The sequence below is a fragment of the Streptomyces sp. NPDC025784 genome (assembly GCF_055558435.1).
This window is the reverse complement of sequence record NZ_JBVHMN010000009.1, coordinates 57,091-170,444: the sequence shown is the minus strand read 5'-3', so window position 1 is coordinate 170,444 and position 113,354 is coordinate 57,091. Positions and strand designations below refer to the sequence as shown.

At 72.7% G+C, this 113,354-nt stretch carries 96 protein-coding genes and 4 pseudogenes (2 of these 100 only partly in view); 55 read left to right on the top strand and 45 right to left on the bottom strand.

The annotated features are described in order from the left end of the window. The 3 genes in view from ACZ4IF_RS21615 to ACZ4IF_RS21605 are tightly spaced (at most 4 nt apart) and all read right to left on the bottom strand, a layout consistent with a single transcriptional unit that may run on beyond the window. Positions 1-1,214 carry the 5' portion of a xanthine dehydrogenase family protein molybdopterin-binding subunit gene (locus ACZ4IF_RS21615; RefSeq protein ID WP_467565056.1) on the bottom strand. Its footprint begins 1,180 nt before the window's first position, so only the first 1,214 of its 2,394 coding nucleotides appear in the window; its start codon is at positions 1,212-1,214; its stop codon lies off the left edge, out of view. 4 nt (positions 1,215-1,218) lie between these two features. Further along, the gene (locus ACZ4IF_RS21610; RefSeq protein ID WP_467565054.1) at positions 1,219-1,827 is read right to left on the bottom strand and encodes a (2Fe-2S)-binding protein; all 609 of its coding nucleotides are present in this window, start codon (positions 1,825-1,827) and stop codon (positions 1,219-1,221) included. Beyond that, positions 1,827-2,717: an FAD binding domain-containing protein gene (locus tag ACZ4IF_RS21605; protein ID WP_467565052.1), complete on the bottom strand. Its 891-nt coding sequence runs from the start codon at positions 2,715-2,717 to the stop codon at positions 1,827-1,829. Before ACZ4IF_RS21605 ends, ACZ4IF_RS21610 begins: the two co-directional genes overlap by 1 nt. Positions 2,718-3,120: 403 nt before the next feature. Here ACZ4IF_RS21605 and ACZ4IF_RS21600 point away from each other — a divergent pair, with 403 nt between their 5' ends. Together ACZ4IF_RS21600 and ACZ4IF_RS21595 are read left to right on the top strand one after the other, a co-directional pair. Then, the gene (locus ACZ4IF_RS21600; protein WP_467565050.1) at positions 3,121-4,794 is read left to right on the top strand and encodes a PucR family transcriptional regulator; all 1,674 of its coding nucleotides are present in this window, start codon (positions 3,121-3,123) and stop codon (positions 4,792-4,794) included. Positions 4,795-4,929: 135 nt separating this feature from the next. Further along, positions 4,930-5,703: a hypothetical protein gene (locus ACZ4IF_RS21595; RefSeq protein WP_345657665.1), complete on the top strand. Its 774-nt coding sequence runs from the start codon at positions 4,930-4,932 to the stop codon at positions 5,701-5,703. A 239-nt stretch (positions 5,704-5,942) separates the two neighbouring features. Here ACZ4IF_RS21595 and ACZ4IF_RS21590 read toward each other — a convergent pair whose 3' ends face one another. Further along, entirely contained in the window at positions 5,943-6,254 is a 312-nt protein-coding gene (locus ACZ4IF_RS21590) for a hypothetical protein (RefSeq protein WP_467565048.1), read from the bottom strand. A 146-nt stretch (positions 6,255-6,400) separates the two neighbouring features. After that, positions 6,401-7,309, bottom strand: a complete 909-nt coding sequence (locus ACZ4IF_RS21585) for a GntR family transcriptional regulator (protein ID WP_467565046.1) — start codon at positions 7,307-7,309, stop codon at positions 6,401-6,403. 156 nt (positions 7,310-7,465) lie between these two features. Between ACZ4IF_RS21585 and ACZ4IF_RS21580 the strand changes: the two genes are divergently transcribed. Together ACZ4IF_RS21580 and ACZ4IF_RS21575 are read left to right on the top strand one after the other, a co-directional pair. After that, a complete protein-coding gene (locus ACZ4IF_RS21580; protein ID WP_467565044.1) occupies positions 7,466-8,347 on the top strand; it encodes a (2Fe-2S)-binding protein in 882 nt (293 codons plus the stop codon). A gap of 313 nt (positions 8,348-8,660) precedes the next feature. Next, complete coding sequence (locus ACZ4IF_RS21575; RefSeq protein ID WP_467565042.1) at positions 8,661-9,701, top strand: DUF2637 domain-containing protein; 1,041 nt, start codon at positions 8,661-8,663, stop codon at positions 9,699-9,701. 65 nt (positions 9,702-9,766) lie between these two features. Here the strand turns inward: ACZ4IF_RS21575 and ACZ4IF_RS21570 are convergent, their stop codons facing one another. Further along, positions 9,767-10,213: an ATP-binding protein gene (locus ACZ4IF_RS21570; RefSeq protein ID WP_467565040.1), complete on the bottom strand. Its 447-nt coding sequence runs from the start codon at positions 10,211-10,213 to the stop codon at positions 9,767-9,769. A gap of 222 nt (positions 10,214-10,435) precedes the next feature. On the opposite strand from ACZ4IF_RS21570, the gene ACZ4IF_RS21565 reads away from it, so the two are divergent. After that, entirely contained in the window at positions 10,436-13,453 is a 3,018-nt protein-coding gene (locus tag ACZ4IF_RS21565; RefSeq protein WP_467565038.1) for an alpha-mannosidase, read from the top strand. A 97-nt stretch (positions 13,454-13,550) separates the two neighbouring features. On the opposite strand, the gene ACZ4IF_RS21560 is transcribed toward ACZ4IF_RS21565, so the two are convergent. The 3 genes from ACZ4IF_RS21560 to ACZ4IF_RS21550 form a co-directional block, all read right to left on the bottom strand. Further along, positions 13,551-15,293: a pyruvate dehydrogenase gene (locus tag ACZ4IF_RS21560; protein ID WP_467565036.1), complete on the bottom strand. Its 1,743-nt coding sequence runs from the start codon at positions 15,291-15,293 to the stop codon at positions 13,551-13,553. A gap of 62 nt (positions 15,294-15,355) precedes the next feature. Continuing rightward, entirely contained in the window at positions 15,356-16,945 is a 1,590-nt protein-coding gene (locus ACZ4IF_RS21555; RefSeq protein ID WP_467565035.1) for a protein phosphatase 2C domain-containing protein, read from the bottom strand. Positions 16,946-17,143: 198 nt separating this feature from the next. Next, complete coding sequence (locus ACZ4IF_RS21550) at positions 17,144-20,842, bottom strand: S8 family peptidase (RefSeq protein ID WP_467565033.1); 3,699 nt, start codon at positions 20,840-20,842, stop codon at positions 17,144-17,146. A 251-nt stretch (positions 20,843-21,093) separates the two neighbouring features. On the opposite strand from ACZ4IF_RS21550, the gene ACZ4IF_RS21545 reads away from it, so the two are divergent. From ACZ4IF_RS21545 to ACZ4IF_RS21535, 3 genes are all read left to right on the top strand, one after another. After that, positions 21,094-22,074 (top strand): helix-turn-helix domain-containing protein, encoded by a 981-nt coding sequence (locus ACZ4IF_RS21545; RefSeq protein WP_467565031.1) that lies wholly within the window; start codon positions 21,094-21,096, stop codon positions 22,072-22,074. A gap of 36 nt (positions 22,075-22,110) precedes the next feature. Continuing rightward, entirely contained in the window at positions 22,111-22,593 is a 483-nt protein-coding gene (locus ACZ4IF_RS21540; protein WP_345657678.1) for a DUF456 domain-containing protein, read from the top strand. A gap of 404 nt (positions 22,594-22,997) precedes the next feature. Beyond that, positions 22,998-25,316 carry a glycosyl hydrolase family 95 catalytic domain-containing protein gene (locus ACZ4IF_RS21535; RefSeq protein WP_467565029.1) on the top strand — a complete coding sequence of 773 codons (2,319 nt, stop codon included), beginning with the start codon at positions 22,998-23,000 and terminating at the stop codon, positions 25,314-25,316. Positions 25,317-25,324: 8 nt separating this feature from the next. On the opposite strand, the gene ACZ4IF_RS21530 is transcribed toward ACZ4IF_RS21535, so the two are convergent. Next, complete coding sequence (locus ACZ4IF_RS21530; protein WP_467565027.1) at positions 25,325-26,569, bottom strand: SGNH/GDSL hydrolase family protein; 1,245 nt, start codon at positions 26,567-26,569, stop codon at positions 25,325-25,327. A gap of 153 nt (positions 26,570-26,722) precedes the next feature. Here ACZ4IF_RS21530 and ACZ4IF_RS21525 point away from each other — a divergent pair. Further along, positions 26,723-26,908: pseudogene (locus ACZ4IF_RS21525) on the top strand (PNPOx family protein); the annotation flags it as partial. Between the two features lie 67 nt (positions 26,909-26,975). Continuing rightward, a complete protein-coding gene (locus ACZ4IF_RS21520; RefSeq protein ID WP_467565025.1) occupies positions 26,976-27,716 on the top strand; it encodes a Type 1 glutamine amidotransferase-like domain-containing protein in 741 nt (246 codons plus the stop codon). A gap of 251 nt (positions 27,717-27,967) precedes the next feature. Here the strand turns inward: ACZ4IF_RS21520 and ACZ4IF_RS21515 are convergent, their stop codons facing one another. The 4 genes from ACZ4IF_RS21515 to ACZ4IF_RS21500 all read right to left on the bottom strand — a co-directional run bounded on the left by ACZ4IF_RS21515 (position 27,968) and on the right by ACZ4IF_RS21500 (position 33,125). Further along, the gene (locus ACZ4IF_RS21515) at positions 27,968-29,404 is read right to left on the bottom strand and encodes a DNA-3-methyladenine glycosylase 2 family protein (RefSeq protein ID WP_467565329.1); all 1,437 of its coding nucleotides are present in this window, start codon (positions 29,402-29,404) and stop codon (positions 27,968-27,970) included. A 167-nt stretch (positions 29,405-29,571) separates the two neighbouring features. Continuing rightward, a complete protein-coding gene (locus tag ACZ4IF_RS21510; RefSeq protein ID WP_467565023.1) occupies positions 29,572-30,531 on the bottom strand; it encodes an SDR family NAD(P)-dependent oxidoreductase in 960 nt (319 codons plus the stop codon). Positions 30,532-30,838: 307 nt separating this feature from the next. Then, the gene (locus ACZ4IF_RS21505) at positions 30,839-31,651 is read right to left on the bottom strand and encodes an SAM-dependent methyltransferase (RefSeq protein WP_467565021.1); all 813 of its coding nucleotides are present in this window, start codon (positions 31,649-31,651) and stop codon (positions 30,839-30,841) included. 436 nt (positions 31,652-32,087) lie between these two features. Next, complete coding sequence (locus ACZ4IF_RS21500) at positions 32,088-33,125, bottom strand: PHP domain-containing protein (protein ID WP_467565019.1); 1,038 nt, start codon at positions 33,123-33,125, stop codon at positions 32,088-32,090. Between the two features lie 360 nt (positions 33,126-33,485). On the opposite strand from ACZ4IF_RS21500, the gene ACZ4IF_RS21495 reads away from it, so the two are divergent. Both ACZ4IF_RS21495 and ACZ4IF_RS21490 read left to right on the top strand, forming a co-directional pair. Beyond that, positions 33,486-33,725 carry a hypothetical protein gene (locus ACZ4IF_RS21495; protein ID WP_095938115.1) on the top strand — a complete coding sequence of 80 codons (240 nt, stop codon included), beginning with the start codon at positions 33,486-33,488 and terminating at the stop codon, positions 33,723-33,725. A 104-nt stretch (positions 33,726-33,829) separates the two neighbouring features. Next, a pseudogene (locus ACZ4IF_RS21490) lies at positions 33,830-34,057 on the top strand (flavin reductase family protein); the annotation flags it as partial. On the opposite strand, the gene ACZ4IF_RS21485 reads toward ACZ4IF_RS21490, so the two are convergent. After that, on the bottom strand, positions 34,047-34,982 hold the full coding sequence (locus ACZ4IF_RS21485; RefSeq protein WP_467565017.1) for a hypothetical protein: 936 nt from the start codon (positions 34,980-34,982) through the stop codon (positions 34,047-34,049). The pseudogene ACZ4IF_RS21490 and the gene ACZ4IF_RS21485 overlap by 11 nt on opposite strands. An 860-nt stretch (positions 34,983-35,842) precedes the next feature. On the opposite strand from ACZ4IF_RS21485, the gene ACZ4IF_RS21480 reads away from it, so the two are divergent. From ACZ4IF_RS21480 to ACZ4IF_RS21470, 3 genes are read left to right on the top strand one after another with little or no spacing between them, the layout of a single operon-like run. Further along, positions 35,843-36,217 carry a hypothetical protein gene (locus ACZ4IF_RS21480; RefSeq protein WP_467565016.1) on the top strand — a complete coding sequence of 125 codons (375 nt, stop codon included), beginning with the start codon at positions 35,843-35,845 and terminating at the stop codon, positions 36,215-36,217. A gap of 30 nt (positions 36,218-36,247) precedes the next feature. Further along, positions 36,248-36,988: a hypothetical protein gene (locus ACZ4IF_RS21475; protein ID WP_467565014.1), complete on the top strand. Its 741-nt coding sequence runs from the start codon at positions 36,248-36,250 to the stop codon at positions 36,986-36,988. A gap of 2 nt (positions 36,989-36,990) precedes the next feature. Next, entirely contained in the window at positions 36,991-37,362 is a 372-nt protein-coding gene (locus ACZ4IF_RS21470) for a peptidase inhibitor family I36 protein (RefSeq protein ID WP_359499127.1), read from the top strand. A gap of 233 nt (positions 37,363-37,595) precedes the next feature. Here the strand turns inward: ACZ4IF_RS21470 and ACZ4IF_RS21465 are convergent, their stop codons facing one another. Further along, complete coding sequence (locus ACZ4IF_RS21465) at positions 37,596-39,860, bottom strand: heavy metal translocating P-type ATPase (protein WP_467565012.1); 2,265 nt, start codon at positions 39,858-39,860, stop codon at positions 37,596-37,598. Positions 39,861-39,953: 93 nt separating this feature from the next. Further along, entirely contained in the window at positions 39,954-40,250 is a 297-nt protein-coding gene (locus ACZ4IF_RS21460) for a heavy-metal-associated domain-containing protein (protein ID WP_467565010.1), read from the bottom strand. 192 nt (positions 40,251-40,442) lie between these two features. On the opposite strand from ACZ4IF_RS21460, the gene ACZ4IF_RS21455 reads away from it, so the two are divergent. Beyond that, a complete protein-coding gene (locus ACZ4IF_RS21455; RefSeq protein WP_467565008.1) occupies positions 40,443-41,405 on the top strand; it encodes a hypothetical protein in 963 nt (320 codons plus the stop codon). A 139-nt stretch (positions 41,406-41,544) separates the two neighbouring features. Here ACZ4IF_RS21455 and ACZ4IF_RS21450 read toward each other — a convergent pair whose 3' ends face one another. Next, complete coding sequence (locus tag ACZ4IF_RS21450) at positions 41,545-42,192, bottom strand: TetR/AcrR family transcriptional regulator (protein ID WP_467565006.1); 648 nt, start codon at positions 42,190-42,192, stop codon at positions 41,545-41,547. Between the two features lie 154 nt (positions 42,193-42,346). On the opposite strand from ACZ4IF_RS21450, the gene ACZ4IF_RS21445 reads away from it, so the two are divergent. Beyond that, a complete protein-coding gene (locus tag ACZ4IF_RS21445) occupies positions 42,347-43,783 on the top strand; it encodes an MFS transporter (RefSeq protein WP_467565004.1) in 1,437 nt (478 codons plus the stop codon). Between the two features lie 125 nt (positions 43,784-43,908). Here ACZ4IF_RS21445 and ACZ4IF_RS21440 read toward each other — a convergent pair. Further along, a pseudogene (locus tag ACZ4IF_RS21440) lies at positions 43,909-45,129 on the bottom strand (RICIN domain-containing protein). Between the two features lie 140 nt (positions 45,130-45,269). Then, entirely contained in the window at positions 45,270-45,806 is a 537-nt protein-coding gene (locus ACZ4IF_RS21435) for a VanZ family protein (protein WP_467565327.1), read from the bottom strand. Between ACZ4IF_RS21435 and ACZ4IF_RS21430 the strand changes: the two genes are divergently transcribed. The 7 genes from ACZ4IF_RS21430 (at position 45,694) to ACZ4IF_RS21400 (ending at position 50,036) form a co-directional block, all read left to right on the top strand. Next, the gene (locus ACZ4IF_RS21430; RefSeq protein ID WP_467565350.1) at positions 45,694-46,068 is read left to right on the top strand and encodes a hypothetical protein; all 375 of its coding nucleotides are present in this window, start codon (positions 45,694-45,696) and stop codon (positions 46,066-46,068) included. The two genes, ACZ4IF_RS21435 and ACZ4IF_RS21430, sit on opposite strands and share 113 nt — an antisense overlap. A 242-nt stretch (positions 46,069-46,310) precedes the next feature. Continuing rightward, positions 46,311-46,493: a hypothetical protein gene (locus tag ACZ4IF_RS21425; protein WP_467565002.1), complete on the top strand. Its 183-nt coding sequence runs from the start codon at positions 46,311-46,313 to the stop codon at positions 46,491-46,493. After that, the gene (locus tag ACZ4IF_RS21420) at positions 46,490-46,942 is read left to right on the top strand and encodes a monovalent cation/H+ antiporter complex subunit F (protein WP_467565000.1); all 453 of its coding nucleotides are present in this window, start codon (positions 46,490-46,492) and stop codon (positions 46,940-46,942) included. Before ACZ4IF_RS21425 ends, ACZ4IF_RS21420 begins: the two co-directional genes overlap by 4 nt. Then, positions 46,935-47,195, top strand: a complete 261-nt coding sequence (locus tag ACZ4IF_RS21415) for a Na(+)/H(+) antiporter subunit B (protein ID WP_095938129.1) — start codon at positions 46,935-46,937, stop codon at positions 47,193-47,195. Before ACZ4IF_RS21420 ends, ACZ4IF_RS21415 begins: the two co-directional genes overlap by 8 nt. Then, a complete protein-coding gene (locus ACZ4IF_RS21410; RefSeq protein WP_467564998.1) occupies positions 47,192-47,932 on the top strand; it encodes an MnhB domain-containing protein in 741 nt (246 codons plus the stop codon). Before ACZ4IF_RS21415 ends, ACZ4IF_RS21410 begins: the two co-directional genes overlap by 4 nt. Further along, a complete protein-coding gene (locus ACZ4IF_RS21405; RefSeq protein ID WP_359499000.1) occupies positions 47,932-48,279 on the top strand; it encodes a sodium:proton antiporter in 348 nt (115 codons plus the stop codon). The genes ACZ4IF_RS21410 and ACZ4IF_RS21405 overlap by 1 nt, the downstream gene beginning before the upstream one ends. Continuing rightward, positions 48,279-50,036 carry a complex I subunit 5 family protein gene (locus ACZ4IF_RS21400; protein WP_467564996.1) on the top strand — a complete coding sequence of 586 codons (1,758 nt, stop codon included), beginning with the start codon at positions 48,279-48,281 and terminating at the stop codon, positions 50,034-50,036. The genes ACZ4IF_RS21405 and ACZ4IF_RS21400 overlap by 1 nt, the downstream gene beginning before the upstream one ends. 61 nt (positions 50,037-50,097) lie before the next feature. Here the strand turns inward: ACZ4IF_RS21400 and ACZ4IF_RS21395 are convergent, their stop codons facing one another. Together ACZ4IF_RS21395 and otr(A) are read right to left on the bottom strand one after the other, a co-directional pair. Continuing rightward, positions 50,098-50,748 carry a DUF4230 domain-containing protein gene (locus tag ACZ4IF_RS21395; RefSeq protein ID WP_345652615.1) on the bottom strand — a complete coding sequence of 217 codons (651 nt, stop codon included), beginning with the start codon at positions 50,746-50,748 and terminating at the stop codon, positions 50,098-50,100. A 166-nt stretch (positions 50,749-50,914) separates the two neighbouring features. After that, positions 50,915-52,789 (bottom strand): tetracycline resistance ribosomal protection protein Otr(A), encoded by a 1,875-nt coding sequence (gene otr(A) / locus ACZ4IF_RS21390; protein ID WP_467564993.1) that lies wholly within the window; start codon positions 52,787-52,789, stop codon positions 50,915-50,917. A gap of 249 nt (positions 52,790-53,038) precedes the next feature. On the opposite strand from otr(A), the gene ACZ4IF_RS21385 reads away from it, so the two are divergent. Then, complete coding sequence (locus ACZ4IF_RS21385; RefSeq protein ID WP_467564991.1) at positions 53,039-53,992, top strand: ribose-phosphate diphosphokinase; 954 nt, start codon at positions 53,039-53,041, stop codon at positions 53,990-53,992. Positions 53,993-54,106: 114 nt separating this feature from the next. Then, complete coding sequence (gene tuf / locus ACZ4IF_RS21380; RefSeq protein ID WP_359499010.1) at positions 54,107-55,300, top strand: elongation factor Tu; 1,194 nt, start codon at positions 54,107-54,109, stop codon at positions 55,298-55,300. On the opposite strand, the gene ACZ4IF_RS21375 is transcribed toward tuf, so the two are convergent. Both ACZ4IF_RS21375 and ACZ4IF_RS21370 read right to left on the bottom strand, forming a co-directional pair. Beyond that, complete coding sequence (locus ACZ4IF_RS21375) at positions 55,281-55,661, bottom strand: anti-sigma factor antagonist (protein WP_467564989.1); 381 nt, start codon at positions 55,659-55,661, stop codon at positions 55,281-55,283. The two genes, tuf and ACZ4IF_RS21375, sit on opposite strands and share 20 nt — an antisense overlap. A 352-nt stretch (positions 55,662-56,013) precedes the next feature. Further along, entirely contained in the window at positions 56,014-56,964 is a 951-nt protein-coding gene (locus ACZ4IF_RS21370; RefSeq protein WP_467564987.1) for an NADP-dependent oxidoreductase, read from the bottom strand. A gap of 71 nt (positions 56,965-57,035) precedes the next feature. Between ACZ4IF_RS21370 and ACZ4IF_RS21365 the strand changes: the two genes are divergently transcribed. Together ACZ4IF_RS21365 and ACZ4IF_RS21360 are read left to right on the top strand one after the other, a co-directional pair. Continuing rightward, complete coding sequence (locus ACZ4IF_RS21365; protein ID WP_467564985.1) at positions 57,036-58,064, top strand: GlxA family transcriptional regulator; 1,029 nt, start codon at positions 57,036-57,038, stop codon at positions 58,062-58,064. Between the two features lie 74 nt (positions 58,065-58,138). Beyond that, on the top strand, positions 58,139-59,005 hold the full coding sequence (locus ACZ4IF_RS21360; RefSeq protein ID WP_467564983.1) for a hypothetical protein: 867 nt from the start codon (positions 58,139-58,141) through the stop codon (positions 59,003-59,005). A gap of 4 nt (positions 59,006-59,009) precedes the next feature. Here the strand turns inward: ACZ4IF_RS21360 and ACZ4IF_RS21355 are convergent, their stop codons facing one another. Next, positions 59,010-59,564, bottom strand: coding sequence for a TetR/AcrR family transcriptional regulator (locus ACZ4IF_RS21355; protein ID WP_467564981.1), 555 nt, complete (start codon positions 59,562-59,564; stop codon positions 59,010-59,012). Further along, a complete protein-coding gene (locus ACZ4IF_RS21350; RefSeq protein ID WP_345652592.1) occupies positions 59,561-59,923 on the bottom strand; it encodes a DUF1304 domain-containing protein in 363 nt (120 codons plus the stop codon). Before ACZ4IF_RS21350 ends, ACZ4IF_RS21355 begins: the two co-directional genes overlap by 4 nt. 162 nt (positions 59,924-60,085) lie before the next feature. Here ACZ4IF_RS21350 and ACZ4IF_RS21345 point away from each other — a divergent pair, with 162 nt between their 5' ends. Further along, complete coding sequence (locus tag ACZ4IF_RS21345) at positions 60,086-61,678, top strand: oxidoreductase (RefSeq protein WP_467564979.1); 1,593 nt, start codon at positions 60,086-60,088, stop codon at positions 61,676-61,678. Positions 61,679-61,739: 61 nt separating this feature from the next. On the opposite strand, the gene ACZ4IF_RS21340 is transcribed toward ACZ4IF_RS21345, so the two are convergent. Further along, the gene (locus ACZ4IF_RS21340; RefSeq protein ID WP_467564977.1) at positions 61,740-62,939 is read right to left on the bottom strand and encodes a PucR family transcriptional regulator; all 1,200 of its coding nucleotides are present in this window, start codon (positions 62,937-62,939) and stop codon (positions 61,740-61,742) included. Between the two features lie 260 nt (positions 62,940-63,199). Between ACZ4IF_RS21340 and ACZ4IF_RS21335 the strand changes: the two genes are divergently transcribed. Both ACZ4IF_RS21335 and ACZ4IF_RS21330 read left to right on the top strand, forming a co-directional pair. After that, a complete protein-coding gene (locus ACZ4IF_RS21335) occupies positions 63,200-64,921 on the top strand; it encodes a fatty acyl-AMP ligase (protein WP_467564975.1) in 1,722 nt (573 codons plus the stop codon). Next, a complete protein-coding gene (locus tag ACZ4IF_RS21330) occupies positions 64,918-67,716 on the top strand; it encodes a type I polyketide synthase (RefSeq protein ID WP_467564973.1) in 2,799 nt (932 codons plus the stop codon). Before ACZ4IF_RS21335 ends, ACZ4IF_RS21330 begins: the two co-directional genes overlap by 4 nt. Positions 67,717-67,876: 160 nt before the next feature. On the opposite strand, the gene ACZ4IF_RS21325 is transcribed toward ACZ4IF_RS21330, so the two are convergent. After that, positions 67,877-68,203, bottom strand: coding sequence for a cytochrome P450 (locus ACZ4IF_RS21325; RefSeq protein ID WP_467564970.1), 327 nt, complete (start codon positions 68,201-68,203; stop codon positions 67,877-67,879). Between the two features lie 165 nt (positions 68,204-68,368). On the opposite strand from ACZ4IF_RS21325, the gene ACZ4IF_RS21320 reads away from it, so the two are divergent. Genes ACZ4IF_RS21320 through ACZ4IF_RS21300 form a run of 5 tightly spaced genes read left to right on the top strand, consistent with a single transcriptional unit; the run spans position 68,369 to position 72,739 of the window. Further along, positions 68,369-70,105: an ATP-binding protein gene (locus ACZ4IF_RS21320; protein WP_467564969.1), complete on the top strand. Its 1,737-nt coding sequence runs from the start codon at positions 68,369-68,371 to the stop codon at positions 70,103-70,105. A gap of 4 nt (positions 70,106-70,109) precedes the next feature. Then, complete coding sequence (locus ACZ4IF_RS21315) at positions 70,110-70,520, top strand: roadblock/LC7 domain-containing protein (RefSeq protein WP_028798637.1); 411 nt, start codon at positions 70,110-70,112, stop codon at positions 70,518-70,520. After that, positions 70,517-70,888 carry a DUF742 domain-containing protein gene (locus tag ACZ4IF_RS21310; RefSeq protein WP_362509218.1) on the top strand — a complete coding sequence of 124 codons (372 nt, stop codon included), beginning with the start codon at positions 70,517-70,519 and terminating at the stop codon, positions 70,886-70,888. The genes ACZ4IF_RS21315 and ACZ4IF_RS21310 overlap by 4 nt, the downstream gene beginning before the upstream one ends. Beyond that, the gene (locus ACZ4IF_RS21305; protein WP_467564966.1) at positions 70,869-71,474 is read left to right on the top strand and encodes a GTP-binding protein; all 606 of its coding nucleotides are present in this window, start codon (positions 70,869-70,871) and stop codon (positions 71,472-71,474) included. Before ACZ4IF_RS21310 ends, ACZ4IF_RS21305 begins: the two co-directional genes overlap by 20 nt. Next, positions 71,471-72,739, top strand: coding sequence for a cytochrome P450 (locus ACZ4IF_RS21300; RefSeq protein ID WP_467564964.1), 1,269 nt, complete (start codon positions 71,471-71,473; stop codon positions 72,737-72,739). Before ACZ4IF_RS21305 ends, ACZ4IF_RS21300 begins: the two co-directional genes overlap by 4 nt. Before the next feature lie 51 nt (positions 72,740-72,790). Here the strand turns inward: ACZ4IF_RS21300 and ACZ4IF_RS21295 are convergent, their stop codons facing one another. From ACZ4IF_RS21295 to ACZ4IF_RS21285, 3 genes are all read right to left on the bottom strand, one after another. Next, entirely contained in the window at positions 72,791-73,822 is a 1,032-nt protein-coding gene (locus ACZ4IF_RS21295) for a 7-epi-alpha-eudesmol synthase (protein WP_467564961.1), read from the bottom strand. Between the two features lie 368 nt (positions 73,823-74,190). Further along, complete coding sequence (locus ACZ4IF_RS21290; RefSeq protein ID WP_467564959.1) at positions 74,191-75,822, bottom strand: amidohydrolase; 1,632 nt, start codon at positions 75,820-75,822, stop codon at positions 74,191-74,193. Continuing rightward, positions 75,812-77,326, bottom strand: a complete 1,515-nt coding sequence (locus ACZ4IF_RS21285) for an APC family permease (protein ID WP_467564957.1) — start codon at positions 77,324-77,326, stop codon at positions 75,812-75,814. Before ACZ4IF_RS21285 ends, ACZ4IF_RS21290 begins: the two co-directional genes overlap by 11 nt. A 118-nt stretch (positions 77,327-77,444) precedes the next feature. On the opposite strand from ACZ4IF_RS21285, the gene ACZ4IF_RS21280 reads away from it, so the two are divergent. From ACZ4IF_RS21280 to ACZ4IF_RS21270, 3 genes are all read left to right on the top strand, one after another. After that, positions 77,445-78,164 carry a TetR/AcrR family transcriptional regulator gene (locus tag ACZ4IF_RS21280; RefSeq protein ID WP_467564954.1) on the top strand — a complete coding sequence of 240 codons (720 nt, stop codon included), beginning with the start codon at positions 77,445-77,447 and terminating at the stop codon, positions 78,162-78,164. 114 nt (positions 78,165-78,278) lie between these two features. After that, complete coding sequence (locus tag ACZ4IF_RS21275; RefSeq protein ID WP_467564952.1) at positions 78,279-78,740, top strand: pyridoxamine 5'-phosphate oxidase family protein; 462 nt, start codon at positions 78,279-78,281, stop codon at positions 78,738-78,740. Between the two features lie 75 nt (positions 78,741-78,815). Beyond that, positions 78,816-79,208 (top strand): VOC family protein, encoded by a 393-nt coding sequence (locus ACZ4IF_RS21270; protein ID WP_467564950.1) that lies wholly within the window; start codon positions 78,816-78,818, stop codon positions 79,206-79,208. Positions 79,209-79,301: 93 nt separating this feature from the next. Here ACZ4IF_RS21270 and ACZ4IF_RS21265 read toward each other — a convergent pair whose 3' ends face one another. Beyond that, positions 79,302-79,607 carry a DUF4235 domain-containing protein gene (locus ACZ4IF_RS21265; RefSeq protein ID WP_345652540.1) on the bottom strand — a complete coding sequence of 102 codons (306 nt, stop codon included), beginning with the start codon at positions 79,605-79,607 and terminating at the stop codon, positions 79,302-79,304. Positions 79,608-79,632: 25 nt separating this feature from the next. After that, on the bottom strand, positions 79,633-80,649 hold the full coding sequence (locus ACZ4IF_RS21260; RefSeq protein WP_467564946.1) for a glutathione S-transferase family protein: 1,017 nt from the start codon (positions 80,647-80,649) through the stop codon (positions 79,633-79,635). A gap of 358 nt (positions 80,650-81,007) precedes the next feature. On the opposite strand from ACZ4IF_RS21260, the gene ACZ4IF_RS21255 reads away from it, so the two are divergent. Next, positions 81,008-81,946, top strand: coding sequence for a cation diffusion facilitator family transporter (locus tag ACZ4IF_RS21255; RefSeq protein ID WP_467564944.1), 939 nt, complete (start codon positions 81,008-81,010; stop codon positions 81,944-81,946). 109 nt (positions 81,947-82,055) lie between these two features. Here ACZ4IF_RS21255 and ACZ4IF_RS21250 read toward each other — a convergent pair whose 3' ends face one another. Beyond that, the gene (locus ACZ4IF_RS21250) at positions 82,056-82,499 is read right to left on the bottom strand and encodes a nitroreductase family deazaflavin-dependent oxidoreductase (protein ID WP_467564942.1); all 444 of its coding nucleotides are present in this window, start codon (positions 82,497-82,499) and stop codon (positions 82,056-82,058) included. A 127-nt stretch (positions 82,500-82,626) separates the two neighbouring features. Further along, the gene (locus ACZ4IF_RS21245) at positions 82,627-83,259 is read right to left on the bottom strand and encodes a LysE family transporter (protein ID WP_467564939.1); all 633 of its coding nucleotides are present in this window, start codon (positions 83,257-83,259) and stop codon (positions 82,627-82,629) included. Between the two features lie 358 nt (positions 83,260-83,617). Here ACZ4IF_RS21245 and ACZ4IF_RS21240 point away from each other — a divergent pair, with 358 nt between their 5' ends. Together ACZ4IF_RS21240 and ACZ4IF_RS21235 are read left to right on the top strand one after the other, a co-directional pair. Next, positions 83,618-84,820, top strand: coding sequence for a cytochrome P450 (locus ACZ4IF_RS21240; protein ID WP_467564937.1), 1,203 nt, complete (start codon positions 83,618-83,620; stop codon positions 84,818-84,820). A gap of 19 nt (positions 84,821-84,839) precedes the next feature. Next, a complete protein-coding gene (locus tag ACZ4IF_RS21235) occupies positions 84,840-85,034 on the top strand; it encodes a ferredoxin (protein ID WP_028798621.1) in 195 nt (64 codons plus the stop codon). Between the two features lie 18 nt (positions 85,035-85,052). Here the strand turns inward: ACZ4IF_RS21235 and ACZ4IF_RS21230 are convergent, their stop codons facing one another. Further along, positions 85,053-85,334: a hypothetical protein gene (locus ACZ4IF_RS21230; RefSeq protein ID WP_467564935.1), complete on the bottom strand. Its 282-nt coding sequence runs from the start codon at positions 85,332-85,334 to the stop codon at positions 85,053-85,055. A gap of 25 nt (positions 85,335-85,359) precedes the next feature. Next, a complete protein-coding gene (locus ACZ4IF_RS21225) occupies positions 85,360-85,977 on the bottom strand; it encodes a TetR/AcrR family transcriptional regulator (RefSeq protein ID WP_467564933.1) in 618 nt (205 codons plus the stop codon). 102 nt (positions 85,978-86,079) lie between these two features. Here ACZ4IF_RS21225 and ACZ4IF_RS21220 point away from each other — a divergent pair, with 102 nt between their 5' ends. Together ACZ4IF_RS21220 and ACZ4IF_RS21215 are read left to right on the top strand one after the other, a co-directional pair. Continuing rightward, positions 86,080-86,538, top strand: coding sequence for a nuclear transport factor 2 family protein (locus tag ACZ4IF_RS21220; RefSeq protein ID WP_467564930.1), 459 nt, complete (start codon positions 86,080-86,082; stop codon positions 86,536-86,538). Between the two features lie 10 nt (positions 86,539-86,548). After that, positions 86,549-87,103 (top strand): flavoprotein, encoded by a 555-nt coding sequence (locus tag ACZ4IF_RS21215; protein ID WP_467564928.1) that lies wholly within the window; start codon positions 86,549-86,551, stop codon positions 87,101-87,103. Here ACZ4IF_RS21215 and ACZ4IF_RS21210 read toward each other — a convergent pair. Beyond that, positions 87,088-88,848, bottom strand: coding sequence for an ArnT family glycosyltransferase (locus ACZ4IF_RS21210; protein ID WP_467564926.1), 1,761 nt, complete (start codon positions 88,846-88,848; stop codon positions 87,088-87,090). The genes ACZ4IF_RS21215 and ACZ4IF_RS21210 overlap by 16 nt on opposite strands. A gap of 220 nt (positions 88,849-89,068) precedes the next feature. Continuing rightward, positions 89,069-89,920 carry an endo alpha-1,4 polygalactosaminidase gene (locus ACZ4IF_RS21205; protein ID WP_467564924.1) on the bottom strand — a complete coding sequence of 284 codons (852 nt, stop codon included), beginning with the start codon at positions 89,918-89,920 and terminating at the stop codon, positions 89,069-89,071. Positions 89,921-90,214: 294 nt separating this feature from the next. Here ACZ4IF_RS21205 and ACZ4IF_RS21200 point away from each other — a divergent pair, with 294 nt between their 5' ends. Genes ACZ4IF_RS21200 through ACZ4IF_RS21190 form a run of 3 tightly spaced genes read left to right on the top strand, consistent with a single transcriptional unit; the run spans position 90,215 to position 94,566 of the window. Further along, complete coding sequence (locus tag ACZ4IF_RS21200; protein ID WP_467564922.1) at positions 90,215-90,850, top strand: NADPH-dependent F420 reductase; 636 nt, start codon at positions 90,215-90,217, stop codon at positions 90,848-90,850. 21 nt (positions 90,851-90,871) lie between these two features. Continuing rightward, positions 90,872-91,786, top strand: a complete 915-nt coding sequence (locus tag ACZ4IF_RS21195) for an alpha/beta fold hydrolase (RefSeq protein ID WP_467564920.1) — start codon at positions 90,872-90,874, stop codon at positions 91,784-91,786. Then, complete coding sequence (locus ACZ4IF_RS21190; protein ID WP_467564918.1) at positions 91,783-94,566, top strand: helix-turn-helix transcriptional regulator; 2,784 nt, start codon at positions 91,783-91,785, stop codon at positions 94,564-94,566. The genes ACZ4IF_RS21195 and ACZ4IF_RS21190 overlap by 4 nt, the downstream gene beginning before the upstream one ends. 4 nt (positions 94,567-94,570) lie before the next feature. Here the strand turns inward: ACZ4IF_RS21190 and ACZ4IF_RS21185 are convergent. After that, a pseudogene (locus ACZ4IF_RS21185) lies at positions 94,571-95,341 on the bottom strand (phytanoyl-CoA dioxygenase family protein); the annotation flags it as partial. A gap of 137 nt (positions 95,342-95,478) precedes the next feature. On the opposite strand from ACZ4IF_RS21185, the gene ACZ4IF_RS21180 reads away from it, so the two are divergent. Continuing rightward, positions 95,479-96,561 (top strand): AraC family transcriptional regulator, encoded by a 1,083-nt coding sequence (locus tag ACZ4IF_RS21180; protein WP_467564916.1) that lies wholly within the window; start codon positions 95,479-95,481, stop codon positions 96,559-96,561. On the opposite strand, the gene ACZ4IF_RS21175 is transcribed toward ACZ4IF_RS21180, so the two are convergent. The 3 genes from ACZ4IF_RS21175 to ACZ4IF_RS21165 all read right to left on the bottom strand — a co-directional run bounded on the left by ACZ4IF_RS21175 (position 96,530) and on the right by ACZ4IF_RS21165 (position 100,803). Further along, positions 96,530-97,018 (bottom strand): universal stress protein, encoded by a 489-nt coding sequence (locus ACZ4IF_RS21175; RefSeq protein WP_359499134.1) that lies wholly within the window; start codon positions 97,016-97,018, stop codon positions 96,530-96,532. The genes ACZ4IF_RS21180 and ACZ4IF_RS21175 overlap by 32 nt on opposite strands. A gap of 5 nt (positions 97,019-97,023) precedes the next feature. After that, on the bottom strand, positions 97,024-98,244 hold the full coding sequence (locus ACZ4IF_RS21170) for an SLC13 family permease (protein ID WP_359499136.1): 1,221 nt from the start codon (positions 98,242-98,244) through the stop codon (positions 97,024-97,026). A gap of 150 nt (positions 98,245-98,394) precedes the next feature. Further along, positions 98,395-100,803 carry a SpoIIE family protein phosphatase gene (locus ACZ4IF_RS21165; RefSeq protein ID WP_467564915.1) on the bottom strand — a complete coding sequence of 803 codons (2,409 nt, stop codon included), beginning with the start codon at positions 100,801-100,803 and terminating at the stop codon, positions 98,395-98,397. 253 nt (positions 100,804-101,056) lie between these two features. Between ACZ4IF_RS21165 and ACZ4IF_RS21160 the strand changes: the two genes are divergently transcribed. Beyond that, a complete protein-coding gene (locus ACZ4IF_RS21160; RefSeq protein ID WP_467564913.1) occupies positions 101,057-104,149 on the top strand; it encodes a glycoside hydrolase family 2 TIM barrel-domain containing protein in 3,093 nt (1,030 codons plus the stop codon). Here the strand turns inward: ACZ4IF_RS21160 and qcrB are convergent. Together qcrB and sigJ are read right to left on the bottom strand one after the other, a co-directional pair. Then, positions 104,060-105,694, bottom strand: a complete 1,635-nt coding sequence (gene qcrB, locus ACZ4IF_RS21155; protein WP_467564911.1) for a cytochrome bc1 complex cytochrome b subunit — start codon at positions 105,692-105,694, stop codon at positions 104,060-104,062. The two genes, ACZ4IF_RS21160 and qcrB, sit on opposite strands and share 90 nt — an antisense overlap. Continuing rightward, complete coding sequence (sigJ, locus tag ACZ4IF_RS21150) at positions 105,691-106,596, bottom strand: RNA polymerase sigma factor SigJ (RefSeq protein ID WP_467565324.1); 906 nt, start codon at positions 106,594-106,596, stop codon at positions 105,691-105,693. Before sigJ ends, qcrB begins: the two co-directional genes overlap by 4 nt. Before the next feature lie 470 nt (positions 106,597-107,066). Between sigJ and ACZ4IF_RS21145 the strand changes: the two genes are divergently transcribed. The 6 genes from ACZ4IF_RS21145 to ACZ4IF_RS21120 form a co-directional block, all read left to right on the top strand. Further along, positions 107,067-108,680, top strand: a complete 1,614-nt coding sequence (locus ACZ4IF_RS21145; protein ID WP_467564909.1) for an MFS transporter — start codon at positions 107,067-107,069, stop codon at positions 108,678-108,680. Beyond that, positions 108,677-109,285, top strand: a complete 609-nt coding sequence (locus ACZ4IF_RS21140) for a hemerythrin domain-containing protein (protein WP_467564907.1) — start codon at positions 108,677-108,679, stop codon at positions 109,283-109,285. Before ACZ4IF_RS21145 ends, ACZ4IF_RS21140 begins: the two co-directional genes overlap by 4 nt. A 733-nt stretch (positions 109,286-110,018) precedes the next feature. Continuing rightward, positions 110,019-110,591, top strand: coding sequence for a TIGR03086 family metal-binding protein (locus ACZ4IF_RS21135; protein ID WP_467564905.1), 573 nt, complete (start codon positions 110,019-110,021; stop codon positions 110,589-110,591). A 203-nt stretch (positions 110,592-110,794) separates the two neighbouring features. Further along, positions 110,795-111,040 (top strand): hypothetical protein, encoded by a 246-nt coding sequence (locus ACZ4IF_RS21130; RefSeq protein WP_345652476.1) that lies wholly within the window; start codon positions 110,795-110,797, stop codon positions 111,038-111,040. A gap of 3 nt (positions 111,041-111,043) precedes the next feature. After that, entirely contained in the window at positions 111,044-111,421 is a 378-nt protein-coding gene (locus tag ACZ4IF_RS21125; protein WP_345652473.1) for a toxin Doc, read from the top strand. Positions 111,422-111,985: 564 nt separating this feature from the next. After that, on the top strand, positions 111,986-113,354 hold the 5' portion of the coding sequence (locus tag ACZ4IF_RS21120) for an RICIN domain-containing protein (RefSeq protein WP_467564902.1). 593 nt of this gene lie beyond the right edge of the window; the window shows 1,369 of its 1,962 coding nt (coding positions 1-1,369); the start codon lies at positions 111,986-111,988; its stop codon lies off the right edge, out of view.

Below are 113,354 nucleotides of genomic sequence, written 5' to 3'. Positions count from 1 at the left end.
ACCCGGTCCATGCCCACCGCGTCGGCGAGCTTGTCCATCTGGGCCTCGTAGGCGAAGCACGCCTGCACCGCGCCGAAGCCGCGCATGGCGCCGCAGGGCGGGTTGTTGGTGTAGAGCGCGATGGCCTCGATGTCGACGTCGTCGATCACGTACGGGCCGACGCTCAGCGAGGAGGCGTTGCCGACGACCGCCGGGGAGGCCGACGCGTAGGCGCCGCCGTCCAGGACGATCCTGCACTTCATGTGCGTGAGCTTGCCGTCCTTGGTGGCGCCGTGCTCGTAGTACAGCTTCGCCGGGTGCCGGTGGACGTGTCCGAAGAAGGACTCGAAGCGGTTGTAGACGATCTTGACGGGCTTGCCGGTGCGCAGCGCCAGCAGGCAGGCGTGGATCTGCATCGACAGGTCCTCGCGGCCACCGAAGGCGCCGCCGACGCCGGAGAGCGTCATCCGGACCTTGTCCTCCGGCAGGCCGAGGACCGGGGCGATCTGGCGCAGGTCGGAGTGGAGCCACTGGGTGGCGATGTACAGGTCGACGCCGCCGTCCTCGCCCGGCACCGCGAGGCCGGACTCCGGGCCGAGGAAGGCCTGGTCCTGCATGCCGAAGGTGTACTCGCCCTTGACGACGAAGTCGGCCTTCTCGGCGGCCTCGTCGGCGTTGCCGCGGACGATCGGCTGACGGTGCACGATGTTCGGGTGCGGGACGTGGCCGATGTGGTGGTCGTCGCGGTTCTCGTGGATGAGGATCGCGTCGGGCGCGGTCGCGGACGCCTCGTCCGTGACGACGGGCAGTTCGCGGTACTCGACCTTGATCTTCGCGGCGGCGCGGCGCGCGGTCTCCGGGTGGTCGGCGGCGACGATCGCGACGGGCTCGCCGTGGTGGCGGACCCTGCCGTGCGCGAGGACCGGGGTGTCCTGGATCTCCAGACCGTAGTTCTTCACGGCGGTCGGCAGGTCGTCGTACGTCATGACGGCGTAGACGCCGGGCTGTGCGAGGGCCTCGGAGGTGTCGATCGACACGATCTCGGCGTGGGCGACCGTGGAGCGCAGGATCTGCCCCCACAGCATGTCCTCGTGCCACATGTCGGACGAGTAGGCGAACTCGCCGGTGACCTTGAGGGTGCCGTCCGGGCGGAGGGTGGACTCCCCGATGCCGCCCTTGGTCTTCGACCCCTGGGTCACCTTGGACGGAATGCCGGTGGTACGTGTGTCGGCCATGGCGTCAGACCCCCTCGGGCTCGGACTGGCGCGCGGCGGCGAGCCGGACGGCGTCCATGATCTTCTCGTAGCCCGTGCAGCGGCACAGGTTGCCCGACAGCGCCTCGCGGATGTCCGCGTCGCTCGGGTTCGGGTTGCGCTCCAGCATCTCGTCGGCGGCGACCAGCAGGCCCGGGGTGCAGAAGCCGCACTGGACGGCACCGGCGTCGATGAACGCCTCCTGGACGGGCGAGAGTTCGACGCCCTCACCGGTCTGCGAGTCGTGGCCCTTGGCCGCCCACTGCTTCGCCGCGTCGAGCGACGTCCCGGCCCGCTCGGCGGATCCGCAGGCGCCGGTCGCGCAACCACCGTGGGCCGCACGCTGCTTGGCGAAGTCGGCGAGCCCCTCGACCGTGACGACCTCGCGGCCCTCGACCTGGCCGGCGGCGACCAGACACGAACACACCGGCACACCGTCGAGGCGGACCGTGCAGGAACCGCACTCGCCCTGCTCACAGGCGTTCTTGGAGCCGGGCAGGCCCAGGCGCTCGCGCAGGACGTAGAGGAGCGACTCGCCCTCCCAGACGTCGTCGGCCTCCTGTGGACGGCCGTTGACCGTGAAATTGACGCGCATTACGCGACTCCCTCCGTGGCGGCGGCGGTGCCGCGGTACGACTCCCAGGTCCAGGTCAGGGTGCGGCGGGCCATGATGCCGACCGCGTGACGGCGGTAGCTCGCCGTGCCCCGGACGTCGTCGATCGGGTTGCAGGCGGCGGAGCACAGGTCCGCGAACTGCTTGGCGACCGACGGGGTGATGATCTTTCCGTTGTCCCAGAAGCCGCCCTCTTCGAGCGCCGCGTTCAGGAAGTCCTCGGCGGTCTTCGCGCGGACCGGGGTCGGTGCCGCGGAGCCGATGCCGGTGCGGACGGTGCGGGTCTGCGGGTGCAGGGCGAGGCCGAAGGCGCACACCGCGATGACCATGGCGTTGCGGGTGCCGACCTTCGAGTACTGCTGGGGTCCGTCGGCCTTCTTGACGTGGACGGCGCGGATCAGTTCGTCGGCGGCGAGCGCGTTGCGCTTCACGCCGGTGTAGAACTCGTCGATCGGGATGAGGCGGGAGCCGCGTACCGACTCGACCTCGACCTCGGCGCCGGCGGCGAGGAGGGCGGGGTGGGCGTCGCCGGCCGGGGAGGCGGTGCCGAGGTTGCCGCCGACGCCGCCGCGGTTGCGGATCTGCGGGGAGGCCACCGTGTGGGAGGCCAGCGCCAGGCCGGGAAGCTCGCCGCGCAGGTTCTCCATGATCTGGGTGTACGGAACGGAGGCGCCCAGGCGCACGCTCTCCTCGCCGACCTCCCACTCGCTCAGCTCGCCGATGCGGTTGAGATCCAGGAGGTACTCGGGCCGACGGTGGTCGAAGTTGATCTCGACCATCACATCGGTGCCACCCGCAATCGGCACAGCGGTGGGGTGCTCAGCCTTGGCGGCGAGCGCCTCCTCCCAGCTGGCGGGGCGAAGGAAGTCCATGAGTGGCTCTCTTCTTCGTATCGTGGGTCGTTCTGTTCAAGCCAGATCGTGTGCGGCGGGCCCGGCTCGTTCATGAGTTGTTAACGCGGAGTGGGGCCAGTACACAGCGCCGTCCCGCACCGGGGTCAGTCACCGAAACCATGAAGGAGTTGGCTGGCCAGGGAGCTCATCTTGTAGATTCGTATGAACGGAGGTCATCAGTAACCTCTTCGCTTTCCTCTGGAAACATCCGGCACGACCTGGGGATCAAGGAGCACCGCTCACGAAAGCCCAGGACACGGCCACACGGGGGCCCCGGCCACCGTCCTGAGGACCCGTGCCCCCACTCCCGAGGGGGCGACCCACAGGGGTCCTCGTCACAGAACCATCGTAGATTTCGAGACACAGAACGGCGGCGACGAGAATGCGGCTGCGCGCACTGCTGGACACCGACGCGCTGGGCCTGCGGCTGCTCGGCGGCGAGGACGAGCTGGACCGCGCGGTGCGCGGCGTGATGACCACGGACCTCAAGGACCCCAGCCGGTACCTCTCGGGCGGCGAGCTGGTCCTCACCGGCCTCGCCTGGCGGCACGGCGCCGCCGACTCCGAGTCCTTCGTACGCATCCTCGCCGGCGCCGGAGTCGCCGCCCTCGCCGCCGGTGAGGCGGAGCTGGGCGACGTGCCGGACGACCTGATCCTGGCCTGCGCCCGGCACCGGCTGCCGCTGTTCGCGGTGAACGAGTCGGTGGCCTTCGCGACGATCACCGAGCACGTCGTGCGCCAGGTCTCGGGCGAGCGGGCCGGGGACCTGGCGGCCGTGGTGGACCGGCACCGGCGGATGATGACGTCCGGGCCGGCCGGCGGCGGCCCCGACGTGGTCCTCGACCTGCTCGGCAGCGACCTGGACCTGCGGGCCTGGGTCCTGTCGCCCACCGGGCGGGCCATCGCCGGATCGAAGGTCGCGGGGGCGGCCCTGGCGGCCGACGTGTGCGCCCAGCTGGCCGCCGAGCACCTGGCCGCGGCCCGCACCGGCCGCCGCGGCCCGCACCGGGTGACGGTCGGCACGGCCACGTACTCGCTCTTCCCGATCCGCGCGTCCGGGCGGGCCTCCGGCGCCTCGCGGGACGTGCGCGAGACCGTGCTCTCCGACTGGCTGCTCGCCGTCGAGGCGGACGCCGGGGACTGGCCCGAGGAGCGGCTCGACCTGCTCCAGGGGGTCACCCAGCTGATCGCGGTGGAGCGGGACCGGCGCGACGCGGCGCGCACGGTCCGGCGGCGGCTCGCACAGGAGGTGCTGGAGCTGGTGCAGACGGGGGCGGCGCCGGCCGAGATCGCGGCGCGGCTGCGGGTCGCGGCACCGGTCCTGCTGCCCGGCCTCGGCGCCGCCCCGCACTGGCAGGTGGTCGTGGCGCGCGTCGAGTGGGAGGGCGGCGAGATCGAGGGCGGTCCGGTCGCCCAGTCGCTGCTGGAGGAGATCCTCGTCGACCCGCTGTCCGCCGGCCCCGAGCACTCCGACCGGATAGCGGTCGCCCATACGGGCGATGAGGCCATCGCGCTCGTCCCGCTCCCGGCGGTGTCCGCGGAGCACGACGGCTCCGAGGAGGGACTGCTCGCCGACTCGCTCCTGGAGGCGGTGCGGGACCCGCTGTCCGCCGGGCTCGACGACGACGGACGGCTCACCCTCGGCGTCAGCGCCGCCGTGCACTCGGCGGAGGGTCTGCGCGGGGCGCTGGAGGAGGCCCGGCACGCCCGCAGGGTCGCCGCCGCGCGCCCCGGCCGGGTCTGCGCGGCCGGACACCAGGAGCTGGCCTCGCACGTGCTCCTGCTGCCCTTCGTGCCGGACGACGTGCGCCGCGCCTTCACGGCCCGGCTCCTGGACCCGCTGCGGGACTACGACCGCAGGCACCGCGCCGAGCTGATCCCCACCCTGGAGGCGTTCCTGGACTGCGACGGTTCCTGGACGCGTTGCGCCACCCGTCTGCACCTGCACGTCAACACGCTGCGCTACCGCGTCGGCCGGATCGAACAGTTGACGAGTCGTGATCTGTCACGCCTGGAGGACAAGTTGGACTTCTTCCTGGCACTGCGCATGAGCTGACACGCGGCGCCCGCGAGCGGCGGCCGAACACCTATGACTTTGTGAAATCCTTCACCCACCCTCTTGGCCGGGCCCCGCGATCCGTGCTGAGATGCCACCACTCAACAGCTCAATGGTGTGCTCGGGGAGGGCAACGTGGCGCATACCGCCATGTCTGGTCACGGAACGACTGCAGGGGACGATCCACTCCAGACCGCGGTATGGCGGCTGCGCTCGAGAGCCTGCTGGGCCGACGCGGCCGCGCTGCTCCAGCCGCACACCGCGGAGGCGGCGCTCCAGCGGGCGTCGCTGCTCGTCGAACGGTGCCTGTACACCGAACAGGGCTGGGCCGAGGCGGAGGACGCGCTGCGGACCGCGGAAGCGGTCGCGCAGAGCGACGACGAGCGCGGCGCGGCGGCCTGTGAGCGGGGGCAGCTCGCGTACGCGGCGACTCTGCTCGGCGTGCGCGACCGGGCGGACGAGGCGCGGGCCGCGCTCGGCCGGGCCGCCGCGCTGCTCGCGCCCGGGGCCCGGGGCCGGGCCCTGCTGGACTTCCGGCGCGGACTGCTCGCCGAGAACCTCGCACGCTCCCCGCAGGCCGCCCGCGCCGCCTACCGGCGCGCGCACGCGGGCGCGGTGGCCCACGACGATCCGCTGCTGCTCTCCTTCACCTGGCGGCATCTGGCCGGACTCGCCCTGCGGGACGGCGAGTTGGCCGAGGCGCGGCACGGATTCGCCGAATCACTGCGGATCCGCGAGGAGTTGGGCTACCTCGTGGGCACGGCCCCCGCGCTGGCGTCACTGGCGGACGCCGAGGCCGAACCGGAGGCGTCCCGTCTGCGCGCGGAGGCGGGCCGCCTGTTCCGTCTGCTCGGCGGCGTCCCGACCTGGCTGGCCCGCCAACTGGCCCCGCCGGCGGCCACGGCCTGACCACCGGCGTCCTCGGCAGCGGGTCCGCCCGCTCCGGGGGGCCGGGACGAGAGACGGCCGGACCCGCCCGCCGGCGGGCCCGCCCGATCCGGGCGCGGCCCGGCACACGGGGCCGCTGGGCGCGCGTCCGCGGGTCGGCAGGCTCCGGGTGCGGGCAGCCGGCCGGGGCGCCCGTCGCCGTGTTCGCCCGATCCGGGCTCGGACCGGGTAGCAGGCCGCCGTACGCGCCCGCCCGTGCGTCAGCCGCTCTGGGCGCGGGCCAACAGGGTGCGGGCGAACTCCTGGACCGTGGTGCGGAGTTCGGGGTCACGGGCCAGGTAGACGACCACGCCCACGATCACCAGGAGGGTGAGGAAGCCACGCAGTCCCCCGCTCCGGCCGCCGCCGTACGGCGCGGGGCGGTGCGGATGGGGCGCCCCGGAGTGGCGCGCGTGGGCGCGGGCCGTGTCGTGCATCTCGCGGTGGCTGCGTACGTGGTTCCGGTGGATCTGCTGCGCCTGCTGCGCGGCCTGCTGGGCTTGCTGCTGGGCCGTCCAGGACGGGTCGGGCATCGGAATCTCCCCCGGTGTCGGTCCGGCTCTCGCCGTGCACCGGGGGCCACGCCCGCGCCGCGCGCCGGGTTCCCGGCGTCACGGTGTGTTGCGCGGCGGATACCGGTCCGTGACACGAAGCGGCGGAAGGGTGCCCGCCGGTGGGGTCAGGACGCCCCGGCGAAGTGCTCGCGCACCAGCGACTGCACGACCGGCAGGTCCTCGGCAATCAACGCGTCGAGGAGGGCGGTGTGTTCGGCCGCGTCGGCGACCAGGTCGGCCCGGCCCCGGGAGACGGGACCGCCGACGAGCGGCCACTGGGCGCGCCGGTGCAGGTCGTCCGCGATCTGCACCAGCTGGTTGTTCCCGGACAGCGCCAGCACCGCGCGGTGGAAGGCCCGGTCGGACTCGGCATAGGTGGCGCGGCAGCCGGAGGACGCGGCGCGCGCGGTGGCCTCGGCGAGGGGACGCAGCTCCGCCCAGCGCCCGGCGGGCACGGTGCGCGCGAGGCGCAGCATCACCGGCACCTCGATCAGGGCGCGGACCTCGGCGAGCTCGCCCAGTTCCCGGGTGCCGCGTTCGACGACCCGGAAACCCCGGTTGGGGACGACCTCGACCGCGCCCTCCAGTGCGAGCTGCTGCATCGCCTCCCGTACGGGGGTCGCGGACACCCCGAACCGTTCGCCGAGCACGGGTGCCGAGTACACCTCCCCCGGGGCGAGCTCGCCCGCGACGAGCGCGGTGCGCAGGGCGTCCAGGATCTGCCCGCGCACGGAGGAGCGCTGCACGACCGGGCGGACGCCCTCGACCCGGGGGCGCGGGAGGGGCGGCTCGCTGTGCGTGTGCTCGCCGCGGGCGCGGACCAGGCCCCCGGCCTCGGGTCCGGTCACACCCCGGACGGCGCCCGCGCCGGACACGGCACCGTCGGGGACACCGCCCCGCGTCCGCTCCCTGCCCATGCCCCGGTCCATGTCCGCGGCCGTCGGCTGTGCGGGCACCCGGACGGCCCCCGGACGGATGTCCGGGGTCCCCGCGCCTGCGGAGCCGTGCGCACTGCGCGGACCGGACTGCTCCACGGGTCCTCCTCCGGGCTTGGTGGTACTTGGGGGTCATTGCGGCGGTTGTTACCCGTCCGTCAAGCACCATAGGCGCACATGGCCTCAGTTCAAACACCCGACATGACGGGTAAGGTAAGGCTTACCTGCTAACGATCGTGAAGCGGATGGTCCCGCATGCCCACTACCGCCCTGTCCGACGGACCGGCCACGGACACCCCGGCCACTCCCGGGCGACCGTCGCCCTTCGGGGACGCGTACGCACGGCTGACCGAGGTCTTCTCCGGGCTGAGCGTCCGCGAGCTGGGCGCCGGCGAGGCGGCACCGTCGGGCGAGGGATGGGTCTGCGCAGCGGGGTTGGCGGCGGGCGGTACAGACCTCGACGCGTTCCTCGCATGGGACGAGGAGCAGGTGATCCGGGACTACGGACAGCGGGCGCGCCCCGACGTCGTGGCCGGCTTCGGACTGCACCGGTACGCCTGGCCGGCCTGTCTGCTGATCACCGTGCCGTGGTTCCTGCGGCGTCGGGTCCCCCGCTTCGCTGTGGAGGACGTCACATACGAGCGCACGCTCGGCAGCATGGCCGTCCGCGTCTCGGCGTTCGCCTGCCTGCCCGGCGACCCCGCGGCCGCGCTGCCGGGCGCCCGGGTCGTCCCCGACGAGGAGGCGCTGCGCGCGGAGGTGCGGGCCGCGGTGGCCGAGCACCTGGAGCCGGTCCTCGGCGGCTTCGGCCCCCGCATGCGGCGGCGCGGCCGGGCACTGTGGGGCATGGCGACCGACGAGGTCGTCGAGGGGCTCTGGTACATCGCGCATCTGCTCGGCGAGGAGCGGCGGGCGATGCGCGAGCTGGAGCTGCTGCTGCCGGGGTCGACCCAGCCGTACGCCGGCTCCGCCGCGTTCCGCGAGCTGACCGGCCCGAACGGCGAGTCCCTGCCCACCCGCGACCGGGTGACCTGCTGCTTCTTCTACACGCTGCGCCCGGAGGACACCTGCACCACCTGCCCGCGCACCTGCGACGCGGACCGGGTGGCCAAGTCGGCGGCGGCCACGGCGGGTTGAGCCGCTCCGGGCGGGAGCGGCCGACGAGTGCCCTGAGATCAACTCCGGCGACCCCCCGCACGGTGAGGCTTCGCGGATCGCAGTCGATTCACAACTTCCTCACCTGCCGCAGGAACTTTCCGTCGAACCATCCGTACGGGTAATCTTATTCGTACTCAACTCCCGACCCTCGCGCGGCAGTTCGAGCAGAATGCCGCCCTGCGCATCCCCTTGCACTCCCTTGGCGGCCTCTTGCCCCGAAACCCCCTGAGGGCTGACGGGATTGGGCCACTATGGCGGGCGTTACGCCCTATCCCAATGCAAGGGACCCCAGATGAGACTGACCGACATATCGCTGAACTGGCTGCTTCCGGGCGGCGTCTTGCTCCTGGGACTGCTGGCGGCGGTGGCGGTGCTCGCGCGCGGCAAACGGTCCGGGGAGAGCGCGGGCAGCGACGACTCGTGGGAGCGCAGCGAGGAGCGTCGCAGGCGCAAGGAGGCCATCTACGGCACGGCCTCCTACGTGCTGTTGTTCTGCTGCGCCGCGGTTGCCGCGGCGCTGTCCTTCCACGGTCTGGTCGGCTTCGGCGAGCAGAACCTCGGCCTCTCCGACGGCTGGGAGTACCTCGTCCCGTTCGGCCTGGACGGCGCGGCCATGTTCTGCTCCGTCCTCGCGGTGCGCGAGGCCAGCCACGGTGACGCGGCGCTCGGCTCCCGGATACTCGTGTGGACGTTCGCGGGTGCCGCGGCCTGGTTCAACTGGGTGCACGCTCCCCGGGGCATCGACCACGCGGGCGCCCCGCAGTTCTTCGCGGGCATGTCCCTGTCGGCCGCGGTGCTGTTCGACCGCGCGCTGAAGCAGACCCGGCGTGCCGCGCTGCGCGAGCAGGGCCTGGTCCCGCGTCCGCTGCCGCAGATCCGTATCGTCCGCTGGCTGCGCGCGCCCCGGGAGACGTACGGCGCCTGGTCGCTGATGCTCCTGGAGAACGTCCGCAGCCTGGACGAGGCCGTCGAGGAGGTCCGCGAGGACCGGCGCCAGAAGGAGCAGAACCGGCTGCGCCGCCGGGAGCAGGAGCGGGTCGAGCGCGCTCACCTCAAGGCGCTGAGCCGGGGTCACCGAGGGCTGGCCGGCCGCGGCGGTGGCAGGGAGCTGGAGACCGCGACGGTGGAGCGGGCGCCGGGCCAGGCCTCCGCGGAGCCTGCCATATCCACCGCGGAGCAGCTGCCCGTGCGCTCACGGCCGTCCCTCACTCCCGTCCGCAAGAGCGCTGAGCCGATCACCGTCGACCTCACCGCGGAGGACGACACGATGGCCCTGCCGCGACTCGACTCGCTGGAGCGCAAGCTGAAGGACCTCGAGCAGCAGTTCGGCTGAGGTCCCCGGTCCGCACGAGCCGGACGGCCCGGCCGGGCCCGGACAACACCACGGCGGCGCGGTGGCTACGACACCGCGCCGCCGTCCAGTTCGAACCACACGGCCTTGCCCACGCCGTGCGCCCGTACCCCCCAGGCGTCGGCCAGGGACTGGACGAGAACCAGGCCTCTGCCGTGCGTGCCGTCGCCGGCGTCCGGCAACCGCACCCTGGGCCTGCGTCCCACGAAGTCCCGGACCTCGACGCGGAGTCCGCGGGGACCGACGGTGGCCGTCAGGACCGCGTCGCGGTCGGTGTGGATGAGGGCGTTGGTGACGAGCTCGCTGGTCAGCAGCTCGGCTATCTCGGAGCATCCCGGCCTGCCCCAGTGCCGCAACAGCTCCCGCAGAGCCCTGCGCACCTCGGGCACCGCCCGCAGGTCCGCCCTGCCCAGCCGGCGCCTGAGCTGCGCGCCGTCCTCCCCGTCGCACGCCCCGTCCGCTTCCTCCACTGCCTTGGCGGAGGAGGCCCCCATGGCCGTGGGACCACCTCCTCGTGCCTGCCTCTTCATGACCCCCGCCTGCGTGCCGATGTCGGTTCCCCTCCGGTTCGAACACGTTCACGGGGATCCATGCCCAGGCGGGAACGCGGCAGTCATGTCGAATCGTCAACCACCCGCCGGGGTGACGCGGGTGCGCGGTGTTCACGCGGGGAAGGCACACTCGGGACAGAGCCGTCCGAGCGCCGAGGAGCCGCCGTGCACGACGACCGTTCGCTGGTGGAGGCGCGCCTGGAGCGCGCGCTGCGGCAGTTCCTGCGCCCCGCGCAGTACACCGACCGGCTCCCGCTCGCCCTGTCCGTGTGGCACGTGCCCGGCGAACCGGTCCCCGTCGACCAGGCGCTCCAGGCCGCCTACGAGCCCTTCACCACCGGCACGCTCTGGGGAAAGCCCTGGTCGACGAGCTGGTTCCGCATCGAGGGCCGGGTGCCCGAGGAGTGGGCGGGCCGGCACGTCGAGGTGATCGTCGACCCCGGGTTCACGGGTGACGGCCCCGGCTTCCAGGCGGAGGGGCTCCTGCACGACGCCTCCGGCGTGCCCCTGAAGGGCATCCACCCCCGCAACCGGCACCTGACGGTCGGTGCGCCCGCGAGGGGAGGCGAGGCCGTGCACCTGCTGCTGGAGGCGGCGGCCAACCCGGCGGTCCTGCACGGCTTCGAGCCCACGCACCTCGGGGACGTGCTGACCGCAGGCGATGGGCTCGTCTACCGATTCGCGGCTGCCGATCTCGCCGTACTCGACCCCGACGTGTGGCGACTCGTCCTCGACATCGAGGTGCTCTCGGAGCTGATGCACGAACTGGACGCGGGCCGGCCGCGGCGGCACGAGATCCTGCGGGCGCTGGAGGACATGCTGGACGTCCTGGACCTGCACGACGTGCCCGGCACGGCGCCCGCGGCCCGCGGCGCGCTCACGGAGGTGCTGTCCCGGCCCGCGGCCGCGAGCGCGCACCGGATCTCGGCGACCGGGCACGCCCACATCGACTCGGCGTGGCTGTGGCCGCTGCGCGAGACGGTCCGCAAGGCGTCCCGCACCTTCGCCAACGTCACCGCACTGGCCGGTGACTATCCCGAGCTGGTGTTCGCGTGCTCGCAGGCCCAGCAGTACGCCTGGGTGAAGGAGCACCAGCCGCACATCTGGGAACGCATCAAGAAGGCCGTGGAGGAAGGAAACTGGGCCCCGGTCGGCTCCATGTGGGTGGAGTCGGACGCCAACATGCCCGGCGGTGAGGCACTGGCCCGGCAGATCGTGCACGGCAAGCGGTTCTTCCGGGAGGAGTTCGGCGTCGAGACCGAGGAGATCTGGCTGCCGGACTCCTTCGGCTACACGGCCGCCTTCCCGCAGCTGGCGAAGCTCGCGGGTGTCCGCTGGTTCCTCACCCAGAAACTGAGCTGGAACCAGTCCAACCGGATGCCCCACCACACGTTCTGGTGGGAGGGCATCGACGGGACCCGTGTCTTCACCCACTTCCCGCCCGTCGACACCTACAACTCGCAGTTCCACGGCCGCGAACTCGCCCACGCCGAACGCAACTTCGCGGAGAAGGGCCGGGCCACCCGGTCGCTCGTGCCGTTCGGCTGGGGCGACGGCGGGGGCGGTCCGACCCGCGAGATGCTGGAGAAGGCGCGGCGGCTGCGCTCCCTGGAGGGCTCGCCGCGCGTCGAGATCGAGAGGCCCTCGGCGTTCTTCGCGGCGGCCGAGGAGGAGTACGGGGCCCACGCGCCCGTGTGGTCGGGCGAGCTGTATCTGGAACTCCACCGGGCCACCTACACCACGCAGGCGAAGACCAAGCAGGGCAACCGACGCTCCGAACACGCCCTGCGCGAGGCCGAGTTGTGGTGCACGACCGCCGCGCTGCGCGAACCGTCGTACGCCTATCCGTACGACGCGCTCGACCGGCTGTGGAAGACCGTGCTGCTGCACCAGTTCCACGACATCCTGCCCGGGTCGTCGATCGCCTGGGTGCACCGCGAGGCGCGGGAGACGTACGCGCGGGTGCTGGCCGAGGTGGACGAGCTGACCGCCCGGGCCGTGCGGGCACTGGGCTCCGGCGCGCCCGCCGTGCTGAACGCCTCGCCGTACGAGCGGACGGAAGTGGTCGCGGACGCGCTGGTGACCGTGCCCGGGCTGGGGAGCGCCGCGATGCCGGACACGGCGGACCCGGCGGGCGCCCGGGGACGGGCCGAGCGGTCGGACGACACGATCGTGCTGGAGAACGAGTGGCTGCGGGTACGGATCGACCGCGACGGGCTGCTCACCTCCGTACGGGACCTCGCGCGCGGCCGGGAAGTGCTGTGCGGTCCCGGCAACCTGCTGCAGCTCCACCCCGACCACCCCAACGCCTGGGACGCCTGGGACATCGACCGGCACTACCGGCGCACCCGCACGGACCTGACGGACGCCGAGTCGGTGGAACTCGTGGAGAGCGGACCGCTGCGGGCCGTCGTGCGGGTCACCCGCGCCTTCGGCGGCTCCCGGATCGTCCAGGACATCCGGCTGACGGCGACGGCCCGCAGACTGGACGTGGTGACCGAGGTCGACTGGCGGGAGTCGGAGAAGGTCCTCAAGGCCGCCTTCCCTCTCGACGTGCACGCCGAACGCTCCGCCGCCGAGATCCAGTTCGGCCATGTCCACCGTCCCACCCACGCCAACACCGGCTGGGACGCCGCCCGGTTCGAGATCTGCGCCCACCGGTGGCTGCGGGTCGCCGAGGACGGGTACGGCGTGGCGGTCCTCAACGACTCGACGTACGGCCATGACGTGACCCGCTGCGCGCACGAGGACGGTCTCGGCACGACCGTGCGGCTGACGCTGCTGCGCGCCCCGCACAGCCCGGACCCCGAGACCGATCTCGGCACCCACCGGTTCACGTACGCGCTGCTGCCCGGTGCGGAGGTGGGTGACGCCGTCGCGGAGGGACTCGCGCTCAACCTGCCGCTGCGCGTGGCCGGGGCGCCGGCACTCGCTCCCCTGGTCAGTCTCGACAATCCGGCCGTCACCGTCGAGTCGGTCAAGCTCGCCGAGGACCGCAGCGGCGACGTGGTGGTGCGGCTGTACGAGTCCCGGGGCGGCCGGGCGCGCTGCGAGCTGACCGCCGGCTTCCCCGTGGCCCGTACCGAGGTGACGGACCTGCTGGAACGGCCGCTCCACGAAACGACGGGACCCATCACCCTGCGACCGTTCCAGATCCTGACGCTGCGGCTGCGCCCGGCGTAGCCGCGTCGGCACTCGCTCCGTACCGTCGGCGCCCTGCTCGCCGGCGGGTCCCCTCGGTCGTCGGGGGACCCGTCGGCACGGGCAGCCCGGGCGGAGCCTACGGCCGCGGCACGTTGCGCAGGTTCGAGCGGGCCATCTGCACCATCCGTCCGACGCCTCCGTCGAGCACCATCTTCGACGCCGACAGCGCGAAGCCCGTCACCATCTCCGCGCTGATCTTCGGCGGGATGGAGAGGGCGTTGGGGTCGGTGACGATGTCGACGAGAGCCGGACCCTTGTGGCTGAAGGCGTCCTTCAGGGCACCGGCGAGCTGCTTGGGCTTCTCGACGCGGACGCCGTACGCCCCGCAGGCGCGGGCCACCGCCGCGAAGTCGGGATTCTTGTTCGAAGTGCCGTACGAGGGCAGCCCGGCGACCAGCATCTCCAGCTCGACCATGCTCAGCGAGGAGTTGTTGAAGAGGACGACCTTCACCGGCAGGTCGTACTGGACGAGGGTGAGGAAGTCTCCCATCAGCATGGCGAATCCGCCGTCGCCGGACATCGACACGACCTGCCGCTTGCGGTCGGTGAACTGCGCGCCGATCGCCATCGGCAGCGCGTTGGCCATCGAGCCGTGCGAGAACGAACCGATCACGCGGCGGCTGCCGTTGGGCGAGATGTAGCGGGCGGCCCAGACGTTGCACATGCCGGTGTCGACGGTGAACACCGCGTCCTCGTCGGCGAGTTCGTCGAGGACCGAGGCGACGTACTCGGGGTGGATCGGCACGTGCTTCTCGACCTTGCGGGTGTACGCCTTGACGACTCCTTCGAGGGCGTCCGCGTGCTTCTTCAGCATCTTGTCCAGGAAGCGCCGGTTCCCCTTGGGCTTCACGCGCGGGATCAGACAGCGCAGGGTCTCCTTCACGTCGCCCCAGACCGCGAGGTCCAGCTTGGAGCGACGGCCCAGGTGCTCGGGCCGCACGTCGACCTGGGCGATCCTGACGTCGTCGGGCAGGAAGGCGTTGTACGGGAAGTCGGTGCCGAGCAGGATCAGCAGATCGCACTCGTGGGTGGCCTCGTAGGCGGCGCCGTAGCCGAGCAGTCCGCTCATGCCGACGTCGTACGGGTTGTCGTACTGGATCCATTCCTTGCCGCGCAGCGCGTGTCCGACCGGGGACTTGATCTTCCCGGCGAACTCCATGACCTCGGAGTGCGCGCCGGCCGTGCCGCTGCCGCAGAACAGGGTGACCTTCTCCGCCTCGTCGATCATCGCGACGAGCTTGTCGATCTCCGTGTCGCCGGGGCGGACGCTGGGCCGCGAGGTGACGAGCGCGGTCTCGACGGGCTTCTCCGGGGCCGGTTCGTCGGCGATGTCACCGGGCAGCGTGACGACGCTGACGCCGGACCGGCCGACGGCGTGCTGGATGGCGGTCTGCAGGACCCGGGGCATCTGCTTCGGGCTGGAGATCAGCTCGCTGTAGTGGCTGCACTCCTGGAAGAGCCGGTCGGGGTGGGTCTCCTGGAAGTAGCCGAGACCGATCTCGCTGGAGGGGATGTGCGAGGCGAGGGCCAGGACGGGGGCCATGGAGCGGTGGGCGTCGTACAGGCCGTTGATGAGGTGCAGGTTGCCGGGGCCGCAGGAGCCGGCGCAGGCCGTGAGCTTCCCGGTGATCTGGGCCTCGGCGCCCGCGGCGAACGCCGCCGTCTCCTCGTGCCGGACATGGATCCAGTCGATGGCGGAGTTGCGCCTGATCGCGTCGACGACCGGGTTCAGGCTGTCGCCGACCACCCCGTACATGCGCTCGACGCCCGCGCGGACGAGGATGTCGACGAACTGTTCGGCGACGTTCTGCTTGGCCATGCCTCACGCACCCCTTTGTGCTCCTCGGATCCCTTGGGTCCATGAATTCACACGGCGCGCTGTTACGCCTCCCAAACGGCCGCGGCCGTACGGTCATCGGCGTAGCCCTTGACCCGTACCAGTGTGTCGGCGAGGAACGCGGGGAGACCGGGCGGCTGTGCTGCCGACGACCACCGCGTCGTGAGGTGCTCGGCGAGTCCGGGTTCGCCGCGCAGCGGGTCCGCGAGGCCCGCGCTGCACAGCAGCAGGGTGTCACCCGGGCGGGCGACCGAGGCGCGGAAGCGGAACGGGTCGCGCGGCGGCTCGGGGGCCGGTTCGTAGGGACTCGGAGGTGTGGTGATGCCCAGGTCCATGGTGAGCCGGTCGCCCTCGGGCGTCTCGTGGGGCAGTGACCCGAAGCCGACGACGGGCTCGCCGGTGGCCTCGGCGACACGCGGCTCGATGTCCTGCCACTCGCCGTCCCGCAGCCGGAACAGTCCGCCGGGGCCGACGCCGAAGAACACCCGGGTGCGGCACTGCGGGTCGGCGGGCAGCAGCAGGCAGCGCAGACTGGCGGTGTACTCCTCCGGTTCGACGCCCTGTTCGGCGGCGCTCGCCCGGAGCCTGCCGAAGCTGCGGTCGGTGAGCCGGTGCAGTCCGGACTTCAGGTCGCCGCGCCGGGCGGCACGGATGTCCTTGGCCAGCCGGGCGTGGCTGCGGCCCACGGCCTGTCCGATCCACTGGCACACCTCGGCGGCCGCCCGGTGGGCGCCGGGGGTGGCGCGTGCCCCGGTCGCCATCGCCACCAGGACCAGCGCCTGTTCCCCCGTCCCGAAGCGGGCGGTGAGGAGCGAGTCCCTGCGCGGCTCGCCGCGGTAGCGGGCGGAATCGCCGCGCGCGGACACGGCCCGCAGGGTGCTGGTCCCGTAGCGGGCGCCGTCCAGGACCGTGTCGGCGACGAGGTCGCCGAGGTCGTCCGGATCGGCGGGCGGGAGGGCGGTGGGTTCGGCGGCATAGGTGGGCGGGCCGGAACCGACGTGCCCGACGGAGGGCGGCGGAGGGGGTGGGTCGAGGGCGGTCTCCCGGGCGGGCACCTCCTTCGGTGCGGCGGGGGGCGAGGCGTCCTCCGGGACCGCGGGAGGCGCGGGCGGCGGGGGCGGTGGGTCGGCGGGCGTTCGCGACGCGGGTACCTGCGCGAGCGGCGCGGGGCCGGGCCCGGGGTCGCCCGCCTCCGGCCGGGCGTCGCTCGGGGGTTCCTGCGGGCGGAACCCGGGCGGCGTGGGCCCGGGCGGGAAGGCGGCGGGTGCGGGTGGTCCGGGGGGCGGGGGCTCCCACGGGGCGGGCTCCCGGGTGAGGCCGCTGCGCCGGAGCGGGGGCTCGGCCTCGGGAGGTGCCGCGGGCGGGTCGTGGCGCTCCCACCGGCCGGGGTGGGAACGGCCGTCACCGCGCTGCCCGGGCACCGCGGGGGGCCGCTCCGGCGGGGACGGGACATCGGCCACGGGCGCGTCCGGTCCCGTGCCGGGCCGCAGCTCGACCGTCCCGGCGGCCGAGGCGAACCGGTCGTCCAGGGAATCGGCCGCGGTGGCGGGTCCCGTGTCCTCGGTGGAGTCGTCGTACAACTGCCTCCACCAGTCGTCCTCATGACCGGTGGGCTTCTCCCCCTGCTGGCTCATGCCCCTAATTGTCCACCGCGGAGGCAGGTTGAAAACGGGGCATCCGGAAAAACCGGCCAAGGGACTGGCTGTCGAACGGCATGCCGGACGACGCCTCGAACGGTGGTGCGACCGGGGCGCGATCGTGCGCACAGCAGGCCGCCGGACGGCCCCACCCCCCACGGGAGGACCGTCCGGCGGCGTTCCGGTGACCGGGGCCTAGCGCACGTCGTAGGCCCGGGTCACGGTCTGGACGACCGAGTTGCCGTTGCTGTCGGTCAGTTCGGTCCTGAGGGTGACCTGCTCGCCCTGTGCTCCGCCGTGATCGACGGTCGCGGTCCACTTGCCGCCGTCCCGGGTGGTCGCGGCCTGCTTCCAGGTCTCTCCGCCGTCGTACGAGTACGACAGCTTCACCGAGGTCAGCGTGCCCGGCCGGTAGCCCGCGTGACCGGTCGCGGTGAGCGTGATCCGCTGCCCGTCCTCGGCCGGCAGGGTCTTCAGGCCGTCCTCCGGCAGGCCGTAGCGCGGGAAGAGCAGCGGGATGCCCTGTGAGTAGGCGTTCTCGTCGAGGTGGGAGCGGAACGACCAGGTGGTGACGGTCTGCGGGGAGCGGTGCCAGACGCGCGAGCCGATCTTCATCGTGTGGAGGGTGAGGGCGTACGCGGAGTCGTCGGCCGGGACCTCGAACACCCCGAAGGGGACGGAGCTCTCGCCGATCGTCTCGCCGTCGCGCCGCAACTGCATGGAGCCGATGTCACCGAACCCGCCCTGGATTCCCTGGTGCTGGGCGTCTCCCCAGAATCCGGGAGCCACGCCGATCAGGTTGCCCTGCCGTTCGGCGGCGAGTGCCTGCTCTCCGGTGGAGTCCAGGGGGGCCACCGGCGAGAGGACTCCGCCGTACCACTCCTCGGTCCGCCGTTCGCCCTTCGTGTAGCTGCGCACCGGGTCGATCATGAACTCGCCCCAGGGGAAGCTGCTGGACACCTGGTGTCCCCAGCCGGTGGCGCCGGCCGAGTGGTACTCGGTACGGCTGAAGGGCGCGGGCACGGTCTCCAGGTCGCCGAAGAAGCCGCTGAGCCCGTTGGGGCGGGTGACGGAGGGCAGGTCGATGTAGTCGGTGGCCGTGCCCATCGCACGGTAGGTGGCGCTGGTGGCCGCCAGTTCGCGGTCGTGGACCCGGTAGGTGCGGGCGTCGCGGATCTGACCCGTCTCCGGGAAGGCCAGGTTGTACATGTACGGGCTCTTGGCGGTGGCGTTCCAGCGCAGGGTCACGTCACCGGCGGCGAGCAGTGCCTGTGCTTCCTCGGCGGGTACGGCGAGGACGGGCAGCGGGCCGCCGGTGAAGCCCGTGGCGGGGTACCAGCGGCCGGGCGCCTCACGATAGGCGAGGACCGCCAGCGCGCCCGCCGCCTTCGCCGCCGACGCGACGGCCGTGGCGCTTCCGCCGTCCGGCAGCTCGACGAGGGCGATCTTCCCCTTGGCGCCGGCGAGGTCCTGTGGCGTACCGGACCTGGCATCCACGAGGGGGGCCTGTCCGGTGCCGTCGAGGTTGGCGGAGTTGGTGGAACCGGTCACGGGGTGCAGCTTCGGGCCGCCCACGACGGCGAGTTCGGAGATCTGCGGGGCGGCGGCGCGCCAGAAGCTGTCGAACTCGAAGGTGCCGTCGCTCGCCCGGCCCTCGACGGAGGCGTAGTAGCCGCGCACCGAGCGTCCGCCCGCGGCCGTGCCGGCGTGCAGCCAGGTGTCGTCCCAGGAGCGGGCGAACCCGAGGGTGGCGCCGCGGAGTTCGGAGTCCTTGTCCGTTCTGATGCTCAGCCGGTGGGCGGTCCGGGCGTCGAGGACGACGGTGGTGTCCTTGCGTATCTCCAGCTGCGGGCGGGCCAGGTAGGACAGGGAGTCGATCAGGGTTCCCGCGGTCGCCGGGGTGGCGACGAAGCTGGAGAGGAAGTAGCTGCCGGGGCGTACGCGGTACGTCTGGTCGTTGGCGCCCTCGTTGAAGCGCCGCTCGCCGCTCGCGTCGTCGGTGCCGATGAGGTCGACGGACGAGCCGGACGCTGCGGGCTCACCGAGCCGGTCGACGAGCTCGACCCGCAGGGTGACGGTCTCCGGCTCGACGTAGAGGGAGAAGGGCGTGGAGACCGAGACGCCGTCGGCGGTGGCGAGGACACGGCCGGTGACATCGCCGTACTGGGCGCGGGTCAGCGACGCGTCGGGGTCGAGCTTCAGCGGTACCTCGACGGTGCCGCCGGCGGGTACGGTCACCGCGCGGCTGCCGAGCCGGGCGACCGACGAGCGGACGGGGGAACCGTCGTTGCCGGTGACCCGGCCGACGGAGAGCTTCAACTCGACGGGTTCGTGGCCGGTGTTGGTGTAGGGGACCGTGACGCTCCTGCGGTCGCCGGCGTCCTGCGGCCAGGCGAAGCTGCCGCCCTGCACGGCGGGCGCGCCCAGCACGGTCTGGTCGATCGCGGCCTTGACGTCGAGCCGCCCGCCGCCGGTCTCGCGGACGTCGCCGGGGATGCCCGTGTCCGCGGAGGAGACGAGGGCGGCCTTGATCTGCTGCGCGTCCCAGTCGGGGTGGCGCTGCTTGACGATCGCGGCGGCGCCCGCCACGTGCGGGGTGGCCATCGATGTCCCGCTCATGGACCGGTAGGCGTAGACGCCGCGGCCGCCCGCGTTGGCGGCGGAGATGTCCACACCGGGCGCGGTGATCTCCGGCTTCAGCGTGTGCGAGCCGTAGGCCGGGCCGCGGCTGGAGAAGGACGCCGTGGAGTCGTCGCGGTCGACGGCGCCGACGGTGAGGACTCCGGGCGCGCAGCCGGGCGAGGAGACCGAGTCGAGGGAGGGTCCGGTGTTGCCGGCCGCGATGACGAAGAGCGTGTCGCGGCTGGACTCGGCGAGTTGCTGCGTGGCCGCGCTCATCGGGTCGGTGCAGTCGGTGCGGGCCGGGTTGCCGAGGCTCATCGAGACGACGTCGGCGCCCTGGTCGACGGCCCACTGCATGCCGGCGATGATCCACGACTCCGCGCCCGAGCCGGAGTCGTCGAGGACCTTGCCGTTCAGCAGGTCGGCGCCGGGGGCGACACCCTTCTTCCTGCCGTCGCTCGCCGCGCCCGTGCCGCCGACGGTGGACGTGGTGTGCGTGCCGTGCCCCTGGCGGTCGCTCGTGTCCGGCGAGTCCGTGAAGTTCTCCGAGGCGGTGATCCGGCCCTTGAGGTCGGGGTGTTCGGCATCGACACCGGTGTCCAGGACGGCGACCTTGGTGCCCTTGCCGTCGTATCCCGCGGCCCACGCCTCGGGGGCGTGCACCTGCCCGGTCGAGCGGTCCAGGGTGGCCCGGACCTTCTCGTCGAGCCACAGCTTCTTCAGCCCGCCCGCAGCGCGGGAGCGGGAGTCCGTGATGTCGGCCCAGAAGTCCTCGGCCTTCTTCTTGTCGGCCTTGAGCGCGACGCCGTCGATCGGTTCGAGCGCGACACCGCGTTCGGCGCCGCGCGGCGTGGCCGGGACCGCGCGGGCGGCCGACGCCCGGTACGTCGCGATCAGCGGCAGGGTCGCGCTGTGGGCGTCGTCGTAGCCCTGCCGGACCAGACCGGTGACGTTGAAGAGCTCCTCGTCCACGCGGCCGGCGGCGACGGCGGCGACGGCTCCCGCGGGATAGACGTACAGGTCCTCGCCTGACCGGCGGGTCTGGGTGAAGGGAGTGGTGCCGTCGTCGCCGGGAAGGGCGGTCGCCCCGTCCTTCGTCACCAGGACGCGGTCGCCGGTGACGAGCGTGACGACGGCACCCGAGGCGGCGGCCCCGCTTCCGGTCAGCGGATTCTTCGTGTCGTGTGCGGCCCCTGCGGGCACGGCTGCCGTGACGGCGAGGACGGCGGCGGTCGCCGCGCCCAGTGCCGTACGGACGGTCGTCTTCCCCAAAATCCCACTCCCCAAGATCGCTCCACCCGTGTCCGCCGGCGCCCGGACGAACCGGTGAGGCCGTATCCGCGCAGGCCAAGAAGGCCCAAGGAGGGCATTACGGGCGGTGGTTGATGCTGCGGTGGCGTGAGCTTGGCAGAGAGGCGGGTGGTGCGGCGATGATGTGCCCAGGCGGGTTTGCGCCGTGGCTGTTTCCCGCCATGGACGCCACCGACCGGCCGGTACGCATCCTCGGGGAGGGACTTCGCCGCATGCTGGGAGCGATAGGTCTGGACGAGACGCACGAGTCGGCCTACCGGGCGCTCGTGTCCGTGGGCGCCGCCGACGTGCCCGATCTCGCGCGACGGCTCACACTCGGCGAGTACGACACGGAGCGCGCCCTGCGCCGGCTGGAGCGGCACGGTCTGGCGGCGCAGTCGTCGGCCCGGCCCGGGCGCTGGGTCGCCGCGCCGCCGGCTGTCGCGCTCGGCGCGCTGCTCACCCAGCAGCGGCACGAGCTGGAGAAGGCGGAGCTGGCGGCCGCGCTGCTCGCCGAGGAGTACCGCGCGCAGGCCGCGGAGCCCGCCGTGCACGACCTGGTCGAGGTGGTGATGGGCGCGGCAGCCGTCTCGCAGCGTTTCCTCCAGCTCCAGCTGGGGGCGAGCGAGGAGGTGTGCGCGCTGGTCACCGGGAACCCCGTGGCCGTCTCCGGCATGGACAACGACGCCGAGGAACAGGCCGCCGGGCGGGGCGTCCGTTATCGGGTGGTCGTCGAGCGCGCCGTCCTCGACGTGCCGACCGGGATCACCGAGCTGTCCGCCGCGCTCGGCCGGGACGAACAGGTACGGGTCGTGGACCAGGTCCCCACCAAGCTGGTCATCGCCGACCGGGCGCTGGCGATGGTCCCCCTCACCTCGAACACGGCGGAGCCCTCCGCGCTGGTCGTGCACGCGAGCGGGTTGCTGGAGCTGCTGTCCGGGCTCTTCGACTCGGTGTGGCGGGACGCGCTGCCCCTGCGGATCGGCAGCCGGGGCGTGCTGGAGCAGGAACCCGACGGGCCGGACGGCACGGACCTGGAGATCCTGTCGCTGCTGCTCGCCGGGCTCACCGACGCGAGCGTCGCGAAGCAGCTGGATCTGGGGCTGAGGACCGTGCAGCGCCGGGTGAAGCGGCTGATGGAGCTGACGGGGGTGACGACGCGGCTCCAGCTCGGCTGGCACGCGTACGAGCGGGGCTGGGTGGCGCGGGACTGACCTGCGGCTTCCCGTTCGCTCCGGCACCCTGGGCAGATGGGAGCGTGGGAACTCCTGCCGGTCGGCGTGGTGATGCTGCTCGGCCTGGCCGGAGTACTGGTGCCCGGTGTGCCGGGCTCGTGGCTGGTCTGGGCCGCGGTCGCGTGGTGGGCTCTGGAGGACCCGCGCGCCCTGTCGTGGGGGGTGCTGGTCGGCGCGACCGGGGTCCTGCTGCTGTCCCGGGCGATCCGCTGGGCGCTCCCGCCGCGGCGGCTGCGTGCGAGCGGAGCCACCACCCGGACGGCGGTGTACGCCGGTCTCGGGGCGCTGCTCGGCTTCTTCCTGGTGCCGGTGGTCGGCGCGATACCCGGTTTCCTCGGCGGCATCTACCTGTGCGAACGGCGCCGGCTGGGCGGGCACGGACAGGCGGGCACGGCGGTACGGACATTGATGCGGGCGGGCGGCTGGAGCGTCCTGACGGAGCTCTTCGCCTGCCTGCTGATCCTGGGGGCGTGGCTGGGGGCGGTGATCTGGGGCTGAGCCCGGTCCCCTGACGGCGGGCCGCCGGGGCACCCGGCGGCAGGGCGCCGGGACGCAGAGCCCGGCGTCGGGCCCGGGGTGCCGAGACCCCGACGGGGCCGTGGATGCCCCCTGACCGGCGACGGGACCGGGGCGGAGGAGCCGGGAACGGGTCCACGAGCCCGGATTCCGGGTCCATGAGCCGGCACCCGGCACCCGGCACCCGGCACCCGGGCCGAAGGAATCGGGACCGGTGCCGGACGCGTGCCTGAGTACAGCCATACGGCCGCCGTTCACGTAGGCATCAACACATCGGATCTCTCTTCAGTCATTGACGGGCTACCGCACCGTCTCTACGTTGCCATCTGGGATAGCTCCGATGAATCACCGTGCGCGTGTTGCCGTACGAGTCGCCAGGAGGCGCCATGCCCAGCCCGTCCAGACGTACCGTGCTCGCCACCGGACCCGCCGTGGGAGGTGCACTGCTGGCGGGCGGTCCGCAGGCCCGGGCACAGACGCGGACCCGGGCCGCAGAGCCGGACAGCACCGCCGCCGACCCGTGGACGGCTGTCCTCGACGACGCCGATCTGGTGTGGCAGCGCATGCCCCGCACCTGGTACGAGGGCCCGTTCCTCGGCAACGGATTCCTCGGTTCCGGCATCTACGCCGAACCGGGTGCCGAGACCAGGGCCGTGCGCTTCAACGTGCAGCACTCCGAGGTGCAGGACCACCGCCCCGAGTTCGGCTCGCTCTTCGGACTCGCCCGCCTGCCCATCGGCTGGTTCACGCTGGAGCCGGCCGGCACGATCACCGGCCTGGACTGGCGGCTGCGGCTGGAGGACGCCGAACTCACCGGCACGCTCACCACCGACAAGGGCACGCTGACCCTGCGCGCACTGGTCCACGACTCCCGTTCGGTGCTCGCCGTGGAGGTGACGCCCAGCGAGGGCGAGCGCGACTTCCGCTGGGTGTTCCACCCGGCGGACGCCATCAGCCCGCGCGCCGCGTTCAAACCGCTGCCGGACGGCTACCGGGGCAACCCGCCCGCCGAGGTCGTGGAACACGACGGCGTCCTCACCGCCGTGCAGCCGTTGCTGTCGGGCGGCGGACACGCGACCGCGTGGCGGGAGCGGACCAGGGGCGGCACGCGCACCCTGTACGTCCATGTCGCGCACTCCTACCCGAAGTCCACGGCGCCGGAGCGGGCGGTCGCCGCCGTGCGCGGCGCCTCCGCCCTGACGTACGACGGACTGGCACGGACGCATCGCGCCCGGTGGCACGCCCACTACCGCAAGAGCTTCCTCTCCCTGCCCGACGCGCGCCTCCAGCGCTTCTACTGGATCCAGCTGTACAAGACGGCGTCCGCCGCCCGCCGGGACGCCCCCGTGATGGCCACCAGCGGCCCCTGGCTGGAGCCCACGCCGTGGCCGAACACCTGGTGGAACCTCAACGTCCAACTGGAGTACTGGCTGATCCACGGCTCCAACCACCTCGAACTCGACGCGGTGACCAGGGCGTTGGGCGAATTCCGGGACAACCTCGCCAAGGAGGTGGCGGAGCGGTACCGGGGCGACTCCCTCGGCATCCCGCGCACCACCGACCCGCAGCTCGTCAACGGCGCGGCCGGCACCCTCACCGGCTACGGCGTCGGCATCCCGGGCCAGGACCCGCCGACCCCCGAGGTCGGCAACCTCACCTGGGCCCTGCACAACGTCTGGCTCAGCTACCGCCACACCATGGACGAGTCGATCCTGCGCGACGTCCTCTTCCCGCTCCTGCGCAAGGCGGTCAACTACTACCTGCACTTCCTGGAGCCGGGCACGGACGGCCGGCTCCACCTCCCGGCGACCTTCTCCCCCGAGTACGGCGGCAACACCCGCGACTGCAACTACGACCTGATGTTGCTGACATGGGGCTGCCGCACGCTCCTGGAGTCCGCCGAACTCCTCGGTGTCGACGACGGGTCGGCGCCCCGCTGGCGCGAAGTGCTCGCCCGGCGGGTGGACTACCCGACCGACGCCAACGGCTTCATGATCGGCGCCGACATCCCGTTCGCGAAGTCGCACCGCCACTACTCACACCTGCTCGCCGTGTACCCGCTGTACGAGCTGACCGGCCGCACACCCGACGAACGCGCCCTGATCGAGAGGTCGCTGGCGCACTGGGTGGGCTTCGAGGGCGCCCTCCAGGGCTACACCTTCACCGGCGCCGCGTCGATGTCCGCGCTGCTCGGCAAGGGCGAGGACGCGCTCGCGTACCTGGGCGAGCTGATGAACCGGTTCATCCGGCCCAACACCATGTACAAGGAGTCGGGCCCGGTCATCGAGACCCCGCTCTCCGCCGCCCAGTCCCTGCACGACATGGTCTGCCAGTCATGGGGCGGAGTCGTCCGCGTCTTCCCCGCCCTGCCCGCCGCCTGGCGCGAGCTCACCGTCCACGACTTCCGCACCCAGGGCGCCTTCCTGCTCTCCGCGGTCCGCACGGGCGGTACGACCCGCTGGGTACGGCTGTTCAGCGAGGCGGGAGCACCCTGCGTCGTACGGCACGGCATCACGGGACCGGTCGAGGTCCGCGACGGTCACGGGCGACCCCTGCACACCGCCGACGCGGGGGACGGCGCGATCCGCATCGCCCTGCGCAAGGGCGAGTCGGCGCTGATCACCGCGCGGGGCGACCGCCCGGACCTCACCGTCGCACCGGTCCGGCCTGCCGAGGCCGTACCTCGCTGGGGGCAGCCCGCGTAGCGAGCGGTTCAGGGCGCGAGCGCCGTGAGGTCGACGGTGCCGGCCAGCGCCTTCATGCCCGCGTCGTTGAAGTGGAGGTGGTCACCGGGGTCGTAGGCGGGGCGGATGCGGCTCGGGCGGGCCGGGTCGCGGACGGTGGCGTCGAAGTCCGCGACCGCATCGAAGAGGCCGCGTGTGCGGATGGCGGCGTTGACCGCCTGCCGCGTGGCCTCACGGGCCCGCGTGTACGCGCTGTGACCGCCGTACGGGGTGATCGTCGCGCCGACGACACGGATGCCGTGGGCGTGGGCGCGGCGCACGATCAGGCGGTAGGCGTCCTCGATGACACGCGGATCCGTCTGCTCCGGTGGGCCCTTGATGTCGTTGATGCCCTGCAGCACGATCAGCGAGCGGACGCCGGTGCGGGAGAAGACGTCGGCGTCGAGCCGGGACAAGGTCCTCGGACCCCGGCCGTCGAGCAGGATCCGGTTCCCGGCGATGCCCGCGTTGAGGACGCCGAGCCGGCGGTGCGCGGGCAGGGCGCTCAGCCGGTCGGCGAGCCGGTCGGGCCAGCGGTGATTGGCACCGGACGTCGAACCGGTGCCGTCCGTGAGGGAGTCGCCGAGCGCGACCACGCTGCCCACGGCGGAGGAACCGAGCACGTCGACACCGGTGACGTAGTACCAGTTGTTGCGGGTGGTGGTGTACGCGGCGCCGCTCTCCTCGGCCGTGCGGTCGCCCCGGACCGCCACGAAGTTGGGCTGGAGCGCGGAGCGGTGGTACGTCGCGGGGCCGGAGTCGACGGGCGTGTGCACCGAGATCAGCAGGTCGGCGTCGGCGGGGACCGTGAGGTCGACGCGGTCGCTGACCACGTCCCGGCCCGCGGGGATCGTCACCGATCCGGCACCGGAGAAGGTGACCTTGCGCATCGAACCCGCGACGGCCCGGGGGCCGGCCTTCGCGCCGGGGCGCTGCAACGCGAGGGTCACGGAGCCGAGTTGCAGCGGTGCCGTGCCGAGCCGGTTGGACAGGCGGACGCGGGCCGCGCGCCCGCCGACACTGGTGTGCACGACGTTGCGGATCGAGGCACCGGGCAGGGCGTCGGCGGTGCCGGAGGCGGCCGCCTCCCACGTGCCGGTCCACGCCGGGCCCCGCGCCCCGGCGGCCGCCCGGTCCGGGAACCGGCCCGTGTCCGCGTTCGCGTGCGGCGGCGCGAGAACCACGGTGGTCACCAGAGCGGCCAGGAGGTGCCGGACCTTGATCGCGCGGGTCATGAGGGCATCGATTCCCTGGCCGTCGGCCCGCTCAACACGCTGTCACACCATTGGGCGCACCCCACGGGAACCGGCGGGCCGGTCCAGGAGGCCGGACGGGCGGGCTCCGCCGAGGCCCGGCGGACACGGCCTGCCGAGGCTGTCGAAGCCCGTCGGCAGAACCCGGAGGTCGCTCTCGTCGTCGACGGCATCGTCAGCCTCCGGCCGTGGAAGGTGCGCGGCGTCGGCATGCGCGGGCAGGGCGAACTGCTCGCCGGGCCCGACGAGTTGGGCCCGTACTTCAGTGAGGAACTGATCCGCGTCCACCCGAAGCGGATCCACAGCCGGGGACTTGAGGACCGACCGGTCCGGCCGGCCCTCCCGTCGAAGATCGTCCGGCGGCACGCCCTTGGTAGGGTCGCGAGCCATGACCGCTTCGGAGCCCACCATTCTGGCCACCTCGGGTGGTCATCGTCCCGGAGACCGCACGCGGGTGACCTTCGACGCCCTCGTCCACCACGCCGTGGAACTGGCGGAGGTCCGCGGCCGGCGCCCTCGTGTCATGTACGTCGGCACGGCGATCGGCGACGCCGAGCACTTCACCACCCGGATGACCGAGGCGGCCCGTGTGGCGGGCTTCGACCTGACTCCCCTCCATCTCTTCCCCATGCCGAATCTCGAGGACATCGAGGCGTCGGTGCTCGAACAGGACGTCGTGTGGGTCATGGGCGGTTCGGCGGCGAACCTGCTCGCGGTGTGGCGCGTCCACGGCCTCGACGCGGTCTTCCGGCGCGCCTGGCAGGCCGGGGTCGTGCTCAGCGGTGTGAGCGCCGGTTCCCTCTGCTGGTTCCGGGGCGGCACCACGGACTCCTTCGGCCCCGAGCTGCGCGCGCTCACCGACGGGCTCGGCTACCTGCCGTACGGCAACGGCGTGCACTACGACAGCGACGCGGGCCGCCGCCCGCTGGTGCAGCGTCTCGTCGCCGACGGCACGCTCCCCGACACCCACTGCACCGACGACGGGGTGGGCCTGGTCTACCGCGGCACCGAACTCGTCGAGGCCGTCACCGAGATACCGGGCAAGGGCGCGTACCTGGTCAGGCGCGAGGGCGACACGGCGGTGGAGGAACGTCTCGAACCGCGTCTGCTGCCGTCGACGGTGGGCTGAGCCGTCGCGGGGCCTTCGCGACGGCTTCTCGGCTCCCTCGTGTCGGCTTCGTCCGGTCGGCTTCGTCCGGCCGGCTTCGTCCGGCCGGCTTCGTCCGGCCGGCTTCGTTCGGTCGACGTTGACCTGTCGGCTTCGACCGGCCGGCTTCGTCCGGCCGGCTTCGTCCGGTCGGCTTCGTCCGGTCGGCTCCGGCCTGCCGTCACGACGGTTCGTCCCGACGGTCTGCGCAGCCGTCCCGACGGGCCGCCCGGTCAGACCGCGCGGTCCCGGCCCGGCCCCTCCCCCCGCTGCCGCGCCGCGCCCAGGTGCCGCACGGCGTAGGACCGCCAGGGCCGCCAGCCGTCCGGCACGTCCTGCCCGGGCGGGGCCACGTCCGGATCGCCGAGCGCGCGGGTGCGGATGACGGCCGCGGTGTCCTCGTCCATCCCCGCGAGCGCGAGCAGCGTCTCGTGGGCGTCGTCACGGTCGGCGCCCGGGTCGAGCCTCAGTGCGCCGTCGGCGAGGGCGGCGGCCAGTGCGCCCAGGGTGCCGTCCGGCTCGGCCTGCGCGAGCACGGCCGGTTCCGGGAAGAGATGCGTGAGCGTGCCGCACGGGGCGTCCAGCGCCTTGCCGTAGCGTCGCACCAGCTCCTCGGCCGCGGTCGGTCCCACCAGCGCGCGTACCGCGAGCTCGTCCGGGTCGGCGGCGCCCGGTGACCGCAGGCCCGGCCGCGCGACGACCAGCGGGCCCAGCAGCGGATCGGCGCCCAGCCGCTCGTCGACGGCGTACGGGTCGGCGTCCAGGTCGAACAGCCTGCGGAGCCGCTGCACGGCGGTGGTCAGATCGCGCAGGTCGGTGAGGTGGAGCCGGGCGTCGAGCCAGCCGCCGGGGTGCGCCGCGTCCGCGGGGCCGGGGCGTCGCCGGGCACCGCTCGGGCGCTCGTCGACCGCGGCGATGCCACTGCCGTAGGGCAGCCGGAGCGTGCGCCGGTAGGTGCGCCTGCCGTGCGGGCCGCCGACGTCCTCGATGCCCGGGACCGCCTCCGCGGCGAGCAGGTCGAAGACGTCGGTGGACTGGTAGGGCCCCCGGAATGCGAGCCGGAGCGGGACCCCGGCGGTGGGGGTGGCCCCGCGCGGGACGTCGGAACCGGTGCGCGGCGCCGCGGCCCGCAGCTCGCTCGGCGTCGACGCGTACACCGCACGGATCGTGTCGTTGAACTGCCGCACGCTCGCGAACCCGGCCGCGAACGCGATGTGCGTGACCGGGAGTCCGGTCGTCTGGAGCAGCACGCGCGCGGTGTGGGCGCGCTGGGCACGGGCCAGTGCGACGGGGCCGGCGCCGACCTCCGCGGTGAGCTGCCGCTGCACCTGCCGGGAGCTGTAGCCGAGGCGTACGGCGAGACCGCCGACCCCCTCGCGGTCGACGACGCCGTCCCCGATCAGGCGCATGGCCCGGCCGACGACGTCGGCCCGTACGTTCCACTCCGCGGAGCCCGGTACGGCGTCCGGGCGGCACCTGCGGCAGGCCCGGAAGCCGGAGCCCTGCGCCGCTGCGGCCGTCGGGTAGAACCGCACGTTCTGCCGCTTCGGCGTCACGGCGGGGCAGCTGGGCCGGCAGTAGATCCCGGTCGTCTCCACCGCGAAGAAGAACTCCCCGTCGAACCGGGCGTCCCTGCTCCGTACGGCCTCGTACCTGGTGTCTTCGTCGATCACCCTCCCAGTGTGCGCCGTCGCCCGGCACAGGTCTGGCGGATTTCGGACATGACGCTGGGCGCGGGCGGGCGGGGCGGAACGGTGGGGCGGGGGGGGGGGGGGGGGGGGGGGGGGCCCCCCCCCCCCCCCCCCCCCCCCCCCCCCCCCCCGCGGCCGTACGGAGCTCAGGCGAACGCGTTCACCCCGGTCAGCTCCGCCGACAGCTCCCACAGCCGTGCGGCCTGCTCGGGGTCGGTCGCGTGGGCGCACACGCCGACCCGGGTGCCGTCCGCCGGCGCGGGCTCGGCGATGTCGCAGTCCTCGCAGTACACCCCGCCCATGCCGGCCAGCTGCGGCGAGGTCGCGGCCCACACCTGGGTGGCCGCGCCCTGCTCGGGCGTCTTGAAGCCCTCGGGGTTCAGCGGGGTGCCGTTCTCGTCGATCCAGCCGCGCTCGACCATCTCCTCGCGGGGGAGGTGGCGCTGGAGCGGTGTGAGGATGCCGCCGGGGTGCAGGGCGAAGGCCCGCACGCCGGACTCCTGGCCGAGCCGGTCCAGGTGCACCGCGAACAGCACGTTCGCGGTCTTCGCCTGGCCGTAGGCCTCCCACTTGTCGTAGCCGTTCGCCCAGTGCACGTCGTCCCAGCGGATGCCGGAGAAGTGGTGGCCCGCGGACGACACCGACACCACGCGCGCCCCGCCCGGTGCGATCGCCGGCCAGAGCCGGTTCACCAGTGCGTAGTGCCCGAGGTGATTGGTCGCGAACTGGGCCTCCCAGCCCGGTCCCACCCGCGTCTCGGGGCAGGCCATGATCCCGGCGTTGTTGATCATCAGGTCGACGGTGCGGTCCGAGGCGAGGAACCGCTCGGCGAAGGCGCGGACGCTCTCCAGATCGCCGAGGTCGAGCTCCTCCACCTCGACCGCGTCGATGCCGTCCAGCGCCTCGCGCGCCGTGTCCGGGCGGCGGGCCGGGACGACCACCCGGGCGCCCGCCTTGGTGAGGGCGCGGGTCGTCTCCAGCCCGAGGCCCGAGTAGCCGCCGGTGACGATCGCGAGCTTTCCGGAGAGGTCGATCCCGTTCAGGACGTCGTCGGCGGTGCTCCGGGCACCGAAACCAGAACCGATCTTGTGCTGTGCAGTGCTCATGCTCCGCACGCTACGAATTGAAGCGAACTCGAAGTCAAGCGCGGCCCGCCCCGGGCAAGGGAAAGGCCCCGACCGGACGGGGGAATCTCGGTCGGGGCCGTATGTGGGGGCCCGGATGGCGGTCGCCTCTCGGCGAAAGGCTCCACAGGGCTTCAGCCGAACGATCGTCCCTTTGGGCATGTGGTGAGGCCCGGGGACACTGTCCCATCCGCACCCACGAGTCGTTCAACGGGAAACTACCCGCGAGTGTTCCCCGGGGTCGAATCCAGCCGCGGTGATCTACGTCACGGGTGCTGTGCCCGGCCTGTCACGGTTTCATCGCGACCGCGCCGAACTGGGGGACGACCGCTGCGGCATCCCCGTCGGCATGCCATCGCGAGCACGAGACGAGCCCCGGCGCGACCAGGTCCAGGCCGTCGAAGAACGCGGCGATCTCCGCACGGCTGCGCGCGGTGATCGGCGGGGTGGCGTTCTCGTTCCAGAACTTCATCGCCTCGACGTTGCCCTCGCCGCCCAGGTCGGCGTCGGTGGTGGGGTGCGTCAGGACCAGGCAACTCCCCGACGGTACCGCGGCCATGACCGTGCGCACGATCTCCCGCGCCTGCTCGGTGTCGAGGACGAAGTTGAGGATGCCGAGCATCATCACGGCGACGGGCCGGGTGAGGTCGAGGGTCGCGGCGGCCCCCTGGACGATGGTGTCCGGGCGGTGCACGTCCGCGTCGATGTAGTCGGTGCTCCCCTCGGGCGTGCTGGTCAGCAGCGAGCGGGCGTGCACCAGCACGATCGGGTCGTTGTCCACGTACACGATCCGCGCCTCGGGCGCGATCCGCTGCGCGATCTCATGGGTGTTGTCCAGCGTGGGCAGCCCGGTGCCGATGTCCAGGAACTGCCGCACTCCGCGCTCGGCCGTCAGGTGGGTGACGGCGCGGCCGAGGAAGGCCCGGTCCGCCCGGGCCACGTCACGGATCACCGGGAACATGGACGCGACCTGGTCGCCCACCGCCTGGTCGACCTCGTAGTGGTCCTTGCCGCCGATCCAGTAGTTCCAGACGCGGGCGTTGTGCGCCACACCGGTGTTCAGTCGCGGGGACCCGCCGGACGGGCTCTGGCTGTCACTCACGCGTTCTCCTCCCTGCGCGCCCCGGTCCCTCCCGGGCGCGTACGGCCGCCGTGGGTGGCACGGGACCGTCGCCACCGACCGGCCGCCGCGGGCGGCACCGGACCGTCGCCGCCATTGTGCCGCCCGGTGATCACGACGTCCCGGGAATCCGCGCATGCGGCACGTACTCCCGTTCGACGGGCGGATCGCGAGGGGCCGAGGGGCGGATCGCGAGGGGCCGAGGGGTGGATCGCGAGGGGCTCACGGGCCGGTCGCACGGGGGCGGCGGGCAGGTGCGGGGACCTCTCTGGCGAGTCACGGCCGCTGTCGGACGTGTGCCCGGCAGCGGTGCGGGGTCCGTCCCGGCGGCCTGCGCCGGGCAGCAGGGCGGGGTCCGTCCCGGTGGTCCGCGCCCCGCCGGGCTCCACGCCCCGCGCAGGTGCCGCGGGAAGGCACGTCAGACGCGGCTCGTACGCTCCGGTGTCACCCGGTCCCCGGTCCAGGCCAGCAGTTCCTGGACGGTCCAGGTGGTCACCACCCGTTCGGCGGACACCCCGCACTCCTCGGCCCGCGCACAGCCGTACCCCTGCCAGTCCAGCTGGCCGGGCGCGTGCGCGTCGGTGTCCACGGAGAACAGCACCCCCGCGTCGACCGCCCGGCGCAGCAGCCGGCGGGGCGGGTCGAGCCGCTCGGGACGGCTGTTGATCTCCACGGCCGTGCCCGACTCGGCGCAGGCCGCGAACACCGCGTCCGCGTCGAACTCCGACTCGGGCCGGCCGCGCCCGCCGACGAGACGGCCCGTGCAGTGCCCGAGCACGTCCGACAGCGGATTGCGCACGGCGGCCACCATCCGCCGGGTCATCGAGCGCGCGTCCATGCGCAGTTTGGAGTGCACCGACACGACCACGACGTCCAACCGGTCCAGCAACTCCGGCTCCTGGTCGAGCGATCCGTCGTCGAGGATGTCGCACTCGATGCCGGTGAGCAGCCGGAAGGGCGCCCACCGCTCGTTCAGCTCCGCCACCACGTCCAGCTGCTCGCGCAGCCGCTCCGGGGAGAGTCCGCGGGCCACGGTCAGCCGCGGGGAGTGGTCCGTGAGGACCGCCCACTCGTGTCCGAGCCGGGCCGCCGTCCGGCCCATGTCGCGGATCGGACTGCCGCCGTCCGACCAGTCGGAGTGCAGATGACAGTCGCCGCGCAGCAGTGCCCGCAGTGCCTCGCCGCCCCGGACGAGCGGCTCCTCGGTCTCGCCCTCCAGACGCTCCAGGTAGGCGGGCACCTCACCGGCGAGCGCCTCGCGCACGACCTGCGCGGTCTTCGGTCCGACGCCCTTGAGCGAGTCCAGCGTCCCGGCCGCCGCGCGCTCCGCCACACCCCCGGGAGGCAGGCCGGCGAGTACCGCCTCGGCGGTGCGGAAGGCCCGGACACGATAGGTGGGCGCCTGGGACCGCTCCAGCAGGAAAGCGATGCGGTCCAGAGCCTCCAGGGGGTCCATCGGCGCCTCCTCGCTCCTGAACGCACCGGATCGCACCGGATCGGCCCTGATCCGCGACCCGGTCCTGATCCGCGCCCCGGTCCTGATCCTCGCTCCGGCACTGATCCGCGGCCCGGGGCGGTTCCTCCAGCGTTGCCCAGCCGTCGTGGCCCCGCACGGCGAGGCGTGCGGGGCGCCGTGGTGTCCGTACGCCGTGGGCGCCCCCGCTGCTCACCGGCTGATCGCCCGGCCGCTCACCCGGCCGGGCGAAACGCGCGGAGCCGCACCGTGCCGCCGTGGGAGAGCGGTCGGGACGCGGATGCCCGCGGACGCCCGCGGCGCTCGGCCGCTGATCCGCCGGAACCGCTCTACGCTCTATTCATGACCGAAATCGCGAGCCCCTACATTTCCCACCCGCGGATCATGGTGCTCGGAGTCCAGCCCGGAACGCCGCCGTTCCGGATCATGGAGATCGACGGCGAGGTCGTCGGCTCGGCGAAGGCGATCACCGACGTCCTGGAGACCGCAGCGGCCTACGGCATCACCGTCCATGATCTCGACGACCCCGAGGTGGTCCGCTGGGTGGGCGGAGACAAGCTCACCTGGACGCCGCGCACCTAGGGCGTTTCCCTCGGATCACCTCGCCGATCAGATGAAGATTGCGGCGACGTGGAGTCCGGCGAGGTGGATGGTGGCGGTCTTGTCGTATCGGGTGGCCGGACCGCGCCACGAGCGGCGCCGACAATTTCGCCGGCGTCGAACACTCCTCCGCCCCGGTCACCGGCGCGCCCCGGTTCACCGGCGTCCCGGCCTGGATCGACTGCACGATCCGCACCGTCCACACCGGCGGCGACCAGCTGATCGTCGTCGGCACGGTCGAGGCCCTGGGCGGGGAGGGCGACGCCGCGCCGCTCCTGTTCCACCGCGGACGCTTCGGCCGCCTCAGTCCCTGACGGGCTCCTCGCGGCGCTGGTCGTCGGGCTCCAGAATGTACAGGTCCCAGGCGTCGGGGTCGCCGACGAGCACGTACAGCTTCGGGTGCTCGGGGGTCCCGAACACCTCCCAGGGGCCCAGGCTCCCATCGCAGGCGTCGACGGAGACCCCCACATTCTGGGACCACGACCCGTCGCCCGGGTGGTGGACCCAGGTGCCGGCACCGGTGCAGGGCTGCCCCGCGTCGTGACGGTCGTCCTCGAAGCCGAAGGTCTTGACCCCGTCGGCCGTGACCTTGCCGTCCGCCGTGAAGGTGATCCTGCCGCCGTTGCCGTCGGACCACGTCCCGGCGAGCCGTTCCGCGGTCAGCCGTGGAGGCTCGTACCCGATCCCGGCGTACAGGGCGACACCGGCGAGCGCGCCGGTGACGACGACGCCGAGCGTCCCGTACAGCGCCACCCAGCCGAACATCGCGATGCCGGACACCCGCGGGCGGTCCGGCAGCACCAGCCTGCGGACCACCAGCGCCGGGACGCCGAGCGCCGCAGCACCCATGAACCACCCAATGAGGCCCGACGAAACGTTCTCCGGGAACCCGGCGGGCACCATCGACGCGAGAACGAGCCCCGGCAGGGTGCCGCCGGCGGCCGCCAGGAGCGGGATCCACCACCAGACGTCACGCGCCGAGACCGTGCGGCCGAGCCATCCGGCGACGGCCACGAGCGGCATCACCACGGCGACCGACAGCAGGACGGCGCCGACCGCCCCGGCCGCCACTCCGATCAATCCCATGATGAACAGGAAGAAGATGTTGAACAGGTTGTAGCCGAGGGACGGGACCTCCTGGGTCTCCATCCACACGTAGAACACGATCGACCCGATCACCGTCTCGAAGAACAGCACCGAGACCGACGCCGTGAACGCCGAGCCGAACCGGTCTCTCACCCGCACCCGCGTCTGCGCCCGGGCCGGAACCTGTGCATGCCACGGGGGCCTTGCCTGCACCTGATCCCGCATTTCTGAACGCATTCGAATCCCCTCCGCCGCGCATCGTCCTCCATGCGGGGCGGAGCCGCACCCCTGGGGTCGTCCAGTACTCCAGCAGGAGCAGGATCTTGACGTCTGAGCTGCGGCGATTCAACATTTCGGTCACGGGGGCGACGCCGCCGGTCCGATCGTCGCAGCCTCACGCCGCGAACCGCAGAAGATCAGCCACGCCTGTCGGTCGCACAGTCAACGAAGCCCTACTGGCCGCCCGCGCTCGGCCCCCGGCACCCGGCTTCGCACATCGGGACCGCGAAGCGGCGAGCGGGCAGGGACATCCGGGCGTGAGACGAGAGTGCCGCCCGTCCGTGAGACGGCACGCCCCGGCCGTGAGGTGGCACGCGCCTGCCGAGCGACGCCCCCGGTCGAGAGTCGGCAGGCCCCGACGGAGGAACGGCACGCGCCTGTGGGGGCATCGCCCCGGCCGTGAGCCGGTGCGGTGAGTCCGGTCAAGAGCCGCGCGGATTCGCCCCGGCGACGCGTCCCGCGCATGTCCTGGCGTGCCGACAGGGAGTACGGCCGCAGCGCCGGTCGGCGGGTGTGGCGGCCAGAGCCGTGTGGCGGGCCGGAGGGCGACGGGGAGCGCGCGGACCTGCGGGTTTCGCGCCGTTGCGAGCCGGGGAGAGCGCGAATGCCCCCACACCTCGCCAAAGATCATTATTCGGTGGGAACCGCGCATGGGCCCGATCCCGCGAGGGCACGTTGACCTCGCCGGGTGATCACGACGACCCCGGCGCCCCCTCATCCCACCGGGAGTCGTCATGTTCCGTGGTTCCGCCGTGCCCGCCGCCGCCCTCGTCGGCACCGTGCTGGCGGCCTCGGCGCTCCTCGCGGCCCCGTCCGCGACCGCCTCCGAGGCCCGCCGCGCCGGAGACGTGTGTTTCTGGACCGCGGCCGGACAGCACGGCAGTTCCTGGTGCTACACACCACCGGGCTATACGGACGTGCCCGAGTTCCTGCACGACAGGGCCGCGTCCTTCCGCTCCACCACGGACACCGCGGTCTACGCCATCGACTGGGGGCGCGACACCTGCCACTACCGGCTGATCCGTGCCCGGGACCTGGCCGACAACTGGCCCTGGGGAGCCCGGCTCGACGGCGTGGCCGACACGACGATGGGCTGCGAGGTCGGCTGAGGCGTGAACCGGTCCAGCCCACGACAGGCCATGCATCCGACGACACCGGTGCTCCTCGCGTTGCTGGGGGCGCTGACGCTGACGGGATGCGCCACGGACGCGACGACCGCACCCGGGGAGGACCCGCGCGGGGCGCTGTCGCTGCCGACCACCGAACGCGGCCAGGACGACCTCATCGACACCGCCCAGCAGGTGCTCGTCGAACGCTGCCTGGCCGTCCGGGGCCTGACCCTGCGGCACTCCCCGGCCGGCCGCGACGGCTCGTCCGAGCGGGACCGCCGGCTCCAGGCGGCCCTGTTCGGCGCCGGCCGGTCCGAGCTGTCCGTCACCCTCGCCACCGGATACACCGTGACCGGTCACACCGACGGATGCCTGGCCGCCGCGCAGCGCGAGCTGTACGGCGACCAGCAGCTCTGGTTCCGCAGCCGCGTCGTCGTCAACAACCTCCGTGCCGAGGCCCAGCGGCGCATGGACAGAGACCCCGGCTACCACGCGGCGCGGGCCCGTTGGACCCGCTGCGTCACCCCGTCCGACGGACCCCGGCCCGAACGGCCCGACCCCGCCCTCTCCGCGCGCTGTGCCCGTTCGAGCGGCCTCGCCCGGCTCAGGGCCCGCCTGGAGCCGGCCCTGCTGAACCAGGTCCGCGCCGACCGGCGCGACCAGCTGACCACCTACCAGCGGCTGCGCACCCGCGCACTGCAGCGCGCGGCGGCCCTGTACGCCGCGCGGACCGACCCGGTGGACCGACAGAAAGGCAGTACCACCTCGTGACCATGAAGCGCCTGGCCACCTCCGCCGCCGCGGCCGTCCTCGCCCTCGGCAGCGGGCTGGCCCTCGCCGCACCCTCCGCCGCGGCGGACTGCCCGAGCGGCGAGTTCTGCGCCTGGGAGAACGCCAACTTCGCCGGCCAGCGTGCCAACTGGTCGGGGGACGACGGCTGGTGGGAGAGCTGGATCGCCGACACCGACTCCTCCTGGGCCAATCACGGCGTCTCGGCTCCGGGGGTCAAGGACCACGTCAAGGTCTACGAGGACGCCTATCAGGGCGGTGACATGACGATCTGCCTCACCCCGGGCGAGGAGGTCGGGTACAACGGCGTCGCCAACGACCGCGGAGACTCCCACACCTGGGCCATGAGCTGCTGACCGGCTGACCGGCTGACCCGGTCCACCCGGCTCCGTCCGCCCGCGGTGGGGGCCGTGGGCGGACGGTGGAGCAGGGAGAGACGGATCCGGCACGGAGAGATCCGGGCCCGGGCGGTTCGACCCGCCCGGGCCCGGAACTCGTTGTCAGGCCCTCACGAGCCGGGCGACGGTCCGGGATGTCCCGGTGACTTCCGCCCGAGCCCGTTCGCCGCGCCTCCTCCTGGCCGGCTGCCTCAGCGGTCGGCGGGCTGGAAGCCGCGCAGTCGCAGGCTGTTGCCGACCACGAAGACCGAGGAGAACGCCATGGACGCTCCCGCGATCATCGGGTTGAGCAGGCCGGCTGCCGCGAGCGGCAGGGCGGCGACGTTGTAGGCGAAGGCCCAGAAGAGGTTGGACCTGATGGTGCCCAGCGTCTTGCGGGAGAGACGAATGGCGTCCGCCGCGACCCGCAGGTCGCCGCGCACGAGTGTCAGGTCGCCGGCCTCGATCGCGGCGTCCGTACCGGTGCCCATCGCCAGACCCAGGTCGGCCTGTGCCAGAGCGGCGGCGTCGTTGACGCCGTCGCCGACCATGGCGACCGAACGGCCCTCGCTCTGCAGGCGCTCGACCACATCGACCTTGTCCTGCGGCATGACCTCGGCGATCACGTGCTCGGGCGCGATGCCCACCTCGGCTGCGACCGCCTCGGCGACCGCCTTGTTGTCGCCGGTCAGCAGCATCGGTGTCAGGCCGAGGGCGCGCAGGCGCTCGACGGCCTCCGGGCTCGTCTCCTTGACGGCGTCGGCGACCTCGAGGACCGCGCGGGCCTCGCCGTCCCAGGCGACCGCGATGGCGGTACGTCCGGTTTCCTCGGCCTCGGCCTTGGCGCGCCGCAGCTCCTCGGGCAGGGAGATGACCCACTCGTCGAGCAGCTTCTCCCGGCCGACGAGGACGGCGTGGCCCTCGACGACGCCCTGGACGCCGAGCCCGGCGACATTCGCGAAGTCCTCGGGAGCGGGGAGCGAGCCGACCCGGGCGGCGGCGCCGGAGGCGACGGCCTGGGCGATGGGGTGTTCCGAGGAATGCTCCAGGGCACCCGCCAGACGCAGGACCTCCGTCTCGTCCGTGCCGTCAGTGGTGTGCACGGCGAGAAGCGTCATCCTGCCGGTGGTCACGGTGCCGGTCTTGTCCAGGACGATGGTGTCGACCTTGCGCGTGGTCTCCAGGACCTCGGGCCCCTTGATGAGGATGCCGAGCTGGGCGCCGCGTCCGGTGCCCACCATGAGGGCGGTCGGCGTGGCGAGCCCCAGGGCGCAGGGGCAGGCGATGATCAGGACCGCGACCGCGGCGGTGAAGGCGGCGGTCAGGCCCGCCCCGTTGCCGAGCCAGAAGCCCAGGGTGCCGAGCGCCAGGGCGATCACGACCGGGACGAACACCGCGGAGATCCTGTCGGCGAGCCGCTGGGCGGCGGCCTTGCCGTTCTGCGCGTCCTCGACCAGCTTCGCCATCCGGGCGAGCTGAGTGTCGGCGCCGATCCGGGTGGCCTCCACGACCAGGCGCCCCCCGGCGTTCAGTGTGGCGCCGGTGACGGCGTCCCCCGAGCCGACCTCGACCGGGACCGACTCGCCCGTCAGCATGGAGGCGTCGACGGCGGACGCTCCCTCGACCACCACACCGTCCGTGGCGATCTTGTCGCCGGGCCGGACCAGGAACCGGTCGCCGACCGTCAGATCGCCGACGGGGACGATTTCCTCCTCGCCGTCACGCAGCACCGTGACTTCCTTGGCGCCCAGCTCCAACAGGGCCTTCAGTGCCGCGCCGGCCTTGCGCTTGGAGCGTGCCTCGAAATACCGGCCGGCCAGGATGAAGGCCGTGACACCCGCCGCGGCCTCCAGGTAGATGTTCCCGGCACCGTCGGTCCGGGCGATGGTGAGCTCGAAGGGGTGCGTCATGCCGGGCGTGCCGGCCGTGCCGAAGAACAGCGCCCACACCGACCACAGGAATGCCGCTGACGTACCGACGGATATCAGCGTGTCCATGGTGGCGGCGCCGTGCCGGGCGTTGGTCCAGGCCGCCTTGTGGAAGGGCCAGGCGGCATACGTCACGACGGGCGCCGCCAGCGTCAGCGAGAGCCACTGCCAGTACTCGAACTGCAGCGCCGGGACCATGGCCGTCGCGATCACCGGTACGGCCAGGACCACGGCGGCCGTCAGCCGCCGGCGCAGCGGAAGCAACTCGTCGCTCTCGTCCCGCGCGGGGGCACCGTCCGCTGCCGGCGCGGTGCGTAGGGGCTCGGGCTCGCGCGCGGTGTAACCGGTGGCCTCCACCGTCGCGATCAGGTCGCCGACGGTGACGTCCTCGCGGTAGGTGACTTTCGCCTTCTCGGTGGCGTAGTTGACGGTGGCCTCGACGCCGTCCATACGGTTGAGCTTCTTCTCGATGCGGGCGGCGCACGAGGCGCAGGTCATGCCGCCGATGGCCAATTCGACCGCGGCGGCACCGGGTGTGGTGGTGGTCATGTCTGCTCCTCGGAACGTACGGACGCTCGACAGTGCGACGGAGCGGGCCGGGGAAGGGGCCACGGAGTCGGGAGCCCCCTCCCCGGCTCGTGGTCAGGCAGTTACGCGTCCTGCGAAGTCGTAGCCGGCCTCGTCGACGGTCTTGGCGATCAGGGCGTCGAGCACCTCGCCGGGCTCGGCGGCCGTCGTCACGGTGACCAGGCCGGTGCCGATCTCGACGCCGACCGCGGTGACTTCGTCCAAGCCGCCCAGAGCGTCGGTGACAACGCCCTGGCAGTGCGCGCTGCCGATGCCGACGACTTTGTAGGTGGTCGTGACCTGCGCGTCGGAGGTGGTCGTGACCCGCGCGTCGGTGTGGCAGCTTCCGTCAGGGGTGCAGCAGTTCGACATGTGAGTTCTCCAGGACTACTGGTGGACGTATGTCCCATGTATACCCCGAGGGGGTATCTGGTAACGGCTCCATGTGTACCCCCCACCCGTATTCGAGGCAAGCGGTCATCGGACTTGACTTCATACCCCCTGGGGGTATGTTGAAGTGGGTTGGTCGCCCCTCATGAGCGGCCCGAGGATGAGGAGTGAGCCATGAACACCGGACTGCGGATCGCCGTCTTCGCCGCCGCACTCGCCGCGACGTTCGGCACTGCCTACGGCGTGGGCGGTGCGGTCGACGCGATCTCGCCCGAGCCGAAGGGCGGCGCACACGGTGGTCACGAGGGTGCCGCGGGAACCGGGCACGAGGAGCACGGTGGCGGCGCTGCGGCGACGGGCCCGGGGGGTCTGGAGGTCTCGAGGAACGGCTACACGCTCGACCTGAAGACCGCACGTGTCGAAGCCGGCGAGAAGGCGGCTCTGCGCTTCGCCGTCGTGCAGGACGGAACCGGCCGAAACGTCACCGCTTACCAGCGTGAACACGGCAAGGAGCTTCATCTGATCCTTGCCTCACGCGACCTCACCGTCTACCGCCACCTGCACCCCACCCGGGCTGCCGACGGCACCTGGTCCACCCCCGTGGAGCTGCCGGAGGCCGGCGACTACCGAGTCTTCGCCGACTTCAGGCCCGAAGGCGGCGAGGCGCTCACGCTCGGTACGGATCTCGCGGCATCCGGGACGTACGAGCCCGCCGAACTGCCGCGGCGCAGCGCCACCGCCATGGTCGACGGTTACGAGGTGACGCTCGACGGAACCCTGGTGCCCGGCCGGTCCGGGGAACTGACGCTGACGGTGGCTCAGGACGGCAAGCCGGTCCGGGACCTCCAGCCGTACCTGGGCTCCTACGGCCACCTGGTCGCCCTGCGCTCCGGTGACCTCGCCTACCTGCACGTCCACCCCAACGGCGAGCCCGGCGACGGCAGGACCCGGCCCGGTCCGGAGGTCTCCTTCACCGCTACGGCGCCCAGTGCCGGCGTGTACCGCCTGTTCCTGGACTTCCGGCACGACGGCAAGGTGCGCACGGCTGCCTTCACCGTGCACGTGGGCGGCGCGATGGACGCGTCCGAGACCTCGCACGGCGAGCCCGCCGAGCGGGAGGCCGGGCATACGCACTGAGGCGCGGCCCTCTCCGGACTGCCGTGCGGCCGACCGGAGGGACCCCGATGTGCGGCCGCTCCTCGCGAGCGGCCGATGTGTCAGCTGTGAGAACGAGGGGTGGGGCACCGGGAGTGCCCCACCCCTGCTGTGTCCGCCGTCAGGTACCTGCTGGGCTGTAGTGCTCCAGGAACATGTCGACCCCGTCGGTGATGAGACGGTTTGTCAGGTCCTCGTCGATGTGTGTGCCGTAGGAACTGAAGACCATGTGAGGGAAGACCAGCAGGCCGTAGAACTGGATGATCGCCACCGGGAGGTCGGGGATCTCCAGCCGGCCTTGCTCGGCCAGGCCCAGTAGTGCACCCGCGACAGCGGGGTGGTGGCTCTCCGCGCCGCGATGCCGCCAGGCCTCACCCAGTTCGGGGAAGCGGTGAACCTCCGCGGCGACGAGGTTGCGCAAGGCGGTGACCTCGTCGTTCGTGCGCACGGCATGGACCCAGGTCCGGGCCGCGTCGACGAGCGCGGTCCTCAGGTCCTCGGCCTCCGTCAGGCCTTCCAGCGCGGCCGCCGATTCCCCGGCGAGCGGCTCGTCGAGCGCGTCCGTGATGACCTCTGTGAACAGGGCTTCCTTGCTGCCGAAGTGGTTGTAGACGGTCACTTTCGACACGCCGGCCTCGGTGGCGATGGTGTCCATCCCCACGCCGAAGCCGTCCCGCAGGAACAACGAGCGAGCGGCTCGGACGATGGCCTGCCGCTTCATCTCCGCGCGACGGCCGCTGGGGGGCTGTTTGACGCTGTCCACGCTCATGAGCCGACCCTAACAGCCAACTGAACTGTACTGTTGAGTTCATGTGAACTGAACAGTACAGTTCAGTTGTAGGCGGCGGCCGGCGCGCCGTTGCCTCCCTCCTGCTGATCGCGGTGCCAGATCCGACCTCCGACACACGCCCGAAGGACCCCTCATGACCCATTCCGCAGCCGGTACACCGCAGACGGACCGACACGATCGCCCCCTGCCCGCCGCCGACCCTCGCCGCTGGGTGGCCCTCGCACTCATCTGTCTCGCGCAGTTCATGCTGGTCCTCGACGTCACCGTCGTGAACGTCGCCCTGCCCGACATGGCTGCCGACCTCGATCTCGGCCGGTCGACGCTGACCTGGGTGGTCACCGCCTACACCCTCTGCTTCGGCGGGCTGATGCTGCTCGGCGGCCGGCTCGCCGACGCCCTCGGAGCCCGCCGCACCCTGCTCGCCGGACTCGCCCTGTTCACCGCGGCCTCGCTGCTCACCGGCCTGGCCCAGAACACCACGACGCTGCTCGGCGGCCGGATCGGTCAGGGCGTCGGGGCGGCCCTGCTGTCCCCGGCCGCGCTCTCCCTCGTCACGACGACCTTCCACGGCACCGAACGCAACAAGGCCCTCGGCGTCTGGGCGGCGATCGGCGGCACCGGCTCCGCGGCCGGGGTGCTTCTCGGCGGAGCCCTGACCGACGGGCCCGGCTGGCAATGGGTGTTCTTCATCAATGTGCCGGTCGGGCTGCTCCTGCTGGTCGCGCTCCCCGCGTTCGTCCCGGCCCGCACCCCACAGCCCGCACGGCTCGACATACCCGGCGCGCTGCTCGTCACCGCGGGCACCGCCACACTGATCTACGGCCTTGTCGAAGCGGGGGACAGTGGCTGGGCGGACGCCTCGACGGTGCTGCCGCTGGCCGGCGCGGTGGTCGCGTACACGGCCTTCGCGGCGGTCGAACGGGCCGGCCGGGCACCGCTGATGGACCTGAGGATGTTCACCCGGCGGCCGGTGCTCGCGGGCGCGTTCCTGATGCTCGTCGCCACCGCACTGCTGATCGCGTACTTCTTCCTCGGGTCCGTCTATCTCCAGCACATCCGCGGCTTCAGCCCGTTGAGGACGGGCCTGGTGTTCCTGCCTGTCGCCGTGGCCACCGGCGTCGGCGCGCACCTCGGGTCCCGACTCGTCGGCCGGATCGGCAGCCGCCCGACGGCCGCTGCCGGCATGGCCGTGGCAGCCGCCGGAACGATCCCGCTGACTCGGCTGTCGGAGACCGGCAGCGTCCATGCCGGACTGCTGCCGGGCTTCGTCGTCGCCGCTCTCGGCCTCGGAGCGGTCTTCGTCACCGCCACGACGACCGCACTGGCCATGGTGGAGCGCAAGGAAACGGGGCTCGCCTCCGGCGTGGTCAACACCTTCCACGAGGTGGGTGGTTCGATCGGCGTCGCCGTGGTCTCCACCGTCGCCTCCTCCGGCTTCGAGCGTGGTTCGGTGGGCGGTTTCGGTGACGCGTTCACGGTGTGTGCCGTGGCGGCCGGTGCCGGCTGCGTCGTGGCCCTGGGCCTCGTGCCGCGCGGCAGGCCTCGGCCGACCGGCCCGCAGGTGCACTGATCAGGGGCGGTCGGCAACCGGTGGCGAGCCGTCGAGAAGGGTCGGCCGTGAGCCCGGCGGCTTCTGGTGCGGTGATCGGCACCAGAAGCCGCGCCCTGCACGGGCGAGGAGGCCCGGGCGGACCGTCAGCCCACCGTCCACTTCTGGTTGGCTGCGCCGGAACACGTCCAGATCTGCAGCCGGGTCCCGTTGGCGGAGTTGTTGTCCTTGACGTCCAGGCACTTGTCGGCCTGCGGGTTCACGATGTCGTGAGCCCCGGTGACGGTCCACTTCTGATTGGGGCCGCCGGTGCAGTCCCACAGCTGGACGGTCGTCCCGTCCGCGGTGCCGTTGCCGGTGGCGTCCAGGCACTTGCCCAGTGCGCGCAGGGTGCCGTCCGAGGAGACCGTCCACTTCTGGGCGGCGGTGCCGTTGCAGTCGTAGAGCTGGACGGCGGTGCCGTTGGCGGAGTTCGCCCCGGCGACGTCCACGCACTTGCCCGCGAGGCCCCGGATCGGAGCGCCGGTGCCGCCGCCCGAACTGTCACTGGTGGTCACCTTCACCTCGTCCACGACGAGTTGCTGCGGGAAGGCGGTGGAGCCGTCCGGATCGCCGGGCCAATAGCCGCCGACGGCCAGATTGAGGATCAGGAAGAACGGCTTGTCGAACACCCAGGTCCGGCCGCCCAGGTCGGCGGGGGTCCGGCGCTGGTAGACCGTGCCGTCGACCGACCAGGTGATCGAGCCGGGCGCCCAGTCGACGGCGAACGTGTGGAAGGCGTCCGCGAAGGCCTGGCCGTTCGGCAGGGAGTAGCCCGCGCCGATGCCGCCGGAGCCGGAGTAGCCGGGGCCGTGGATGGTGCCGTGCACGGTCGACGGTTCGAAGCCGACGTTCTCCATCACGTCGATCTCGCCGGAGGCGGGCCAGCCCACCTGTCCGATGTCGTTGCCGAGCATCTAGAACGCGGGCCACATGCCCTGCCCGCGCGGGATCTTCATCCGGGCCTCGACGTGGCCGTACGTCGTGGTGAACTTCCCGGAGGTGTTGAGGCGTGCCGAGGTGTACTGACAAGTGCCGTACCAGCACTGGTAGTTGCTCGGGTTCTCCTTGCGGGCGGTGATCACCAGATGGCCCTGGCCGTCCAGTGCCGCGTTCTTGTTCCCGGACGTGTAGTACTGCCGCTCGTGGTTGTTGACGTTGTCGCCGGTCTCGATCTGCCACTTGGACGAGTCGACGGCCGAACCGGCGGGGCCGTCGAAGGTGTCCTGGAACGTCACCGCCGCGGAGGTGCCGACGGCGGCGGACGCGACGAGCACGCCCGACAGGGCGGCGAGGAGACATCTGCGGAGCAGGCGCGGGGAGTCCATGACTCTCCCTTCCGTACGACGACCCGCGTGACGGGTGGGCCGACTGGGGTGGGGGGTGCATGCTTCGCCTCTTGATTTAAGAAGTGAGGTAAGGATGTGTCAAGACTCTGGTCCGGACCAATAGTCGGGAGGCCGGTCTCTCAGGCGCGACGGCGCTTGGGGTGCACGGCCCGTCCGAGCCGGCGTCCGAGCAGCAGGTAACCCACCAGCGCGCCCGAGGTGTTGAGGATGACGTCGTCGATGTCGAAGGCGCGTCCCGTGACGAACGCTCCCTGGGCCAGTTCGACCAGGAGCATGACGAGCGCGGTGAGCACCAGTACACGCAGGAAACCCCGCGTCTTCGGCGCCAGCGTCGGCATCAGGATGCCGAACGGCACTCCGAGCAGCAGGTTTCCGCCGACCTGCTTCACGGCGTCGCGGAACTCCGGCTGGGAGAGGTAGGCGTGCAGGGAGCGGCCCGGGTGGAGATTGCTGTGGACCAGGGCTTCCGAGGCCGGGGAGGGCTCCAGGGTCAGCCGGGCGAGCACGGCGGCGAAGGCCACCATGGCGGCGAACGCCAGCAGCATGACCAGCAGGCGCACGGGCAGCGGCAGTACCTTCGCGTCCCGCGCCCCCGCCGGGGTCCGGCCACGTGAGGCCGAACTCGGCTTCCTGGGCGCGGACTTGCGCCCCCAGATCCAGGAATTGACCTTCCCTCCGGACCTCGGTGAGCGGCCGGACCTGGCGTCGCCGGTCCTGGCCGCCTTCCCGCGCCCGGCCTTGGAGGCCGCTTTCCCACCGCCGGACTTCCCCGACGTCTTCCCGTCCGATTTCGCCGTCGTCTTCCCGCGCGCGGAGCCGGACGCCGCCCCCGCCGCTCGCCTGCCGGACCTGACGGCACTGGTCAGAAATGCCGCACGGACCATGCGATCCTCCCGTTTTCAACTGCCCTCTGGGTAATCGCGGTTACCCGCGATCCCGGCAACGATGCCGGGCCGCGGGGAAGTGCCGCGTGGACGGTTCGGCCGTGCGGGCGCGTCGGTGCGCCCACCTGCGCGCGACCGGTTTCCTTCCGCGCTCCCGGGGCACTTCGGGCGTCGGCCCTTCGCGCGCCACCGTCTCTCGGACGAGTGGCGATGCTTGGATGGCGCAGCGGACATACTCACCCAAAAATGGCGATCGAGGGAGTGTGGAGGTGACCTGTGACGCCGTGTACGGCGCTTCGCAGCGCGCTCGAGGTCGTGGCCTGGTGGACCGCGCTCTTCCTGCTGTGGCTGGTCCTCATCGGCACCGTGGACACCCTCGAACTGGTCATGGGAGCGGCCGCGGCTCTCGTCTGCGCGGTCGCGGCCCGGGGAGTGCGCCGGGCGGTGGGCAGCCGGTGAACGGCTGGACGGCCACGGCGACGGCCGTGCTCGCCCTGGGCGGCGGAGCCGCGGTGTGGGGCGTCGCGACGGGCCCGCTCGGCCGCCGGGTCGTGGCGCAGAACCTGTCCACATCGCTGGCGTGCCCCGTCCTTCTCCTCCTCGCCCAGGGGTACGGCAGGCCGTCGTACGTGGATCTCGCCCTGGTCCTCGCGCTTCTCGGCCCCGTCGGCACCCTCGTGTTCGCCCGGCTGCTCGCCGAGGACCTGGAAGGGGATCCGCCCGGCGCCCGGGCGGCGACGTACGCGGTCGCGGTGTTCGGGGCCACGGTCGTGATCGTCCTGTGCGCGGTCGCCGGTCCCGGCAGGGCCATGGTGAAACTCCTGGTGACCGGCGCCCTGCTGGTCGCCGGGAACCTCGTCGCCTCCCGGGCCCTGGCCGGCGGCTTCTCCGGGGGCCGTCATGGATGACCCGCTGATCGTGGTGGCTCTGTTGCTGGTCGCCGCCTGCGCCACCGCGGCAGTGGCCGTGCGCGATCCCGAGCGCCAGGCCCTCGTCCTCGCGGTGCTCGGTACGGCCCTCGCCGTCCTGTTCACCGTGCTCCAGGCCCCCGACGTGGGCCTCTCGCAACTCGCCGTGGGCTCCGCGCTGACACCGCTGCTGCTGATGCTGTCGGTGCGCAAGGTCCGACGGCGCGAGCGCGGCAAGGGGAGGACACGATGACGCGACGCGTACGGCGGTGGGTCCTGGCCGTCGGCGGCGCGGGCCTGGCGGCGCTCCTCGTCGCCGCCTGCCCGGCGCTGCCCCCGTTCGGCGGTGCCACGCACCCGTACGGCGACCGGGTGGTCCGCGAATCGCTGGCCCGGCAGACCGCCAACACCGTCGCGTCCGTCAATTTCGACCAGCGCGCCTTCGACACCCTCGGCGAACTGGGCATCCTGTTCGCCTGCGTGATCGGCACGGTCGTCCTGCTGCGCCAGACCCGCGACGAGCGGCGCGCCGCACCGGAACCCGCCGCGGTGTCCCTCCCGGTACGCCGGTACGCGCTGGTCGTGCTGCCCGTCGCGCTGCTCACCGGCCTGTACGTCGTCGCGCACGGACAACTCAGTCCCGGCGGCGGCTTCCAGGGCGGGGTGGTGGCCGCGACCGCGTTGCATCTGCTGTACCTCGGAGCCGACTACCGCGCCCTGGAGAACGTCCGCCCGATCGGTCTCTACGAGGTCGGCGACGCGCTCGCCGCCTCCGCCTACCTCGTCACGGGCCTCGCGGGGCTGCTCGGCGGGACGGCGTTCCTCGCCAACACCCTCCTGCCGTACGGCACGTTCAACACCCTGACGTCCGGCGGGACCGTCCCCCTCCTGAACGCGGCCATCGGCATGGAGGTCGCCTGCGCGGTCGTGGTGCTGCTCGCCCGCTTCCTCGACCAGGCCGTGGAGATCGAGAAGGAGAGCGGTTCGTGATGTCCGTACTGCCGTACCTCGTCGCCGTGTGGATCTTCCTGACCGGCTGCTACGGGATCGCCACCAGCCGGAACCTCATCCACGCCGTGGGCTGCCTCGCCGTCTGCCAGTCCGCCACGTACGTCCTGCTGCTCGCCGTCGGCTATCGCGACGGCGGCACCGCGCCCGTCTTCTCCGACGTCGAACCCGGGTCGCGCCCCGTCGTCGACCCCGTCGTGCAGGCCCTCGCCCTGACCGACGTCGTCGTCGGTGCGACCGTCACCGCGCTGCTGCTGGCCCTCGTCATCCAGGTCTCCAAACGCCATGGCACCGTCGACCCCGACGAGCTCTCGGAGCTGCGCGGCTGATGGACCACCTGCTTCCCCTGCTCGTCGCGGCACCGCTGCTCGGAGCCGCACTGCTGGTCGCGGGCGGCCGCCGGCTGCCGCGTGCCGTCGCCGAACCGTTGGGCTGCGTCGTCTCCGCGGGCACGGCGGCCCTCGCGATCGTCCTGCTGCTCAACTCCTCGCCCCCGCTGGTCGAATGGGTGGGCGGCTGGGCGCCGAAGGACGGCGAGAGCGTCGGCATCGTCCTCGTCGGGGACGGACCCGGGCTCGGCATGGCCGCGCTCGCCTCCCTGCTGACCCTGGCGGCGCTGGTGTACTCCTGGCGCTACTTCGACGAACCGCCGCGCCGCCACGCGGGATCCTTCCCCGCGCTGATGCTGTTGTTCCAGACCGGCATGTGCGGCTTCGCCGTCGCGGGAGACCTCTTCGACGCGTTCGTCTTCTTCGAGCTGATGAGCGTCGTGGCCTACGCGCTCACCGGACATCGCGTCGAGGAGGCGAAAGCCGTGCAGGGCGCGCTGACCTTCGGGGTCGTCAACTCCCTGGGCGCGTATGCCATGCTGCTCGGCATCGCCCTGCTCTACGCGCGCACGGGCCAGCTGGCCATGATGAAGATCGGCAGAGGGCTCGACGCGCACGGAGGGCCGGACGCCCTCACCCTGGCCGCCTTCGTGCTCGTCCTGACCGGCCTGCTGGTCAAGGCCGCGGCCGTGCCCTTCCACTTCTGGCTGCCGGACGCGCACGCCGTGGCCCCCACACCCGTGTGCATGCTGCTGTCCGGGGTGCTGGTGGAAATGGGCGCGTACGGCGTGTGGCGGGTGTACGGCACGGTGTTCGACGGACCCGGCGGGATCCCGGCGGCCGACGTGGGACGCGCACTGGTCGTCCTCGGCGTGCTCACGGGGGTGGTCGGCGCCGTCATGTGCTGGTACCAGCGGCACATCAAACGACTGCTGGCCTACTCGACCGTCGCCCACATGGGGCTCTTCGTGATCGGCATCGGTGCGCTCACCCCCGAGGCCGACGACGGGACCGCGCTGTACATCCTGGGACACGCCGGCGTGAAGGCCGCCCTGTTCGCCTGCACGGGCATCCTGCTCGACCGGTACGGCAGCGTCGACGAGCACGCGCTGCACGGCCGTGCCCGGTCGTTGCGCGGGGTCGCCGTGCTGTTCGTCCTCGGCGCGCTCGGCCTCGCCGGACTGCCGCCCTTCGGCACCGGGCTGGGCAAGGCGGTCACGGAAGAGGCGGTCGGCGGCCCGCTGTCCGCGGTGTTCGTCGTCGTGTCGGCCGTGACCGCGGGCGCCGTGCTGCGGGTCACCGCGCGCGTGTTCCTCGGAGCCGGTCCCGAACCGCGCGACGTGTCCGCGTACGAGACCACCGGCATCCGTGAGGAGCCGGAGACCCGGCACCGGCTGAGCCGGGTACCGGACACGATGACCGTGGTTCCCGCTCTGCTGCTGGCCGGGTCCCTCGCCGTCGGCGCCGTGCCGGGCGTCGCGCGCCTGGTGGGGCACGCCGTGAGCGAGGCGGGGTCCGGCGGGGCGGTCACCTCGCCCCACTGGACACCCGCCGGTGTGTTCCTCGGACTGCTCTCGACCGTGCTGGCGCTGGGCCTGGCCGCACTCGCCGTGTCCCGTCCGGAGCCGTTCGGCGAGCAGCCGTGGACCGAGCCGCTGCGGCGCCTCCAGTCGGGCCACATCGGTGACTACGTGGCCTGGACGCTGGCGGGCGCGACCCTGCTCGCCGCACTGGCGCTGCCGGGCATCCTCTCCTGAGGAGTGTCGCCCGGACCATGTCGACGGGACCGCGGCGTCGCCTGCTGTCGGCAGGACCGGTTCACGCGCCGTAGGTGACCGTCACCTCCTCGAAGCCCAGGGAACGCAGCAGACCCTGGAGCATGCCGGTGGTGTTCTCCTCGGCGCGCGCGGTGAGGCGGGAGTCCTTCGCGGCCTCGCCGATGTGCTTGGCGGCGAGCCGCTGGACCGCCCGTTCGTCGTTCGGGTTGTCCGAGAAGACGTCGCCGAGCCGGTCGAGGAGGCCACGCTGCTTGGAGACGGCGTACGAGTGGTCGGGGTCGAGCGCGGGCTTGCCCAGCGCCGCGTGCGGAAGCCGGAGCGTGGCCGACGTGCGGTCCTTGTCGACCGTCACGTCCTTCTCGCCGAGCTTGCCGAGGTCGACGTACGCGTCGACCGTGCCGGCGCCCACGTACAGCGTGCGGGTGCCGCGGATCGCGTCGGGCAGGTACTTGGCGTCCTTCTCCAGGTCCACGACCACCTGGAAGTTGCCCGACGCGGCGTCGTAGCGGCTGATGTCCTGGATGGACTTGAGCAGCGCGGGACCCGACCGGTCGTGGGTCTCGGTGCCGAACACGTCGTGCAGCCCCGGCAGAAGGGCCAGCCGCACCCCGGCGAACAGCACCACGAGCACCAGCACGAAGGCGCTGACCACCTTCGCCCAACCGGGCATGCGTTTGATGGACGTCGTCATGTCGACGGTCCTCCTTTCAACGACCCGGGTACCCCCCAACTGCTCCGACAGGCCCGCGTGTCGGGCCGGTCACCGGCGCCGCCGCCGTTCGCCGTACCCCGCGGACGCGCGGTGTCCGCCCCACCCACGGCACCGGCCGGAGCCGCCGCTCCGCACGACGCATCGGTCAGCGCGCGACCCGGACGGGACGGTCGCCGGACACACGCGACCACCAGACCCCTTCGCCGTGCGTCAGCCCCGGGAGCCGCAACTCGACGTCCCGCACCTTGCCGGCGGGCAGCTCACCCGTGACCAGCCACGAGGTGCGGCCGCCGGTCGTGGCCCCGAACTCCGCACCGCACGACGCCAGATGGGCCGTCACCGCGGCCAGGGCGTCGAGCGGGATCTCCACCTCGAAGGCGTGGTACGGCTCGTACACGCGGGTCCCCGCCCGTTCCAGGGCCCGGTGCAGCACGACGGGGGTCAGCCCGCGGAAGTCGGCCGCCGTGCTGACCGGCGCCGCGAACCCGGAGCGGACGAGCGTGACCCGGTAGTCCGTCACCGGCCGGCCACGGGGTCCGCTCAGCAGCGTGGCGTGCACCGTGTCCTCGATCGCCTGGTGGAACGCCCGGGGCAGCGCGCCGAGTTCGGTCTCGTACGTGAAGACTCCGCCGGAGCCGCGCGGTCCCGGTTCGACCCGCAGCCCGATCGTCGCCCAGAACCCGACGTGCCCGTGCCGCTGGATCTCCGCGCACGCCTCACCGGTGCCCACCGGGCGCTCCAGCAGACGCACCCGGCTCGGCTCGAAGTCGGCCTCGATGCCGAAGTCCTGTGCGAGCGTGGCCGCGAGGACCTCCTTCTGGACCTCCCCGTACAGCAGCAGCGCGGTGCTGCCGGACGCGGCGGGTCCGGCGTGCAGCAGCGGGTCCTGGTCGGCGAGGGCCAGCAGCGCGGCGCGCAGTGCGGCGGCCTGCTCGGGACGCCTGGCCCTGACCAGCGTCTCCAGGGTCGGGGCGGCGAACTGTTGGGCCCGGTCACCGGACGGGCCGAGCCGGTCGCCGACGCGGAGCGCACCCGCACCACGGAGCACGGCGATGTTCCCCGGGGTGAGCCGGTCGGCCTCCGGCCGTCCGACCACCTGCATGCCCAACGCCCGGCCGGGCACCTGCACGGTCCGGCCGTCCGCCTCCCGTCGCCGGAACACCAGCCGCTGACGCTGCCTCACCTCCCCTTCGTACAGGCGCAGCCAGGCCGTGCGGTCGCCTCCCGGCCCGGGCCGTACGGCGAACACCGTGCCGCGCGGCTCACCGGGGGAGGACGGCGCCACGGTCGGGCCGGGGACCAGCCGGATCAGACGCGCGACCAGGTCCGCGACGCCCTGCCCGCCGATCGCCGAACCGAAGAGGACCGGATGGACCGAGCCGTCGGCCGTCCGTGCGGCGAGGGCGTCCTCCAACTCGTCCGGGGTCGGCGGCGGACCGTCGACCAGCGCCGCCAGCACACCGGGATCCACCTCGGCGAGCGTGCCGGCCGCGGCGTCGTCGAGCGGCCGCGGCAGGACCCGGGCGTCCGGTGTGCCGAGGGCGTCGACGCGGCTGAGCGGGACCACGTACGGCGTGAGGAGCCGCCGTACGTCGTCGAGGAGCGCGCCTTCACGCGCCCCCGCCCGGTCGATCTTGTTGACGAAGACCAGGGTGGGCAGGCCGAGCCGCCGCAGAGTCCTCATGAGGACGCGCGTCTGCGCCTGCACGCCCTCGACGGCGGAGAGCAGCAGCACCGCCCCGTCCAGGACCTCCAGGGCGCGCTCTACCTCGGCGATGAAGTCGGAGTGTCCAGGGGTGTCGATCAGGTTGACCTGGACGTCCCCGGCGCGGAAGGCGGCGACGGCCGAGCGGATCGTGATCCCGCGCTGCCGCTCGATCGCCCCGTCGTCCGTACGGGTGTCACCGGCGTCGACGCTGCCGAGCCGGTCGATGGAGCCGCCGTCGAACAGCAGCCGCTCCGTGAGGCTGGTCTTACCCGCGTCGACGTGGGCCAGAATTCCGATGTTCAGGGTGTGCATGCGTGGTCGAGTCCTCGGGAACAGTCGTCCGGTGGGGGCGCTGAGGTGTTCCGAGGAATCGGCGCATGTCGTTCTCCTGGGGGGCGGGTGGCTCTGACGTCGTCATCATGGCGCGGTCCGGGCGGTCGTCCGCAACCGAATTTGGCCCCGGTCGAGTGACCGGGAGGTCCCCAGTAGCATGAAACACGCACCCCGGGCCGATCTTGCCGCACGGCGCCACGGCCCGGTTCGATCATGCGAGGAGCGGTCGTGCGTGACATCGCCGTGTTCAGCGGTAGTGCCCATCCCGAGCTGGCCGGGGAGGTCTGCGCGCATCTGGGTGTCCCCCTCAGCCCGACCCGCGTCAGCCGGTTCGCCAACGACTGCCTGGAGGTCCAGCTCCAGGCGAACTGTCGTGAGCGTGACGTCTTCCTCGTGCAGCCGCTGGTCTCACCGGTGCAGGAGCACCTCGTCGAGCTGCTGATGATGTGTGACGCGGCGCGTGGCGCGTCGGCGGGCAGGATCACCGTGGTCATGCCGCACTACTCGTACGCCCGCTCGGACAAGAAGGACATGCCCCGGATCTCCATGGGCGGGCGGCTCGTGGCGGACCTGCTGGTGGCGGCCGGGGCGAGCCGGGTCCTCGCGATGACGCTGCACTCCCCGCAGGTGCACGGCTTCTTCTCGGTCCCGGTGGACCATCTGCACGCCCTGCGCGAGCTGGCGGCGCACTTCCGCGGCCACGACCTGTCGCGTACGACCGTGGTGTCGCCGGACCTGGGCAACGCCAAGGAGGCCGCGGCGTTCGCGCGGCTGCTCGGGGCGCAGGTGGCGGCCGGTGCCAAGCAGCGGTTCGCCGACGACCGCGTGCGCATCAGCTCCGTCATCGGAGAGGTCGCCGGACGCGATGTGATCGTGCTGGACGACGAGATCGCCAAGGGCAGCACCGTCCTCGAACTCCTCGACAGGCTGCGGGAGCTGGGCCCCCGGTCGATCCGGGTCGCCTGCACCCACGGGCTGTTCGCGGCCGGCGCGCTCAAGCGGCTCAGCGAGCAGAGCGACGTCCTGGAGATCGTGTGCACGAACACCGTTCCGGTCCCGGTCGAGGAGCACACCGAGAAGCTCCGCGTCCTGTCGATCGCGCCGGCGCTCGCCGAGGCGGTGCGGCGCATTCACAACGGTGAGTCCGTCAGCGCCCTGTTCGACGCGCCCCAGAGCGAATAGACAGGAAGGAGCGGAACTTCCCGCCCGTCCGCAGGGCCGGGGAAGCGGCCTGGTGCCCGGCCGGGAAGCCGCGAGCAACGCTCGGCGTCACCCAGGTGATCAGGAGGGCTCGCAGTGGCGAAGGCGAAATTCGAGCGGACCAAGCCGCACGTCAACATCGGCACCATCGGTCACATCGACCACGGCAAGACGACGCTCACCGCGGCCATGACCAAGGTGCTGCACGACCGGTTCCCCGACCTGAACCCGTTCACGCCGTTCGACCAGATCGACAAGGCCCCTGAGGAACGCCAGCGCGGCATCACGATCTCCATCGCCCATGTCGAGTACCAGACGGAACACCGGCACTACGCGCACGTCGACTGTCCGGGCCACGCGGACTACATCAAGAACATGATCACGGGCGCCGCGCAGATGGACGGCGCGGTCCTGGTCGTCGCGGCGACCGACGGGCCGATGCCGCAGACCAAGGAGCACGTGCTGCTGGCCCGGCAGGTGGGCGTCCCGTACATCGTCGTCGCGCTCAACAAGACGGACATGGTGGACGACGAGGAGATCCTGGAACTCGTGGAGCTGGAGGTGCGCGAGCTCCTCACCGAGTACGAATTCCCGGGCGACGACGTGCCCGTGGTCCAGGTCTCCGCGCTCAAGGCCCTCGAGGGCGACCCGAAGTGGAGCGCCTCCATCCTCGAACTCCTCGCCGCCATAGACGAGTTCGTGCCCGAGCCGGTGCGCGACGTGGACCGGCCGTTTTTGATGCCGATCGAGGACGTCTTCACCATCACGGGCCGCGGCACGGTCGTCACCGGCCGCATCGAGCGCGGCGTGCTGAAGGTGCACAGCGAGGTCGAGATCATCGGGATCCACGAACAGAAGACGAAGACCACGGTGACCGGCGTCGAGATGTTCCGCAAGCTCCTCGACGAGGGGCGTGCGGGGGAGAACGTGGGACTGCTGCTGCGCGGTGTGAAGCGGGAGGACGTGGAGCGCGGGCAGGTCGTCATCAAGCCCGGATCGGTCACGCCGCACACGGAGTTCGAGGCACGGGCCTACATCCTGTCGAAGGACGAGGGCGGCCGGCACACGCCCTTCTTCGACAACTACCGCCCGCAGTTCTACTTCCGCACCACGGACGTCACCGGGGTGGTGACGCTTCCCAAGGGCACCGAGATGGTCATGCCGGGCGACAACACCACCATGCAGGTGCAGTTGATCCAGCCGATCGCCATGGAGGAGGGGCTGAAGTTCGCCATCCGTGAGGGCGGCCGCACGGTCGGCGCGGGGCAGGTCACAAGGATCCGGAAGTAGCCTCCGGGCGGCTGAACGCCTCGTCGAGGGACGCGGAGGGCGGCAGCAGGCGTGTGAGACCGGTCGCCCGCAGGACGCGCAGCGTCAGCGGCTGGGTGCAGAGGAGGTGCAGCCGCCCGCCGCGGGCGAGGACGCGCCGCCTGGCGCGGTACAGCAGGCGCAGGCCCGAGCAGTCGAAGAAGTCGGCGGGCCGCAGGTCGATGACGACCTGCGGTGCCGGGCCGCCGGTGACGGCGTCCAGGGCCGGGGTGATCTCCAGCGCCGCGAGGATGTCGATCTCCCCGTGGAACTCCAGGACGGTATGTCCGCGGTCCTGGTGGATACGCAGATGCCGGGTCGGGGGTGCGGGGTCGTGCGGCACGAAGACATCACCTCCAACCGGCAGCCGGCCCGCTGCCGAAGGCAGGGGCCAGTGAGAAGCCGGGCGACGACGTCCGGCGCGTGAGGACACGCCGCCGGGCCGCCGGTGGTTGCAGAGCTCTTCCTTGCTCTGCAAGTTACCCCCGATGGAGTGAATTCCAGCATGTTCGATTGACATATGTCTTCGATTTAATCGGCGAGTCGCGCGATGGATCCCTGGTGCGGGAGGCCGTCACGGCTCCGTCCGTGCCTCGTGTCAGGGCTGCCAAGTCGCCCTGAACGTAGGGTGGTTGGTGCCGGAGGAGCTGGTCACGGGTGCGGCGCGCCTCCCTGACCGGCCCGTCCGGCCCGGGTCAGACGACGGCGAGCACCAGCTTCCCCGCCGTCCGTCCGGTGTCGCCGAGAGCGTGCGCCTCGGCGGCGTCGGCCAACGGGAAGGTCTCGGCGACCGAGGCACGCAGCTTGCCCGCCTCCACCAGCTCCGCGATCGCCTTCATCCCGGCGTGGTCGGCGTCGACGAGCATCTCGGTCGCGCGCACCCCGGCCTTCTCGGCCTGGGCCGGGAGCTCCTTGGAGCCCCGCGGCAGGATCGTCACCAGGATTCCGTCCTCGCGCAGCGTGCGCAGGGAACGCTGCACGTAGTCGCCGCCGACGGTGTCCAGCACGACGTCGACGTCCCGGACCGCCTCGGCGAAGTCGGTGTCCCGGTAGTCGATCAGCTCGTCCGCGCCCAGGCCCCGCACGAAGTCGTGCTTGCCCGCGCTCGCGGTGCCGATCACGTACGCGCCGCGCGCCTTGGCGACCTGCACGGCCACGTGCCCCACGCCGCCGGCCGCCGCGTGGATCAGCACCCGCTGTCCGGGCCGCACGTCCGCCGTCTCCACCAGTGCCTGCCACGCGGTCAGGGACACCAGCGGGAGCGCGCCCGCCTGGACGTGGTCGATGCCGGCCGGCTTGTGCGCGAAGGTGTGGGCCGGCGCGGTCACGTACTCGGCGTGCGAGCCGTGGCCCCACGGGTAGGACAGCATGCCGAAGACCTCGTCCCCGGGCTTGAAGAGGGCGACGCCGATGCCGGTCGCCTCGACGACGCCGGAGACGTCCCAGCCGAGGACGAACGGCGGCTCGCCGAGGAAGCCGCCCGTGGCACGGTGCTTCCAGTCGGTCGGGTTGACGCCGGCGGCGTGCACCCGCACCAGTACCTCGTTGGCGCGGGGCTCGGGGCGCTCCACCCGTACTTCCTTCAGGACCTCGGGACCGCCGAGAACGTCCTGGCTGATGGCTCGCATCGTGTTCACAGTGCTCATGGTGTCCCAGCGTGCCGGGGTCGGCTCGGCAGGAAAATGGCACGATTGCCAATCATCGATAGAATCGTGCCATGGCAGCGAAGCGACACCGTGGCGAGCGGGACCTCGCCGGACACCGGGAGGACCGTGCCGGACGGCGGCGAGGACGGGTCAAAGGCCGTACGGAGCGCGTGGTCGTCCTCGCCCTCGACGGCGTCTACCCCTTCGAGCTGGGTATCCCCAGCCGGATCTTCGGTGCCGCGGACGGCCGGTACGAGGTGATGACCTGCACCGTCGACGGACAGCCGGTCCGCACCAACGCCGATTTCTCGGTCACCGTCGACCACGGCCCCGAGGCGCTGCGCACGGCCGACACGGTGGTGATCCCCGCCATCGGCCCGGCGTTCGTCACCGCGTCGCTCTCCGACGAGGTGGCCGCCGCGCTCGCCTTCATCGGGGCGGACACCCGCATCGTGTCGATCTGCACGGGCGCCTTCGTGCTGGCCGCGGCCGGACTGCTCGAAGGGCGGCGGGCGACCACCCACTGGCAGCTGGTCGACCGGTTCCGCGAGATGTTCCCGCACGTCCCGCTGGACCCGGACGTGCTCTTCGTCGACGACGGCACCGTCCTCACCTCGGCGGGCGCAGCTTCCGGCATCGACGCCTGCCTGCACGTCCTGCGCGAGGACCACGGCAGCGAGCTGGCCAACAAGGTCGCCCGGTGCTGCGTGGTGCCGCCCCTGCGGGAGGGCGGCCAGGCCCAGTACATCGAGCAGCCCGTGCCGGACCCGGCCGCCACGAGCACCGCCGCCACCCGCGCGTGGGCCCTGACCCGCCTCGGCGACCCGCTGACCCTCACCGAACTCGCCGAGCACGCCCGGATGAGCCGGCGCACCTTCGCCCGCCGCTTCAACGACGAGGTGGGCATGAGCCCGGGCCGCTGGCTCATCCAGCAGCGCGTGGCCCGCGCCCGACGGCTGCTGGAGTCCAGCGACCTCTCGGTGGACCGCGTCGCCGGCGAGGTCGGCTTCGCGACGGCCGCCTCGCTGCGCCAGCACCTGCACGTGGCCATCGGCGTCTCGCCCCAGGCGTACCGGCGCACCTTCCAGGCGGCCCGATAGCTCCGCCCCTCGAACGAACCGCGCCTGCGCGGCGTCGAAGGAGGGAGACGGCAGCCGGAGGGCAAGGGGTGGGCATGCGCAAGGGACTCGCGGCGACGATGGTTCTGCTCGGTGCGGCCGCGGTGGGCTGCGGGGACGGGAACGGCGGCGGCCTCGTGGTCACCGGGACGCCGCCCGCCACGCCGTACACCGGTCCGCTGACCGTGCCCGTGAAGGAGGCGACCGGCGGGGACGACGGCGAGGACGGCCCTCGTGCGGTCCGGGCGCGGTCGGGTGCCGCCGGGCGGGCCCTGGAGTGCGACGCCGAGATCTACTCGGGTGGCGGCAGCGACCCGTGGAGCAAGGGCGACGGCGGCTCGACGCCCGAGGAGGGCCTGCGGGCGTTCTTCGACATGGAGCAGCCCGAACTGCCCGAGTCCGGCTACCGGATGGAGCGCAAGGAGAAGGGGCGGGTGCTGTTCTCGTACGACGTCGAGGGGCGCACCAAGGTCGCCGTCGTCGTCGCGCTGGACCGCCCGCACCGCCCCGGCTGGGGCCCGGAGACCAGCGCGTCCTGCGATCCGGCCGAACTCCCCGCGAGCTTCACCGACTCGACCTGGTACGAGATCTGGACCGACCGCGACGGCCGGCGCGTCCCGGTCACGAAGGTGCACAGCTCGGTCGGTGCCGAACACTGCGACTGGGAGAGCGCACGCTTCCTGGCGATCGGCCGGGGCGAGGACGGCAGGCTCTACGCGCGCGATCCCGAAGGGGTCCTCGACGGCATGCTCACCTCCGCGTACGAACCGGACGGCACCATGCCGGCCGCGGCACGCGACACCGGCTACCGGTTCCACGACTGGCAGTTGTGGCTGACCGCAGGCCGGTCGAAGGCGTACGTCCGCACACCCGACGGGGTCGAGGTGTGGCCGGCGGTGAAGGAGGGCGTCGGCTGCAAGTGAGCCGTCAGCGACTGCGGTGCAGGGCGACCAGCAACTGCCAGACCTGGTGGGCGATCTCGTCGGCGGTGCCCTCCAGCAGCCCGTGCAGCCAGTCCGCGAGGACCCCCGCGAAGGTGGCCGCGACGGCGGACGCGACGAGCGGGGCGTCCGGGGCGCCCACCAGGGTGCGTTCGGCCAGGCTGCGGGCCCGCAGGTCGCGGTGCAGCACGCTGCCGAGCGGGCCGCCGCCGCCCGGACTCAGCAGTGCCCGGTAGAGAGCGGTGTGCGGGGCGAGGCCGGCGAAGAAGGCGAGCAGGGCAGGCGGCGCCGACACCGGATCGGGCCGCCCGCGCCAGGCGTGCAGGGCCTCCACCGCGTCCCGTACGACATCGGCGCAGGCGTCGACGGCGAGCGCCTCCAGGTCCGCGTAGTGCACGTAGAACGTCGCCCGGCCGACCCCGGCCCGGCGCACCAGCGCCGCGACGCCGACCTCCGTCAGCGGCTGCTCGGCGCACTCCTCCAGCAGCGCCCGGCGCAGTCTGGCACGGGTCCGGGCGGCCCGCGGGTCCCGGGACGTCACCGGGCGATCAGGACGGCGGCCAGGGCGAGTGCCCCGGGCAGGGCCTGCGCGAAGAGGATCCGGCGGTTCGCGGTGACCGCCCCGTACACGCCCGCGACCACGACGCACACCAGGAAGAAGACCTGGACGCGGAAGCCGGTCGGATCGTCCGCGACGAGCCCCCACACCAGCCCCGCCGCCAGGAACCCGTTGTAGAGACCCTGGTTGGCGGCCAGTGGTGCGGTGGCCCGGGCCATCTCGGGGTCGAATCCGTGCAGGCCCCGTCCCGGCGCGCGCTCCCAGAGGAACATCTCCAGGACCAGGATGTACGCGTGCAGCGCGGCCACCAGCCCCACCAGCACGTTCGCGACCGTCTCCATCGTCAGCTGGCTCCGTCGTCTCGGATGTCTTGGACGGTTGTCCACTATAGCTGGACAACCGTCCAGGAACTATGCCGGGGACGTCACACGGCACCTCCGGTTGTGGCGTCCGCCGTCGGGGTAGCGATGCACGGTATTTCCGTTACCTGAGGGGGAGTTGACGTGTCGGGCAGTCTCGCGCCGGCCGGCTGGAGCGGGAGTGAGCGGAGGATGTGGGCCGCCTTCCGGCGAGGGGAGTGGTTCACGCACCGGGGCGAGGTGCGGGCCCGCGTCGTGCGGAGACTCCTGCTGGCGCCTCCGCAGGCCGAGGCGGGACATGTGCCGCGGCTCAGGCTCAGGAACGTGTCGATCACCGGCCGGCTCGATCTGGCCGAGGCCGTCCTCCCGGGGACCCTGCGGCTGCACGGCTGCCGTTTCGAGCAGGCTCCCTGCCTCGACGGCGCCACCCTCGGGGCGTTGGAGATGCGCGACTGCGAGCTGCCCGGACTGTCGGCCGTCGGCGTCACGATCGGCTGGAAGTGCGAGATCGCCGGGTGCGAGGTGCGCGGGCCCATCGACCTGTACGGCGCCTCGATCGGCGGCACCCTGCGACTGGAGGGCAGCCGGCTGACGGGGCACGGGGAGCGGCGGGGCGAGGGCGCCCTGCAACTGCTGTGCGCCACCGTCGGAGGCGACGTCCAGGCGGGCACGGGGCTGCGCGTCGACGGCTGCACCGACCTCAGGGACACCTCCGTCCGCGGCAGCGTCGTACTCAAGCGCGCCGAGCTGCGCAACCCGGCCGGCGCGGCCCTGAGGGCCAACAGGCTGCACATAGGAGGGGACTTCAACTGCCGGGGCGGCCTCGTCGCCGAGGGCACCGTCGATCTGTGCGACGCCCGCGTGGGCGGCGGCGCGCTCTTCCAGGAGGCTGTGCTCGACTCCCCGCACGGACCCGCGCTGCGGGCCCACGGCATAGACGTCGGCGCCGAGTTCAACCTGTGCGACGGGTTCACGGCGCGCGGCAGAATCTCCATGAGCAGCATCACCGTACGCAGCCGTCTGTCCTTCAAGGACGCCCTGATCGAGGCGCCCGCCGGTCAGGCCGCTCTGATCAGCCGCCGCTCCACCGCCTCCGAGCTCGACCTGCGCTTCCGTGAGCCGGTGAAGGGCACCGTCGACCTCAGCCACACCCGGGTCACCGTGCTGAAGGGCACCCCGCCGCGCTGGCCCGTGGCCCTGCGTATGGAGGGGGTGGTCTACGACAGCCTGCTGCCCCAACTCCCCGCCGCACAGCGGCTTCCACTGCTCACGCGCGATCCCGAGGGGTTCACCCCGCAACCCTACGAGCAACTGGCCGCCTCCTACCGGCTGCACGGTCACGACGGCGACGCCCGCACGGTGCTCCTCGCCAAACAGCGGCGCCAGCACACCACGCTGCCGTGGCCGGGCCGGGTGTGGGGCGGCCTCCAGGACATCACCCTCGGCTACGGTTACCGGCCGATGCGGGCGGTGTGGTGGCTGTGCGCGATCATGCTCAGCGGCAGCCTGCTGTTCACCCGATGGCCCCCGCAGGCGGTCGACCCGGGCAAGCCGCCCCACTTCCAGGCCGCGATCTACACCTTCGACCTCGTACTGCCGCTCGTCGACTTCGGTCAGGAGCAGGCGTTCAGTCCGCGCGGCGGACTCCAGTGGGCGGCCGTGGTCCTCGTGTGCCTGGGCTGGCTGCTCGCGACGACGGCCGCGGCGGCCGCCAACCGGACCTTGCGCAGGGCGTGACGCCCCGCGGCCCGCCCTGACCGCTGGTCCCGGCGCGACTCGGCCGCCGTACCCACCGGTGTCAGCGCGACTGGGCCGCCGTGCGCAAGGTCAGTGCCCGAAGCGCGAGCTGCATCTCGAACTGGGCCGCCGGATCGTGCAGTTGGTCCCCGAACAACTCGTCCAGCTGGCGCATCCGATAGCGCACCGTCTGCGGGTGCACGGCGAGCCGCGCCGCCACCTCGCTCGCGTTGTGCCCGCACTGGAGCCAGCTGAGCAGTGTCTCCGCCAGCCGCTCCCGCTGCGGCGAACGCATCTCCACCAGCGGCCCGAGCCGCCGCTCGGCCATCGCGTCGACCAGGGCCTCGTCGCGGAAGAGCAGGAGCGTCGCCAGATGGTCCTGGCAGCGCACCGGCTCCGCACCCGGCAGGATGCCGCGCCGCGCCAGATCCAGCGCCTCGGTCGCCCAGCGCCACGATCGCGCGCCCTCCTGGAGCGCCACGGTCGGACCCATCGCCGCACGCAGCCCGTGCAGCGCTCCGGCGACCGCCCGTGCCCGGCCCGGCCCGTCCGGGTCGGGCACGACCAGCACGGCGGGCTGGACGTCGAACCGTGCCAGGAACTCCGCGGGCACGATCGGCCGTGCCGCCCCCGGCCGCGACCCCTGGTCGACCGCGACGACCGCGAGGGCCCGGGGTACCGGCCAGCGCGCCGAGTGCGCGAGATCGCTGATCGCCTCGGCCGACGCGGGCGGATCCGCGGTGAGCAGGTCGACCAGCCGGCTGCGCCGCTGCTGCAACTCCCCGGCCGCGTGCAGCCGCGCCTCCGTGTAGCCCGCCGTCGTCGCGGCCGCCATCTCGTCCAGGTGCAGGAACAGCGCCTCACCGAGGGCGGCCAGCACCTCGCGGGGCAGCAACTCCGCGTCGACCAGCGCGTTCACCCGCCGCCAGGTCACCCGCGCGCCGAGGCGCAGCGCGGACTGGAACGAGTCGAGACTGCGCCCCTCCTCCGCCTCGCCCCGCCCGATCCTCAGGTACGTCGCCTTCACCGGCTCCCAGTCGGTGTCCGGCTTCGCCATCCGCTCCAGGAACCCCTGCAAGGCGTGCTCCACACCCTGGTGCACGACATGCATGTACGTGTCGTCGGTCGGCCGGGCGTACTCGGGGATCTCGGTCCTGATGGCCCGTACGACCTCTTCGGCGATGTCGGCGAAGAAGGGCCTGAGGTGGTCGTGCAGGTCCGAAGGGAACACCTTGAACGGACCGTTGGGCTCGTCGTCCACGGCTCGGGCTCCTCCTGCGCACGGGATCAGGGGCTCCGAGACGATACGGCAGGCGACCCGTCCCGGCTCATCCGCCGCGGACGGACATAAGGGTGCGGTTCGTCACATCGCCTTTGTCAGCGAGCTGACAGAAGCGGCATGACGAACTGTCAGCGGGCCGTCTAACTCGACCGGCGTCCGGCGGCGGAGGCTGGGGGAGACCACCCACCGCTCGCCTCCCGGGTGCAACATCACTGACCTCCCCACGAGTTGGAGCCACCATGACCGCAGCCCGGCCCGGGGCCGACGCCTTGCTCACGGACCATCTGCGGTACTGGGCCCGCCGTCGCCCCCAGCAGTGCGCCTTCCGGCACGTCGAGTTCGCCGGTTCCGCCTCCGAGGGGCGGCACCGGACCCTGGGCTGGCGTGCCATGGACGCCCGCGCCCGCGCCGTCGCCGCCCGTCTGGTGACCCTCGCGGCGCCCGGCGACCGGGCCGCCCTGGTCATGCCGCAGGGCCTCGACTACGCGGCGGCCTTCCTCGGCTGTCTCTACGCCCGGATGATCGCGGTCCCGCTGTCCAGGCCACAACTCGCGGGCCACGACGCCCGACTGGCCGGCGTGCTCGCCGACTGCGAACCCGCCGTCCTGCTCTGCGACTCCGCCGACCTCACCTCCGTCGAGGCCTTCGCGCTGGACCACGACCTGCCCGCGGTGCCGGTCGTGCCCGTGGACCACCTGCCCATCCAGCGCTTCGGGTTCGACGAGTACGAGTCCGTGCCGGATCCCGACGAGACCGCCTACCTCCAGTACACCTCCGGTTCCACCCGCGACCCGGCCGGCGTGATGATCAGCCACGCCAATCTGGCGGCCAACGCCCGCCAGGCCCTTCACACGTTCGTCGACGACCCAGGGGCCACCACGGCCGTCGGCTGGCTGCCCCTCTTCCACGACATGGGCCTCGTCCTCAGCGTCGTCGCTCCCGTCATGGGCGGATTCCAGTCCGTCCTGATGGACCCCGTCGCGTTCCTGGAGGACCCGGCACGCTGGCTCCGCCTGCTCGGCTCGTACGACGGCACCGTGAGCGCGGCGCCGAACTTCGCGTACGACTACTGCGTGGCCCGCTCCGGTCCGGGCGCCGCCGAAACACTGCGGCTGGACCGGGTGCACGTCCTGATCAACGGCGGGGAGCCGGTACGGCCGGGGACCATCGACCGTTTCCACGCGGCGTTCGCGCCCGCGGGGCTCGACCCGGCGACCCACCGGCCCGCGTACGGACTCGCGGAGGCCACCGTGCTGGTGACGGCCGACGCCCGCGCGGCGGTGCCCACGACGGTGCGGTGCGACGCCGAAGCCCTCACGGCAGGGCGCATCGAAGTGGCGTCGGACAGGTCGACGGCGGACGGCGGAGTGGCCGAACTCGTTGCGTGCGGCCCGCCGGCCGGACAGGAACTGCTGATCGTCGGGTCCGAGGGCGAAGAACTGCCGGAGGACCAGGTCGGTGAGATCCTCCTGACGGGCCCCAACATCGCCCGCGGCTACTGGAAACGGGCCGATCCCACCCCCTTCGCCCCGCGGGGCCGCCTGCGCACCGGCGATCTGGGCGCCCTGCACGACGGGCGGCTTCTGGTCACCGGACGTCTCGAGGACGTGATCGTCGTCGACGGACGCAACCACTACCCCCAGGACATCGAGGAGACCGTGCGCACCACCCTGGACCTCGTACGCCGGGACCGGCTGGCCGCGTTCGCGGCACCCCGCGCGGACGGCACCGGGGAGGAACTCGTCGTCGTCGCGGAGTACGACCGGGACACCGGACCCACGCCGCAGGAGCGGCGCGACGCCGAACACACCGTGCGTGCCGCCGTGTCGGCGCGCCACGGGCTGCGTCTGGGACCGCTGCTCCTGGTCCCTCCGGGCTCGGTGCCGCGCACCAGCAGCGGCAAGGTGGCGCGCGCGGCCGGCCGGGCACGGTTCCTGGAAGGGGGGTTCGACCCCCGATGAGCCCCTCGCGCACCGAGATCCGGGCCGTGGTCGCCGGGCGGCTGCGCTCCTGGTACGCCCTCGAACCCGGCGAGATCGCCGACGACCGCCCGCTGGCCGAGCTGGGTCTCACCTCGCGCGACGCGGTGACCCTGACGGCCCTGCTCGGCGAGGTCGTCGGACGGAGGCTGCCGGAGACCCTGCTGGGGGACACCCGGACGATCGACGCGCTCGTGGAGCGACTGACGCGGGAACGGTCCGACGGACACGGGGTGCCGTCGCACGGCCCGCGACCGGAACGGGACGCGGACCGGGCTGCCGTGGCCGTCGTCGGTGTGGGCTGCCGTTTCCCCGGCGGTGCCGACACTCCCGACGCGTACTGGCGCCTGCTCAGCGAAGGCCGCGACGCGGTCGGCGCACTCCCGGACGACCGCCGGGAGACCGGCCCGCACCTCGCCGTCGCACCACGCTCCGACGGCACGCCCCACGAGGACGCGCCCCCCGAGGGCCCGCCGCGCGGCGGCTTCCTCGACGACATGGCGGGTTTCGACGCGGACTTCTTCCGCATCGGCGCGGACGAGGCCGCCGCCATGGATCCGCAGCACCGCGTGCTCCTCGAAGTGGCCCGCGAGGCCCTCGACCACGCGGCGCACCCGGTGACACGCCTCGCGGGCACCCGCACCGGGGTCTTCGTCGGCATCAGCGGCAGCGAGTACGCCCAGGTCACGGCCGGCGCGCCGGACGCCTGGACGACGGCGGGCAGCGCGCCGGGCGTCGCGGCGGCCCGTCTCTCCCACGCCCTGGACCTGCGCGGCCCGAGCCTGGCCGTCGACACGGCCTGTTCCTCCGCGCTCGTCGCCGTGCACCATGCCGTACGGAGCCTGGCCACGGGGGAGAGCGACACCGCGCTCGCCGCCGGTGTGAGCCTGCTGCTCACGCCCCGCGCCCCGCACCGGGCGGGCGCGCTCGCGCCGGACGGCCGCCGCGGGGCGTTCGACGCCGGGGCCGACGGGACCGTACGCGGCGAGGGCTGCGGTGTCGTCGTGCTGAAGCGCCTCGCGGACGCCGAACGCGACGGGGACCGGGTGCTGGCGGTCGTCCGGTCGACCGCCGTCAACTCCGACGGGCGCTCCGGCGGCCCGGCGGCACCCAACGCGGACGCCCGGCGCGCCCTCCTCGCCGAGGCGTACACCGACCCCGCTGACGTGGACTACGTGGAGACGCACGGCGTCGGCACCCCGCAGGGCGATCCCGCCGAGGCGAGTGCCCTCGCCGCGGCGCTGGTCTCCGCGCGCACACCGGACCGGCCGCTGCTCATCGGCTCGGTCAGGGCGAACCTGGGACACCTCCGGGCAGCGGCCGGCATCGCCGGGCTGATCAAGACCGTACTGGCCCTCCAACACGGTGAGATACCGCCGCACCCGCACGTCACCCGGGCCGGCACCGGTGCCGGCCCGGAGGCACTGGGCCTGCGCCTGGTCACCTCGGCCGAGCCGTGGCCGCGCCACTCGGGTACGGCCACCGCGGGTGTGTCGGCCTTCGGATACAGCGGGACGAACGCACACGTCGTCCTCACCGAGCACCGCGCGCGCCCCAGGCCGCGGGAACCCCGGACCGGGCCCGCGCTGCTGCTGCTCGACGCGCCCAGCGCGGAGCGTGTGCGTGCGTACGCCGGTGAGCTCGCCGACTGGCTCCGTGCCGGACCCGGGGTCCGCGACGCCGACCTGGCCCGCACCCTGGCCGGCCGCACAGGGCGCGGACACCACCGTGCGGCCGTGGTGACGCGAGGCCGCGCCGCGACGGTGGAGGCGCTGAGCCGGCTGGCCGCGGGCGAGGGATCCCCGCACGTGGTGACCGGCGCGGCGGATCCCCGTGACGGCGCCGGGACCGTGTGGATCTTCCCCGGCGAGGGCTGCCCGTGGCCGGGCGCCGGCCATCAACTCCTGCAAACGGAACCGGCGTTCGCGGACGCCGTCGAGCGCCTGGAACCACTGCTGCGCTGGCACGCGGGCATCTCCCTGACCGAAGGCCTGGGAGCGGACGCCGACCTCTCCTCACCCGCCGTCGCGATGCCCGTCCTCTACGGTCTGCAGCTCGGCCTCGCCGCACTGTGGCGCTCCTTCGGGCTCGAACCCGCCGCCGTGATCGGTCACGGGGCGGGAGAGATCGCCGCGGCGGTCGTGTCGGGGGCCATCGACCCCGTCACCGGCGCCCGGATCGTCGCGGCACGCTCCCGGCTCCGCACCGGGCCGAGGGCCTGCGGACCGACCCCGCCGGACGGCCGGCCGACGGGCAGCGCCGACGGCATACATCAGGGCGAACTCTCCTGCATGACAAGGGAGTTCGCTCGGCAGCTGGGCGATCTGCCGGCGGCCGCCCCGGGCTGCGCCCGCTACTCGGCCTCGCTCGCCGACCCCCGGGACGCCCGGTACGACATCGCGCACTGGGAGGCGAACCTGACCGGGCCCGCCCGCTTGCCCGAGGCCCTCCGCGCGGCGGCCGAGGACGGGCACCGCGTCTTCGTGGAGGTCACCCCGAACGCAGCAGGCCCGCAGCCGCCGGCCGGCGCGCTCGTCGTCCCCACCCTGCGCGAGAACATGGACGACGCCCTCGCCTTCGGTACCGCGCTCGCCACCCTCCTCGTCAACGGCGTCCGCGTACCGGACCTGCGCGAACGCCTCCCGGGCCGCATCGAGGACGTGCCGCCGCCCCGCTGGCGCCATCGCCGCCACTGGTTCGGTGAGCAGACCCCTTCGGCCTCCGGCCGGGAGCCTGCGCTCGCCGCGGCTGACGGCGAGCACAGGTCACCGGCCTAGGGGGTTTCGTTCGGATCGGCTCGGGTCCGCGGCGCCCGGCACGGCACCTCGCCGCGTTGTCGGACCACCCGAGTACGCCCGGTACGCGGGTGGTCCTCCGCCTTGCGATGCACCGCACCGGCCGCCGCGGCCTGGTCCGAGCCGATCCGAACGAAACCGCCTAAACCGCGCGCGGCAGCGGAGCCATCTCCAGCCTGTCCGGCTTGACCGTGACGACGGCCTGGGGGCGCGGTGGCGTCGAGGCGAGCGTCAGACGCCGGCGCTGGAGAACGGTGGCGAGGACGACGAGGAGTTCCGTCCACGCGAACTCCTCGCCGATGCACTTGCGGCGGTCGTCACCGAAGGCGAGGAGATCGCTCTGCGCCCCGACCCCCTGATACTTGATCGCCTTCGACGGCCTCGCCGCCCCGCCCCGTTTGCTACTGCGTTGTCGGCGTGGGGATTTGTCGACCTGACCGCGCCCGCCGGAGCGTGACCGAACACTCACGGGGGCCAAGTGGGGGAGTTGATCCATTAGGCGTCCAACCCGATAAGCTCCCCTGCGGCGCTGCGAGTTGACGCGAACACACTCGGTCGTCTCGCCCGGCGTTCTCTGACGCGTACGGCGCCTGCACACCCCCCCGTTCGAGCGTGTTGCTTTCGAAGGATGCAGATGGAACTTGCCACTCCGCCCCCGGCGGCGCGGGCACCCGTCGCCTCGTACAGCTGGTGGCTCATGCCCCTCGCCTTAGGTGCAGGCACGGTCGCCACCGCGGTCGCGGGCCCCGACCAGGTCCAGATACCCGCCACGTTCGCCGGGGCCGCGGCCACCGCGGCGGGCGCTGCCTGTGTGCGCCTCCTCGTCCGCACGCAGTCCCAGCTGCGCCGCACCAACGGTGAGTTCCGCGCCTCGCAGGCCGAGCACTCGCAGCAGTGGCAGCAGCATGTGGCCGGTCTGGAACGCAAGTTCACCGCCGAGCGATCCGGCCTCGAACACCGACTGGCCGAGCAGGCGCAGGCCTTCGAGGCCCGGCTCACCGAGGAGACCCAGGCCTACGAGAGCCGGCTGGCCGAAGAGACGAAGGCGTACGAGACCCGGCTCGTCTCCGAGAGCCAGGGCTACGAGGCACGCCTCACCACCGAGGCCGAGGTCTGGCAGGAGCAACTCACAGGCCAGCAGGCCGCCGTGGCGCGACTCGCCGACGTCCAGCTGCCCGAGGCGCTCAAGCGGCTGCGCTCCGGCGAAGCCATCGACGACATCCTGGCGGAGCTCGCCGGAGAATCCGAGGCGAGCCCCGAGCTGCGCGGCGAGCTGCGCAAGGTCCTGCGCACCGCGCTGATCGGCATGGAGGAGGAGTTCGACCGCTCCACCTCGGCCGAACAGGCCGTCATCAGCATCGGCAGCCGCATCCATGTGCTGACCAGCAAACTGCGCGGACGCCTGCACGAGATGCAGGGCGAGCACGGGCGGCTGCCCGCGGTCGCCAGCGGCCTCATGGAACTCGACCAGGAGATCGGCCCGGCCGACTGTCTCGCCGCCAGTATCGGCGTGCTCGGCGGTTCGGACCGGCCCGGACGCCAGTGGCAGGAACCGCAGCGCCTGCTCAGCGTGGTCCGCGGCGGCATCGGCCGCATCAAGGACTTCGACCGGATCCAGGTCCGTCACCTGCCCGAACTCGGCGTCGACGGCGGCCTGGTGGACCATCTGACGCTGATCTTCGCCCACCTCCTCGACAACGCGGCGCGCTACTCGCCGCCCACCGAGCCCGTGGTCGTCTCCGGCAAGGAGGTCCCCAACGGCGTCGGCATCGAGATCCAGGACTCGGGCAAGGGCCTGAGCGAGGAGAAGAAGCGCGAGGCCGAGCAGTCCCTCACGGGCACTGCCGCGGGCCCCGGCCTCGGCGGCATCTCGGAGGACGCCAACCTCGGCCTGCGGGTCGTCGGCACCCTGGCACGCCGCTACGGCATCCGTGTCACCTTCGCGGACTCACCGTGGCTCGGCACCTCGGTGGTCGTCGTGGTCCCGCACAAGTACTTCAGCCCGCTGCCCGCCGCCGTCACCGAGCCGGCTCCTGCTGTGGCCGCGGCCGCGGCCGCGCCGAGCACCGAGCCCACGACGCACGCACCGAGCACCGAGGACATGGACACCACTCCCGGCGGCCTGCCCCGGCGCAGGAGCAGGCGCAGTGACGCGACGACGGTGGAGCGGCCGAGGCCTGCCGGACGTACGGAGGAGAACGTGGCCGCCGTACCGCCGGACGCGTCCTTCGCCGGCCTCGCCGCCTTCGCCACCGCCGGACGCGAGAGCGAACCGGCGCGCGGGACGACCGCGGACCGAGACCCGGCAGCCGGCGGCGAGCAGACCGCCGGGACCGAGTTCAACGAGCACCGCACTGAAGAGAGCGACTAGTCCCATGACGCAACAGGGAACCGACGTGAGCTGGGCGCTCCGCGATCTGACGGAGAGCATCCAGGAGATCCGCTTCGCCCTCGTGGCATCGAGCGACGGCAAGGCCATCACCTCCTACGGCGCCGACGACCCCGACGACGTGGACCGTTTCGCCGCCGTGGTCGCCGGCCTCCAGGCGCTGGCCCAGCCCGTGGCCGAGCAGTTCCCCCAGTACGCGGGGCAGTTGCGGCTCGCGATGATCGAGGTCGACGGCGGCCATCTGTTCGTGGTGCGGGCCGGCGTGGAGACGTACCTCGGAGTGCTCGCGAAGGAAGGCCTCGACCAGGGCCTCCTCGGCCATCAGATGAGGGACCTGGCCCGCAGGATGGGTGAGCTTCTGGGCACCACTCCGCGCCTGGAGGAGCACTCTGGATGAGTGCTCCCCGCCCGCCCACGGACCCGTCCGGTCTCGAGCGCTACTACGTCCTCACCGGGGGCCGCAGCGGACCGGGCGGTTCGGCGTCGGGCCTCGACGTGGCGACCCTGATCGTCTCCCGCGCCGCTGCCGTCCCCGGCATGCAGCACGAGCACGAGGAGATCATCCGGCGCTGCCGCGATCCGCTGTCGGTGGCCGAGCTCGGCGCCCACCTCGGATTGCCCTTCAACATTCTCGCGGTGCTCCTGGCCGATCTGCTGGACGCAGGCCGCGTCGAAGCCCGTCATCCCATCCCGGCGTCAGGCGCCGGCAGCGGGCCCGACCTCGCGCTCCTTGAGGAGGTACTCAGTGGACTTCAAAGGCTTTGACCACCCCGACCGGCAGACGGCCGGGGGCCCCCGCTCGGTGAAGGTGATGATCGCCGGCGGCTTCGGCACCGGCAAGACCACCATGGTGCGGTCCGTCAGCGACATCAAGCCGCTGACCACCGAGGAGACACTGACGCAGGCCAGCGCGGACGTCGACAACCTGATCGGAGTGGGGGACAAGCAGGAGACCACCGTCAGCCTCGACTTCGGCAAGATCGGCATCAACGACCAGCTGGTGCTCTACCTGTTCGGGACGCCGGGCCAGGAGCGTTTCTGGTTCCTGTGGAACGGCCTGTTCAAGGGGGCCCTCGGGGCGGTGGTCCTGGTCGACACCCGGCGGCTGGCCTCCAGCTTCCGGGCCATCGAGGAGATGGAACGGCAGAACGTGCCGTTCGTCATCGCCCTGAACGTCTTCCCGGACTCCAAGGACCATCCGATCGAGGAGATCCGCGACGCCCTGGACATATCGCCGCACACCCCGATCGTGGCCTGCGACGCCCGCGACCGGGCTTCCAGCCGTGACGTGCTGATCGCCCTGATACGCCACCTGCAGGAACGCTCTGCCGCCGCAATGGAGCCCCGATGAACGACCAGCCCTCAAACGGTCCCGATGCCCCCCGCGGGTGCCCGGTCGCCCACGGCGGCGCGAGCGACACCATCCGGCTGTACGGGGCGGAGGCCGCGCTGGACCCGCAGGGGATCTACGCGCGGCTGCGCAAGGAGTACGGGGCCGTCGCACCGATACTCCTGGAGGGCGACATCCCCGCCTGGCTGGTCCTCGGCTACCGGGAGAACCGCCGAGTGCTCGACAACGCACGGCAGTTCAGCCGTGACGCGCGTATCTGGCGGGACTGGAAGGACGGCCGCATCGAGGCCACATCTCCGCTGATCCAGATGCTCGGCTGGCGCCCCGACTGCGTGTCACAGGACGGCGAGCCGCACCGAAGGTTGCGCGGAGCGGTCACCGACAACCTCCAGACGGTCGCGGGCCGCGGCATCCGTCGCCACATCACGCATTTCGCCAACAAGCAGATCGACGCGTTCGCGGACGAGGGCACCGCCGATCTGGTGGCCGACTACTCCGAGTACCTGCCGATGCTCGTCCTCACCCGGCTCTTCGGGCTGCCGGCCGGTGAGGGGCGCAGCCTGGCCCTCTCCTGCGCCCAGGTCATCAAGGGCGGCGAGGACGCCGTGGTGCACAACGACCGCATCATGGAGATCCTCGGCGAACTCGCCGAGCGCAAGAAGGAGGAGCCGGGCGCCGACTTCACCACCGGACTGCTCGGCCACTCCGCGGACCTCGACGACGACGAGGTCCTCAGCCATCTGCGGCTGGTGCTGATCACCGCGCACACGACCACCAGCAACCTGCTGGCGCGGGTGCTCCAACTGGTGCTCACCGACACCTCCCGGCTCGCCGGACTCGTCAGCGGCCAGCTGAACGTCTCCGCGGTCGTGGAGGAGGTCATGTGGAACACCCCGCCGCTGGCCGTGCTCCCGGGCCGCTTCGCCACCGTGGACCTCGAACTGGGCGGCTGTCACATCAAGGAGGGCGACCTTCTGGTGCTCGGCCTCACGGCGGGCAACCTCGACCCGGAGATCCGGCCCGACGCGGGTGTGTCCGTCCAGGGCAATCAGTCGCACCTGGCCTTCAGCGGTGGCGCCCACGAGTGCCCGGGCCAGAACATCGGCCAGGCCATCATCGAGACCGCCGTCGACGTCCTTCTGCACCGGCTGCCGGGTCTGCGCCTGGCCGTGCCGGCCGACGAGCTCACCTCGACCGCCTCCACCTGGGAGGCCCGACTCGACCGGCTGCCCGTCGAGTTCGCGGCACAGACCACGGCGGTCTGACCACCCGCTCGCCGCTGCCCGGCCGGACCGCTCCGGCCGGGCAGCGGCACGTCAGACCGCGAGCAGGTCGTCCAGCGATCCCCTGCCCGCCAGTTCGGCGGTCGCCGCCGGGCCCTCCTTGGCCGCGGCGTAGCGGCCCGAGGTCAGGCCCCACTCGTAATTGCCGTTGATCCAGTGCTGGATGGCCTCCACGCCCATCCGGACCTGGGCCCGCTGCTCGGCGGTCAGCCGCAGCTCCTCGCACATCTCCGGCACGCGCGCCTCCAGCGCGAGGTACTCGTCGAGGCAGTCGGTGGTCATCCGGTAGGCCTCGGCGGCGGCCTCCTCCCAGCCGCAGTCGCGCTCGCGGTGCAGCACGGCGATCAGATTGTGCCCGTCGCCCCGCCGCTTCTCGCGTTCGAAGGAGTGGATGTCGTTCATGAACCCGATGGTGTCGGCGGCGAGATCGCGCATCCGGACCATCAGCGGATGGGCCTGGACCTGCGCCGGCACCTCGAAGCCACGACTGCGCTCACCGGCGTCGATGCTGTGGTGGATGCCCACCGTCCGGCGTCGGAACTCGGCGTACTCGGCGAGGCTCAGGGTGCCGGCCAGATCCCGCGCGGCGAGGTCGACCTCTTCGGTGTGGGCCACCAGGAAGCGCCCCCAGGAGGCGGCGAACCGGGTCCGCCATGTCAGGGACATGCCATTCGAGAGCTGGCCCCAGACCTCCGTCCAGGCGACCGTGATCGGGCAGCTGACCCGGGGAGCGGTCCCCGCGGGGCGCAGCGGGGTGGCTATCAACTCCCGGGCGACCTCGGCTATGCGGTCCGCGCGGTCCGGTTGTCCCGTGTCGAACTGGTCGTCGAACAGGAAGGCCAGCGAGAACCAGTTCATCAGGACGACCATGTCGTCGGCCGAGGCGTGAGGATAGGTCCGTGCCGCCGCCTGGGGCAGGTCCCAGGACTGGTACTCCTCGAATCCGGCCTGGCTGCGCACCAGTCCCATGTCCCACACCCAGCGCAGGTGGCGCTCTCGGGCGTACTCCAGGTGCTCGCTGACGGGGGTCTTGAACGGGAGGTCGAACCTGACGTCCTGCGGCATTCGCGTCCTTTCCTGAGGCGATTCACAGGCCCCCGCCCCTGTGCGCGGGCGATCGCTCGCGACGCCCGCTGACTCGAACCGTGCTTTTTGAGCCGGTAGTTGACGACTCAAGCGCGCTTCGAGACTGCCCAGAGCCTAAACGATCTATGGTGTGACATCTGTAACGCGTGATGTGGGTGTGAAACGAGAGACGCGCCCCTCGCGACGAAAGACGCGCACTCGTGACGAGAGACGCGCACCTCACGACGAGAGACGCGCACCTCACGACGAGAGGCGCGCACCTCACGACGAGGGGCGCGCCACCTCCCCGGAGGTGGCGCGCCCCTCGCCCCGTCCCGCCGCGTGGCAGGGGCCCGAGCCGTACGGAATCAGGCGTTCGGCGCCGCGTACACGCGCTCACCGCCGACATAGGTGAGCGCCACCCCGGTCCCGCCGATCGCCTCCGGCGGGCCCTCGTACGGATCGCGGTCCAGCACCACCAGATCCGCCAGCGCCCCCACCCGCACACGGCCCGTGTCGTCGAGGTGGTTGGCGTACGCCGAGCCCGCGGTGTACGCCGTCAGCGCGTCCGTCAGGCCGATGCGCTCGCCGGGCAGGAACACCGGTCCGGGCTCGTCGGGGCTCACCCGGTTGACGGCGACATGGATGCCCTGCATCGGGTCGGGGCTGCTGACCGGCCAGTCGCTGCCCGCCGCCAGCCGCGCCCCGGAACGCAGCAGCGCGCCGAACGGGTACTGCCAGGAGACGCGTTCGGGGCCGAGGAAGGGGATCGTCAACTCGTCCATCTGCGGCTCGTGCGCCGCCCACAGCGGCTGGATGTTCGCCGTGGCACCCAGGTGCGCGAACCGGGGCACGTCGTCCGGGTGCACGACCTGGAGGTGGGCCAGGTGCGGACGGGTGTCGCTGGGGCCGTTCGCCTTCCGGGCCGCCTCGACGGCGTCCAGGGCGTCGCGTACGGCCCGGTCGCCCAGCGCGTGGAAGTGGCACTGGAAGCCGAGCGCGTCCAACTCCGTGACGTACGCGTTCAGTCGGTCCGGGTCGATGAAGCTGGTGCCGCGATTGGCCGTCGCGCAACCGCACTTGTCCAGATAGGGACTGAGCAGTGCGGCCGTGCCGTTCTCGGCGACCCCGTCCAGCATGAGCTTGACGCTGCCGGCGGCGAACCGGCCGTGCGTCAACGCGGCCCGTCGTTCGACGAGTTCGGGAATCTGCTCGGCGCCCCGGGCGCGGTCCCACCACAGCGCGCCGACCACACGAGCGGTGAGCGATCCGTCGCGGGCCGCCGTCAGATACGCCTCGGACGGATCGTCCATGCCGAGGAAGGACCCGAGGAGCGCGTCCTGCCACGCGGTGATGCCGAGCGAGTGCAGCTGCCGCTGGGCGTGCAGCAGCGCGGCGAGCCGGTCCGCCGCGGTGGCCGGCGGGGTGAGCCGGCCGACGGACTGCATCGCCCCCTCCTGGAGCATGCCGGTGGGTTCGCCCGCGGCGTCGCGCTCGAACCGGCCGTCGGCCGGATCCGGCGTGTCCCGGGTGACCCCCGCGAGCTCCAGCGCGCGGCTGTTGACCCAGGCACCGTGGTGGTCCCGGTTGGGCAGGTACACCGGCCGGTCCGGTACGACCGCATCCAGCAGCAGCCTGGTCGGCGTACCGCCCTCGAAGGCCTCCATGGACCAGCCGCCGCCCGTGATCCACTCCCGGTCGGGGTGCGCGGCGGCGTACGCGCGGACGGCGGCGAGCGTCTCCTCGGCCGTCTTCGCCTCCGTGAGGTCGCACTGGGTCAGTTCCAGGCCTGCCGGGACCGGGTGGACGTGTGCGTCCTGGAACCCCGGCAGGAGCAGGCGTCCGGCGAGGTCGACGACCTCGGTCCCCGGTCCCGCGAGGTCGTGGACCTCCGCGTTCCCGACGGCGGTGATCCGGTCGCCGGTCACGGCGACGGCCGTGGCGGTGCGGCCCTCGGGGGTGAGGACCGGGCCGCCGGTGAAGAGGAGATCAGCGTGCATGTTCGGTTCCTTGTTCGGACGGGATCAGTGGCCCGGGCGCGTCGGCGTCGGTGCCGAGCCCCGTGACGAAGTAGGGGGACCTGCGCACCCACTTCGCCCACGCGGCGGCCACGAAGCCGGAGGCGATCATGACCGTGGGGGTGAGCAGCAGGAACCAGCCGTTGTCCGCGCTGACTTCGAGATGGTCGGCCGAGGTGTAGAAGGAGTACGCGAGGTATCCGCCGAGCCCCAGCAGCGCCACGGCACTCACCGTGGGCAGGACCACCGCCCGTATGCCCTGCCGCAGGTCCTCGCGCAGCAGCCCGCGAAAGCGCGCCGCGGCGGCGAGGGCGATGAGCGCGTACGACAGCGCGACGACGATGCCGACCGCGTTGACCGTCGCCATGATCATGTCGGCGAGCCGGGGGATCACCAGGGCGAGCCCGGCCACGGCCGTCGCCAGTGCGCCGATCAGCAGGGTGCCGGCCGCCGGAGTCCCGTACCGCGTGCTGACCCTGGACCACACGGGGCCGAGCGTACGGTCCCGGCTCATCGCGAACATCCCGCGCGCCGTCGGGATCACCCCGGACTGCAGCGAGGCCACGGCCGAGAAGAGCAGGGCCACCAGCGGCAGCGCGGCCAGCGGCTGGGCGGCCAGCCGTTCACCGAAGAAAGCCAGCCCCTCCGCGCCGTGCCCCGCCAGCTCCTGCTCGCTCAGGACGCGCTGGAAGGCCACGGAACCGAGCAGGAACAGCCCGAGCATCGTCACCAGCGTGATCGTCCCGGCCCGCGAGGCGTCCCGCGGATCGCGCACCTCCTCGTTCACGGTGAACGCCGCGTCGAAGCCCCAGTAGCAGAAGACGGACAGCAGCAGACCCTGGGCGAGCGCGGTCGTGGAGGGGATGGCGAACGGATCGAACCAGCTCAGGCTGAAGGGATGCGGTCCCGTCACGATGCCGTAGCCGCAGAAGCCCAGCAGCACCACGTACTCGAAGACCAGCAGCGCGCTCTGCAGCCGGGCCGCGGTGCGCACGCCGGTGACCGCGGTGAGCGTGACGGCGGCCAGGACCACGATGCCGACCGCGGTGGTCTGCGCGGTGGAGCCCGGGTCGAGCCGCAGGCCGGCCAGGTCGTGCAGCCCCGCGTCACCGGCGAGCTGGAGCATCGCCGACCCCGTCACCGCTGTGGTGTACGCGAGGAAGGCCACCGTGGCCACGATGTTCACCCAGCCGACCAGGAAGCCCAGCCAGGGAGTGAGCGAACGGCCCACCCACGTGTAGCCGTTGCCGGCGTTCGGCTCCACCCGGTTGAGCCGGGAGTAGGCGCCGGCGATGCCGAGGACGGGCAGGAAGGCCAGCAGCATGATGGCCGGCAGATGCAGGCCGACCACTCCCGCGGTCACTCCGAGACCGATGCCGATGCTGGTGGTCGCCGCCGTGCTGGAGGCGGCGATGGCGACGCCGTCGGCGACGCCGAGGGTTCTGCGCAGGGACGGGGGATCCCCGCCGTACGGCTGCTGCGACATGTCCTGCTCCGATCGCACCCGGGGCCTGGGACCGGCCCGATGACCGGAAATGAAACTGCTCGGGGACTTAACAGGTCAACGCTGTTGACATAAGGTTCCGGCACCGGAAGGAGAGCCCATGAACGACCGAGTCGTCCCGCCCGCCGCCCGTCGGCGCCGACGCCCCACCAAGACGGGGGTCGTGCTCTCCGAGGAGCTGATCGTCGAGACCGCGCTGCGACTGCTCAAGGAGCACGGGGCCGACGCGCTCACCGTCCGCCGCCTCGGCCTCGCGCTCGGCGCCGACCCCACCGCCCTGTACCGCTACTTCCGTGACACCGACGACCTGTTGCTCGCCATCGCCGACGAACTCATCGGCCGCACGCTGCGCACCTGGCGGCCCACCGGCGACTGGCGCGCCGACCTGCGCGACCTGGGCCTGCGCACGCATGCGAACTCCCTCGCGCACCCCCAGGCCGCGGTGCTCAGCTCCTACCGCGTCACGGGCCGCGTCCACGAGATCGAGGCGGTGGAGACGATCCTCGGCGTCCTGCGCGGGGCCGGCTTCCCCGACGCCGAGGCCGTACGGATCTACCACGCGTTCGTCGACCAGGCCCTGGCCTTCGCCGCCCTCGACGCGGCGAGCGTCGCCCTGCCGCGGCCGGCCCGCGAGGCGGAGGCGGACGTGTGGCGGGCGACGTACGCCCGGCTGCCCGCCGACAGCCATCCGCACATCGCGGCGAGTGCCCGTCATCTGGTGGCGGACATGCGGCGCAGCGCCTACCCCGCCGCCCTCGACCTGCTGCTGACCGCCGCGGCGGCCCGGCTCGCGGAGATCGATGGGCAGCGGAAGGCGTAGGCGCACCCGGAGTGCACACCGGGGGAGTGGGGCGAACGGCTGTGCCCGTCGCCCCGCTCGATCATGATGGTCGCGGAACCGTTCCGTACGTCGTCACCAGGAGGCTGCCCGACGATGAACCCGCCCGCCCGCACCGCGAAACAGCGCAAGCAGGACACCCTCGACCGGCTGGAGAACGACGTCGACGCCTGGGTGTCCACGGCCGACGGCGAGGGGGGAACCCCCTATCTGGTCCCGCTGTCCTACCTCTGGGACGGCAGGACCCTGCTGGTGGCCACCCCGGCCGAGAGCCCCACCGGCCGCAACCTGCGGGCGACCGGCAGGACACGCCTGGGCATCGGGGCGACCCGCGACGTCGTCCTCGTCGAGGGCACCGTCACGGCCCGTGAAGCCGCCGAGCTGCCGGACGGGGTCGGGGACGCCTTCGCCCGCAAGACCGGCTTCGACCCGCGTGAACTCACCACCCGCTACCTGTACTTCACCATCAGCCCGCAGCGCGTCCAGGCCTGGCGCGAGGTCGAGGAGCTCACCGGCCGCGACCTCATGCGCGACGGCGAGTGGCTCGTGACCGACTGATCCGGGGGTACCCGGGAAGACGGCGCCGCGGCTGCCGCATGCCGCCGCGCCGTCCCGGAACCCTACGGAGGACACATGGCACTGGTCACGGCAGGCGTCGTGGTGCTGGACTGCGTCGAGCCCGAGAAGCTCGCCGCCTTCTACAAGCAACTGCTCGACGCCGAGGAGACGGACGCGTCGGCGAACCGCGTGGAGATCCGGGGCGCCGACGGCGTCCGGCTGGCGTTCCGCCGCGACGTGACGGCGACGCCGCCGAGCTGGCCGCGCCCCGAGAACTCCCTCCAGGTCCACCTCGACTTCCTCGTGGAGGACCTGGACGAGGCCGAACGCAGGGTCATCGGTCTCGGCGGCCGGCCGATCGAGACGAAGGACGCGGCCGGTCCGTTCGAGGAGCGGGGCTATGCCGACCCGGCCGGGCACTCCTTCACGCTGCGCTGCTCGCGCCCGACGGCGCCCAAACTGGGCTGAGGCGAGCGACGTCGAGGCGCACACGGCCGGCCCGGCGGGGCGTGGTCCGTACGGACTTCCGTCACGGATCACGCCCCGCCGGGCCGGTGCGTGTCAGTCCCGGCCGCCCTTGTCCGCGGACGGCCACACACCGGTGGAGCGCTCGATGGCCTTCGCGCCCGTGCGGTCCACCGCGCTGCGCACGACGGCGAAGATCGCGCCCTGCACCGCGGCGGCCAGCAGGATCTCGCCCCAGCCGCGGTCCTTGTCCAGGGCGTCGGGAGCGTCGTCCTCGTGCCGTATCGCCTTCCACGCCTGCTGGAAGGCGAGCCCGGCGAGGGCACCGCCCGCCCAGCTCAGCGCCATGCCGACCGGCTTGTAGACGAGTTTGAGCTTCTTCTGCTGCTTCTTCCTGGACACCTTGGTCTCTCCGTTGCGTGTGCGGTCAGGGACGTCCGTGTGCCGGGACGCGTTCGTCCTCGGGCACCGGACCCGGCGCGGTTCCCTCTCCGAAGGGCCGCCCGCCGAGCCGTTCGCGGTGATGGGGCGTCAGCCAGCCCGCCAGGTCCGGTCCGAGGGGGACGATCCCGGTCGGGTTGATACCGGTGTGGACTTGGTAGTAGTGCCGTTTGATGTGGTCGAAGTCGACGGTGTCACCGAATCCCGGCGTCTGGTAGAGGTCACGGGCGTACGCCCACAGGACCTGGTTCTCCGTCAGCTTCCAGCGGTTGCACTTGAAGTGGCCGTGGTAGACGGCGTCGAAGCGGACGAGCGTGGTGAACAGCCGGATGTCCGCCTCGGTGATCGTGTCGCCGACCAGGTACCGGCGGTCCGCCAGCCGCCCGGCCAACTGCTCCAGACGACGGAAGACCCCCGTGCAGGCTTCCTCGTACTCCGCCTGCCCCGTAGCGAAACCCGCCCGGTACACACCGTTGTTGACGTCCTCGTAGACGCCCGCCACGACCTCGTCGATCTCACCCCGCAGACGTTCCGGGTAGAGGTCCGGTGCCCCTTCCCGGTGCAGGGCCGCCCACTCGGTGGCGAGATCCAGCGTGAGCTGCTGGTAGTCGTTGGTGACCAGCCTGCCGCTCGGCACGTCCACCACGGCCGGCACACTGACACCGCCGGGGTAGTCCTTCTCCCGCGCGTCGTAGGCCTCGCCGAGGAAGCGGATGCCGAGCACCGGGTCCCGGCCGTCCGGGTCCAGGGTGAAGCGCCAGCTCCGGTCGTCCTGCAAGGGATCGGCCACCGCCAGCGACAGGGCGCCCTCCAGGCCGAGCAGCCGCCGCGAGATCAGCGCGCGGCTCGCCCAGGGGCAGGCACGGCTGACGACCAGCCGGTAGCGCCCCGCCTCCACCGGCCAGCCGTCGCGGCCGTCCGCCGTGATGCGGTCCGCGAAGTGGCTCCTGGACCTTTTGAACGCCTTCTTGCCGAGACTCGCGTTGCCCGCGCTCTCGTCCATGAGGTGTCGCCTCCCTGCTGTGCCCTGATACGGGTGCCCCGGTGAACGGGCTCGATTCAGGCCGCCACCACGGTGTGAGGTACGCGGACCCGGGAAGCCGGTCGGTGTGCGCAACGATCCGACGAACAGGCCGAACGGCTCGCCCCTGGACCGCCCGGGCCGGCCGTCCCCTCCGCGTGACCGGGACCGCCCGGATCAGCCGACCCGTCCGCGAAACCGGGACCGCCCCGATCCCCCGGGCCGCCCCGATTCCGCCGACAGGCCGGCGCCGCCGGACCATCCGGCTCCCCCGGACCACTCGGCTCCATCGGACGGTTCGTCCTCCTCGGACGGATCGGACCGGAAGACCCGGGTCACCGTGCTGGTGGCACTGGGTGCCAATCTACTGATCGCCGCGGCCAAAGCGGTAGGAGGCCTGCTCGCGGGTTCACCGGCCCTCCTCTCGGAGGCGGCGCACTCCGTGGCCGACAGCCTGAACGAGGTGTTCCTCCTCGCCGCCCTGCGGCGCAGCCGCCGCCCCGCCGACAGCCGGCACCCCTTCGGTTACGGCAAGGAGCGGTTCTTCTGGTCCCTGCTGGCCGCGGTCGGCATCTTCGTCATGGGTGGCTGCTTCTCCTTCTTCCAGGGGATCGAGGCACTCAGGAACGGCGCCGAGGAGTCCCTCGGCGGCTACCGCGCCGGGCTCGTGGTCCTCGGGGTGGCCTTCCTCGCCGAGGGCGCCTCCCTGTGGCGGGCGCTCCATCAGGCGCACCGGCAGGGCGGCACGGACGGCGTGCGGGACCCCGCGCTGCGCACGGTCGTCGCCGAGGACGGCACGGCGGTGCTCGGCGTGGTCCTCGCCATGGCCGGCATGGCGCTGCACATGGTCACCGGCCAGGTCGTCTGGGAGGCCGCCGCTTCCCTCGCCATCGGGGCCCTGCTCATGTACGTCGCCTACCGGCTGGGCCACGAGGCACGCGACCAGTTGATCGGCCGGGCCGCCGACGAGGAGCAGCGCGGCAGGATCCGCGCCCTGCTGGAGGCGCAGCCCGAGATCGACAGCGTGGAGGCGCTGCTCACCATGGAGCTGGGCCTGGACTCGACACTGGTCGCCGCGCGGATCGACCTCGCCCCCGGGCTCGACAGCGAGGAGGTGGAGGACGTCGCGGTGCGCATCAAGCGCTCCGTCGCCCACACGTTCCCGGATGCCGACCAGATCTTCCTCGACGTCACCGACGCGCGGACGGCACGGGCGGCCGCACGCGGCGCGCGGGCAGCGGAAAGCCCCGCCGCGACGGGGGAGCGCGGCGGGGCCTGACGCTCGGGTGCCCGGCACCCGGCGGATCATGCGCACCGATTCCAAGATTTTCCGGCGGCGTCACGGACGCCGGTGACGGCCCGGCGGTCCGGTCCCGCGGGCATGGGGATCAGCCCGACGGCTCCAGCAGGAAGACGGGGATGACCCGGTCGGTCTTCTCCTGGTACTCGGCGTACGGAGGGAACGCCGTGACGGCCCGCTCCCACCACCGGGCCTTCTCGTCGCCGCTGAGCTCACGGGCCGTCATGTCCTGGCGCACGGGGCCGTCCTGGAGCTCCACGTGCGGGTCGGACAGGACGTTGTGGTACCAGACGGGGTGCTTGGGGGCGCCGCCCTGCGAGGCGACGACGGCGTACCGCCCGTCGTGCTCGACACGCATCAGCGGCGTCTTGCGGATCTTCCCGCTCTTGGCGCCACGGGTCGTCAGGATGATGACGGGCAGGCCCGTGTCGAGCAGCGTCGTCCCCTTGGTCCCGCCGGAACTCTCGTACAGCTCCACCTGGTCCCGCACCCACTGAGCCGGGCTGGGCTCGTACTCGCCTTCGAGCGGCATGGCTTCCGTCCCATCGTCGTGTCGTAGCCGGTCGTGCTGTCGGCACGATTCAACACCAGAGCGGACGCCGATCATCCGCAACGTCACCCCGCGCGTCCCGGTGCCGCGCGGGGCGGCCCCGGACCGTTCACGGTGCCGCCAGGACCATGCGGACGGCGAGTGCCGTGATCACCGCGCTGGACGCGAGCGCCGTCGCCAGCCGTCCCCGGTGTCCGGTCAGGGCGCGGCCGAGCAGCGCTCCGCCGCAGGCCAGCACGAGTTGCCAGCTCGCGGACGCGGCGAACGCGGCGAGCACGAACACGCCTTGCTCCAGGGGAGCCGCCGCGTCGGCGGAACCGCTGCCGAGCACCAGTGCCGTGAAGTACACGACGGTGGTCGGGTTGAGCAGCGTGATGCCGAGCAGTGCCAGGTAGGCGCGGGCCGGCCGGGGCGGGTCCTGTCCCGTCCGGGCGGCCGATCGCCGCCCGCGGTACTGACGGACCGCGGCGATCGCGCCCCGGACAGCGAGCACAGCCAGGACGAGTGCCGAGGTCCACCGCAGCGGGCCCGTCACCGGCCGCAGCGTGGCCGCGAGCGCCGCACCGCCCAGCGCGGCGACCAGGGCGTACAGCCCGTCCGCGGTCGCGACGCCGAGCGCCGCGCAGGCGCCGGTCCGAAGGGACGTACGTGCAGTGAGGGACACTAGATATGTCGCGACGGCCCCGACGGGCATGGCGATGCCATAGCCCGCGACGAGTCCCGCGACGAGCGCGGCGGTCACGACCGAGGGAGCGAGGGCCTCCGCGGTCGGCCGGGCTGCTGCTGGACCCGCACCGGACGAGCGGCGGCGGAAGTCGGCGGCAGGAAGGCTTCGATCGTGGGCATGGGCAGATCCTCGGGCCACCGGATCCGCCCACGCAAGCCAATTACGCGGGGGCCGCGCCGATGGAGATCAGGCCACGCGGAAACCGCCGGGCCCGTCGCACGGGCCGGAAGTCCGAGGAAACAGGAGGTCCGCCGCACGGGCTTCGGACAGATCGCCGGTCCGGGGCATCTGGCCGAACTTCGCGTGGCCGTCTAGATGCCCCGGGCATCTAATGAAGATCGGCAAGAGGGAACCAGCGCTTGCGAGGTCATCCATGACAGAACCCCTCACGACAGATCCGGTCGCCTTCCCCCAGGACCGCACGTGTCCCTACCACCCGCCCACCGCCTACGACCCGCTGCGTGAGGCGCGCCCGCTCTCACGGGTCTCCCTGTTCGACGGCAGGACCGTGTGGGTCGTCACGGGTCACGGCGCCGCCCGCGACCTGCTGGCCGATCCACGGCTGTCGTCGGACCGCACCCGGCCCGCTTTCCCGGCACCGACACGACGGTTCGCCGAGGTCCGCAACCGCCGTGTCGCGCTGCTCGGACTCGACGACCCCGAGCACCGCACCCAGCGGCGGATGCTGGTCCCGAGCTTCACCCTCAAACGGATCGCCGGTCTCCGGCCGCGCATCCAGGAGACCGTCGACCGCCTCCTGGACCGGATGGAGCGGCAGGGCCCGCCCGCGGAGCTGGTGGACGCCTTCGCGCTGCCCGTGCCGTCCATGGTCATCTGCGCCCTGCTCGGCGTGCCCTACGAAGACCACGACTTCTTCGAGGAGCAGTCCCGCAGGCTGCTGCGCGGACCCACCGCGGCCGACACCGAGAAGGCGCGCGAGGCACTGGACGCCTACTTCGGCACCTTGATCGACCGCAAGCACGGCGGACAGGGCGACGGGCTCCTCGACGAGCTCGTCCGGGACCGGCTGAGCGAGGGGGCGCTGGACCGCGAGGAGCTGATCTCGCTGGCCACGATCCTGCTCGTCGCCGGGCACGAGACCACGGCCAACATGATCTCGCTCGGCACGTTCACCCTGCTGAGGCACCCGGAGCAGCTGGCGGAACTGCGGGCCGAGCCGGCCCTGATGCCCGCCGCCGTTGAGGAGTTGCTGCGCTTCCTGTCCATCGCGGACGGTCTGCTGCGTGTCGCCGTCGAGGACATCGAGACGGCGGGGACGACCATCCGTGCCGGTGAGGGCGTCGTCTTCTCCACCTCGGTCATCAATCGCGACGAGCACACCTTCCCTGAACCGGACGACCTGGACTGGCACCGTTCCACCCGCCAGCACCTCGCGTTCGGCTTCGGCATCCACCAGTGCCTGGGCCAGAACCTGGCGCGCGCCGAGATGGAGATCGCGCTGCTGTCGCTCTTCGACCGTTTCCCCGGGCTGCGGCTCGACGCACCGGCGGACACCATCGCGTTCAAACCCGGGGACACGATCCAGGGGATGCTGGAACTCCCCGTGACCTGGTAAGAGGCTTTCGGGTATGAGCATCGAGATCTCGATCGACAAGAACGTGTGCATCGGCGCCGGACAGTGCGCGCTGGCCGCCCCGAACGTCTTCACGCAGGACGACGACGGATTCAGCGAGCTGCTGCCCGGTCGCGAGGACGGCGGCGGCGACCCCATGGTGCGGGAGGCGGCGCGGGCCTGCCCGGTCGGCGCCATCACGGTGACCGGGACCTGAGGGCGGACGCGCCGGCCGTCACCGCGCCAGGACGGCGAGCTCCAGGCGGCGCGGGCGTCCGGGGTCGGCGATCACCTCGTACGCCGTGATCCGTTCGTCCTCGACCGTCAGGGTGAGGGCGACGAGCGGCCGTCCGCGCGGGGCGACGTCCAGTCCCACGGTCCCGTCGACCAGCGCCGTCGCCGCGTGTCGCGCCCGCTCCCGCAGCAGCACCGTCTCCTCGGCGACCGCCCGCGCGCCACGGACCACCGTCGCCGTGCCGGCAGGCACGGTGACGGGGTCGGCGCGGGCCGAGGTCACGGCACGCGCCTCCTGAGCGGCACCCTCATCCCTCGCCGCCGGCCCGTGCCGCGGCGCCGGCGTCCTGCCGCCCGGCCGCCAGCAGCACGCGCGCCGCGTCCGCCGCCTGTCCGGCCGGCTCCGCGCTGCGGGTGATGCCGGCGGTCACCATGGCCCCCTCGGCCAGCAGGAAGAGCCGGCCGGTGAGCACGGAGGGGAGCCCGGCGTCGGACACGAGGCCGTCCAGGTAGTCCCGGAACGCCTCCTTGTGCGCCGTGACCCGGTCGCTGACGCCGGGGGAGGTGGTGCCCAGTTCGCCGTACGCGTTGATCCAGGCGCAGCCGCGGAAACCGGGCTCGGCGAACCACAGTCCCAGCCACTCGAAGACGGCCAGGATGCGCTCCTCGGGCTGTTCGTGGCGGTCGACGTGCTCGGCCAGGTGCCCGCGCCAGCGCAGGTCGCGCCGCTCCAGGTACGCCTCCACGAGCCGGTCCTTGGCCGGGAACAGCTGGTACAGGCGCTTGAGCGAGACCCCTGACGCGCCGCGGATGTCGTCCATGCCGACGCTCTGCACACCACGGCCGTAGAACAGCTCCTCGGCCGCGTCGAGCGCCTGTTCCCGGGCGAGGGTGAGGGCCTGGTCCCGGGCGGTCGTGCGGTCCATGCAGAGGTCTCCTTGACGTGAGAACGGTCGTTCTCTACGTTAGCAGCCGGAGTGAGAACGACCGTTCTCGCTCGTGTTCCCGACCCGAACCGAGGAATCGCCATGACCGACCGCCCGCCCCTGCCGCCCTTCACCCGGGAGACCGCCGCCCAGAAGGTCCAGGCCGCCGAGGACGCCTGGAACACCCGGGACCCGCACAAGGTCTCGCTCGCCTACTCGGAGGACTCGGTCTGGCGCAACCGCGACACCTTCGTCACCGGCCGCGCCGAGATCGTGGAGCTGCTCACCGCGAAGTGGGCGCGCGAGCGCGAGTACGCCCTGCGCAAGGACCTCTGGGCCTTCGACGGCAACCGCATCGCCGTCCGCTTCCAGTACGAGGCGTGCGACGCCGAGGGCCAGTGGTGGCGCTCCTACGGGAACGAACTGTGGGAGTTCGACGAGCACGGCCTCATGACGCGGCGTGAGGCCAGCATCAACGACGTGCGCATCGAGGAGAAGGAGCGCCGGATCCTCGGTCCGCGTCCGGAGGCGGAGCGCGGGGCGTCCTTCCCCGTTCACTAGGGTTGCCCGCGTGAGCGAACACGCGGAAAGGCCCTTCCTCTACGTCGTCGTCTGCGCGGCCGGCATCGCCGAGGACGTCGGCGACCTGATCACCGCGGCACAGGAGCGGGACTGGGAGGTCGGCGTCATCGCCACCCCGCAGGGCCTCGGCTTCATCGACGCGACCGCCGTGCAGCAGCGGACCGGCCGCCCGATCCGCTCCGCCTGGCGTGCCCCGGGCGACCCGCGTCCGTTCCCGGCCCCCGACGCGGTGGCCGTCGCCCCGGCCACCTTCAACACCGTGAACAAGTGGGCCGCCGGCATATCGGACACCCTCGCCCTGGGCACCCTGTGCGAGGCGTACGGGCTCGGCGTCCCGATCGCCGTACTCCCGTGCGTGAACGAGGCGCTGGCGTCACACCCCGCCTACCGTGCGAGCGTCGAGCGGCTGCGGGGGATGGGCGTCCGCTTCGGGGACCCGTACTCCGGTGAGCCCCAACAGGACGGCGGGCGCAGGGAGTTCCGCTGGGAGCGGGTGCTGGACCTGCTCACCCCCGAGAACGCGGCGGGTCAGGGCCTGCGGTAGACGGTGATCGAGTGGCCGACGTCGTCGATCGGCCGGCTGGTGGCCAGCAGCGCCGCCAGCCGGTCGTCGGCCTTCGCGACCGAGGTGTCCGAGACGACGAGCAGCCCGTGCACGTCGTCCGGGTCCGCCGTGCGGGCATCGGCCGCGTGGATGCCGTACGCCGACGGCACGCCCGCACCCTTGTAGACGAGCCACACCTTCTCCCCCGGGTACCGCTCGCGCAGCCGGTCGGCGAGCCGCCCCAGATCCTGCCCCCAGTCGACGTTCGAGTCGTGCAGGCGCAGCCGGGTCTTCGACGGCCCGCCGAACGCCTCGTTCGAGTACGGCAGATAGTAGGGATACGTCGCCAGCGAACTGACGGCGACGAACAGCACCAGCGCCGCCGTGACCCCGCGTGCCCAGCGACGCCCGAAGGCCACGACGCAGGCCGCCGCGACCGCGAGGAACACCGGTACGAACAGGGCGTAGCGCACCCCGAGGTCGCGGGACCCCAGCATGGCCGTGCCCAGCAGCAGCGCCGGGGCGATCAGGACGTACGGAGCCGCGGGCCGCAGCCGGGGCACCGCGAGCAGCGCGGCAGCCCCGGCCGCCCACAGCGCGAGCATGCCGAGCGGCGTCTTCACCAGCAGCGCCGCCGGAAGGTAGTACCAGAGCGAACCCGCGTAGAGACGGCCGAACAGGAAGCCCTGCCAGGTCGCGTTCTCGAAGCCGAACTGCACGCGCATGCCGTCCCGGTACGGCCGCGGGAACGGCAGCGCGTCGACGAGCAGTGCGCGCAGGCCGTGCACCGGAGGCAGGTCCGCCGGCGCCGTCCAGCGCAGCCGCGGGTCGACCGCCAGATACGCGGCCCACACCACGGCGACGGCCACCAGCGCCGTGCCGGCCGCGCCCGCCGCGCCGGACCCCAGGAGCCGGACCCACCCGTGCTCGCCGGACGGCTCGGCCGCGGCCGGGGCGTCGACCGCCCCGCCGTCCCGCGCCGGACCGGCGGTCGGCGGGCCGGAGCGGCGCGCGTGCCACACCGACAGAGCCGCCAGGAGCAGCAGCACCGGGACGGCGGGCAGCATGCTCATCTTCGTGGCCAGTGCCACGCCCAGCGCCGCCCCCGCGAGCGGCAGATGGAGCACCGGGCGCCGCCGGGCCCGCCACAGCAGCCACGCCGAGGTCAGCAGAAAGCCCGACGCCGGGACGTCGAGCGTGGCCAGCGAGCCGTGCGCGATCACATCGGGCGAGAACGCGTACAGCGCCAGCGCCGTCAACCCGCCCACGGGGCCGACGAGTTCCCTGGCGAACGCCAGAACGACCAGGCCGAACAGCAGCGTCAGCACCATCACCGGCAGCCGCGCCCAGAACATCACCCGCCAGGGGTCGTTGCCCGACTCGTACAGCACGCGTCGCCCGAGTTCCGTCTGATCACCCGCGAACCCCTCGTCCAGGTGCGGGTGGGCGAAGACCAGCCCGCTCGCGACGATCAGTTTGCCCAGCGGCGGGTGCTCGGGGTTGTACCGCAGGCTGTGCTGCTGCGTGTAGACCACGGCCGTACCCACATAGACCGGCTCGTCGATCGTCGGGGTCTGCTGCACCGCCGTCGTGACCATCGCCACCGCCATCTCGGCCAGCAGTGCCACCACGGCCAGGACGAACAGCAGCCGCCGGTGCCGCCGCGGCAGCCGACGTCGCGCAGGGCGCCGCGCACCGCTCACCGGGAGCTGCTCGTCGTGCCTGCCTGCCAGGAATGTGGACATGCCCTTGGTTACGTCCGCTCCGTACGGGCCTGCTCATCCGGGAGCACCCGGATTCGGGCGCGCACCGGTCCGCGGACCTGCCACGACCGCCCGGACGGACGGCAGGGAGACGAGTATGCACCGCGGCCCGTCCGGGCGCGTGCGGCACGCGGTGGTTCCGCACGGGCCGCTCCGCGCGCCGGAGACCGGCGAGGAAGCAGGGACCTCGCCCCGGACTCCGTCAGCGGGTCCTGCGCACGTAGTCCGCGCTGTCCGGTGTCGACACCAGCACATCGCGGCGCACGATGCTCAGCCGGTCACCGTAGCCCGCACGGGCCTTGCGCAGTCCGCTGTCCGTGTACTCGACGACCAGCACGCGGTCGTGGAACGCCTTCGCGTACTCCCCGCACTCGTCGTACTCGCCGCACTCCTCCGCCACCGCGAAGTCGAGCCCGGTGCGTGCCCGCACGCCCGCCAACTCCACCGTGTTCTTCTGGCCGATGGCCAGGTGCCGGGCGTGCGCGCGGGCCGACAGCAGCGTGATGAACGCGGTCGCGTCGTCGGCGGACAGCAGATGGTGCGAACGCGTGTAGCTGTCGTAGTTGTCCGGCTCGACGGCGTCGAAGCCCTTGTCGGCGCAGTCGTCGATCCACCGGCCGACCCGCTCGGCCACCCGCTCGCGCCTGGCCGGGGTACGGATGTCGAGCAGGGCCTCGTCCCAGTCCTCGTCGACGACGACCTTGCCCCGGGCGTCCCGCAGCAGCAGGTCGGCCGGCCACTGCCCGCGCTCCTGCGGCTGCGCCTGGAAGGCGTTCACGTAGCAGACGTTGTAGAGGCCCGGCGCGGGGGACGCGGCACGGTCCCGGCTGACGACACGGACCCCGGCGGGCGGGGGATAGGCGCCGCCGATCTGGTAGTCGAAGCCCGCGTGCAGCGGCGGGAGTTCGACCGCGTCCTTGCCCACCCCCACCGTCGTGGAACCCTTCGGCGAGGCGTCGGTGTCCCCGCCCGAGCCGCAGCCGGCCAGCGCCAGGACCATCGTCAGGACAGCCGCGGCAGCCCCCCTGACGGGGGAAACACGTGTGTCGGGCATGTTGCTCCAGCACTCGCGAGTACGACCCCGCCTCGGACGCATCCCGCGATCCTGGCGACTTGGGCCGGACTTGAACGGAGTCCGCTACCGGCTGGGCGCACCTCTGGTGTGCCGGGTGACACCACGGCACGTGCAGGATCAAATCGTGTGATTGCGCCCGCGTCAAGGCGGCCGATCGGCACGCGCCGGTCACCCGACGGATACCCGGACGTGCCGCCGGGGCCGATGCTGGCCGCACCTCGCGTCCGGGACGCCCCTGACCGGAACGCGGCGATCGAGGAGAGCAAGCACACCATGACCATCGGAATCATCGGTGCCGGAGCGATCGGCCAGGCCCTCGCCGGGCGGTTCGTCGCCGCGGGCGAGCAGGTCGTCATCAGCAACAGTCGCGGGCCGCGGTCGTTGCGGGGGCTCGTCTCCTCGACGGGGCCGGGTCTGCTGGCCGCCACCGTGGCCGAGGCGGCCGAGGAGGAGGTCGTCGTCCTCGCCGTACCGTGGCGGCGGCTGCGGGCGGCGGTGGCCGCGGCCGACGTGTCCGACTGGCAGGAACGGATCGTCATCGACACCACCAACCCGTCCGGCCGTCCGACCGGCCCGCCCGGCCCGCCCGGCCCGCCCGGCTCCGGGCCCGACGGCCCCGGCGGCCGGACCTCCAGCGAGGTCGTCGCCGGCCTGGTGCCCGGATCCCGGCTGGTGAAGGCGTTCAACACGCTGCGGCCGGACGTCCTCGGCGCCGACCCGCGGACTCCGGCCGGACGGCGTGTGATCTTTCTCTCCGGCAACCATCCGGGCGCCAACGGCCGAGTGGCGCGGATCGCCGGGCGGGTGGGCTGGGCGGTCGTGGATCTCGGCCCGTTGGCCGAGGGCGGACGGCTCCAGCAGGTCCCCGGCGGCCCGCTGGCCACCCTTCACCTCGTCATGGAGCCCTGATGCGGGGCTTATTGTCAGGACATGACCGGAGACCGTATCTCACTGGCCGTACACGACCACGGGGGCGACGGGCCGCCCCTGCTCCTGCTGCACGGCGCGGGCCGCACCCTCGCGGACTGGGCGGCCGTCGCCCCGCTGCTCGCCCGCCGCCACCGGGTGCTCGCCGTGGACCTCCGCGGACACGGTCACTCGCCCTCCGGGCCCTGGAACTTCCCCGGGGTGCTCGCCGACATCGAGGCGGTGCTGGAGAAGCACGACATCCCGGACGCGTTGCCGGTCGGTCACTCCCTCGGCGGGATGGTCGCCGTGCTGCACGCGCTGGCCCACCCGGACGCCGTGCCCGGCGCGGTCGACCTCGACGGCTACGGGTGGGGCCGCCCCGACCAGTACGTGGGCCTCGACCCGGCGTACGTCGAGGAACGACTCGCCCAGGTGCGTCAGATGGCGGAGGCGGCGTCGGCCCGCGGTCCGCTGCCGGCCGACGGCCTCGCGCAGGAACTCGCCAGGCAGCGCGCGATGTCCGGACAGCTCGGGATCCCCTACGACCTGCTGGAGGCCGGCGTCCGGCGCTCGGTCGCCGAACGGCCGGACGGGCGGCTGGAGTTGCGGCCGGAGCACGACCGCGCACTGGAGATGCTCGCGGCGATCGAGTCGCTCGATCTGTTCGCCCTCTTCCGGCGAGTACCCGTCCCGCTGCTGCTGGGGCGCGCCCTGCGACCCGTGCCGCCGGTCCCCGGCCTGGACTGGTTCGACGAGCTGATGACCGCGTACGGCCGGGGGCTCGCCAGGGATCTCGACCTCCTGGCCGCCGAGCGCCCCGGAGTGAGCGTGGCCGGGATCGACGGCACCCACGCGATGCTCCTCGAGAACCCCCGGGGGGTCGCCGACGCGGTCCTCCGCTTCACCTCCGCGACGCTCCCGGGGCCTGCCGCATGACGCCTGCCGGTGACGAATGGATCGTCGGGCGCGAGCCCGAACTCGGCCTGCTCACCGGCCTGGTGGAGGAGCTGGCGGCGGGCGGGACGGCCTCCGTGGCCCTCGCGGGCGCTCCGGGCGCGGGCAAGAGCGTCCTGTTGGACGCCGCCGCCCGGCTCGCCCGGCGGGCCGGCGTACGGGTGCTGCGCTGCCGCGGCAGCGAGAGCGAGTCGCAGCTCTCCTTCGCCGGACTGCACCAGCTGCTGCGGCCCGTGCTCGACCTGGCCGAGGGACTGCCGACCCGCCAACGGGCCGCACTGCTCGGCGTGTTCGGACTCGACGAAGGCACCGGCCCGGCATCCGATCCGATGCTGACCGCGCTCGGCGCGCTGACGCTGCTGTCCGACGCCGCCGAACGCGGCCCCCTGCTGCTGGTGGTCGACGACGCGCACTGGCTGGACGTGGGCACGCTCGACGTCCTCGCGTTCGTGGCCAGGCGGCTGGAAGGCGAACCGGTCGCTCTGCTCGTCGCCGCCCGCGACACCCTCGTACCCGCGCAGTTCACCCGCGAGATACGCCGCGTCACGGTGGAACCGCTCGACCGCGCGGCGGCCGGACGGCTCCTGGACCGCCAGCCGCGTCCACCGTCCGGCCGGGCCCGCTCCCGCGTCCTGGAACAGGCGGCGGGCGTGCCGCTGGCCCTCGTCGAACTCGCCCGGGCCGTCGGACGCGACCCCGAGGCCACCGAGGACGGTGCGCTGCCCCTCACCGACCGGCTGGAAGCCATCTTCGCCGCCGACCTGCCCGGACTGCCGGACAGCACACGGCAGTTGCTGCTCCTCGCCGCCGCCGCGGAGAGCGCCGAACTCCCCGCCATCCACGCGGCCGCCGGGGAGTCCGCCACACCGGACGACTGGCTGCCCGCCGAACGCGCCGGACTCGTCCGCATCGACGACGGCCGCATACGCTTCCGGCACCCGCTGATCCGCTCCGCCGTCTACCAGGCCGCGACCTACGCCGAACGCCACACGGCCCACCGCAAGCTCGCCGACGCACTCGCGGGCGACCCGGACCGCCGCGCCTGGCACCACGCGGCCGCCGTGTCCGGAGTGGACGAGGACGCCGCGCGGGAACTGGAGGACAGCGCGGCGCGGGCGCAGCGCCGCGGCGGTTACGCGGCCGCCGCCACGGCCCTGGAACGCGCGGCCAGGCTCAGCCCCGACCCCGCCGTCCGCGCCCGCCGCCTGGTACGGGCCGCCACCCTGGCGATGTACGCCGGACACCCCCGCTGGGTGGGAGAGATCAGCGCCCGCGTCGCCACCCTCACCGACGACCCCGAACTGCTCGCCGAGGCCTCCCTCCGCGCGGGCTGGGCGCTCGCCGTGACCACCCAGTTCGCGGGTGCCCTGGGCTTCCTGCTGCCGGTCGCCGAAGCGGCCGCCGACACGCATCCCGGCCTCGCCCTCGACGCCCTCGGCACCGCCACCACGCCCGCGTACAACTCGGGCGCCCCCGAACACCGTGAGCGGATCCTGCGCACCCTGGAGCGGGTGCCGGCCCAGCAGGACGAGACGGCCCGCCTCTGGGTCCTCGCGGGCTGCGACCCCGTACGCAACCGGCGGCGGGCCCTCGCTCTGCTCGCCGCCGGCTGGAGCGAACCCCTGCCCGAACCCGAGGCGGGCGCCGAGGTCGACGTCCCGCTGACCCGCATGGTCGTCGCGGGCGGCGCCGCCTGGGTGCTCGACGAGACCGCCGAGGCCGTGCGCCTGCTCGGCGGAGCCCTGGAACACCTGCGCCGGTCCCCGACCTCCGGGGCCAACGCGACCGTCGCCCAGGCGCTCGCGCTGGCCCTGCACGAGAGCGGAGCCTGGTCGGAGTGCCGCGCGGCGCTCGACGAGGGATACCGCACGGCGGCGGAGGCCGGACTGGAGAACGTGGCCGTCGGAGCGCCGCTGCTGCGCGCCACGCTGCTCGCGCTGAGCGGCGACACCGAGGCCGCCCGCGCCACCGTGCAGCGCGCCGTGCACGGCATCGACCTGCCGCACTGCCGCAGCCTCCAGGTGCGCGCGCACTACGCGCTGGGCGCCGCCGCGCTCGCCGAGGGCGACCACGCGGCGGCCTACGACCGCTTCCGGGCCGTCTACACCCAGGACCCGCAGCCCGCGCCCCTGCACTTCCACGCGTCCGACTACTACCTCGGCGACCTCGCGGCCGCCGCCGTACGCACGGGGCGCACCGAGGACGCGCGGCGCGTCCTCGACGCGACGCTGACACGGCTCGCCGAGGGCGAGGTGTCCCCGCGGCTGGACGCGATCGTGCACCGGGCCCGCGCCCTGCTCGCCGAACCGGACGACGCCGAACGGCACTTCGTCGCGGCGCTGGCGGATCCGGCGGGCGACCGTTGGCCCTTCGAACGGGCCCAGGTCCGCCTCGACTACGCCGAGTGGCTGCGCCGGCGGCGCCGCGCGTCGGCGGCACGCCCGCTGTACACGGCGGCCCTGGAGGTCTTCGAACGGCTCGGCACCCGCCCGTGGGCCGAGCGGGCCCGCGCGGAGCTGCGTGCCGCGGGCGTCACCCCCGGCACCCCGTCGGCCACGTCCCGCGACGCGCTCGCCGAACTGAGTTCGCAGCAGATCCAGATCGCCCGCCTCGCGGCGGCGGGCCTGACCAACCGCGAGATCGGAGAACGCATCTTCCTGTCGCCGCGCACGGTCGGCTTCCATCTCTACCGGATCTTCCCGAAGCTCGGTATCACCGCACGGGCGCAGCTGCGGGACGTGCTGCCGGAGGAGCCGTCCTGACCGGTCAGTGCGGGCCGGCCGGCGCGAACTCGGTGCCGCAGGGCCCCGCGCCCTCGCTCTCCGGCAGGACGACGGGGGAACCGCCCATCGTCAGCGTCCGGTAGTAGCGTCCGATGCGTTGCGCCGAGCGACCCGCGTAGTGGCCGATGAAGGAGCGGCGGAACCGGTCGGCGCTGCGGTTGGGGCCGGAACCGTGCACGAGGCTGCCGTTGAAGAACAGCACGTCGCCGGGGGCCATGTCGACGGGTACGGGGGCGAGGCCGGGCGGCGGCGCGACGTACTCGCGCGCGAAGGACACCTCGGGGTCCGCCTCCTCGGGACAGAACAGGTCCATGCGGTGTGTGCCCGGCACGACCTCCAGACCGCCGTTCGCGCGGTCGATCGCGTCACAGGCGATCCAGGCCGCCACACAGGTGCCCGGCTCGACCCGCAGATAGAAGTTGTCCTGATGCAGCGCCTGGCCGCGGGCACCGGGCGGCTTGAAGTAGAACATGCTCTGCGCGGCCAGGACCTCCTCGCCCAGCAGGGACTCCAGCACCTCGCGCAGCCGGGGGTCGAGCAGGAGGCGCAGCGCCAGGGCGCTGATGCGGTGCGGGTGCATGACGCGGGGATGGGTGTGCAGCGGGTCGGCCGGGCCGTCGCCCTCGACGCCACGGGGTTCGAAATGACCCGGGACCGGTCCCGCGGCGTGCAGCGCGGTGAACTCGGCGCACAGTTCGTCGATCTCGGCGGGGGTGAACAGGCCGCGCTCCAGCACGAAACCCCGCTCCGCGAACTCGGCCCCCCCACCGCCGCGGCCCGGAAGCCTTCGCGGAACGCCGTACCCCGCTGTTGTCCCCGACTGCCATGCGACCGCCCCTTCCCTCCGGTGTGCCAGGTGCTTCACGCTAGGCCGGTGCGCCCCACCGGAGGATGCCTGTGCGTGCTGACGAGTTGTCCGGGGCTGCCGCTCCGTCGCCGCCGCCCGGCCTGGTGACGATCGGACGCTTCGACCAGCGCCCCGGCTACCGCGTCAACCGCCCGCGCGGCTCGGACAGCTGGCTGTTCACCTGGACCACCGGCGGACACGGTCTGCTCGAACAGGGCGCGGCCCGGACCGTGGCCGGTGCGGGGGACCTGGTGGTGCTCGGACCCGGCACCGCACACCGCTACGCCGTCGAACCGGGCGCCGGGCACTGGGCGTTCTGGTGGGCGCACTGCCAGGCCCGCCCCGCCTGGGTGGCCCGGCTGCGGCCGTACGCGCTCACCGACGGGCTGTACGCGGTCGGACCGGAGACGGACGACATGGGACCCGGCGGCCCGGGACCCGGTGGCCCGGACACGTACGGGTCGGACGTCGGCGGTACGGAATGCGGCGGGCCGTGCGCGGGCGGCACGCACACCGGTGGCCCCGTCACCGACGTCAGGGGACCCCGTGAGCCGGACGCGACAGGCATCGGTCCGCGCCGGAGCCGTATCGAGACCGCTTTCCGGCGGATGTACTCCGACGCCCGCTGGACGGGGGCCGGCCCGCCACCCGGTCCGGTGCGGCCGGCCCCCGGCGCGGTCGCGGTGGCGCACGGCACCGCCGCCCGGGAGCTGACGCTCTGTTCGCTGGAGGAGATCGTGCTGCTCGCCACCGCGCGGGCCGAGCGCCGCGGCCCCGGCGTCGACGCACGGATCCGGCACGCCGAGTCCCTGATCGCCGCAGATCCGGGCCTGCCGCACACCGTACGGTCGTTGGCCGCGGCGGTCTCCCTCTCACCGTCCCGCTTCGCGCACCTGTTCACGGAGCAGCTCGGCCGGTCCCCGATGCGGGCGCTGCGCGACGCGCGGCTGCTGCACGCGGCCCGGCTCCTCGAAGCCACCGAACTGCCCGTGGGACGAGTGGCCGCGGCCTCCGGCTTCACCAGCGCCTTCCACTTCAACCGTGTCTTCCGGCAGCGCTACGGCATGCCACCCGGCGCCTACCGGAACGCGACGGTCATGGGTGCGGGGGAGGCGGCGGCAACGTAGCGACGTCCGGCGGAGATTCGGGCCACACCAGCAGCACCGGGCAGGGCGCGTGGTCGACGACGAACCGCCCGGCCGGTCCCAGACTGCGCGGACCGAGGTGCGCGCGGTCCCCGTCACGGGCCAGTACCAGCAGGTCGGCGCCCTCGGCGGCGGCCACGACCTCCCGTTCGGCGCGCCCGGCGCGTTCCAGCTTCGTGGCCGGACGGTCCAGCCGCCGTGCCGCCGCGTCGAGCAGCCGCGCGGCCGAGGTGGTGCCCAGCGTCTCCATCCGGTCGCCCGGGTCGGGCTCGGAGCGCGCGCGGCCGAGCAGTCCGGCGAACGCGCCGTGCGCCAGACCGGGCACGTCGGGTTCCGAGACGTGCAGCAGGACCACCTCGGCGTCGCCGGGCACGTGCTCGGGCACGGCGTCCACGCACGCCGGCCACGTCCCTTCGACCAGCCAGACGACCACACGCATGCTCATCAGCCCCCGATGACCTGGAGAGACAACCACAGTGCCAGTACGGCGGGGACCAGCGCCGCGGGCACGGCGATCAGACCCAGCCGGGTGAACTCCTTGAGATCGACGCCGTGTTCGTGCTGGTGCACGATACGCCGCCACAACAGCGTCGCGAGGGAACCCGCATAGGTCAGGTTCGGCCCGATGTTGACGCCGAGGAGGACGGCCAGCACGGCGCCGGGGCCGGACGCCGCGGTCAGCGGCAGCAGGACGAGGACCGCGGGCAGATTGTTGATCAGGTTGGCCAGCACGGCGGCGAGCGCGGCGATGCCGAGCAGGGCGGGCAGGTCGCTGCCGTCCGGCAGGAGCCGCCCCAGCGCGTCGGCCAGCCCGTTGTCGACGACCGCCCGGACGACGACGCCCAGGGCGAGGACGAAGGCGAGGAACGACGGCGCCGCGGCCTTCACGACGGTCAGCGGTCCGGCCCGGCGCCGCGCGAGCGCGCGCCCGGCCAGCACCAGCGCACCCGCCGCCGCGGACCACGCCGGGTCGATGCCGAGAGCGGAGGCGGCGACGAAGCCCGCCAGTGTGCAGCCCACGGTGACCAGGGCGAACAGGGGGATCTCCGGCGGCTCCTCGGCACTCGGCTCGGGTGCCGCCGCGCCCAGGTCGTGGGCGAAGAAGCGCCGGAAGACCACGTACTCGGCGCCGATCGCGACCAGCCAGGGAAGGACCATCAGCGCGGCGAACCGGGTGAAGCTGAGGCCGCTGGTGGTGAACGCGAGCAGATTGGTGAGGTTGGAGACCGGCAGGAGCAGCGAGGCCGTGTTCGACAGATGGGTGCAGGCGTACACGTGCGGCTTGGGGCGGGCTCCCATCCGGGCGGCCGTCGCGAACACGACCGGGGTGAGCAGCACGATGGTCGCGTCGAGACTGAGCACGGCCGTGATGGCGGAGGCGAGCGCGAAGACGGCGGTCAGCAACCGCCCCGGGCGGGCCTTCGCCCAGCGCGCCATCCAGGCGCCGCAGGCCCGGAAGAGGCCCTCGTCGTCGCAGAACCGGGCCAGCACGAGGACCGCCGCCAGGAAGCCGATCACCGGCCCGAGATGCGCGGCCTCGGCGCGGACGTGGTCCAGGGGGATCGCGCCCGTGACGACCACCAGTGCTGCGGCCGGCACCGCCACCACCGCCTCGGGCCAGCCGAACGGCCGGACCACCGCGCAGACGAGGACGACGACGAGCAGGGTGACGGAGAGCGCCTCGGCGAACGGGCTGCCGAGGGGGGCGGAGAGGGTCTGGGCGAGCGGGGTGCCGACGGCGGCGGGGCCGCCCGGGCCGAGCGGGCTGTTCAGAGTTCGGTCCTCCGAGGATGGTCGTGGCGCCCCACCATCACATCAAACGCCCGGTGACCCGCCTCGCTGCGGCCGTCGTTCCTCGCCGAGCAGCGTCAGCTCCGCCCAGATGGTCTTGCCCTCCGGCGTGTGCCGACTGCCCCAGCGCTGCGTGAGCTGGGCGACGAGCAGCAGCCCGCGGCCCCCCTCGTCGAAGATCTTCGCCCGGCGCAGATGCGGCGCGGTGTGGCTGCCGTCGGAGACCTCGCAGATGAGCGTGTCGGGGTCGTGGATGAGGCGCAGCCGGATGGGCGGCTCCCCGTACCGGATGGCGTTGGTGACGAGTTCGCTGACCACCAGCTCGGCGGTGAACGTCACTTCGCTCAGCCCCCAGTGGTCCAGTTGCTCGACGACCTGCTTGCGGATCGGGGCGACGAGGGCGGGGTCCGCCGGGATGTCCCAGGTGGCCACCTGGGAAGCGGCCAGGCCGCGCGTGCGCGCGAGCAGCAGGGCCACGTCGTCCGGGGCGCCGCCGACGGGCAGCAGGGACTGGAGGATCGCGTGGCACGCCTCGTCCAAGGACTGCGACGGCTGCTCCAGGGCCCGGAACAGCAGACGCCGCCCGGCGTCGAGGTCCCGGTCGCGGTCCTCGATCAGCCCGTCGGTGTACAGGGCGAGCACCGTGCCCTCGGGCAGGTCGAGTTCCACCGCCTCGAAGGGCAGGCCGCCCAGCCCGAGCGGCGGCCCGGCGGGGAGGTCGACGAGGTGGGGCGAGCCGCCGGGACGGAGGATGACGGGCGGCGGATGTCCGGCGCGGGCGAGCGTGCACCGCCGGGAGACCGGGTCGTACACGGCGTACAGACAGGTGGCGCCCATCTCGCCGGTGACGCCCTCGGCCCCGGCCTCCACGGACAGCCGGACGACCAGGTCGTCCAGATGCGTGAGCAGTTCGTCGGGGGCCAGGTCGATGTCGGCGAGCGTGCGGACGGCCGTGCGCAGCCGCCCCATGGTCGCCGAGGCCTGGATGCCGTTGCCGACGATGTCGCCGACGACCATGGCGACCCGCATCCCGGACAGCGGGATCACGTCGAACCAGTCGCCGCCGACCCCGGCGCGCGCCGCGGGAAGGTAGCGCGAGGCCGCGTCGACGGCCGCGGTGCGCGGCAGCGACTGCGGCAGCAGGCTGCGTTGCAGGGCGAGGGCGGTCTCGCGCTCGCGGGAGAACCGGCGTGCGTTGTCGATGCAGACGGCGGCCCTGGCGGTGACCTCCTCGGCGAGCAGGGCGTCGTCCGGGGTGAAGGGGTCGGGCCGCCGGTAGCGGGTCAGGACGGCCACGCCGAGCGTCTGGCCGCGGGCCCGGATGGGCACCGCCATCGTGGCGTGGATGCCGTACTCGGCGACGCGTCGTCCGCGCCGTTCGTCCTCGGTGAGCCAGGTCCGCAACGCCGTCGCGACGTCCGCGGTGACGACCGTCCGGCCGGTGACCACGGCGTCCGCCTGGGGCGAGGACGCGGGGTAGACGTCGACGTCACCGGGCTTGACGAGCGCCTCGGGGGAGCCGGGGAGCACCGACTGGTGGGCGGCCCGGCGCAGGGCGACCGGAGCGGTCGGGCGGCCGGACTGCGGCTCGGTGCCCGGTTCCGGGGGATCGAGCAGGTCGACGCGGACGAAGTCCGCGAGCACGGGCACACAGACGTCGGCGAGCTCCTGGGCCGTCCGGGTGACGTCGAGGGTGGTGCCGATGCGCACGCTCGCCTCGTTGACCAGTTGCAGCCGCTCGCGGGCCTTGTACTGCTCGGTGAAGTCGTGCGCGGCCACACAGACGCCACGCACCCGTCCGTCGGCGTCGGTGAGCGGGGCCATCCGGGCCAGCCAGGCATGCGGGCGGCCCTCGCCGCCCGTCCGCATGGTGGTCTCCACGTCACGGCCCCGTCCGGAGACGAGGACGTCGTACATGTCCTCCTCCAGCCGCTCGCCGGCTCGCTCGCCGCCGATCTCGGAGACCCGCAGACCCCGGATGCGGTCCTCCACGAGGCCGAGCACCCCGGCCATCGCGTCGTTGATCCCGAGCAGCCGGAGTCGTATGTCGTAGACGGCCGTGGCGCAGGGCGACTGGGAGAGGACCGCCCGGATCAGCGGGTCGTCCCGGGGCGGCGGTTCCCGGCCCGTGAGGGGGGTGACGACGACCCAGCCGTCGCCCTCGTCGCGACGGTGCGCCAGCAGCCAGACCGGCAGGACGTGGCCGTCCCGGTGGCGCAGCGGGAGGGTGCCGCTCCAGCGGTGGCCGGCGGGTTGTGACGGTGCGGCGGCGACGGCGTGGTCCAGCAGGGCCGTCGCGGGGCGGCCCTCGACCTCGTCGGGCGCGTACCCCAGCAGACGGCGGGCCCCCTCACTCCAGTGGATCAGGGTTCCGTGCTCGTCGATGACCGCCCGTGCCGTGGCTGCCTCGTCGAGGTGGTGGACCGGGCTCATCGTCGCCACTCCATTGCGCACACTCACAGTGAACAAGCGCGTCACTCGGGTTCCAGCCTAGTGCGTGGGCGCCCTGCGCACCCCTGAACACGGGCCGACGGGACGACATCCGGAGGGCGGATTTCCGGCGGATGTGTTCGGTGGGTCGGAAGTGACTTCCGCACCCTTGACGGCCGCGTGTGTCGCCTCGTCAGAATCTGTTTGTTCACGATCAGTTGTGATGACTTCTGGGTCTTGATGAGGGAGAGCCGCCATGACGGTCACACGAAGAGCGGTATTGATCGCGGGCACGGCCGTGCCCGCGGCCGGCGCACTCACGGGCGCCGCCGAAGCCCGGGCCGCGGCCGGGCACACCCCGGGGCGGCACACCGTCGAACTGCGCGACGGCTGGCGTTTCGCGCTGGTCGACCCGGGCGGCGTCACCGACCCCACCGGTGCCTACGCGGACGCCGCGCGGCCGGGCTACGACGACTCGGCGTGGCGCGAGGTGGCCGTACCGCACGACTGGAGCATCGAGCAGACCCCCACCACCGAGCACGGCACCACCAGCGGGACGGGATTCTTCCCCGGCGGTCTCGGCTGGTACCGCACCACGTTCACCCTGCCGCCCGCGTACGCCGGCAAGCGGGTGTCCGTGGAGTTCGACGGCGTGTACATGGACTCCTACGTGTACTGCAACGGCACCGAGGTCGGCCGACACCCCTACGGCTACACGGGCTTCGCCCTCGACCTCACCGGCCTGCTGCACACGGACGGCAGGACCCCGAACGTCATCGCCGTGAAGGTGCAGAACCAACTCCCCAGCAGCCGCTGGTACTCGGGCAGCGGCATCTACCGCGACGCACGCCTGGTCGTCACCGAGCCGGTGCACGTCCAGCGGTGGGGCACCCACGTCACCACACCGGAGATCACGAAGGAGCGGGCGCTCGTACGGGTGCGGACGACCGTCGTCAACGCGTCGGGCGCCCCTGCCGAGGTCCAGGTGATCTCCCGGATCCTCGACCCCGACGGCCGGACGGCCGCCCGGACGACCACCACGGCGACCATCACCGACCAGGCCGACGAGACCCACGAACTCTCCGTGTCCGCACCCAGGTTGTGGGACTTCGCGACGCCGCAGCACCGCTACACGCTGGAGACCGAACTGCGCACCGGCGGCACGACCGTCGACACCTGCCGCACCCCCTTCGGCATCCGGTCCTTCCGCTTCGACCCGGACGAGGGCTTCCACCTCAACGGCACCCACGCCAAGATCAAGGGCGTCGACCTCCACCACGACCAGGGCGCTCTCGGCGCGGCCGTGAGCCTCGACGCGGTGCGCCGCCAGATGACCGTCATGAAGTCGATGGGCGTCAACGCCTTCCGGACCTCCCACAATCCGCCCTCCCCGCAGATGATCCAGGTCTGCGAGGAACTGGGGATCGTGATGATGGTGGAGGCCTTCGACTGCTGGCGCACCGGGAAGACGAAGTACGACTACGGGCGGTTCTTCGACGAGTGGTGCGAGAAGGACGCCACCGAGATGGTCCTCGCCGCCCGCAACTCACCCGCCGTGGTCCTGTGGTCCATCGGCAACGAGATCCCCGACTCGACCTCCACGGCCGGACTCGCCATGGCCGACCGGATCATCGCCGCCGTCAGGGCCGCCGACGACACCCGGCCGCTGGTGATCGGCTCGGACAAGTACCGCCGCCCGCCGGCGAAGGGTTCGGCTGCCGACCTCATGCTCGCCAAGCTCGACGGGCTCGGCCTCAACTACAACACCGCCAAGTCGGTCGACGACCTGCACGCCGCCTACCCGCACCTGTTCCTCTTCGAGTCCGAGTCGTCCTCCGAGACCTCGACCCGGGGCGCCTACCAGGAACCCGAGCACCTCAACACCGGGGAGAACCACACCCCGGGCCGACGGGCCACCTCCTCGTACGACAACAACCTCGCCTCCTGGACGATGAGCGGCGAGTACGGCCACAAGAAGGACCGGGACCGCAAGTGGTTCGCGGGCGAGTTCCTGTGGTCGGGCATCGACTACATCGGCGAGCCCACCCCGTACGACGTCTTCCCGGTGAAGGCCTCCTTCTTCGGCGCCGTCGACACGGCGGGCTTCCCCAAGGACATGTACCACCTGTTCAGGAGCCAGTGGACGACCGAGCCCATGGTCCATCTGCTGCCCATGACGTGGAACCATGCGCCGGGCGACACGGTCGAGGTGTGGGCCTACGCGAACGTCGACACCGTCGAACTCCTCCTCAACGGCAAGTCCCTCGGCACACGCCGGTTCGACACCAAGAAGACCACCGACGGCCGCACGTACCTGGAGACCACCGAGGCGACCGGCGACGACAAGACCTTCACCGACGGCCCCTACCCCGGCAGCTACACCAGCCCCAACGGCAGCGCGGGCAAGCTTCACCTCACCTGGAAGGTCGCCTACGAGCCGGGCGAGTTGAAGGCGGTCGCCCGCCGCGGGGGCAAGGTGGTCGCGACGGACGTCCTGCGCACCGCGGGAGCCCCCCACGCGCTACGCCTCACCCCGGACCGCATGTCGCTGCCCGCCGACGGGCGCTCCCTCGTGTTCGTGACCGCGGAGGTCGTCGACGCCCACGGCGTTCTCGTGCCCGACGCGGAGCACCGGATCGCCTTCGACGTCGACGGCGGCTCGGTCGCCGGACTCGACAACGGCCGGCAGGAGAGCGCCGAGCGCTACCAGGCCGCAACCCGCACCGCCTTCCACGGCAAGGCGCTCGCCATCGTCCGGTCCGGGACGAAGACGGGCACCCTGAAGGTGACGGCCCGGGCGGAGGGCCTGCGCAGGGCGACCACGAGCGTGCGCACCACCCGGGCCGGGTCGCGAGCGACCACTCCGGCGCCGGTCTTCGGGCCCGACCACCCGGCGGCCCCGAACTATCCCTACGCGGACGCCAGTTACTCGGGCCGCCCCGACACCCTGCCCGCCGCCATGCTCGACGGCGACGCCGGCACCGGGTGGTCCAACGCCTTCCACAAGTCGGCGACGGCCCTGCTGCCCGCCTTCGACGGGCCCCGCGCCGAGGACTGGGTCTCGGTCACCTGGGCGCGCCCGCGCACCGTCGACCGCGTCGAGGTGTCCTTCACCGTCGACGCGGCACATGCCCAGCCCGCCTCCGTCGAGGTCTCCGTGTGGGACGGCGAGCGGTACGTGCCCGTGAAGGGGGCGGTCCTCGACCGGGCCACCACGTCCGACGCCCCGACCGTGATCACCTTCGACGCGGTGCGCGGCTCACGGCTGCGTCTCCTCATGACCGGCGGCCACCCGGGGGCGGCCGACGGCGCGATCAGGATCAGCCGCCTGGAGGTCCCCGCCGCCTGACGGGCCGGCCGGGTGAGCGGGCGGCAGCCCGCGTCGCTCGTGCTCGGTCAGCGTGTGGAGTTCGGCACGGTCGAGGGGCCGGTGGACCTCGACGTACTCGCCGTGCGGCAGGCGTCTGACGACCCCTGTCGCACGGCCGTGCGCGACCAGTTCACGGTCCCGCAGCCGAAGGCCCAGACAGATGCGCCGGGTCACGACGAAGACGACGACCGGCACCACCAACAGGGCGATCCGCACCGCCCAGGTCACGGTGTTGATCGACAGGTGGAAGCGCGTCGCCACGATGTCGTTTCCGCCGCCCGCGAGCAGGACCAGATAGAGGCTGATCCACGCGGCGCCCAGCGCGGTGCGCACCGGACGGTTGCGCGGCCGGTCCAGCAGATGGTGCTCGCGCCGGTCCCCGGTGACCCGGGCCTCGACGAACGGGTAGACGCCGATGAGGACCAGCAGCAGGGGGAAGACGACGATCGGGATGAGCACGCCGAGGACGAGGGTGTGGCCCCACAGCGTGATCTCCCAGCCCGGCATGACCCGCACCAGGCCCTCGGCGAAGCCCAGGTACCAGTCGGGCTGGGCGCCCGTCGACACCTGGTCGGCGCGGTAGGGGCCGTACGCCCAGACCGGGTTGATACTGGCGACCGCGGCGATCAGCGTGATGACACCGGACACCAGGAACAGGAACCCGCCCGCCTTCGCCATGTACACCGGCATGAACGGCGTTCCCACGACGTTGCGTTCGGTCTTGCCCGGCCCACCGAACTGGGTGTGCTTGTGGTACACGACCAGGATCAGGTGCGCGACCACGAGCGCGGCCATGATGCCGGGGATCACCAGCACGTGGAGCGAGTAGAAGCGCGGCACGATGTCATGGCCCGGGAACTCCCCGCCGAAGAGGAACATCGACAGATACGTGCCGACGACGGGCACCGACAGGAGCGCCCCGTCCACGAACCGCATGCCGGTCCCCGACAGCAGGTCGTCCGGCAGCGAATAGCCGAACAGCCCCTCGAACATGCCGAGGAGCAGAAGCGTCCAGCCGAACACCCAGTTCACCTCGCGGGGCCTGCGGAACGACCCCGTGAAGAAGTGCCGCATCATGTGCGTCAGCATCGCCGCCAGGAAGATCAGCGCCGCCCAGTGGTGGATCTGCCGGATCAGCAGCCCGCCGCGCACGTCGAAGCTGATGTCGAGGGTCGACGCGTACGCCTCCGACATGCGGATGCCGTTCAGCGGCACATAACTGCCGTGGTAGACCACCTCGTTCATCGACGGGTGGAAGAACAGCGTCAGGTACACCCCGGTCAGGACCAGCACGACGAAGCTGTAGAGGCAGATCTCGCCGAGCAGGAAGGACCAGTGGTCCGGGAAGACCTTGCGCAGGTACTTCGCGCCGAAGGCGTGGAGGCCGAGCCGGCCGTCGAACCAGTCGGCCACCCGCTCGCCGGACGACGCCGTGCCCGCCGGGCGTGCCGCGGGCCCGGCGTCGGGGCCCTCGGCGGTGCCGTGGGCAGGGGTGACCGCCTCGTGCCGTTCGCCGGTCGTCATGGCTGCCTGCCCTCCTGCGCGTCCGTCTCCTCCTCGCGGCGCACGTGCGCGAGCTTCTCGGGGTTGGTGACGATGTAGACGTCGCAGACGTGCTCGCCGTCGGGCGCGAGGTCCATGACCATGACGGCGTACGGGGAGTCACCCTCGAAGATCACGGCGGAGTCGTCGCCGTTGACCCGCCGGTAGCGGATGTCGAGACCGGTCGCGCGGCGGGTCGCGTAACCGGCGAACAGCCGGGCCACCTTGTCCCGCCCGTGGACCGGCCGCAGCCCGGCCCGCGGGGTCTTGCCACCGCCGTCCGTCCACACCGTGACGTCCGGCGCCAGGATCTCCATCAGCGCGGTGATGTCACCGCCCAGCGCGGCCTCCACGAAGCGTTCCGTCGCCTGCCGGCGCACCCGGGGGTGGGCCCGGTAGAGCGGCCGGCGCGCGTGCACGTGCTGCCGGGCCCGGTGGGCGAGCTGGCGCACCGCGGCGGGGCTGCGGTCGAGGACTCCGGCGATCTCGGTGTGCGCGTAGCCGAACACCTCGTTGAGGACGAAGACCGCGCGCTCCAGCGGGGTCAGCGACTCCAGCACCACGAGCATCGCCAGGGACACGGACTCGGAGCGCAGGGTCCGGTCGTCGGCGGCGCCGGCGGGGGCCGGCTCGTCGAGCAGCGGCTCGGGCAGCCAGGGGCCCACATAGGTCTCCCGGCGGCGGGTGATGGCGGCGCGCCGGGCGAGCGCCTGGTTCACGGCGATCCGGACCAGGTAGGCGCGCGGGTTGGCGATCCCGCCCAGCGGGGAGCGCCCGGCGCGGCCCTGCCAGGACAGCCAGGTCTCCTGGAGCACGTCCTCGGTGTCGGCGACGCTGCCGAGCATGTTGTAGACGATCGCGAACAGCAGCTCGCGGTGGTCCACGAAGACCCGCGTCGCGCCGTCCGCGCCGCTCGGCCCACCCTTCGGGCCGCCCGCCCCGTCGTCCGTGCCGCTCGCCCCGTCCTGCGCGCCGCTCGCCCCGCCGTTCGTGCCGCGCGGCCCGTCCTCCGGGAGCGTCCCCGAACGGCGGCCCAGGGACGCCCAGTCGGGCGCGCCGGGCCTTTCGGCGCCGCCGGGTGACGCGCCATGCGGACGCGACCCCCCTGCGACGGCGCCGGCCGGCGCGCGACCCGCGCCCGGACCCACGCCGCCGGTCCCCGCTCGGTGGCTCTCGGACATGCCTCGCCTCCCTTGGTGTGCTCACTACTGCGAGGGGCGGAGGGGGTCCGAATGTGACACCCGACGGGCCGGATGTGACGTATGTCTCAGGGTGCTTCTCCGGCGTCACACCCGTCGGCGGGAGCGCCCTCTTGAACGCGAGTTCGCAGCTCCGGCACAAGGAGACACACATCGTGTTCAAGAAATGGCACGGCAACCCATGGGCGATCCTCGTCACGCTCTCCCTGGGGTTCTTCATGACCCTCCTCGACCTGACGATCGTGAACATCGCGATCCCCGACATGGGCCAGGACCTGGACGCCTCCCTCGACGAGATCCTGTGGGTCGTCAACGCCTACACCCTCGCGCTGGCCGTCCTGCTGATCACCGCGGGCCGGCTCGGCGATCTGCGCGGCAAGCGGAATCTGTTCATGGCGGGCGTCGCCGTGTTCACGCTCGCCAGCCTGGCCTGCGGCCTCGCGCAGGACCCCACCCGACTGATCGCCTTCCGCGCGGTCCAGGGGCTGGGCGCGGCGCTGCTCATGCCACAGACCCTGTCGATCATCACGGAGGTGTTCCCGGCCGACCGGCGGGGCGCCGCGATGGGTGTCTGGGGCGCCGTCGCGGGAATCTCCGGTGCGCTCGGACCGATCATCGGGGGAGCGCTCATCACCCGGCTCGACTGGCGTTGGATCTTCTTCGTCAATCTGCCGCTCGGGGTGCTCGTCCTGGCCCTCGCCGCCGCGGTCCTTCCCGCTTCCCGCCGCACCGTGCGCCATCGCTTCGACACCTCCGGCGTGCTGCTCGCCTCAAGTGCCCTGTTCTGTCTGGCCTTCGGCCTGACGGAGGGACAGCGCTACGACTGGAACGGCTGGATCCGGTCACTGTTCGGCGCGGCGGCGGTGCTCTTCGCCGGCTTCCTGCTGCACGAGCGCGGCCGACAGACCCGTGACCCCCTCGTGCCGTTCTCGCTCTTCAAGGACCGCAATTTCACGCTCGTCAACCTGGTGGGCATCACGGTGTCCTTCGGCGTCATCGGGTTGTTCCTGCCGCTGACGATCTACCTCCAGTCGGTGCTGGGCTTCAGCGCGCTCAGGTCCGGCCTCGTGCTGCTGCCCCTGGCCCTCGGCTCGTTCGTGACGGCAGGCCCCGCCGGTGTCCTCGCCGACAGGATCGGCGGCAAGTTCATCCTGATGGCCGGCCTGCTGGCCTGGGCCGCCGCGCTGCTGTGGATCGTGGCGGTGGCGGACGCCGGGTCCGGCTGGACGGCGGTCGCCTTTCCGCTCCTCCTGGCCGGGCTGGGGGCCGGCTGCACCTTCACGCCGATGGCCACGGAGGTCATGCGCAACGTCCCGGTCCGGTTGTCCGGAGCCGCCTCGGGCGTCAACAACGCGCTGCGCCAGGTGGGTTCCGTGCTCGCGGGCGCCGTCGTCGGCGCCGTGCTCCAGGCGCAGCTCGCGTCCTCGCTCACCGACCAGGCCCGCCGGCGCGCCGGACAGCTCCCCGCGCCCTACCGGGACGGCTTCGTCGCCGCCTTCTCCGGGGCGGAGTCCGACGTCGGCGCCCGGCAGTCGGCCGCTGCCCCGTCCGGTGTGCCGCACGACGTCGCCGACCGCATGCGGTCGCTCGGCGGTCAGGTCTTCGGCCACGGCTTCGTCGACGCGATGGGCCCCGCCCTCCTGGTCGCCGCCGGAGTCCTGCTGAGCGGTGCGCTCGCCTGCCTGGCCGTACGCCGGCATCGCGGGCCGTCCGCCAACCCGCACGCCCTTCCCATGTACGAGCCCGAACTGGAGGAAGCCACCTCATGACCATCGACCTCACCGTGATGTACGCCGCCCACGACGCCTTCCGGCGCGACCTGGAGCGGCTCGGCAAGGCGGCCGCGGACGGCTCCGCCTTCTCGCCGCCGGTCCGGGCCGGCTGGGAGAACTTCAGGAAGCAGCTGCACATCCACCACACGGCCGAGGACAGCGACCTGTGGCCGCGCGTGCAGCGCAAGGTCGAGGGACGCCCCGAGGATCTCGCGCTCCTCGCGGAGATGGAGGCGGAGCACGGCCGGCTGGACCCGCAGCTCGCCGCCGTGGACGCTGCCCTGAGGGACCACCTGGACGAACTTCCGGAACTCGTCCGGGCGTTGACCATCACCCTCGACGATCACCTGGCACACGAGGAGAGGAGTGCTCTGCCTCTCGTCCAGGAGGTGCTGACCCCCGCCGACTGGAGCGCCTTCACCGGGCGCATCCGTGAGACGCAAGGTCTGCGCGGGGCTGCCCTCTTCGTGCCCTGGATCGTCGACGGCGCCCCGCCCGCCGACCGCGCCGCCTTCTTCGGCGCCATGCCGCCACCGGTGCGTGTCCTCAACCGCCTTTTCTGGGAGGCCGGTTACCGCAGGCGCGGGCTGTGGCAGACCTGACCGGGCGGTGTGCCGACCGCGTACCACGGGTGCGGACGGGCTCCGGCTCCCGAGCCGGCGGGGGCCGGACGGACGTGGGCTCCCTCCGGCCACCGGCCGCCGCGGGGCGCGGTCCGCGCGCCGAGCGTCCGCAGTGCCGCCGCAGCGTGCCGGGCGGCCGCGTGCGTCGGCGGCGCCCCGTGCGGGCCGGCAGCGTGGCCGGCAGGGTCCGTGCTCGACGGGCACCCCGTGTCCGGGTGGGCCCGTGGCCGGCGCGCCGCGTGTCTGGGGGCACCTGCCCGACGGGCCCATGGTCGGGAGTTCGAGCCTGGGCGGTCCATGCCAGGCTGCGCCCGTGCTCGGGGCCCTTGCCTGCATGCCCCGTACCCGGGGAGCCCTTGCTGCACGCCCCGTACCCGGGGAGCTCCGTACTCGGCAGGCCCTGCCCGGGTGAGTGCCTGGGCGGTCCCTGCCTGCGTCGCCGCGTGTCCGGGGGGCCGGTGCCTGCGTGGTCCCGGACTCGCCCTGCGTCCGGGCGGCCCGTGCCGCGGCGGGCCGCCCGGCAGGCTCTCGCCGGGGCGGCCCCGCGCCCCGGTGCTCCGCTTCTCGCGGGTCCGATTCCTTTCGTGGTCGAGCCTGGTCCGTCTGTGCAGGACCGTCCGGGTTCCCGGCGGTCCGGCCGCCGGCCCCGGGTCCGTCATCCGGACGGAGCCGGGCCCGCCGACGGGCCGGCCCTTCGAACAGGAGCAACCCCATGAACGCGAACCCCGCCGTACTCGGCGACCAGCTCGCCCGCGCCGCCCGCGGGCTGCTGGCCCACGCCGGGCGGCCCGCACTCGACGGAAAGCGCGAACTGCCCACACCCTGCGCCGACTTCGACGTCCATCGGCTCGGCGAACACCTCCTCGGCACGCTCGTCATGGGCGAGCACGCCGCGGCGAAGGAGCCGGTGCCCGCCGACGCGCCGACGACGCTGAACCAGCCGCCCTGGGTGGTGTTCCCGCCGCTCGTCGACCGGCTCGTCGCCGCCTGGAGCGAGCCGGATGCCTGGCAGGGTGACACGCCCTTCGGCCCGGACACCTGCCCCGCCCCGTTCGCCGGGATGATCACCACCATGGAGCTGACGGTGCACGGCTGGGACCTGGCGACCGCCACCGGTCAACCCTTCGCCGCGGACGACGACGTGATCGCCACCGCGACGGCCGTCGCCACGCGGATCGCCGACGGTGCCCGCGCCGGCGGAGCTTTCGGCCCCGAGGTCGAGGCCGCCCCCGACGCGACGCCACTGGAGCGGCTGCTCGCCCTCACGGGGCGGAAGGCCGCCTGAACGACCCGGCGCCCGCCCCGACGACCTCACGGGCGGGCGCCCGACGGAGCCGGGACGGCCGGCAGGCGGCCACGTCGACGCCGTGGACGGGACACGCGAGGACGGCCCGCTGCGCGTCGTTCCGGTGCCCTGCGGGTACCGCTGCTCATGGCTTCTGACCAGCGGATATTTACGAGTAAGTACCCGCGCGGTACCGTGATGGCATGCCAGCTCTCAACGTGGAGTTCAGCGACCGCGAGCTAGAGGACCTGCGGCAGATCGCCAAGGAACGCGGTACGTCGATGAAGGCCCTCGTACGGGAGGCCGCCGCGGCCGACATCGTGCGGCACCGGGCGCTCCAGGAGGGCGCGGAGGTGTTCCGCCGCTTCTTCGCCGCGCACGCGGACGAGTTCGCCGCGGCCTTTCCCGAGGACGAGCCCCCCGCCCGGCGTGAGGGACGGGTCGCCTGACCGATGGCACCCGTCATCCACATCGACGTGCCCTGGCTGCTCCAGCGTCACGAAGAGGTCCTGCCCGACCAGCCCACGGTCAACGACTTCTCCGCGCTCGTCGCCGCCGTCGCCCGGCACCGCGTGGACCCGCCCCGCCTCGGCGTCGACTCCGACCCGGCCTGGCGGGCCGCGGCGCTGCTGCACACCTTGGCGCTGCTCAAGCCACTGCCGGCCGCCAACGCCCGCTTCGCCTGCTCGGCGGCGGTGGCGTACATGTTCGTCAGCGGCGTCGGCATCGACCCGCCCTACGGCGCGCTCGTCGATCTCACCCGCGACCTCATCTCCGGCAAGGCCGACGTCTACGGCGCGGCCGACCGCCTCCGCTCCTGGCAGATCTGAGACTCCGGTACCGGAGGGGGGCGCGGGGCCGGTGCCGCCGCCCGGTCCGGGCCCCGCCCTCGGGGCCGCCGACCGAGGGCGGGAGGATCGGGGCCGGCGGCCGGTTTCGCGCGGGAGAGCCGCCGTCCTGCGCGGGGCCTCCGAGAAGGGCCGATTCCAGTGGACTACGGAGTTCCGCGCGTCGGGAGCGTGCGAGGGGCTCCGGCGCGTGCGCCCGGTTCACACGGGGCGCGTCGCATTTCGAATGCCGGTGCGAGCGGGGCGAGTTGCCGCAGGATCTGACTTTATTTCAATGAGCCTGATGTTGCCCAAGTGCCTTGTTGGCCGTGAGCGTGTTGTGCGAGGGTGAACTCCCTGCGCCGGGCCAATGGCCGGGTCTGAACCGCTGTTCGCCATTCCGGGTCGTCGGCGGGCTCGAAAAGCCCCTGACCGGCGGTCGTCGTACGGCCTTCCGTCCTCGCCGTTTTCCCGACGCACCGTCAAAAAGGTATGCACCGACCAGCCCTCCTTTTCGGCGGTCCGGAATTCTGTGTGCCACCTTGCACCTCGGAAGGAACCCGCTCCGTGCGCACCCCCCACCCCCCTCGTCCCCCTTATCCGCCCGGTGGCGTTCCCGGTGAATCCGACGAGAGTCTCGCCGCCCGGCTGAGAGGCGCGGCGCAGGACGCCGCCGCCCACCCCGTCGCCCTGCTGATGGCCCGGCACTGGCAGTCGGCGTACGACTACGCGGTCATCTGCCTCGCCTCCTCGGCACCCGCCGCCTCCATGGTGGCGGCGATCTCCTTCCACCGGGCGCTCGACCGGCTCGGGGAAGGCGACTCCGCGATCGCCCTGCGGCCCGAACTCCTCGTGGACGTACGCGACACCGTCAGGGAGTGGTCCGCGGACGACCGGATAACCGGTGTTCTGCCGGACCTGGGGAAACCCGCGGGGGGCCGCGGCATGCGCGCCGCGAAGTCCATGACGGCCGAAAATCGCAAGCTGGCGGAGCGTGCTTTCCATACTCTGCCGGGACTGTCCCGGTGCCTTCTGTGGCACACCGAGGTCGAGGCGGAACCCATATCCGTACCGGCCGGTCTGTCGGGCATGGACACCGACATCGCGTCGGCCGCCCTGGAGCAGGCCCGCGAGCAATTCCGTGAGGGCTGTGTACGCGCCCACCGGGAACTCGCGCCCAGCAAGGAATGCGGCTTCTACAACCGCCTCCTCGACGTGCCGATCCGCCGGGGCGGCGCCTTGCTTCCCGATGTCCGGCAGCATCTGGCGGAGTGCTCGTACTGCCGGCACGCGGCGGAACAACTCGGCCATTTCGAGAGCGGGTTGGGATCGCTGATCGCCGAGGCCGTGCTCGGCTGGGGCGCACAGCGCTATCTCGACTCACGCCCCGGGCGTGCGGGACAGCGCTTGCGCCCCCGTGGTGGTACCCCCTTCGGCGGACGGCTTCCGGGGAGCGGCGGGCGTACCGGTGGCGGGGGCCGCCGCGGCGACGGGTACGGCGCGGACGGACGGCCCACAACCGGCGGGCGTCAGGGCGGCGGTGGGCGGCACCGCCTGCTGGGACAGTTCCCCACCCCGGGCCGCGGGGCGGCCCGGCCGGGCGAGGCCCCTCCCAAGGCCCTGCTGACCGGCGCCGGACTGTCGGCCGTCCTCCTCGCGACCGTCCTCGCGGCCGGTCTGTGGCCGCACGACGAGGGCGGTGCCGACCCCACGGCCTCCACGGGCGCCGGCAGCAGCCACAGCCTGTCCGAGGCCCCCGGCTCCCGGACCCCGCCCGCCGCCTCGTCGCCCCCCACCTCGGCGGGACTGCCGACGGGCGCCGAGCAGACCCGGCTGCGCAACCTCGCCGCCGACCTGTGCCTGGACATCAGGGGCGGCAGCGCGAAGCCCGGCGCCGAGACCGAACTCGCGGTGTGCTCGTCGGCCTGGACCCAGC

What these genes read in the sequence shown, in the direction of transcription:
- ACZ4IF_RS21610 (WP_467565054.1), bottom strand. Translation starts at nt 1,827, where the DNA reads ATGCGCGTCAATTTCACGGTCAACGGCCGTCCACAGGAGGCCGACGAC.
- ACZ4IF_RS21605 (WP_467565052.1), bottom strand. Translation starts at nt 2,717, where the DNA reads ATGGACTTCCTTCGCCCCGCCAGCTGGGAGGAGGCGCTCGCCGCCAAG.
- ACZ4IF_RS21600 (WP_467565050.1), top strand. Translation starts at nt 3,121, where the DNA reads ATGCGGCTGCGCGCACTGCTGGACACCGACGCGCTGGGCCTGCGGCTG.
- ACZ4IF_RS21590 (WP_467565048.1), bottom strand. Translation starts at nt 6,254, where the DNA reads ATGCCCGACCCGTCCTGGACGGCCCAGCAGCAAGCCCAGCAGGCCGCG.
- ACZ4IF_RS21580 (WP_467565044.1), top strand. Translation starts at nt 7,466, where the DNA reads ATGCCCACTACCGCCCTGTCCGACGGACCGGCCACGGACACCCCGGCC.
- ACZ4IF_RS21575 (WP_467565042.1), top strand. Translation starts at nt 8,661, where the DNA reads ATGAGACTGACCGACATATCGCTGAACTGGCTGCTTCCGGGCGGCGTC.
- ACZ4IF_RS21570 (WP_467565040.1), bottom strand. Translation starts at nt 10,213, where the DNA reads ATGGGGGCCTCCTCCGCCAAGGCAGTGGAGGAAGCGGACGGGGCGTGC.
- ACZ4IF_RS21560 (WP_467565036.1), bottom strand. Translation starts at nt 15,293, where the DNA reads ATGGCCAAGCAGAACGTCGCCGAACAGTTCGTCGACATCCTCGTCCGC.
- ACZ4IF_RS21555 (WP_467565035.1), bottom strand. Translation starts at nt 16,945, where the DNA reads ATGAGCCAGCAGGGGGAGAAGCCCACCGGTCATGAGGACGACTGGTGG.
- ACZ4IF_RS21545 (WP_467565031.1), top strand. Translation starts at nt 21,094, where the DNA reads ATGCTGGGAGCGATAGGTCTGGACGAGACGCACGAGTCGGCCTACCGG.
- ACZ4IF_RS21540 (WP_345657678.1), top strand. Translation starts at nt 22,111, where the DNA reads ATGGGAGCGTGGGAACTCCTGCCGGTCGGCGTGGTGATGCTGCTCGGC.
- ACZ4IF_RS21535 (WP_467565029.1), top strand. Translation starts at nt 22,998, where the DNA reads ATGCCCAGCCCGTCCAGACGTACCGTGCTCGCCACCGGACCCGCCGTG.
- ACZ4IF_RS21530 (WP_467565027.1), bottom strand. Translation starts at nt 26,569, where the DNA reads ATGACCCGCGCGATCAAGGTCCGGCACCTCCTGGCCGCTCTGGTGACC.
- ACZ4IF_RS21520 (WP_467565025.1), top strand. Translation starts at nt 26,976, where the DNA reads ATGACCGCTTCGGAGCCCACCATTCTGGCCACCTCGGGTGGTCATCGT.
- ACZ4IF_RS21510 (WP_467565023.1), bottom strand. Translation starts at nt 30,531, where the DNA reads ATGAGCACTGCACAGCACAAGATCGGTTCTGGTTTCGGTGCCCGGAGC.
- ACZ4IF_RS21500 (WP_467565019.1), bottom strand. Translation starts at nt 33,125, where the DNA reads ATGGACCCCCTGGAGGCTCTGGACCGCATCGCTTTCCTGCTGGAGCGG.
- ACZ4IF_RS21495 (WP_095938115.1), top strand. Translation starts at nt 33,486, where the DNA reads ATGACCGAAATCGCGAGCCCCTACATTTCCCACCCGCGGATCATGGTG.
- ACZ4IF_RS21480 (WP_467565016.1), top strand. Translation starts at nt 35,843, where the DNA reads ATGTTCCGTGGTTCCGCCGTGCCCGCCGCCGCCCTCGTCGGCACCGTG.
- ACZ4IF_RS21475 (WP_467565014.1), top strand. Translation starts at nt 36,248, where the DNA reads ATGCATCCGACGACACCGGTGCTCCTCGCGTTGCTGGGGGCGCTGACG.
- ACZ4IF_RS21470 (WP_359499127.1), top strand. Translation starts at nt 36,991, where the DNA reads ATGAAGCGCCTGGCCACCTCCGCCGCCGCGGCCGTCCTCGCCCTCGGC.
- ACZ4IF_RS21465 (WP_467565012.1), bottom strand. Translation starts at nt 39,860, where the DNA reads ATGACCACCACCACACCCGGTGCCGCCGCGGTCGAATTGGCCATCGGC.
- ACZ4IF_RS21460 (WP_467565010.1), bottom strand. Translation starts at nt 40,250, where the DNA reads ATGTCGAACTGCTGCACCCCTGACGGAAGCTGCCACACCGACGCGCGG.
- ACZ4IF_RS21455 (WP_467565008.1), top strand. Translation starts at nt 40,443, where the DNA reads ATGAACACCGGACTGCGGATCGCCGTCTTCGCCGCCGCACTCGCCGCG.
- ACZ4IF_RS21450 (WP_467565006.1), bottom strand. Translation starts at nt 42,192, where the DNA reads ATGAGCGTGGACAGCGTCAAACAGCCCCCCAGCGGCCGTCGCGCGGAG.
- ACZ4IF_RS21445 (WP_467565004.1), top strand. Translation starts at nt 42,347, where the DNA reads ATGACCCATTCCGCAGCCGGTACACCGCAGACGGACCGACACGATCGC.
- ACZ4IF_RS21430 (WP_467565350.1), top strand. Translation starts at nt 45,694, where the DNA reads ATGACCAGCAGGCGCACGGGCAGCGGCAGTACCTTCGCGTCCCGCGCC.
- ACZ4IF_RS21415 (WP_095938129.1), top strand. Translation starts at nt 46,935, where the DNA reads ATGGATGACCCGCTGATCGTGGTGGCTCTGTTGCTGGTCGCCGCCTGC.
- ACZ4IF_RS21410 (WP_467564998.1), top strand. Translation starts at nt 47,192, where the DNA reads ATGACGCGACGCGTACGGCGGTGGGTCCTGGCCGTCGGCGGCGCGGGC.
- ACZ4IF_RS21405 (WP_359499000.1), top strand. Translation starts at nt 47,932, where the DNA reads ATGTCCGTACTGCCGTACCTCGTCGCCGTGTGGATCTTCCTGACCGGC.
- ACZ4IF_RS21400 (WP_467564996.1), top strand. Translation starts at nt 48,279, where the DNA reads ATGGACCACCTGCTTCCCCTGCTCGTCGCGGCACCGCTGCTCGGAGCC.
- ACZ4IF_RS21395 (WP_345652615.1), bottom strand. Translation starts at nt 50,748, where the DNA reads ATGACGACGTCCATCAAACGCATGCCCGGTTGGGCGAAGGTGGTCAGC.
- ACZ4IF_RS21370 (WP_467564987.1), bottom strand. Translation starts at nt 56,964, where the DNA reads ATGAGCACTGTGAACACGATGCGAGCCATCAGCCAGGACGTTCTCGGC.
- ACZ4IF_RS21365 (WP_467564985.1), top strand. Translation starts at nt 57,036, where the DNA reads ATGGCAGCGAAGCGACACCGTGGCGAGCGGGACCTCGCCGGACACCGG.
- ACZ4IF_RS21360 (WP_467564983.1), top strand. Translation starts at nt 58,139, where the DNA reads ATGCGCAAGGGACTCGCGGCGACGATGGTTCTGCTCGGTGCGGCCGCG.
- ACZ4IF_RS21350 (WP_345652592.1), bottom strand. Translation starts at nt 59,923, where the DNA reads ATGGAGACGGTCGCGAACGTGCTGGTGGGGCTGGTGGCCGCGCTGCAC.
- ACZ4IF_RS21335 (WP_467564975.1), top strand. Translation starts at nt 63,200, where the DNA reads ATGACCGCAGCCCGGCCCGGGGCCGACGCCTTGCTCACGGACCATCTG.
- ACZ4IF_RS21330 (WP_467564973.1), top strand. Translation starts at nt 64,918, where the DNA reads ATGAGCCCCTCGCGCACCGAGATCCGGGCCGTGGTCGCCGGGCGGCTG.
- ACZ4IF_RS21320 (WP_467564969.1), top strand. Translation starts at nt 68,369, where the DNA reads ATGGAACTTGCCACTCCGCCCCCGGCGGCGCGGGCACCCGTCGCCTCG.
- ACZ4IF_RS21315 (WP_028798637.1), top strand. Translation starts at nt 70,110, where the DNA reads ATGACGCAACAGGGAACCGACGTGAGCTGGGCGCTCCGCGATCTGACG.
- ACZ4IF_RS21310 (WP_362509218.1), top strand. Translation starts at nt 70,517, where the DNA reads ATGAGTGCTCCCCGCCCGCCCACGGACCCGTCCGGTCTCGAGCGCTAC.
- ACZ4IF_RS21300 (WP_467564964.1), top strand. Translation starts at nt 71,471, where the DNA reads ATGAACGACCAGCCCTCAAACGGTCCCGATGCCCCCCGCGGGTGCCCG.
- ACZ4IF_RS21295 (WP_467564961.1), bottom strand. Translation starts at nt 73,822, where the DNA reads ATGCCGCAGGACGTCAGGTTCGACCTCCCGTTCAAGACCCCCGTCAGC.
- ACZ4IF_RS21290 (WP_467564959.1), bottom strand. Translation starts at nt 75,822, where the DNA reads ATGCACGCTGATCTCCTCTTCACCGGCGGCCCGGTCCTCACCCCCGAG.
- ACZ4IF_RS21285 (WP_467564957.1), bottom strand. Translation starts at nt 77,326, where the DNA reads ATGTCGCAGCAGCCGTACGGCGGGGATCCCCCGTCCCTGCGCAGAACC.
- ACZ4IF_RS21280 (WP_467564954.1), top strand. Translation starts at nt 77,445, where the DNA reads ATGAACGACCGAGTCGTCCCGCCCGCCGCCCGTCGGCGCCGACGCCCC.
- ACZ4IF_RS21275 (WP_467564952.1), top strand. Translation starts at nt 78,279, where the DNA reads ATGAACCCGCCCGCCCGCACCGCGAAACAGCGCAAGCAGGACACCCTC.
- ACZ4IF_RS21270 (WP_467564950.1), top strand. Translation starts at nt 78,816, where the DNA reads ATGGCACTGGTCACGGCAGGCGTCGTGGTGCTGGACTGCGTCGAGCCC.
- ACZ4IF_RS21260 (WP_467564946.1), bottom strand. Translation starts at nt 80,649, where the DNA reads ATGGACGAGAGCGCGGGCAACGCGAGTCTCGGCAAGAAGGCGTTCAAA.
- ACZ4IF_RS21250 (WP_467564942.1), bottom strand. Translation starts at nt 82,499, where the DNA reads ATGCCGCTCGAAGGCGAGTACGAGCCCAGCCCGGCTCAGTGGGTGCGG.
- ACZ4IF_RS21240 (WP_467564937.1), top strand. Translation starts at nt 83,618, where the DNA reads ATGACAGAACCCCTCACGACAGATCCGGTCGCCTTCCCCCAGGACCGC.
- ACZ4IF_RS21225 (WP_467564933.1), bottom strand. Translation starts at nt 85,977, where the DNA reads ATGGACCGCACGACCGCCCGGGACCAGGCCCTCACCCTCGCCCGGGAA.
- ACZ4IF_RS21220 (WP_467564930.1), top strand. Translation starts at nt 86,080, where the DNA reads ATGACCGACCGCCCGCCCCTGCCGCCCTTCACCCGGGAGACCGCCGCC.
- ACZ4IF_RS21210 (WP_467564926.1), bottom strand. Translation starts at nt 88,848, where the DNA reads ATGTCCACATTCCTGGCAGGCAGGCACGACGAGCAGCTCCCGGTGAGC.
- ACZ4IF_RS21205 (WP_467564924.1), bottom strand. Translation starts at nt 89,920, where the DNA reads ATGCCCGACACACGTGTTTCCCCCGTCAGGGGGGCTGCCGCGGCTGTC.
- ACZ4IF_RS21200 (WP_467564922.1), top strand. Translation starts at nt 90,215, where the DNA reads ATGACCATCGGAATCATCGGTGCCGGAGCGATCGGCCAGGCCCTCGCC.
- ACZ4IF_RS21195 (WP_467564920.1), top strand. Translation starts at nt 90,872, where the DNA reads ATGACCGGAGACCGTATCTCACTGGCCGTACACGACCACGGGGGCGAC.
- ACZ4IF_RS21190 (WP_467564918.1), top strand. Translation starts at nt 91,783, where the DNA reads ATGACGCCTGCCGGTGACGAATGGATCGTCGGGCGCGAGCCCGAACTC.
- ACZ4IF_RS21180 (WP_467564916.1), top strand. Translation starts at nt 95,479, where the DNA reads ATGCCTGTGCGTGCTGACGAGTTGTCCGGGGCTGCCGCTCCGTCGCCG.
- ACZ4IF_RS21175 (WP_359499134.1), bottom strand. Translation starts at nt 97,018, where the DNA reads ATGCGTGTGGTCGTCTGGCTGGTCGAAGGGACGTGGCCGGCGTGCGTG.
- ACZ4IF_RS21165 (WP_467564915.1), bottom strand. Translation starts at nt 100,803, where the DNA reads ATGAGCCCGGTCCACCACCTCGACGAGGCAGCCACGGCACGGGCGGTC.
- ACZ4IF_RS21160 (WP_467564913.1), top strand. Translation starts at nt 101,057, where the DNA reads ATGACGGTCACACGAAGAGCGGTATTGATCGCGGGCACGGCCGTGCCC.
- qcrB (WP_467564911.1), bottom strand. Translation starts at nt 105,694, where the DNA reads ATGACGACCGGCGAACGGCACGAGGCGGTCACCCCTGCCCACGGCACC.
- ACZ4IF_RS21140 (WP_467564907.1), top strand. Translation starts at nt 108,677, where the DNA reads ATGACCATCGACCTCACCGTGATGTACGCCGCCCACGACGCCTTCCGG.
- ACZ4IF_RS21135 (WP_467564905.1), top strand. Translation starts at nt 110,019, where the DNA reads ATGAACGCGAACCCCGCCGTACTCGGCGACCAGCTCGCCCGCGCCGCC.
- ACZ4IF_RS21130 (WP_345652476.1), top strand. Translation starts at nt 110,795, where the DNA reads ATGCCAGCTCTCAACGTGGAGTTCAGCGACCGCGAGCTAGAGGACCTG.
- ACZ4IF_RS21125 (WP_345652473.1), top strand. Translation starts at nt 111,044, where the DNA reads ATGGCACCCGTCATCCACATCGACGTGCCCTGGCTGCTCCAGCGTCAC.